The sequence below is a fragment of the Scandinavium lactucae genome, assembly GCF_033843265.1.
GTDB lineage: Bacteria > Pseudomonadota > Gammaproteobacteria > Enterobacterales > Enterobacteriaceae > Scandinavium > Scandinavium lactucae.
Map to the genome: position 1 here is coordinate 1 of NZ_JAWXRD010000030.1, position 115,343 is coordinate 115,343.

The 115,343-nt window shown below is 55.4% G+C and carries 94 protein-coding genes, 2 pseudogenes and 1 riboswitch (1 of these 97 running past the window's edge); of the genes and pseudogenes, 40 read left to right on the plus strand and 56 right to left on the minus strand.

The window, feature by feature from the left end:
* The 15 genes and pseudogenes from SIK69_RS12135 to SIK69_RS12205 all read right to left on the minus strand — a co-directional run.
* Nucleotides 1–239: pseudogene (locus tag SIK69_RS12135) on the minus strand (phosphomannomutase CpsG); the annotation flags it as partial.
* Nucleotides 240–380: 141 nt separating this feature from the next.
* Nucleotides 381–1,817 (minus strand): mannose-1-phosphate guanyltransferase, encoded by a 1,437-nt coding sequence (cpsB, locus tag SIK69_RS12140; RefSeq protein ID WP_319786169.1) that lies wholly within the window; start codon nt 1,815–1,817, stop codon nt 381–383.
* Nucleotides 1,814–3,058, minus strand: a complete 1,245-nt coding sequence (wcaI, locus tag SIK69_RS12145) for a colanic acid biosynthesis fucosyltransferase WcaI (RefSeq protein WP_319786170.1) — start codon at nt 3,056–3,058, stop codon at nt 1,814–1,816. The genes cpsB and wcaI overlap by 4 nt, the downstream gene beginning before the upstream one ends.
* Nucleotides 3,055–3,534 (minus strand): GDP-mannose mannosyl hydrolase, encoded by a 480-nt coding sequence (locus tag SIK69_RS12150; protein WP_319786171.1) that lies wholly within the window; start codon nt 3,532–3,534, stop codon nt 3,055–3,057. The genes wcaI and SIK69_RS12150 overlap by 4 nt, the downstream gene beginning before the upstream one ends.
* Before the next feature lie 3 nt (nt 3,535–3,537).
* Complete coding sequence (gene fcl / locus SIK69_RS12155) at nt 3,538–4,503, minus strand: GDP-L-fucose synthase (protein WP_319629005.1); 966 nt, start codon at nt 4,501–4,503, stop codon at nt 3,538–3,540.
* 3 nt (nt 4,504–4,506) lie between these two features.
* On the minus strand, nt 4,507–5,628 hold the full coding sequence (gene gmd, locus SIK69_RS12160) for a GDP-mannose 4,6-dehydratase (RefSeq protein ID WP_319786172.1): 1,122 nt from the start codon (nt 5,626–5,628) through the stop codon (nt 4,507–4,509).
* A 16-nt stretch (nt 5,629–5,644) separates the two neighbouring features.
* Entirely contained in the window at nt 5,645–6,202 is a 558-nt protein-coding gene (gene wcaF, locus SIK69_RS12165) for a colanic acid biosynthesis acetyltransferase WcaF (protein WP_319629003.1), read from the minus strand.
* Nucleotides 6,203–6,220: 18 nt separating this feature from the next.
* Nucleotides 6,221–6,964: a colanic acid biosynthesis glycosyltransferase WcaE gene (gene wcaE / locus SIK69_RS12170; protein WP_319786173.1), complete on the minus strand. Its 744-nt coding sequence runs from the start codon at nt 6,962–6,964 to the stop codon at nt 6,221–6,223.
* Between the two features lie 14 nt (nt 6,965–6,978).
* On the minus strand, nt 6,979–8,199 hold the full coding sequence (gene wcaD / locus SIK69_RS12175; protein WP_319629001.1) for a colanic acid polymerase WcaD: 1,221 nt from the start codon (nt 8,197–8,199) through the stop codon (nt 6,979–6,981).
* Entirely contained in the window at nt 8,174–9,391 is a 1,218-nt protein-coding gene (wcaC, locus tag SIK69_RS12180; protein WP_319629000.1) for a colanic acid biosynthesis glycosyltransferase WcaC, read from the minus strand. Before wcaC ends, wcaD begins: the two co-directional genes overlap by 26 nt.
* Complete coding sequence (gene wcaB, locus SIK69_RS12185; RefSeq protein WP_319629019.1) at nt 9,388–9,876, minus strand: colanic acid biosynthesis acetyltransferase WcaB; 489 nt, start codon at nt 9,874–9,876, stop codon at nt 9,388–9,390. The genes wcaC and wcaB overlap by 4 nt, the downstream gene beginning before the upstream one ends.
* Before the next feature lie 2 nt (nt 9,877–9,878).
* Nucleotides 9,879–10,721: a colanic acid biosynthesis glycosyltransferase WcaA gene (gene wcaA / locus SIK69_RS12190; protein ID WP_319628999.1), complete on the minus strand. Its 843-nt coding sequence runs from the start codon at nt 10,719–10,721 to the stop codon at nt 9,879–9,881.
* A gap of 87 nt (nt 10,722–10,808) precedes the next feature.
* Nucleotides 10,809–12,971, minus strand: coding sequence for a tyrosine-protein kinase Wzc (wzc, locus tag SIK69_RS12195; RefSeq protein WP_319628998.1), 2,163 nt, complete (start codon nt 12,969–12,971; stop codon nt 10,809–10,811).
* A 2-nt stretch (nt 12,972–12,973) separates the two neighbouring features.
* A complete protein-coding gene (wzb, locus tag SIK69_RS12200; RefSeq protein WP_319628997.1) occupies nt 12,974–13,417 on the minus strand; it encodes a low molecular weight protein-tyrosine-phosphatase Wzb in 444 nt (147 codons plus the stop codon).
* A gap of 5 nt (nt 13,418–13,422) precedes the next feature.
* Nucleotides 13,423–14,556, minus strand: a complete 1,134-nt coding sequence (locus SIK69_RS12205) for a polysaccharide export protein (RefSeq protein ID WP_319628996.1) — start codon at nt 14,554–14,556, stop codon at nt 13,423–13,425.
* 641 nt (nt 14,557–15,197) lie between these two features.
* Here SIK69_RS12205 and SIK69_RS12210 point away from each other — a divergent pair.
* Nucleotides 15,198–16,778: a TerC family protein gene (locus tag SIK69_RS12210; RefSeq protein ID WP_319628995.1), complete on the plus strand. Its 1,581-nt coding sequence runs from the start codon at nt 15,198–15,200 to the stop codon at nt 16,776–16,778.
* A gap of 60 nt (nt 16,779–16,838) precedes the next feature.
* Here SIK69_RS12210 and asmA read toward each other — a convergent pair whose 3' ends face one another.
* The 3 genes from asmA to udk all read right to left on the minus strand — a co-directional run bounded on the left by asmA (nt 16,839) and on the right by udk (nt 20,006).
* A complete protein-coding gene (gene asmA, locus SIK69_RS12215; protein ID WP_319786174.1) occupies nt 16,839–18,686 on the minus strand; it encodes an outer membrane assembly protein AsmA in 1,848 nt (615 codons plus the stop codon).
* A 25-nt stretch (nt 18,687–18,711) separates the two neighbouring features.
* Nucleotides 18,712–19,293 carry a dCTP deaminase gene (gene dcd / locus SIK69_RS12220; RefSeq protein WP_319628993.1) on the minus strand — a complete coding sequence of 194 codons (582 nt, stop codon included), beginning with the start codon at nt 19,291–19,293 and terminating at the stop codon, nt 18,712–18,714.
* A gap of 71 nt (nt 19,294–19,364) precedes the next feature.
* Nucleotides 19,365–20,006, minus strand: a complete 642-nt coding sequence (gene udk, locus SIK69_RS12225; RefSeq protein ID WP_319628992.1) for a uridine kinase — start codon at nt 20,004–20,006, stop codon at nt 19,365–19,367.
* Between the two features lie 343 nt (nt 20,007–20,349).
* On the opposite strand from udk, the gene SIK69_RS12230 reads away from it, so the two are divergent.
* On the plus strand, nt 20,350–23,673 hold the full coding sequence (locus SIK69_RS12230; protein ID WP_319628991.1) for a diguanylate cyclase: 3,324 nt from the start codon (nt 20,350–20,352) through the stop codon (nt 23,671–23,673).
* On the opposite strand, the gene alkA is transcribed toward SIK69_RS12230, so the two are convergent.
* Nucleotides 23,655–24,515 (minus strand): DNA-3-methyladenine glycosylase 2, encoded by an 861-nt coding sequence (alkA, locus tag SIK69_RS12235; protein ID WP_319786175.1) that lies wholly within the window; start codon nt 24,513–24,515, stop codon nt 23,655–23,657. The genes SIK69_RS12230 and alkA overlap by 19 nt on opposite strands.
* A 135-nt stretch (nt 24,516–24,650) precedes the next feature.
* Here alkA and yegD point away from each other — a divergent pair, with 135 nt between their 5' ends.
* Nucleotides 24,651–26,003: a molecular chaperone gene (gene yegD, locus SIK69_RS12240; protein WP_319786176.1), complete on the plus strand. Its 1,353-nt coding sequence runs from the start codon at nt 24,651–24,653 to the stop codon at nt 26,001–26,003.
* Between the two features lie 99 nt (nt 26,004–26,102).
* Here yegD and SIK69_RS12245 read toward each other — a convergent pair whose 3' ends face one another.
* Nucleotides 26,103–26,162 carry a type I toxin-antitoxin system Ibs family toxin gene (locus SIK69_RS12245; protein ID WP_319786281.1) on the minus strand — a complete coding sequence of 20 codons (60 nt, stop codon included), beginning with the start codon at nt 26,160–26,162 and terminating at the stop codon, nt 26,103–26,105.
* 288 nt (nt 26,163–26,450) lie between these two features.
* On the opposite strand from SIK69_RS12245, the gene SIK69_RS12250 reads away from it, so the two are divergent.
* The 7 genes from SIK69_RS12250 (at nt 26,451) to trhP (ending at nt 38,977) form a co-directional block, all read left to right on the plus strand.
* Nucleotides 26,451–27,695 (plus strand): MdtA/MuxA family multidrug efflux RND transporter periplasmic adaptor subunit, encoded by a 1,245-nt coding sequence (locus tag SIK69_RS12250; RefSeq protein WP_319786177.1) that lies wholly within the window; start codon nt 26,451–26,453, stop codon nt 27,693–27,695.
* Nucleotides 27,695–30,817: an MdtB/MuxB family multidrug efflux RND transporter permease subunit gene (locus SIK69_RS12255; protein ID WP_319786178.1), complete on the plus strand. Its 3,123-nt coding sequence runs from the start codon at nt 27,695–27,697 to the stop codon at nt 30,815–30,817. The genes SIK69_RS12250 and SIK69_RS12255 overlap by 1 nt, the downstream gene beginning before the upstream one ends.
* A complete protein-coding gene (gene mdtC / locus SIK69_RS12260) occupies nt 30,818–33,895 on the plus strand; it encodes a multidrug efflux RND transporter permease subunit MdtC (RefSeq protein ID WP_319786179.1) in 3,078 nt (1,025 codons plus the stop codon). It begins immediately after the preceding gene.
* A 2-nt stretch (nt 33,896–33,897) separates the two neighbouring features.
* Nucleotides 33,898–35,319: an MFS transporter gene (locus SIK69_RS12265; RefSeq protein WP_319786180.1), complete on the plus strand. Its 1,422-nt coding sequence runs from the start codon at nt 33,898–33,900 to the stop codon at nt 35,317–35,319.
* Complete coding sequence (gene baeS, locus SIK69_RS12270; RefSeq protein ID WP_319786181.1) at nt 35,316–36,743, plus strand: envelope stress sensor histidine kinase BaeS; 1,428 nt, start codon at nt 35,316–35,318, stop codon at nt 36,741–36,743. Before SIK69_RS12265 ends, baeS begins: the two co-directional genes overlap by 4 nt.
* Nucleotides 36,740–37,462, plus strand: a complete 723-nt coding sequence (gene baeR, locus SIK69_RS12275; RefSeq protein ID WP_319786182.1) for an envelope stress response regulator BaeR — start codon at nt 36,740–36,742, stop codon at nt 37,460–37,462. The genes baeS and baeR overlap by 4 nt, the downstream gene beginning before the upstream one ends.
* 153 nt (nt 37,463–37,615) lie before the next feature.
* Nucleotides 37,616–38,977, plus strand: coding sequence for a prephenate-dependent tRNA uridine(34) hydroxylase TrhP (gene trhP / locus SIK69_RS12280; protein WP_319786183.1), 1,362 nt, complete (start codon nt 37,616–37,618; stop codon nt 38,975–38,977).
* Nucleotides 38,978–39,366: 389 nt separating this feature from the next.
* Here the strand turns inward: trhP and SIK69_RS12285 are convergent, their stop codons facing one another.
* The gene (locus tag SIK69_RS12285) at nt 39,367–43,332 is read right to left on the minus strand and encodes an autotransporter outer membrane beta-barrel domain-containing protein (protein ID WP_319786184.1); all 3,966 of its coding nucleotides are present in this window, start codon (nt 43,330–43,332) and stop codon (nt 39,367–39,369) included.
* Nucleotides 43,333–43,855: 523 nt separating this feature from the next.
* Here SIK69_RS12285 and SIK69_RS12290 point away from each other — a divergent pair.
* Complete coding sequence (locus tag SIK69_RS12290) at nt 43,856–44,461, plus strand: helix-turn-helix domain-containing protein (protein ID WP_319786185.1); 606 nt, start codon at nt 43,856–43,858, stop codon at nt 44,459–44,461.
* A 294-nt stretch (nt 44,462–44,755) separates the two neighbouring features.
* Here SIK69_RS12290 and SIK69_RS12295 read toward each other — a convergent pair whose 3' ends face one another.
* On the minus strand, nt 44,756–45,670 hold the full coding sequence (locus SIK69_RS12295; RefSeq protein WP_319786186.1) for a LysR family transcriptional regulator: 915 nt from the start codon (nt 45,668–45,670) through the stop codon (nt 44,756–44,758).
* Between the two features lie 176 nt (nt 45,671–45,846).
* Between SIK69_RS12295 and SIK69_RS12300 the strand changes: the two genes are divergently transcribed.
* The 4 genes from SIK69_RS12300 (at nt 45,847) to yegS (ending at nt 49,748) form a co-directional block, all read left to right on the plus strand.
* Entirely contained in the window at nt 45,847–47,031 is a 1,185-nt protein-coding gene (locus tag SIK69_RS12300) for an MFS transporter (protein ID WP_374941369.1), read from the plus strand.
* Nucleotides 47,032–47,044: 13 nt separating this feature from the next.
* On the plus strand, nt 47,045–48,073 hold the full coding sequence (locus SIK69_RS12305; protein WP_319628976.1) for an alpha/beta hydrolase: 1,029 nt from the start codon (nt 47,045–47,047) through the stop codon (nt 48,071–48,073).
* A gap of 353 nt (nt 48,074–48,426) precedes the next feature.
* Nucleotides 48,427–48,639, plus strand: coding sequence for a transcription antiterminator/RNA stability regulator CspE (cspE, locus tag SIK69_RS12310; RefSeq protein ID WP_022647355.1), 213 nt, complete (start codon nt 48,427–48,429; stop codon nt 48,637–48,639).
* A 209-nt stretch (nt 48,640–48,848) separates the two neighbouring features.
* The gene (gene yegS / locus SIK69_RS12315; protein ID WP_319628975.1) at nt 48,849–49,748 is read left to right on the plus strand and encodes a lipid kinase YegS; all 900 of its coding nucleotides are present in this window, start codon (nt 48,849–48,851) and stop codon (nt 49,746–49,748) included.
* A gap of 47 nt (nt 49,749–49,795) precedes the next feature.
* On the opposite strand, the gene fbaB is transcribed toward yegS, so the two are convergent.
* The gene (fbaB, locus tag SIK69_RS12320; RefSeq protein WP_319786188.1) at nt 49,796–50,845 is read right to left on the minus strand and encodes a class I fructose-bisphosphate aldolase; all 1,050 of its coding nucleotides are present in this window, start codon (nt 50,843–50,845) and stop codon (nt 49,796–49,798) included.
* Nucleotides 50,846–51,094: 249 nt separating this feature from the next.
* Here fbaB and SIK69_RS12325 point away from each other — a divergent pair, with 249 nt between their 5' ends.
* The 3 genes from SIK69_RS12325 to SIK69_RS12335 are packed head-to-tail and all read left to right on the plus strand — an operon-like array spanning nt 51,095 to nt 54,329.
* On the plus strand, nt 51,095–52,378 hold the full coding sequence (locus SIK69_RS12325; RefSeq protein ID WP_319628973.1) for a nucleoside permease: 1,284 nt from the start codon (nt 51,095–51,097) through the stop codon (nt 52,376–52,378).
* Nucleotides 52,375–53,382 (plus strand): ADP-ribosylglycohydrolase family protein, encoded by a 1,008-nt coding sequence (locus tag SIK69_RS12330; protein WP_319786189.1) that lies wholly within the window; start codon nt 52,375–52,377, stop codon nt 53,380–53,382. Before SIK69_RS12325 ends, SIK69_RS12330 begins: the two co-directional genes overlap by 4 nt.
* The gene (locus tag SIK69_RS12335) at nt 53,376–54,329 is read left to right on the plus strand and encodes a PfkB family carbohydrate kinase (RefSeq protein ID WP_319786190.1); all 954 of its coding nucleotides are present in this window, start codon (nt 53,376–53,378) and stop codon (nt 54,327–54,329) included. The genes SIK69_RS12330 and SIK69_RS12335 overlap by 7 nt, the downstream gene beginning before the upstream one ends.
* Here the strand turns inward: SIK69_RS12335 and SIK69_RS12340 are convergent.
* From SIK69_RS12340 to thiM, 3 genes are read right to left on the minus strand one after another with little or no spacing between them, the layout of a single operon-like run.
* The gene (locus SIK69_RS12340) at nt 54,303–55,049 is read right to left on the minus strand and encodes a GntR family transcriptional regulator (RefSeq protein ID WP_319628970.1); all 747 of its coding nucleotides are present in this window, start codon (nt 55,047–55,049) and stop codon (nt 54,303–54,305) included. The genes SIK69_RS12335 and SIK69_RS12340 overlap by 27 nt on opposite strands.
* A gap of 35 nt (nt 55,050–55,084) precedes the next feature.
* Nucleotides 55,085–55,885, minus strand: a complete 801-nt coding sequence (gene thiD, locus SIK69_RS12345; protein WP_319786191.1) for a bifunctional hydroxymethylpyrimidine kinase/phosphomethylpyrimidine kinase — start codon at nt 55,883–55,885, stop codon at nt 55,085–55,087.
* Nucleotides 55,882–56,661: a hydroxyethylthiazole kinase gene (gene thiM, locus SIK69_RS12350; protein WP_319786192.1), complete on the minus strand. Its 780-nt coding sequence runs from the start codon at nt 56,659–56,661 to the stop codon at nt 55,882–55,884. The genes thiD and thiM overlap by 4 nt, the downstream gene beginning before the upstream one ends.
* 35 nt (nt 56,662–56,696) lie before the next feature.
* Nucleotides 56,697–56,793, minus strand: a riboswitch (TPP riboswitch).
* A 183-nt stretch (nt 56,794–56,976) separates the two neighbouring features.
* Between thiM and SIK69_RS12355 the strand changes: the two genes are divergently transcribed.
* Nucleotides 56,977–59,394 (plus strand): DUF3772 domain-containing protein, encoded by a 2,418-nt coding sequence (locus tag SIK69_RS12355; RefSeq protein WP_319786193.1) that lies wholly within the window; start codon nt 56,977–56,979, stop codon nt 59,392–59,394.
* 47 nt (nt 59,395–59,441) lie between these two features.
* Here the strand turns inward: SIK69_RS12355 and SIK69_RS12360 are convergent, their stop codons facing one another.
* The 8 genes and pseudogenes from SIK69_RS12360 to SIK69_RS12395 all read right to left on the minus strand — a co-directional run bounded on the left by SIK69_RS12360 (nt 59,442) and on the right by SIK69_RS12395 (nt 69,406).
* Complete coding sequence (locus SIK69_RS12360; protein ID WP_319786282.1) at nt 59,442–59,990, minus strand: GNAT family N-acetyltransferase; 549 nt, start codon at nt 59,988–59,990, stop codon at nt 59,442–59,444.
* 29 nt (nt 59,991–60,019) lie between these two features.
* Nucleotides 60,020–60,724, minus strand: a pseudogene (locus SIK69_RS12365) (ArsR/SmtB family transcription factor).
* Between the two features lie 2 nt (nt 60,725–60,726).
* Nucleotides 60,727–61,119: an amino acid-binding protein gene (locus tag SIK69_RS12370; RefSeq protein WP_319628963.1), complete on the minus strand. Its 393-nt coding sequence runs from the start codon at nt 61,117–61,119 to the stop codon at nt 60,727–60,729.
* Nucleotides 61,112–61,438 carry an antibiotic biosynthesis monooxygenase family protein gene (locus SIK69_RS12375; protein WP_319786194.1) on the minus strand — a complete coding sequence of 109 codons (327 nt, stop codon included), beginning with the start codon at nt 61,436–61,438 and terminating at the stop codon, nt 61,112–61,114. The genes SIK69_RS12370 and SIK69_RS12375 overlap by 8 nt, the downstream gene beginning before the upstream one ends.
* A 233-nt stretch (nt 61,439–61,671) precedes the next feature.
* The gene (locus tag SIK69_RS12380) at nt 61,672–64,269 is read right to left on the minus strand and encodes a bifunctional diguanylate cyclase/phosphodiesterase (RefSeq protein ID WP_319786195.1); all 2,598 of its coding nucleotides are present in this window, start codon (nt 64,267–64,269) and stop codon (nt 61,672–61,674) included.
* A 27-nt stretch (nt 64,270–64,296) separates the two neighbouring features.
* On the minus strand, nt 64,297–66,777 hold the full coding sequence (locus SIK69_RS12385; protein ID WP_319786196.1) for a bifunctional diguanylate cyclase/phosphodiesterase: 2,481 nt from the start codon (nt 66,775–66,777) through the stop codon (nt 64,297–64,299).
* Between the two features lie 58 nt (nt 66,778–66,835).
* Nucleotides 66,836–67,801: a GGDEF domain-containing protein gene (locus tag SIK69_RS12390; RefSeq protein WP_319786197.1), complete on the minus strand. Its 966-nt coding sequence runs from the start codon at nt 67,799–67,801 to the stop codon at nt 66,836–66,838.
* 693 nt (nt 67,802–68,494) lie between these two features.
* A complete protein-coding gene (locus SIK69_RS12395) occupies nt 68,495–69,406 on the minus strand; it encodes a LysR family transcriptional regulator (RefSeq protein ID WP_319786198.1) in 912 nt (303 codons plus the stop codon).
* 222 nt (nt 69,407–69,628) lie between these two features.
* On the opposite strand from SIK69_RS12395, the gene SIK69_RS12400 reads away from it, so the two are divergent.
* The 3 genes from SIK69_RS12400 to SIK69_RS12410 all read left to right on the plus strand — a co-directional run bounded on the left by SIK69_RS12400 (nt 69,629) and on the right by SIK69_RS12410 (nt 71,039).
* Nucleotides 69,629–69,958: an RcnB family protein gene (locus tag SIK69_RS12400; RefSeq protein WP_319628957.1), complete on the plus strand. Its 330-nt coding sequence runs from the start codon at nt 69,629–69,631 to the stop codon at nt 69,956–69,958.
* Between the two features lie 66 nt (nt 69,959–70,024).
* Nucleotides 70,025–70,453: a GNAT family N-acetyltransferase gene (locus SIK69_RS12405; protein WP_319628956.1), complete on the plus strand. Its 429-nt coding sequence runs from the start codon at nt 70,025–70,027 to the stop codon at nt 70,451–70,453.
* A gap of 136 nt (nt 70,454–70,589) precedes the next feature.
* Entirely contained in the window at nt 70,590–71,039 is a 450-nt protein-coding gene (locus SIK69_RS12410; protein WP_319628955.1) for a hypothetical protein, read from the plus strand.
* Nucleotides 71,040–71,083: 44 nt separating this feature from the next.
* Here the strand turns inward: SIK69_RS12410 and apbC are convergent, their stop codons facing one another.
* The gene (apbC, locus tag SIK69_RS12415; RefSeq protein WP_319786199.1) at nt 71,084–72,193 is read right to left on the minus strand and encodes an iron-sulfur cluster carrier protein ApbC; all 1,110 of its coding nucleotides are present in this window, start codon (nt 72,191–72,193) and stop codon (nt 71,084–71,086) included.
* Between the two features lie 164 nt (nt 72,194–72,357).
* Between apbC and metG the strand changes: the two genes are divergently transcribed.
* Nucleotides 72,358–74,391 (plus strand): methionine--tRNA ligase, encoded by a 2,034-nt coding sequence (gene metG / locus SIK69_RS12420; RefSeq protein WP_319628953.1) that lies wholly within the window; start codon nt 72,358–72,360, stop codon nt 74,389–74,391.
* 29 nt (nt 74,392–74,420) lie between these two features.
* Here the strand turns inward: metG and SIK69_RS12425 are convergent, their stop codons facing one another.
* From SIK69_RS12425 to SIK69_RS12435, 3 genes are read right to left on the minus strand one after another with little or no spacing between them, the layout of a single operon-like run.
* Nucleotides 74,421–74,900 (minus strand): YehS family protein, encoded by a 480-nt coding sequence (locus tag SIK69_RS12425; protein ID WP_319628952.1) that lies wholly within the window; start codon nt 74,898–74,900, stop codon nt 74,421–74,423.
* Nucleotides 74,901–74,943: 43 nt separating this feature from the next.
* Nucleotides 74,944–75,669, minus strand: a complete 726-nt coding sequence (btsR, locus tag SIK69_RS12430) for a two-component system response regulator BtsR (protein ID WP_319786200.1) — start codon at nt 75,667–75,669, stop codon at nt 74,944–74,946.
* Nucleotides 75,663–77,351: a LytS/YhcK type 5TM receptor domain-containing protein gene (locus SIK69_RS12435; protein ID WP_319628950.1), complete on the minus strand. Its 1,689-nt coding sequence runs from the start codon at nt 77,349–77,351 to the stop codon at nt 75,663–75,665. Before SIK69_RS12435 ends, btsR begins: the two co-directional genes overlap by 7 nt.
* A 212-nt stretch (nt 77,352–77,563) precedes the next feature.
* On the opposite strand from SIK69_RS12435, the gene mlrA reads away from it, so the two are divergent.
* Together mlrA and SIK69_RS12445 are read left to right on the plus strand one after the other, a co-directional pair.
* The gene (gene mlrA, locus SIK69_RS12440) at nt 77,564–78,295 is read left to right on the plus strand and encodes an HTH-type transcriptional regulator MlrA (RefSeq protein ID WP_319628949.1); all 732 of its coding nucleotides are present in this window, start codon (nt 77,564–77,566) and stop codon (nt 78,293–78,295) included.
* 59 nt (nt 78,296–78,354) lie between these two features.
* Nucleotides 78,355–78,468, plus strand: a complete 114-nt coding sequence (locus SIK69_RS12445; RefSeq protein WP_319629017.1) for a protein YohO — start codon at nt 78,355–78,357, stop codon at nt 78,466–78,468.
* Here the strand turns inward: SIK69_RS12445 and SIK69_RS12450 are convergent.
* From SIK69_RS12450 to osmF, 4 genes are read right to left on the minus strand one after another with little or no spacing between them, the layout of a single operon-like run.
* Nucleotides 78,443–79,180 carry an ABC transporter permease gene (locus tag SIK69_RS12450; protein ID WP_319786201.1) on the minus strand — a complete coding sequence of 246 codons (738 nt, stop codon included), beginning with the start codon at nt 79,178–79,180 and terminating at the stop codon, nt 78,443–78,445. The two genes, SIK69_RS12445 and SIK69_RS12450, sit on opposite strands and share 26 nt — an antisense overlap.
* On the minus strand, nt 79,164–80,111 hold the full coding sequence (locus tag SIK69_RS12455) for an ABC transporter ATP-binding protein (protein ID WP_319786202.1): 948 nt from the start codon (nt 80,109–80,111) through the stop codon (nt 79,164–79,166). Before SIK69_RS12455 ends, SIK69_RS12450 begins: the two co-directional genes overlap by 17 nt.
* Nucleotides 80,104–81,261 carry an ABC transporter permease gene (locus tag SIK69_RS12460; RefSeq protein WP_319786203.1) on the minus strand — a complete coding sequence of 386 codons (1,158 nt, stop codon included), beginning with the start codon at nt 81,259–81,261 and terminating at the stop codon, nt 80,104–80,106. The genes SIK69_RS12455 and SIK69_RS12460 overlap by 8 nt, the downstream gene beginning before the upstream one ends.
* A gap of 4 nt (nt 81,262–81,265) precedes the next feature.
* Nucleotides 81,266–82,183, minus strand: coding sequence for a glycine betaine ABC transporter substrate-binding protein OsmF (gene osmF / locus SIK69_RS12465; protein ID WP_319628945.1), 918 nt, complete (start codon nt 82,181–82,183; stop codon nt 81,266–81,268).
* 406 nt (nt 82,184–82,589) lie between these two features.
* Between osmF and SIK69_RS12470 the strand changes: the two genes are divergently transcribed.
* From SIK69_RS12470 to SIK69_RS12495, 6 genes are all read left to right on the plus strand, one after another.
* Nucleotides 82,590–83,420: a winged helix-turn-helix domain-containing protein gene (locus SIK69_RS12470; protein WP_319786204.1), complete on the plus strand. Its 831-nt coding sequence runs from the start codon at nt 82,590–82,592 to the stop codon at nt 83,418–83,420.
* Nucleotides 83,421–83,864: 444 nt separating this feature from the next.
* Nucleotides 83,865–84,401, plus strand: a complete 537-nt coding sequence (locus SIK69_RS12475) for a fimbrial protein (protein WP_319628943.1) — start codon at nt 83,865–83,867, stop codon at nt 84,399–84,401.
* Between the two features lie 63 nt (nt 84,402–84,464).
* Nucleotides 84,465–85,229, plus strand: a complete 765-nt coding sequence (locus SIK69_RS12480; RefSeq protein ID WP_319628942.1) for a fimbria/pilus periplasmic chaperone — start codon at nt 84,465–84,467, stop codon at nt 85,227–85,229.
* Nucleotides 85,213–87,768, plus strand: a complete 2,556-nt coding sequence (locus SIK69_RS12485; protein ID WP_319786283.1) for a fimbrial outer membrane usher protein — start codon at nt 85,213–85,215, stop codon at nt 87,766–87,768. Before SIK69_RS12480 ends, SIK69_RS12485 begins: the two co-directional genes overlap by 17 nt.
* Before the next feature lie 4 nt (nt 87,769–87,772).
* The gene (stbD, locus tag SIK69_RS12490; protein ID WP_319786205.1) at nt 87,773–89,101 is read left to right on the plus strand and encodes a fimbrial usher protein StbD; all 1,329 of its coding nucleotides are present in this window, start codon (nt 87,773–87,775) and stop codon (nt 89,099–89,101) included.
* Nucleotides 89,067–89,807, plus strand: coding sequence for a fimbrial assembly chaperone (locus SIK69_RS12495; RefSeq protein WP_319628940.1), 741 nt, complete (start codon nt 89,067–89,069; stop codon nt 89,805–89,807). The genes stbD and SIK69_RS12495 overlap by 35 nt, the downstream gene beginning before the upstream one ends.
* Before the next feature lie 64 nt (nt 89,808–89,871).
* On the opposite strand, the gene bglX is transcribed toward SIK69_RS12495, so the two are convergent.
* Nucleotides 89,872–92,169: a beta-glucosidase BglX gene (gene bglX, locus SIK69_RS12500; RefSeq protein ID WP_319786207.1), complete on the minus strand. Its 2,298-nt coding sequence runs from the start codon at nt 92,167–92,169 to the stop codon at nt 89,872–89,874.
* 199 nt (nt 92,170–92,368) lie between these two features.
* On the opposite strand from bglX, the gene dld reads away from it, so the two are divergent.
* Nucleotides 92,369–94,132 carry a D-lactate dehydrogenase gene (gene dld / locus SIK69_RS12505; RefSeq protein ID WP_319786208.1) on the plus strand — a complete coding sequence of 588 codons (1,764 nt, stop codon included), beginning with the start codon at nt 92,369–92,371 and terminating at the stop codon, nt 94,130–94,132.
* A 93-nt stretch (nt 94,133–94,225) separates the two neighbouring features.
* Nucleotides 94,226–94,780, plus strand: coding sequence for a GNAT family N-acetyltransferase (locus SIK69_RS12510; RefSeq protein ID WP_319786209.1), 555 nt, complete (start codon nt 94,226–94,228; stop codon nt 94,778–94,780).
* 39 nt (nt 94,781–94,819) lie between these two features.
* On the opposite strand, the gene pbpG is transcribed toward SIK69_RS12510, so the two are convergent.
* Together pbpG and SIK69_RS12520 are read right to left on the minus strand one after the other, a co-directional pair.
* Nucleotides 94,820–95,767, minus strand: a complete 948-nt coding sequence (gene pbpG / locus SIK69_RS12515; protein ID WP_319628936.1) for a D-alanyl-D-alanine endopeptidase — start codon at nt 95,765–95,767, stop codon at nt 94,820–94,822.
* Between the two features lie 176 nt (nt 95,768–95,943).
* Nucleotides 95,944–96,531, minus strand: coding sequence for a Yip1 family protein (locus SIK69_RS12520; protein ID WP_319628935.1), 588 nt, complete (start codon nt 96,529–96,531; stop codon nt 95,944–95,946).
* 173 nt (nt 96,532–96,704) lie between these two features.
* On the opposite strand from SIK69_RS12520, the gene SIK69_RS12525 reads away from it, so the two are divergent.
* Nucleotides 96,705–97,283, plus strand: a complete 579-nt coding sequence (locus SIK69_RS12525; protein ID WP_319786210.1) for a DedA family protein — start codon at nt 96,705–96,707, stop codon at nt 97,281–97,283.
* 26 nt (nt 97,284–97,309) lie between these two features.
* Here the strand turns inward: SIK69_RS12525 and SIK69_RS12530 are convergent, their stop codons facing one another.
* The gene (locus SIK69_RS12530) at nt 97,310–98,083 is read right to left on the minus strand and encodes an SDR family oxidoreductase (protein ID WP_319628933.1); all 774 of its coding nucleotides are present in this window, start codon (nt 98,081–98,083) and stop codon (nt 97,310–97,312) included.
* Nucleotides 98,084–98,140: 57 nt separating this feature from the next.
* Nucleotides 98,141–99,574 (minus strand): multidrug resistance outer membrane protein MdtQ, encoded by a 1,434-nt coding sequence (gene mdtQ, locus SIK69_RS12535; protein ID WP_319628932.1) that lies wholly within the window; start codon nt 99,572–99,574, stop codon nt 98,141–98,143.
* A 171-nt stretch (nt 99,575–99,745) separates the two neighbouring features.
* Between mdtQ and SIK69_RS12540 the strand changes: the two genes are divergently transcribed.
* Nucleotides 99,746–100,480, plus strand: coding sequence for a methyltransferase domain-containing protein (locus SIK69_RS12540; protein WP_319786211.1), 735 nt, complete (start codon nt 99,746–99,748; stop codon nt 100,478–100,480).
* Between the two features lie 2 nt (nt 100,481–100,482).
* Here SIK69_RS12540 and dusC read toward each other — a convergent pair whose 3' ends face one another.
* A complete protein-coding gene (gene dusC, locus SIK69_RS12545) occupies nt 100,483–101,430 on the minus strand; it encodes a tRNA dihydrouridine(16) synthase DusC (protein WP_319786212.1) in 948 nt (315 codons plus the stop codon).
* A gap of 222 nt (nt 101,431–101,652) precedes the next feature.
* Here dusC and SIK69_RS12550 point away from each other — a divergent pair, with 222 nt between their 5' ends.
* The 4 genes from SIK69_RS12550 to sanA all read left to right on the plus strand — a co-directional run bounded on the left by SIK69_RS12550 (nt 101,653) and on the right by sanA (nt 104,593).
* On the plus strand, nt 101,653–102,054 hold the full coding sequence (locus tag SIK69_RS12550) for a CidA/LrgA family protein (RefSeq protein ID WP_319786213.1): 402 nt from the start codon (nt 101,653–101,655) through the stop codon (nt 102,052–102,054).
* A complete protein-coding gene (locus tag SIK69_RS12555) occupies nt 102,051–102,746 on the plus strand; it encodes a CidB/LrgB family autolysis modulator (RefSeq protein WP_319628928.1) in 696 nt (231 codons plus the stop codon). Before SIK69_RS12550 ends, SIK69_RS12555 begins: the two co-directional genes overlap by 4 nt.
* Before the next feature lie 124 nt (nt 102,747–102,870).
* A complete protein-coding gene (gene cdd / locus SIK69_RS12560; RefSeq protein ID WP_319786214.1) occupies nt 102,871–103,755 on the plus strand; it encodes a cytidine deaminase in 885 nt (294 codons plus the stop codon).
* Nucleotides 103,756–103,879: 124 nt separating this feature from the next.
* Nucleotides 103,880–104,593, plus strand: a complete 714-nt coding sequence (gene sanA / locus SIK69_RS12565) for an outer membrane permeability protein SanA (RefSeq protein ID WP_319628926.1) — start codon at nt 103,880–103,882, stop codon at nt 104,591–104,593.
* A gap of 10 nt (nt 104,594–104,603) precedes the next feature.
* Here sanA and SIK69_RS12570 read toward each other — a convergent pair whose 3' ends face one another.
* The 8 genes from SIK69_RS12570 to SIK69_RS12605 form a co-directional block, all read right to left on the minus strand.
* Nucleotides 104,604–105,929 carry a GGDEF domain-containing protein gene (locus SIK69_RS12570; RefSeq protein ID WP_319786215.1) on the minus strand — a complete coding sequence of 442 codons (1,326 nt, stop codon included), beginning with the start codon at nt 105,927–105,929 and terminating at the stop codon, nt 104,604–104,606.
* A gap of 329 nt (nt 105,930–106,258) precedes the next feature.
* Nucleotides 106,259–107,269 (minus strand): galactose/methyl galactoside ABC transporter permease MglC, encoded by a 1,011-nt coding sequence (gene mglC / locus SIK69_RS12575; protein WP_319628924.1) that lies wholly within the window; start codon nt 107,267–107,269, stop codon nt 106,259–106,261.
* 15 nt (nt 107,270–107,284) lie between these two features.
* On the minus strand, nt 107,285–108,805 hold the full coding sequence (gene mglA, locus SIK69_RS12580) for a galactose/methyl galactoside ABC transporter ATP-binding protein MglA (RefSeq protein ID WP_319628923.1): 1,521 nt from the start codon (nt 108,803–108,805) through the stop codon (nt 107,285–107,287).
* Nucleotides 108,806–108,876: 71 nt separating this feature from the next.
* Complete coding sequence (gene mglB / locus SIK69_RS12585; protein ID WP_319628922.1) at nt 108,877–109,875, minus strand: galactose/glucose ABC transporter substrate-binding protein MglB; 999 nt, start codon at nt 109,873–109,875, stop codon at nt 108,877–108,879.
* A 286-nt stretch (nt 109,876–110,161) separates the two neighbouring features.
* Nucleotides 110,162–111,187, minus strand: coding sequence for an HTH-type transcriptional regulator GalS (gene galS / locus SIK69_RS12590; protein ID WP_319786216.1), 1,026 nt, complete (start codon nt 111,185–111,187; stop codon nt 110,162–110,164).
* A gap of 155 nt (nt 111,188–111,342) precedes the next feature.
* On the minus strand, nt 111,343–112,500 hold the full coding sequence (gene yeiB / locus SIK69_RS12595; RefSeq protein ID WP_319786217.1) for a DUF418 domain-containing protein YeiB: 1,158 nt from the start codon (nt 112,498–112,500) through the stop codon (nt 111,343–111,345).
* A gap of 18 nt (nt 112,501–112,518) precedes the next feature.
* Nucleotides 112,519–113,184, minus strand: coding sequence for a GTP cyclohydrolase I FolE (gene folE, locus SIK69_RS12600; RefSeq protein ID WP_319628919.1), 666 nt, complete (start codon nt 113,182–113,184; stop codon nt 112,519–112,521).
* Between the two features lie 101 nt (nt 113,185–113,285).
* Nucleotides 113,286–114,434 carry a YbfB/YjiJ family MFS transporter gene (locus SIK69_RS12605; RefSeq protein WP_319628918.1) on the minus strand — a complete coding sequence of 383 codons (1,149 nt, stop codon included), beginning with the start codon at nt 114,432–114,434 and terminating at the stop codon, nt 113,286–113,288.
* A 138-nt stretch (nt 114,435–114,572) separates the two neighbouring features.
* Between SIK69_RS12605 and fghA the strand changes: the two genes are divergently transcribed.
* Nucleotides 114,573–115,343: the 5' portion of an S-formylglutathione hydrolase gene (gene fghA / locus SIK69_RS12610; protein ID WP_319786219.1), read on the plus strand. Its footprint extends 66 nt past the window's final position; only the first 771 of its 837 coding nucleotides appear in the window; it begins with the start codon at nt 114,573–114,575; its stop codon lies off the right edge, out of view.

The following is a 115,343-nucleotide window of genomic DNA, read 5'->3' on the forward strand; positions in this document are numbered from 1 at the left end:
ATTTCTTCTGTTCCGGACAGGCCGATATCCAGCACGTCGACACCCGCATCGCGCAGGCCTTTGGCCAGCGCCATCTTCAGCGATTCACTGGTCAGGCGCACATCGCCGCCGAGCACGATGGTCTTCGGTTTCAGGAACTCACCGTACGCCCGGCCAATCCGCCAGGCGATCTCTTCGTTCAGCTCTTCGCCCAGCTTGCCGCGAATATCGTAGGCTTTAAAACAGGTTAATTCAGTCATGGTGTACCTCTTCTTCAGGCAACACTTAACCCGGACCTATCAGGGCCTGATTAAGATTCAATATATTGCCCGGTGGCGCTGCGCTTACCGGGCCTACGGATCATGCGTAGGCCGGATAAGCACAGCGCCATCCGGCGGGAATCAGATGCGTCCGTAGCGATCCTGGAAGCGCACGATGTCATCCTCTTCGAGGTATGACCCGGAGCGAACTTCAATCAGGTCGAGCGGGATCTTGCCGGGGTTTTCCAGGCAGTGCGTGGCCCCGAGCGGAATGTAGATGGACTCGTTTTCGCCGAGTAGCTTCACGTCGTCATTGATGGTCACCTTCGCGGTACCGGCCACCACAATCCAGTGTTCGGCGCGATGGTGATGCATTTGCAGCGACAGCCCTTCACCCGGTTTCACGGTGATGCGTTTCACCTGATAGCGTTCGCCGGAATCGATGGAGTCATATTTCCCCCACGGGCGATACACTTCCCGGTGAATATGGTGCTCGTGGCGGCCATCAGCTTTGATGCGCTCAACCACTTTTTTGACGTCCTGCACCGCGTTGCGGTCGGCGATCAACACTGCATCTTTGGTCTGCACCACCACCAAATCTTTCACCCCGACGGTGGTCACCAACCCGGATTCGGCATACACGTAGCTGTTTTCGGTGTTGTGGCTGATAACGTCGCCGTGATGGACGTTGCCTTCAGCGCTGCGCTGGCTGATTTCCCACAGCGAGGACCATGAGCCCACGTCGCTCCAGCCCGCATCCATCGGCACCACTACCGCATCGGCGGTGCGTTCCATCACCGCATAGTCGATGGACTCTTCCGGACAGGCCAGGAACGCGGCTTCGTCAACGCGAATAAAGTCCAGATCCGGGTCAACCACGCTCATCGCCTGCTCGCAGGCCTGCATGATGTCCGGGCGGAATTTGGTGAGTTCTTCCAGATAACGACCGGCACGGAACAGGAACATGCCGCTGTTCCAGTAATATTCCCCGCTGGAGACGTACGCCTGCGCGGTTTCCAGATTCGGTTTTTCGACAAACTGCGCCACGTTAAACGCCACCGCGTCTTTATCGCCTGGGCTGACGTCGCCGCGGCGAATGTAGCCGTAGCCGGTTTCCGGCAGATTCGGCACGATGCCGAACGTCACCAGTTTGCCACTTTCGGCGTACGGCACCGCATCGCGAACTGAGGCACGGAACGCGTCTTCATTCTGGATAACGTGATCGGCGGCGAGCACCAGCATCAGCGGGTCACCGTTCGGGCAGCTGCGCTTAGCCGCCAGCGCCGCGAGGGCAATCGCTGGCGCGGTGTTACGCCCTGCAGGTTCTAGAATAATGTTCTCGGTCAGCTTATTGAGCTTGCGCAGCTGTTCCGCCACGATAAAGCGGTGCTGCTCGTTGCAGATGACCACCGGGCTTTCGCACTCCACGCCATTCAGGCGGTTGACGGTGGCCTGTAGCATCGTCAGATCGCCCTTCAGGCACAGGAACTGCTTGGGATAAAGTACCCGTGACAGCGGCCATAAACGGCTACCGGAGCCACCGGCCATTACTACCGGAAAGAGTTGTGTCTGACTCATGATTGAACCCCGAAGTCTTGTGCAGAAATATCCGCAATAAATTGTTTCAGCACGCTGTTCTTTTCGAGCGTGCGTTCGGCGTATTCACCGGCAATCACGTTGTGGTGCGGCATCAGCAGGGCCTGTTCAATCCCGTCGACCAGCGCCGGAACCGACTCGGGCTCCACGCAGACCGCAATTCCCGGTTGCGCCTGGCAAAGCTGGCCGAGCTCGGTGTCGGCTTCAGCAGTGATCACCGCGTTGCCGCCCACCGCCAGAATGTTGGTCAGTTTCGAAGGCAGTACCGCATCCGCCGCGCCGCGCTTCTGGATGACCAGATGGCAGTCGGCCATTTTCAGCAGCGCAGGCAGCGCTTCATACGACTGCAACGGGAAGAAACGCACGTTGGTCAGGCCGCATTCAGCAACGCGTTTTTCCAGTCGCGCTTTGCCCCCACCCTGGCCGACAATCACGAACAGCCACGGTTTGTCCTGCAACTGTTCGGCTGCGGCAATGACGTTTTCCAGCCCCTGCTTTTCACCGATGTTGCCGGAGTAAAGAATAATTTTGCGGTCTGCGGGCAGACCCAGCTGCTCGCGCAGCACCACAACCTGCGTCGGATTCACGTCGCGAAAACGTGCCACTTCCGACCAGTTCGGGAAGAAAATCACTTTGTCTGCCGCAACGCCTTTCTCCTGCGCTTTGTTCATCATCGAGCGCGAGATGGTGGAGACGTTGTCGACGTTATGCAGGCCGCTGCGTTCAAAACGGCTGGCGAGTTTCGCCACTTTTCCACCCTTGCCTTTGCCCGCCATCCCGAGGCCGAGCATCGCATCGACTTCGTAATCCTGAATATGCAACAGGGTGCGGGCACCGGAGAGCTTCGCCAGCAGGCGCATGCCCGGGGTGCAGAACAGCGTCGGTACCACCCCGATGATGCGGTCCGGCTTCCAGCGACGCTGAGCCATCAGCGGGAAAAAGCTGCTCAGCGCGAAGCTGCCGAGGTGGATCAGACGCTTGAGCGTGGAAGGCTGCTTCGGCACGTATAACGGGCAGCGCCAGACGGTGGCGGCTCCCTCTTCGCGGCGATAGCGCCACGCACTGTAGTGCTCGCCAACCTGCCATTCCGGGTAGTAAGGCGGGGCGGTAATCACCCGCACCTCGTGCCCTTGCTGCGCCATCCACTCCACCATCTCACCGGTGTATTTGCCGATCCCGGTGAGTTCCGGTGAATAATTGATTCCGTAGACCAGGATCTTCATAAACCCGGTGCCTCCGCGCGTTTTTCATCGAGGAAATAAGCGCGACTGTTGTCATGCACATTGTCTGCCGCCAGCAAGGCTTCCTGCGTCAGCCAGCGATAGTCATTGTGCTGCGCGGTCGGCAGCTGCAGGTCTTTCACATCAAGCTTCAGGCGAAATCCCAGCACCACGTAATGGGTGCTGAAATCAGTGCCAGAAAAGTTGTCGTCATAGAAATGCTGCCAGACGCCGTAAAACTGGCCCGCCGACATTGGCAGGCGCAGGCCCAGCTCTGCTTCGGTCAGGCGCGAATAGGCGTCTGAGAGGGTTTCATCTTTCTGCACTCGCCCGCCCGGCACGAACCAATAGCCCTGTGCCGGTCGGTTGTTACGTTTCCCGAGCAGAAATTCGCCCTCCGCGTTCTCCACGACCAAATCAATCGAAATGAGCGGGGTCGAACGCACCACGGTGGCAAAATCTTCTGGCGTCAGAAACATGGTTTACCCCCGGAAGCGGTGCTGGTTCTCAAGGAACCACTGGTAGGTGCTGGCGAGACCGGCTTCCAGCGTCACCTCGTGATACCAGCCCAGCTGATGCAGACGTGACACGTCCAGCAGCTTGCGCGGCGTTCCGTCAGGTTTGCTGGCATCAAACACCACCCGGCCCTTGTAACCCACCACTTTGGCGATGGTTTGCGCCAGTTCGCGAATGGTGCAGTCCACACCGGTGCCGACGTTGATATGTGACAGCATCGGCTCGGTGTTCTCCTGCCACACCTCGCGGTCGAGCTCCATGACGTGAATGCTGGCCGCAGCCATGTCATCTACATGCAGGAATTCACGCATTGGCGTTCCGCTACCCCACACCACCACGTCAGCGGCATTTTCCTGCGTCGCTTCGTGGAAACGGCGCAGCAGCGCCGGGATCACGTGCGAATTGCTCGGGTGGAAGTTGTCATGCGGACCGTACAGGTTGGTCGGCATCACCGAACGGTAGTCGCGGTTATGCTGACGGTTGTACGATTCGCACAGCTTGATCCCGGCAATTTTGGCGATCGCGTACGGCTCGTTGGTCGCTTCCAGCGTGCCCTGCAACAGCTCGCTTTCCGGGATAGGCTGTTTCGCCATCTTCGGGTAAATGCAGGATGAACCGAGGAACAGCAGCTTATTCACGTTGTGCATATGTGCGGCGTGAATGATGTTGCTCTCAATCATCATGTTTTCGTAGATGAAGTCCGCCGGGAAGCTGTTGTTGGCCACAATTCCACCCACTTTCGCTGCCGCCAGATACACCTGGTCGATACGCGCCTCGGCAAAGAAATCGTTTACCGCTTTGCTATCGAGCAGGTTCAGCTCATCGCGGGTGCGCAGCACCAGTTCCACGTCGCCGCGTTGCTCCAGCTGGCGGACGATGGCGGAGCCCACCATCCCGCGGTGGCCCGCCACGAAAATACGTTGTCTGGTCATAACTCAGGACTCCAGCGCGATGGCCACCTCGTAACCGTGAGCCTTAAGCAGGGAGTGTTTCTTCGCTGCTTCCAGATCGTTAGCCACCATCTCGGAGACCATTTCCTGCAGGGTGATTTCCGGTTTCCAGCCCAGTTTTTCATGTGCTTTGGTCGGGTCGCCCAGCAGGGTTTCCACTTCAGCAGGACGGAAGTAACGCGGGTCAACGGCAATCATCACATCACCCGGTTTCACGCCCGGTGCATCGTGGCCGGTCACGGACACAACGATGCCCTTCTCTTCCACACCGGTGCCTTCAAAGCGCAGTTTGATACCGAGCTGTGCGGCCGCCATTTCAACAAACTGACGCACGGAATACTGCACGCCAGTTGCAATCACGAAGTCTTCTGGCTGGTCCTGCTGCAGCATCATCCACTGCATTTTCACGTAGTCTTTCGCATGGCCCCAGTCACGCAGGGAATCCATGTTGCCCAGATACAGGCACTTCTCCAGACCCTGGGCGATGTTAGCGATCGCACGGGTGATTTTACGGGTCACGAAAGTTTCGCCGCGACGCGGGGATTCGTGGTTAAACAGAATGCCGTTACAGGCAAACATGCCGTAGGACTCACGGTAGTTGACGGTGATCCAGTAGGCGTACAGCTTGGCTACCGCGTATGGAGAACGTGGGTAGAACGGGGTGGTTTCTTTCTGCGGGATTTCCTGCACCAGGCCATACAGCTCAGAGGTGGATGCCTGATAGAAACGGGTTTTCTTTTCGAGGCCGAGGAAACGGATCGCTTCCAGCAGACGCAGGGTGCCCATCGCATCCACGTCGGCGGTATATTCCGGGGATTCGAAGGAGACGGCTACGTGGCTCATCGCGCCCAGGTTATACACTTCATCCGGCTGCACTTCCTGCAGAATACGGGTCAGGTTGGAGCTGTCGGTCAGGTCACCGTAGTGCAGGTGGAATTTCGGGTTTGCAGCATGAGGATCCTGATAGATGTGGTCCACACGCTCGGTGTTGAAAGAAGACGCACGACGTTTAATACCGTGAACTTCATACCCTTTTTCCAGCAGCAATTCTGCCAGATAAGAACCATCCTGCCCGGTAACGCCGGTGATGAGTGCGACTTTTGACATGTTTATATTCCTCTACTTACAGGGAGTTAATAGTTTCAACGCGTTCGCGCGTCACCACTGCGGGGTTGCCCCGGCAAATCTGATTTGCCGCGAGCGATTTAAATACGCTGCTGCGCGCGCCAACGACGGTGCCATCACCAATCGTTACGCCTGGGGCGACGAACACATCCGTTGCCAGCCAGCATTTCTCGCCAATCACAATCGGCGTCGCATTAATATCAAAATGCGCGCTCATATAATCGTGACTGCCGGTACATAAATAACATTTCTGCGATACCACCGAATTAGCGCCAATGGTAATATCGCCAAGGGTATATAACACCGCGTCATCGCCCACCCATGCGTTATCGCCGAGGGTTAATTTCCACGGATAAGTAATTTTTACCGAGGGGCGAATCACTACGTTTTTTCCTATTTTTGCGCCAAACAGGCGTAATAAAAAAGCACGCCAGCGGTAGAGAACCTGCGGCGACCACGCAAATAATGTTGCCTGCACCGCCCACCACAATTGCACTTTAATACCACCTGCTCCCCGGAAGCCTTTTGGCACCGAGAATCCGCTTAACTCTTGCATCGTTATTCCTTATATTGACTATTTGTTATATAAGGCTTTGGTCTTGCCGGTGGTGCGTAAACGCAACCGCAGTGAAATTTCCGCTAAAAAACCTGGCATCCGTAATATCTGACGCTGCACATTTTTAGCATCACGGCATAATTCCAGATTATTCGAGGTTGACACCCCGCCCATTGAAAATTCCGATACCAGACCTTTAATACGCTTGAAGGCATAACCTTCTTTATACATTTTTGCCGCCAGGGCGTAATCGGATGACACACGATATTGCAGATCGTACGGATAACGCTGCAGGCCCGTTAGCGGGAAGAAAATAGCCTGATGGCTGGCCGGTAGGCTGTGATAAATATACCAACCTGGCTTCGCGCTGCGACGGATTTTATGTCCGTCACCAAAGTCCAGCATCGCATCACCGATAACCATCGCGTCGTCAGTCTGACCGTGGAGCTGTCGCACGCACTGGGCAATATCTTCGTGGAAAATGTCGCCTGAGTTGAGGAAGATGGCGAACTTCCCGCGTGACATCTCAATGCCTTTATTCATGGCATCATAGATGCCTTTGTCCTTCTCGCTAAGATAACGTAAGTTATACTCACCGTTGAGGTTTTGTAGAAATTCGGCGGTGCCATCAGCGGAACCGCCGTCAACCACGATCCACTCAAACTGAATGCTCGGGTCGCGTGCCAGATGAGCCAATGACGCCCAGGTTTTCACCACGCCTTCATAATTTCGAAATGCAACGGTAATCACGCTCAGCAACATTTTTCGACTCCTTATTAGCTGTCCGTCAGTTTCAGCGCTTTACGCAGAATAAATGGACATACAATTAAAAACGCATATTCCGGGCTGAAAATCGAACCGGTGAAAAACAGTGATACCGGAAAGAACAAAAACAGCTGAACGCGAAAATTCTGGTTATTACCAAACGCGCTAATCATCATTCTTCCGACTTTCGACATATACCAGGCTGTCAGGAAAACGGCGAACCATGAAAAATAAATGATTAGCAGATACAGACCATTGTCTATGGTTTTACCGACATCCGCACCGTTAAAGATTCCGAATGATGCAACATATTCGTAAAGCGATCCGAAACGTACTACCCCATCAATATGGGTCAGAGAATAACCGACCATCACCAGCGGGCCGATAATTCGGTAATACGAGGACGAGCCTTCCGTGCCGAGATCGCCGAGGCGCTCAGATATATACGGAAATGCAAATACTAAACCGACTAAAAAGACCGCCAGGGAGATAATCGCCAGTGGCAATTTTTTACTGATCGCTTCCTTATTCAGATACTGGAAGGCCCACTCCAGTAAATAAAACAGGATAAACGTCATCACCCCGGAAAACGATCCTGAGAGAACTATCCCTGCCAGAATCATAGCATCGGTCTTAGGTGTTTTGATACCGAACTGTTTGATGCTGAGCCAAATTGAGATTAGTGCCAGAGCAAAGAACGCCGGTTCGAAATACAGGGCTGTGGTTCGCTTGCCACCGAACTTGATAAAGTTCAGAACATAGCTGTTACTGTAAATAAGATATTTCGAAATTATCTCCATCAGGCTACTGCCGCCGCTGAGGATAATCTGAGCCATCTCCAGCGCCGCCAGCATTACGACCAGCCCAACCACTACATAGAAGAAGCGCAGGATTTTGCGGTAGTTGTGTGGAGAAATGGTTTTAAAGCGAATACTCCACACCATGCCGATGATGATCACAATGTAGACAAACAGCATCGTCGAGGTGACATATTTGCTGGCATCCAGCGACTGACCAAAGATGTAGTTGAACAGCGTTAACCCAACCCCGGCACCCAGTGCAATCATCAGCTTTTTCAGGTTGATGCGCTCGACGTACAGTAACAGCAGTACCGGCAGGAAGGTGACAATGGTAATCGGGAAGCTTTCGCCGAGCTGGGCGATTTTGACGTTAACCAGCAGGTAGATTAACGGCAGCAGCAGATAGCTACAGATTCTGATAGAACGAGACATATTCCTCCAGCATCTGTTGTCCGCTGTAGGCCTGACGACTGCGGGCGCGGAAGTCGTCGAGCGTGGTGCCAAAAATAGCCTCGGCAATGTGCGCTTTCGGCAGCTGTACCAGCTGCAATACTTCCTCAGCGCTGACGGTACGACCGCCCGATTTGGCCAGCACTTCCTGCGCCGCCTCGCTGGGGGTGGCGATAACCGGCACGCCGATGGACAGCGCTTCGCACAGGATCAGCGGATAGTTATCGACCCGCGAGCTGAACAGCAGCGCATCCAGTTGATTAAGTTCACTCATGAGCTGGCGCTTGTTGGTCAGGAAGCCGTGGTTAATCACGTTGCTCCCGTCGAACGGGGAGAACTTGCCGAAGGTGTGAACTTCCACCGCATCACCGAGGGCGATGATGTCGCGCACCAGCTGTTGATTGGTTTTGCCGTCGTAGCGTAAATCATGCGCCACTACCGCGATTTTCGGCTTGCTGCCGGTGACGCTCATCGGCTGCAGTTCTGCCAGAATCGCTTCGGTCGCCACATCAATGCCGTTGTTAATAATCTTGCAGTGCCCTTCCCCGTACAGACGATTAAAAGCATCGGCCACGTGCTGGCTCGGCGAGATAAACTGGCAGCCCAACGCAATCATTTCGCGGAACAGCTGGCGCTTGCCGCTGACTAACTGGCTCGCGCGGTCAATTTTGACCGGCGGATAGTTGGTCAGCGTCGGGCATTTGCCGCAGCCGCTTTTCCACGCGTCGCAACCGTCGAGAAACGCACAACGGCCAGTTACGCTCCAGTGGTCATGCAGCGTCCAGACGAAACTCACGTCGCGCTTGTGCTCTTTCAGCTTATGGCAAAAATCCACCACCTCTTCCAGATTCAGCCAGTAGCTGTGCAGCACGTGAAAATGCAGCACCACCGGCCCGGCCGTGCGGGTCACGGTACGGTAGAGATTATTCAAATTGCCGAACACATCACGATTGAAGAGGCGGAACAGCGCCAGGTTCGCCATCGAGGTCACGCGTGAAGTGTGTTTGATGACGTTCGGGTAGTCGTCATGGCTGACGCTTTTCTTGCCGCCCTTGCCATAACCGTAGACAAACCGCGATGCCATGCCCTGTTGCAGCGCGCGCTGGTGTAAATCCAGCGCCACGCCTGCCGCCCCGCCTTCTGCGAGACGGACGTTAAATTGCAGAATATTCATTTGATGACCTTTACTCGCGCTTTTTCACCCACCACCAGCGCGTTATCCGGCACGCTGTCCAGCACTACGCTGCCTGCGCCGACGGTGACGTTATTGCCAATGGTTATCTCGCCAATCATCACCACGTTTGCACCCAGCTCAACGCCGTTGCCAATCACCGGACAGGCCAGGCTGTCCGGGCCACGGTTACCAATGGTGACGCCGTGGCGGATGGTGAAATCATCCCCCGCCACCACAAATTTATTGATCACCACGGCATAACCGTGATGAATGGTGAAGCGACGACCGATAGTGGCTGCGGCCTGAATTTCATAGCCAAACAGGCATTCGGTGATAAAGCGGTACATCAGCAACACTGGGGCGGCCCACAGGTTGTTAATGACGCTTTTTTTGCGCCACACCGAGCAGAAATGGGCGATGCGATAGGCCATCACCATGCAGCACGGACGCAGGCTCCAGCTGTTAGCGCGTAAATCTTCGAGCAGCATTATTTCCCCCGCAGGCCATCGGCCAGACGTTTGCCGTTACGCACTGACAGCAGGGTCAGCAACGTGCGCCAGTTCATGCGCTTGTTGCGGATCTGGTACAGCGTGAACAGCTGGTACTTTTTGCTCGCGCGGTCGAATTTGTCTTTGTGCTTACGGTAGAAGTGGAAATAGCCGGAGAATTTTTTCGGCGACGACGTTATCTGCATTTCGCCGTGGTTGATGTGCAGAATTTGCGTCGCCTCTTCCACTTTCCACGGCTCACCGTATTCGGTGACCATCCGCAGGAAAATGTCGTAATCCTGTGCCGCTTTCAGTTCGGTGTCGAACAGACACTCTTTGAAGCGCCACGCCCAGCTAAACACCTGATTACCAATAATGTTGCGCTTGAAGAACAGCTTGCGCGAGAACGGTGATTTCGGGTACAGCGGCAGGCTCGCGGGCTGGGAATAGACTTCCCCTTCGCAAACGTAGTCATTGGCATACAGAAACGCGTGCGATGTGAGTTGGTGTTTGTGTTCGAGGAACACCGAAAGACGGTTGGGCGTCCATTCATCGTCATCGTCGATGCCGGTGATGAACTGGCCTTTGGCCTGCAAAATCGCCTGATTGCGGACTGCACACGCCCCGGAGTTGAAGTCGTTGCGGGTGTAACGCACGCGGGCGTCGTTCAGCCCGTCGACAAACTGCTGCAACTGTTCAAAGGAGGAGGAACAGTCGTCGACGATAATCATTTCCCAGTGAGGATAATCCTGGCGCAGCACCGATTTAATGGCGCGAATCGCCAGCTGCTGCCGGTTCCAGGTTGGCATGTAAATCGAGATCAGAGGGTTTTGTATGGTCATTTTTATTCCCCAAATGGCGATGAACGACCGCACAACACAGTCCCCTCTCCCCTGTGGGGAGAGGGTTAGGGTGAGGGGTCAGGTGTATTATTTACTGTCGGATTTGTATTCGTACTCGTAGTAGCCGTAGTCCTGATAACCGGTGGCCCGACGGAAGATGGAGTTGAGGATGACCCCTTTAACGTGAATACCGTTTTGCTCAAAGCGGCTGAGGCTGGTTTCCACTTCTTTCAGGGTGTTGACCGCATAGCGTGCCACCATCAGCGTGGTGCCCGCATGGCGACCGACGATCCCGGCATCGGTGACCGCCAGGATTGGCGGCGTATCGATAAGCACCAGGTCGTACTGGCTGCTGGCCCATTTCACCAGTTCAGCAAAGCGATCGCTCATCAGCAGTTCGGAAGGATTCGGCGGCACCTGCCCGCGCGTCACCAGATCGAAGTTGGTCACTGAAGTACGCTTCGCACAGCTCGTAATCTCACTTTTGCCAACCAGAACTTCCGACAGACCGTTATCGTTGGTGGTGCCGAGCAGTTCGTGGGTGTAGCCCTTACGCATATCACAGTCGATAAGCAATACGCGCTTACCGGTTTGGCTGATCACTGCCGCGAGGTTGGCACAGACAAAGGTTTTGCCGATTGACGGGCTGACCCCGGTCAGCATCAGCACGTTGTTGCTGGCCTGCATCATGGCGAAGTGCAGACTGGTTCGCAGACTACGCACCGCTTCAATGGCCAGATCGGTCGGATTACCCACCGCCAGCAATTGGCTCTGCTTATAGCGTTTGACGCCTTTGATGGTTTTCACATGGTCGCGTTTCTTCTGCCATTCAGACAGCGGGATGCTGGCATACACGTTGATGCCGTTGTCTTCCAGCACCTGCGGGCTTTCAATCCCACGGTTGAACAGCGAACGCAGCAGCACGCCCAGAATAGAGAGCATCAAGCCGAGGATGATCCCGCCGAACACAATCAGCGCTTTTTTCGGCTTCAGGATGCCAGGCTGAGTGATGGCGGAGTCGACGATGCGCACGTCGCCGACGGTGCTCGCTTCCTGAATTTTCAATTCCTGCTGTTTGTTCAGCAGCTGCATGTAAACCTGCTGCCCGGATTCCACATCACGCGTCAGACGCACGATTTCCTGCTGGGTTTCCGGCATCGCGGTGATGCGTTTGTTGAGGTTAGCCTTCTCTTCTTCCAGGGTTTTACGTTTTTCCAGCAGGGTCCGGTACGCTGGGTGACGTTTGGTGTAGAGCTTCGAAATCTCCGCTTCGCTGAACGTCAACTGATTGAGCTGGGAATCAATGTTGACCACCGAATCGAGCACCGATTTGGCTTCCAGCGACATATCCACCGAGTCTTTCTGCTGGCGATAAGCGTTGAGTTTGTTTTCCGCATCGTCCAGACGGGTCCGCACTTCCGGCAGTTGTTTAGCGAGGAAACGCAGGCTGCGGGAGGCTTCTTCCGATTTGCGCTCAATGTTTTGCGCCAAATAGTTCTCAGCGATGCTGTTGAGGATCAGGCGGATCTGATCTTTGTCTTCGCCAGTGAACGTCAGGCTCAGCACCCCGGTGTCTTTACCGTTTTCGGTGACCGTCAGGTTGTTTTGCAGGTTTTTGACCATCCCCAGCGTGGAGTATTTGGTGACGGTAAATTCGCCCCCGGCCTGCGCATGAATCGCGCTAACTAACAGCGTGACGCCGGATTTGTTTAGCGGCTGCCCAACGACGCCGCGCGCACTGAAGCCGCCGTCGCTGGTGAGCTGATAGCTGTTATGCCCGAGCACTTCGAGGGTAAACACCTGTTCGCGCATACCTGCTGGCAGCGTGAAGGTGTCGACGTTGACGCTCTCGTTGGCGCGGCCCATCAGGCGTTCCCAACCGTCACCAAAAATGGGCATCGTGTTCTTGGTTACTGCGATGTCCAGATTCAGGTCATCAACGGTTTTGCCCAGCACCATGCGCGACTGAATCAGCTGAATTTCCGCGTCAGAGGCTGGCGGCTTGCTGTTCAGCGCCGAGTTTAAATCCTGCACCAGGGAGCTGCTGGTGTTTTGCTCAATCTGTACCAGCGCATCGGCGCTATAGATAGGGGTCGCAAAAAGGGTGTACACCACCGCGGCCACAGCGAACACAGCGGTAATGCCGAGCACCCACCATTTTGCCTCCACCACGGTACCGACCAGGCGGCCAATATCGATTTCATCACCGCCCGACGCGTGTGGGAGCGACTGTTTTACGTTATCTGTCATTGTTATCCCTGCTGTACTTTCAGTGCCTGCGCCCACTGACGGGCAGACTGATCGAGTAAGTGGTAAACCGCTTCAAAAGCGTCGCGACTCTTGCGATAAGGATCGGGGATCTCGCGCTCATCATCCCAGTGACCAAACAGCATCACTTTGCCGCGCATTTCCGGTGCGATTTCACACAGCCGGGCAATGTGGCGTTTTTCCATGGTCAGAATGAGATCGTATTCGCGGCACATCTTTCCGGAGATTTGACGGGCGCAGTGCCCGTCCAGGGAAATGTTGTGAATGGCAGCCACGCTTGCGGCGCTGTCGTCTGCCCCTTTACCCACCAGCGCCCCAAGACCTGCCGAGTCCACGTGCAGCGACGGAAGATAATTTTTCAGCAGCCGCTCCCCCGTAGGAGAACGGCAGATATTGCCGACGCATACCACCAGAATTTTGTTGAACATAATGGTTACCAGGTATGGATATCTTTCGCCGCATCCGTCATGTAGCGAACGCCACTGATGGTTGGCAGCAATTGGTTGATCAGACGGTTCCAACGCGTGACCGGTGCAGTCGTGACGTACACCACGTCATACGGTTGCAGCGTGAAGTTGGTCGCCATAACCAGCGAGGTCGCATCGGACATATCGAGCTGATAGACGTTGGCAATCTTGCCGTTTTTGTCGTCTTTCAGCGGACGAATAACGAAGATGCCGCTGGCGTTCGAGGCCGTCATGTCGAGACCTTCCGCCTGGCCCAGCGCTTCGGTCAGCGTCATGCCGCTGAAGTCCATTTTGAGGGTGCTCTGTTTCTTCACTTCGCCCATCACGAAGACTTTCAGATCATCGTTGCGCGGTACGAACAGGATATCGCCCGGATACAGCAGGCGGTTCTGGCTCAGATCACCGTTTTGCATCAGCGCCTGCAGGGAAATGCGTTGCTCTTTCCCGTTGTGGGTCAGCACCACGTTGCGCCAGTCTGCCAGGTCGGTCATCCCGCCTGCGGCGTTGATGGCGTCAAGTACGGTCAGCGGCACGTTGGTAATAGCCTGCTGACCTGATTTGTTCACCTGGCCGGAAACATAGGCTTTTTGAGAGCGGAAGGCCGCCACATTCACATCAACCTGCGGGTCGGTGATGTAGGTGGCGAGACGCCCGGTTATCACGTCGCGGATTTCCGCCAGCGTTTTACCCACGACCTGCACGCGACCAATGTAAGGATAGAAAATCGAGCCATCGGGCTGAACCCAGTTACCGGTATCGCTGGAGCTACGATACTGACCTGCGGGGGTGGTTAGCTCCGGATGGTCCCAGACGGTGACGCTGAGCACGTCACCCGCGCCCACGCGATACTGATAATTGCTTAACTCCTGATCCAGCGACATGTTGGGCTGCGCAACGTTAGGCCGTGGGCGCAGTTGTTCAATCAGACGCGGGGTCAGCGGATAAACATTCACCATCCGGTCGATGTCAAAATCAGCGTCTTGCTGCTTAATCACATCTTTTCCGAAGGTCGACATATTGCTGCCGGGCAGGACCGTGCAACCGCTCATCAGGATTGCAGACACCAATAATGGCATCAATTTCAGTTGGGATTTCATCATTGATTATTTATCACTTTGGCAGAGAAATTATCCTGTGCGAATAAAACAAACCAGATTTCATTCAGGTCATTTACATTGAGAATGCCGTTAACCGAAACGAAATATAACTGGCATCATTCCTAAAAAAACTTTATCCGCTCGCTAACAGTTGACAGAATAATCCAGTCTGAATTAGCGGCCAGCGGGCACGCTACCGCCCTTGGCTTTCAGTTACCAATCCACTGTTTAATCATTATGTTATGAACCATCCCGGCGCGAGGTGCTGGTCGGGACAGAGAGAGTGTGTATAAAACATCAAATGATTGGTTTCTCCGCAGGTAATAATTCCTTTGGCGATCCCTAATATTCATTTAACGATTCGATTGTTACAGTAATGACAATATTCGACAAGGTAACAACTCCTATCGGCGTTGCTTTTAGGATAAATATTAAGAATCGCCTTCAGCTTTTAGGATTATCTTTATATTGACATTAGCGGCAGCTGCGCCGGACACGGGATATAGCGGGAGGGATAAGGAAATAAAATAATTAATAACGGAAACTATAGGGATATATAATTTTCAAGCAACGCCAATTATTTAAGATTAAACTCAGGGTATAATAGAATTCAAGTCAATGTTACAGAAGGGTTTGAACAACGTATGGAATGGATTGCCGATCCCTCAATCTGGGCAGGGCTTATCACCCTGGTGGTCATCGAGCTGGTGCTCGGGATTGATAATCTGGTGTTTATCGCGATCCTCGCGGAAAAGCTGCCGCCCGCAGAACGTAACCGGGCACGTATTACCGGGCTGGTTCTGGCAATGGTGATGCGCCTGTTGCTGCTGGCGTCCATCTCGTGGCTGGTCACCCTCACCCGCCCGCTGTTTACCGTGCGGGATTTGAGCTTCAGCGCACGCGATTTAATCATGCTCGGCGGCGGGTTATTCCTGCTATTTAAAGCCACGGTCGAACTTAACGAGCGTCTGGAAGGAAAAGATAATGACGGCCCGACGCAGCGGCGCGGGGCCAGGTTCTGGGCGGTGGTGGCGCAAATTGTGGTGCTCGATGCGGTGTTCTCTCTCGACTCAGTGATCACCGCCGTCGGCATGGTCGATCATCTGCTGGTGATGATGGCGGCCGTGGTGATCGCCATCAGCATGATGCTGTTCGCCAGCAAAGCGCTGACCCGCTTCGTGAATAATCACCCGACCATCGTCATATTGTGTCTGAGCTTCCTGCTGATGATTGGCTTTAGCCTGGTGGCAGAAGGCTTTGGCTTCTACATCCCGAAAGGGTATCTGTACGCGGCGATTGGCTTCTCGGTAATGATTGAGGCCCTGAACCAGCTGTCTAACTTTAACCGCCGCCGTTTTCTGTCGGCCAATCAGAGCCTGCGCAGCCGTACCACCGAGGCGGTGATGCGTCTGCTTAGCGGACAGAAAGAAGATGCCGAGCTGGATGCGCAAACCGCTTCTTTAATTGCAGACCATAAGGATGAGCCGGTTTTCGACCCGCAGGAACGACGGATGATCGAGCGGGTGCTAAATCTCAATCAGCGCAGCGTCAGCAGCATCATGACCTCGCGCCACGATATCGAACATATCGACCTGAGCGCTCCGGAAGCAGAGATCCGCGCCCTGCTGGACAAGAATCAGCATACCCGCCTGGTGGTCACCGGGGGCGATAACGATGAAGAGCTGTTGGGCGTAGTACACGTGATTGACCTGCTAAACCAGTCGCTGCACGGTGAACCGCTGGATTTACGGGTGTTGGTGCGCCAGCCGCTGGTGTTCCCGGAGACGCTGCCGCTGCTGCCCGCACTGGAGCAGTTCCGTAACGCCCGCACCCACTTTGCCTTTGTGGTTGATGAATTCGGCTCAGTAGAAGGGATAGTGACGCTCAGCGACGTGATGGAAACCATCGCCGGGAACCTGCCCAATGAGGTACAGGAGATTGATGCCCGCCACGACATCCAGAAAAATGCCGACGGTAGCTGGACCGCGAACGGTCATATGCCGCTGGAAGATCTGGTGCAGTTTGTGCCGATGCCGCTGGATGAAAAGCGCGAGTATCACACCATCGCCGGGCTGCTGATGGAACATTTACAGCGCGTACCGACCGCGGGCGAAACCGTCGAGGTCGACGGATTTACCCTGAAAACGTTGCAGGTGGAAAATCACCGCGTACAGCGGGTGCAGATATTCCCGCCCGCACAGCCGGAACTCGATTACGAAGTGTGAGACGGTTCAACAAAAAAGGCCCGACAGCAATGCCGGGCCTTTCTTTATGTTCGACGGGGATTACAGCTTATCGAGTAACTTCTTCAGGTCTTTGCCCGACTGGCTATCCTGGTTTTTGTCGGCCCAGGCTTTGAGACGGTCACGGGCTTCGCTTTGCAATTGCTTACGCAGCACCTGATCCACCTGCAAACTGTAGTTGAGCTCGGTCCATTTACCGTAGACACGCAGCGGGATCGCCGTTTGCTTCAGGGTCTCTACCAGCTTGCTTTCGCCCTGCCAGCCATCCACCACGCGCACATTGAAGCGCATGTCGCCCTCTTCCTTGACCAAGTCCAGCGTGCCCTTGCCGTCCAGCGCCAGTAAGGAGGATTTACCGGCCATGTCATCGAGCGTCATCACTCCGTTGTCTAACTCCAGATTGCTGGAGAATTCATCCAGACGGGTGGCGCTTTCCAGATTTTCTTTGGCGGTCACATGGGTGCTGCGTTCTACCGCCTGCTGCACCAGCTGCTGGAAGTTCAGCCCTTCGGCACGAGAATCCAGCAGAGAGACTTTAGCCTGGCCCTGCCAGCTGCGACGGAAGCTGTCCGCATCAATTTTGCCGCCGCTGAACTCGCCGTCGAGCGACAGTTTACCGGTGAGGTTGATAGGATAATCAAACGCCTTCAGCAGGGTCGCGATTTGAATATTGTCGATCTTCGGCTGGAAGGTTGAGACCGGCGTATTGCTGCGCGCATCTACGCTGCCCGGCAGCGACAGGGTGCCACCGTCGATGTTGCCCTGCAGTTCGGCGATAGTAAGCTGACCGAATTCATTGTTAGCCTGCAGGTTAACATCGGTGTAATTCATTCCCCGCCACAGAATTTGTTTGGCATTAAGGCCAATGGCCGCCCGGAAGCCGCGCAGGCTGCTATAGTCTGGGGTACTGATGTTCTCGGCGATCACCGGACGCTGTTGGCGAGACTGGCTTTGCCCTTGCTGATTCGCACTGGAATTTGCCGCTGGATTGGCCTGAGAAAGCAGGTTATCGAAATTGAGTTTGTCGGCGTGCAGGTTCAGCGTCCATTCCGGTTTCACCGCCAGCACCACGTTGCCGTCGCCGCCAAGCGAGCTGTCATTCGCCGTCAGCTGTAGCTGGCTAAAGCTCAGGCGCTTCTGATCTTCCTGCCATTCAGCCTGCAATGAGGCCTGACCGCCAATGCCCTGCGGCGGCAGATCGGCCCCCTGCAACTGCCAGTTGAGCTGGCTAAAGGTGGCGGTCAGCGAATGAGGATAATCGCCCGCGTTGACCTGCGCGCTGAAGGAGAGATTCAGGTCACGCTGATCGCGGTTCACGCGCCCGGAGAAATCGACGCTGGCGAGGTAATGGTTGTCCTGCTCCATTTGCAGTTTGATATCACGAATCGTGATTTGATCGTCACCTTCATGCTGGAACACCAGCACGCTATCATCGACCTGCAGTTTAGCGATATCAAAGGACCAGCCTTTGTCTTCCGGGGCCTGAGGCAGGGTATTTTCGCGCGGTGGGACCGGCACATCTTTGCGCTTCACCGCTTCAGTCTTCGGCGTCAGCTCGATCACTGCACCTTTAAGCATCACCTGATTGACCTGAAGCTGATGCGACAACAACGGCATCAGCGCCACATCGAGGCGCATGTTATCGGCTTTCACCAACGGCGCGGCGGCACCCGGTTCGGTCAGGGTCATTCTGCCGGAAAGAATACTGAGCTGCGGCCAGACGTGCCAGCGCAGCGGGCCGTCCAGTTGAAGTTGATACCCGCTGCGCTCCGCTACCTGGCGCACCAGGTAGTCGCGGAAGTCGTTCGGATTAACCAGCAGCACCAGCGCCGACAGGCCGGCGACAATCACCACCAGCAAAATCATCAGCGTTGTCAGAATTCGTCTCATGATGTCTCCGACGTCTCAGTCACGCTCAGTCTTTATCGATACGACTGGCAACCGCACCCTGCTGATCGCGATACTTCGCGTCTTCGCGGCGGTTGTAAGGCCGCGCAGCCGGGCCAGAAAGCGGTTCGAAGCTCAGGGCACCGATAAGCATTCCCGGGCGCAGCGCCAGCGGCAGTTTGCCCGAGTTGTAGAATTCAAGCACGATACAGCCGGACCAGCCGGGATCGATGCGATGTGCGGTCACGTGAACCATCAGGCCCAGTCGCGCCAGAGAAGAGCGCCCGTCAAGCCAGCCCACTAAATCCGCAGGCAGGGTCACGGATTCCAGGGTCACGGCCAGCGCCAGTTCGCCAGGATGCAGATAGAACGCCTCGCCTTCGGCCAGCACGATTTCTTCGCTCATCACGCGGTCAAGCGCGGCACTGACTTCGGCTTTCGGCCCACTCAGGTCGATAAACGCAGCGGTGTGTCCGCTAAACGTACGGAATTTATTGCCGAGGCGAACGTCTACCGTCGCACCATTAATGCGTTCCACCGGCGGTCGTGGGGTAATCGCAAGACGGCCTTCATCCAGCCAGGCTTCAATATCTCGGTCACACAGACGCATGCGTTATCTCCTTTAATGCAGTATGCCCGGCGTCTACCGGGTCATTATGCACAGTACATAATTCAGGGGAATTATTCAAAAAACTGACTAATTTTGGCCTTCAGAATATCAATGGCGATGCGGTTTTTCCCACCGCGCGGCACGATAATGTCGGCGTACTGTTTGGACGGCTCAATAAACTGCAGGAACATGGGGCGAACCGTTTTCTGGTATTGCGCCATCACGGAGTCCATCGAACGGCCACGCTCGTTAACATCACGCTTGATGCGGCGCATCAGGCAGATATCCAGCGGGGTATCGACGAAAATAGAGAAGTTCATCTCTTCGCGCAGACGGGCATCAGTCAGCAGCAAAATCCCCTCGAGGATGATGACTTTCTTTGGCTTCACATGCACCGTTTGCGGCATACGGGTATGTTCGACATAGCTGTACACCGGCAATTCGATCGCCTCGCCACGCTTGAGCATCTGCAAATGCTGAAACAGCAGGCTGTGATCCATCGCGCTCGGATGGTCATAATTGGTTTTAACCCGGTCTTCCATCGACAGATGGCTCTGGTCTTTGTAATAGCTGTCTTCAGGGATCACACCAATGTGTTCATCGCCAACTTGTTCACGTAATTCACGGTAAAGGGTACTGGAGATGAGACTTTTACCCGAAGCCGATGCGCCGGCGATGCCTATAATGACGCACTGATGAGACTTATCAGTCATATATTTTTGCGACCTGATTAACCTGGATGATAGGAAGGGTGACGCCGGAGCGCCAAACGCGGCAATTATAGGGATTTCAGCCCGTCGATACCAGTCGAAAACAACATTCACCGTTGTAGGGATAAAAAGTGACTATTCGCAAATTAATATGTTCACTTTTCCAACGTGTTAGACAGATTTTACCCTGCTCCATGAATTTATCTCGCAATCTGTTAAATAATGACCAGATGGCATAGGAAATGTAAATTGTTTGTACTAGCATGATCCCATTTAGCATCCTAATGAATTCAGGCCAATTCCTCGTGAAAAGTCGCGGCCGGAAAGCCCTGGCGGAAAGCGGTAAATGAAGACATCTGAACAGCAAGTGCCCGTTACGCCCTCACATCCGGTCCTGCGCATGATTAGCCTCGGGCTGCTGACGTTCATTTTTACGCTTTTCTCACTGGAATTAACACGTTTCGGCACCTTTCTCGCGCCGCTGTGGTTTCCGACCTCGATTATGATGGTGGCGTTTTATCGCCACACCGGGAAGATGTGGCCCCCGATTGCCGTCGCCTGTACGCTCGGCAACCTGCTGGCCTCCTGGGTGCTGTTCCCGCCGAGTACGCTGAACCTGATATATCCGGCGATTAATGCCATCGAAGCCGCGCTGGGCGCAATTCTGCTGCGTAAATTTTTGCCGCGCTATAATCCGCTGCAAAATCTGCACGACTGGGTAAGGCTGGCGCTGGCCAGTGCGGTGGTCCCGCCGCTGGTGGGGGGCGTGCTGGTGCTATTGCTTGCTCCGGCTGGGGACCCGGTCCATACCTTCCTTGTGTGGGTGCTGTCAGAGGCCATTGGCGCTCTGGCGCTGGTGCCGCTCGGCCTGCTGTATAAGAGCCGCTATCTGTTACGCCATCGCAATCCGCGAATGCTCATGGAAACGCTGCTCACCCTGGCGGTGACGCTGGCGCTCAGCGCCATGTCGATGCTCTGGATGCCATGGCCGTTTACCTGCGTGATCGTTCTGCTGATGTGGAGCGCGGTACGCCTGCCGCGCATGGAAGCCTTTACCGTTTTCCTTGTCACTATCATGATGGTCTCGCTGATGATGGCGAGTCACCCTGCCACCCTGCACACCCCGCAGCTTTACGCCATGAGCAACGTGCCGTGGCTACCGTTCCTGATGATTCTCCTGCCCGCCAATATTATGACCATGGTGATGTACGCCTTCCGGGCGGAGCGCAAACACATTACCGAGAGCGAAGAGCGCTTTCGCAATGCGATGGAATATTCCGCCATTGGCATGGCGCTGGTGGGCACCGAAGGCCAGTGGCTACAGGCCAACAAAGCCTTGTGCAAATTCCTCGGCTATAGCCAGAACGAGCTGCGCACCATGACCTTCCAGCAGCTCACCTTACCGGAAGATCTCGACAGTGACCTGGCGCAGCTCGAACAGCTGATCGGCGGCGAAATCAACACCTACACCATGGAAAAGCGCTATTACACGCGCAAAGGTGATGTGGTCTGGGCACTGCTGGCGGTGTCGCTGGTACGGCACGCTGACGGGACGCCGCTCTATTTCATTGCCCAGATCGAAGACATTAACGACCTCAAACACACGGAGTGGGTCAATAAACGCCTGATGGAGCGCATAACCCTCGCCAACGAAGCGGGCGGGATTGGCATCTGGGAGTGGGAGCTGGAACCTGATCTTATCTCCTGGGACAAGCGCATGTTCGAGCTGTACGAGATCCCTTCCCATCTCAAACCCACCTGGCAACTGTGGCATAACTGCCTGGTGGATGAAGACCGGGAGCAGGCGGAGCGTACTATCCGCAACGCTCTCAGCGCCCGCGCGCCGTTCAAACTCGAATTTCGTATCCAGGTCAAAGAAGGCATCCGGCATATTCGCTCGCTGGCGAATCGGGTGCTGAATAAACAGGGCGAAGTGGAGCGCCTGCTCGGCATCAATATGGACATGACCGAGGTGAAACAGCTTAACGAGGCGCTGTTCCAGGAGAAAGAACGCCTGCACATTACCCTGGATTCTATCGGCGAAGCGGTGCTCTGTACCGATGTCGATATGAACGTGATTTTTATGAACCCGGTCGCCGAAAAAATGAGTGGCTGGAACCAGGACGAAGCGATGAAGCAGCCGCTGCTTAACGTGCTGCGCATCACCTTTGGCGATAACGGCCCGCTGATGGAAAACATTCACAGCGGTGATATGTCGCGAACGGATATCGAACAGGATGTGGTGCTGCACTGCCGTCGAGGCGGCAGTTATGACATCCATTACAGCATTACGCCGCTCAGCACACTCGACGGGCAAAACATCGGCTCGGTGCTGGTTATTCAGGACGTGACCGAATCCCGGAAGATGCTGCGCCAGTTGAGCTATAGCGCATCTCACGATGCCCTGACCCATCTCGCTAACCGCGTTAGCTTTGAGAATCACCTCAAGCGGCTGCTGCAAACCGTGCAGGAAACCCATCAGCGTCACGCGCTGGTGTTTATCGATCTCGACCGCTTTAAGGCGGTTAATGACACCGCAGGCCACGCGGCGGGCGATGCGCTGCTGCGCGAGCTGTCGTCGATGATGCTCGGGATGCTGCGCACCAGCGATATTTTGGCGCGCCTCGGCGGCGATGAATTTGGCCTGCTGCTGCCGGACTGCAACGTCGAGAGCGCCCGTTATATTTCCAATCGCATCATTCAGGCCATTAATGATTATCACTTTATGTGGGAGGGTCGCCTGCACCGTATCGGTGCCAGCGCCGGGATAACCCTGATAGATGAGCACAACACCCTGGCCTCGGAAGTAATGTCGCAGGCCGATGTCGCCTGCTACACCTCGAAAAATAACGGTCGCGGGATGGTCAGCGTGTATGAGCCGCAGCTGGACAGGCTGCATCAGCAGCGCAGCATGATGTCTCTCGACGAGCAGTGGAACATGGTGCGCGACAACCATCTGCTGCTGATGGCGCGCGGGGTGGCCTCGCCACGGGTGCCGGAAAGCAGCAACTTCTGGCTGCTGTCGCTGCGCCTGTGGACCAGCGAAGGTGAGATGGTGGAAGAACAGGCGTTCCGCCGAGGGCTGGCAGACCAGGAGTTGGTCCACGCCCTCGACCGACGCATCTATCAGGAATTCTTCCAGCGCTGGGCACACATAGTTGCCGCACGCGGGATAAGCGTCACCCTGCCACTGTCGGCAGCCGGTCTGACTGGGCCGGTTCTGGTGAACGACATTCTCGATGGTCTACAGCACAGCGGGATGCCTGCGCGGCTTCTGCATCTGGTGTTTAGCGCCGCTAGCCTGTTGCACTCCGGGGTTCAGGACGGCCTGAACCAACTGCGCCAGGCGGGTTGCAAAATTATCATCAGCCAGGTCGGCCAGGATTTAGAACTGTTTGAACACCTGTCGCCCGGTATAGCGGATTACATCATGCTGGATCCGGACATCATCGGGAACGTTCATGCCAGCCTGATGGACGAGATGATGGTCACCATCGTGCAGGGCCACGCCCAGCGCCTGGGGCTCAAAACCATTGCCGGACCGACCCATCAGGCGTTAACCATGGATACGCTCTCCGGCATCGGGGTCGATTTCATTTATGGCGATACCATTGCGGCGAACCAGCCGCTGGAGCTGGTGCTCAACAGCAGCTATTTCGCCATTAACTGATCCGCAGGCTTGAACGCGTCGCTGTACCAGATGTGCAACAAGGCATAGGAGCGCCAGGGCTGCCAGCGCTCCGCATAGCGGCGAATTTGTGCCGGGGTCATGCCGGGAAAACGCTGTTTTATAAGGTAGTCGTCCGGAAGGAACACGTCTTTCGCCTGCCAGCCACGCAGGGCGAAGTAGTTTGCCGTCCAGCGCCCGATGCCAGGGAAGGTTTGCAGCACTTTCATCGCGGCGTCGATATTATCCGGCGGCGTCAACGGTAGCGCCCCGGAAATCGCCGCCTGCGCCAGATGAATCAACGCCTCTGCACGCTTGACCGGCATCCCTAACGCTTTCAGCGCCAGCGGGCAGGCCAACGCCAGTTGCTGGGGCGTCGGGAAACAGATGAACTCGGGGTCATCTTCCAGCGGCGTACCATACGCCTTCGCCACGCGGCTGGTGAGCTTCGCCGCCATCGCCACGCTCACCAGTTGTCCGAGGATCGCCCGCACGCCCTGCTCAAAAGGATCAACGCAGCCGGGCAGACGCAGGCCCGGTCGCGCGGCGGCCAGTTCCCCCAGCGCCGCCGATACCTGCTGTGGCTCACAGCGCAAATCGAAAAGCTGTTCAAGACGTTGCAGACACGCCTCCTTTACTGGCAACAAGCCGTCAGACAGCGTAATGACCAGCGTGTGCGAGGCTTCGTCCGGCGTGACACGCATCAAGCCTTGATGGCCATCGAGGGCAAAACTGCGGATATAGGTTTGCCCTGCAAAGCGTTCGACGCCTTCAACGGTACGTGCCGCCAGAAAACCCATCATCCAGGCCCAGTCATACGGCGCTTGCCACGGTAACGTAAACATCATCCCTCCTCGGTAAGTCGCTCAAGCATAACTGCTTAAGGTGTTTAGTGCCTTGCTTTCATATTCCAGTTGTCGCCAGCGTAACATTCCGCTAAAGTCGTCGCCCTTTCTTCACTGGCATGGGGAATTTGCAAGGTGTTTATTGGTTTTGACTATGGTACGGCGAACTGTTCAGTGGCCGTCATGCGCGGTGATTCACCGCAGCTGTTAACGCTCGAAAACGGCAGTTCGCTGCTGCCTTCGATGCTCTGCGCTCCCACGCGCGAATCGGTCAGCGAGTGGCTGTATCGTCAATATGACGTGCCCGCCACCGGGGATGAAACCGAAGCGCTGTTACGCCGGGCGATCCGCTATAACCGCGAAGAAGATATCGAGGTGCTGCCCGGCAGCGTGCAGTTCGGTCTCGCATCACTCAAACAGTACATCGACGACCCGGAAGAAGTGTACTTCGTCAAATCGCCGAAGTCGTTTTTGGGTGCCAGCGGGCTAAAGCCGCAGCAGGTGGCGCTGTTCGAAGACCTGGTCTGTGCCATGATGCTGCATATCAAGCAGCAGGCAGAAACCCAGCTGACCGACCCCATCACCCAGGCGGTGATAGGCCGTCCGATTAACTTCCAGGGCCTCGGCGGCGATGACGCCAACGAACAGGCCCAGGGCATTCTGGAACGCGCAGCACAGCGAGCCGGTTTCGCCGACGTGGTGTTCCAGTATGAACCGGTGGCGGCAGGGCTGGATTTCGAAGCCACGCTGAGCGCTGAAAAACGCGTCCTGGTGGTGGATATCGGCGGCGGGACGACCGACTGCTCATTACTGCTGATGGGTCCGCAATGGCGTGCGCGTCGTGACCGTGAGAGCAGCCTGCTCGGTCACAGCGGCTGTCGCGTGGGCGGGAACGATCTGGATATTGCCCTGGCGTTCAAATGCCTGATGCCGCTGTTGGGCATGGGCGGCGAAACCGAAAAAGGCATCGCCCTGCCGGTGTTGCCGTGGTGGAACGCCGTCGCCATCAACGATGTTCCGGCGCAAACCGATTTTTACAGCACCGCCAACGGCAGGATGCTGCGTGACCTGGTGCGCGATGCCCGCGATTCGGACAAAGTCAGCTTGCTGTTGAAAACCTGGCAGCAGCGTCTGAGCTATCGCCTGGTGCGCAGCGCCGAAGAGAGCAAAATCGCGCTCTCCGATAAAGCGGATATCACCACCGCCCTACCGTTCTTAAGCCCGACACTGGCGGCGGACATCAATCAACTGGGGCTGGAAACCGCGCTTAATCAGCCGTTAACCCGCATTCTTGAGCAGGTTCAGCTGGCGCTGGATAACGGTCGTGAAAAGCCAGACGTTATCTACCTGACAGGCGGTAGCGCCCGCTCGCCGCTGATCAAAAAAGCGCTGGCCCAGCAGCTACCGGGCATTGAAATTGCCGGTGGCGATGACTTTGGTTCGGTTACCGCCGGTCTGGCCCGCTGGGCTCAGGTCGTCTTTGCCTGAGTTGCGAGCTGGCTCGAAAAAGCGAGGATTGACTTCGCTGCTTTTTCGACCTACCGTAAGGGTGAAGGGCGAGGGAGGATTTCTTCCCCCTCTGGTCTCTTAGTAAGCTGGTGAGCTAATCACTAAGAGAATGACCAGTATGATGACCAACTTCATCATATCCCTTTCCCAATACAAAGCCCCTGCTTCGGTAGGGGCTTTCCCGTTATAGCCCCATGCTAACGTCCTTATCAGCCGCAATTAAACTCAAATGTGGCCGCCGGTGACTGTATCCTGCTCACCACTTTCCCTGCATAACTTTGCGCCAACCCTGCGAGCAGCCTCGTAAAACCCCTCTCATTCAGACGTTTCCAGACAGTCTTTCATATTTCCTCCATTATTCCGGGGGCTTGTGTAACTAAACTAGTATCATTCCTTGAAAGGTTTCAGGACGAGATACGGATAACGATGAAAGGCAGCAATAAATCGCATTGGTTAGTCGCGCTGGGTGTGGTGGTGATTGCAGGTGTCGCCGGATATTACTGGCACAACAGTGGTGCATCTGATGCAGGTGCGTCTTCCGCTATCTCACAGGGCCAGAAAGCCGGTGGCGGTCGCCATGGCGGGCGGATGGGTGCCGCGTTAGCCCCGGTTCAGGCGGCGACCGCCACCCGCGAAGCCGTGCCGCGCTATCTGACCGGTCTCGGGACTATCACCGCCGCGAATACCGTCACGGTCCGCAGCCGGGTGAACGGTCAGCTACTGGCGCTGCACTTCGAGGAAGGTCAGCAGGTGAAAGCCGGAGATTTACTGGCCGAAATTGATCCGAGCCAGTTCAACGTCGCCCTTGCTCAGGCCCAGGGCCAGCTCGCCAAAGATAACGCCACTTTGGCCAATGCCCGTCGCGACTTAGCACGTTATCAGCAGTTGGTGAAAACCAACCTCGTCTCTCGTCAGGAACTCGACACCCAACAGTCGTTGGTTACAGAAAGCTTAGGCACCGTTAAGGCCGATGAAGCCGCGGTTGCCAGTGCGCAGTTACAGCTGGACTGGACGCGTATCACTGCCCCCATCGACGGACGCGTGGGCCTCAAGCAGGTAGATATCGGCAACCAGATCGCCACCAGCGACACTACCGGGATCGTGGTGCTGACCCAAACCCATCCGATTGACCTGATTTTCGCTCTGCCGGAAAACGACATTGCCACCGTGGTTAAGGCGCAAAAAGCAGGTCAAAACCTGACGGTCGAAGCGTGGGATCGCACCAATAAGCAGAAGCTGAGCACCGGGTCGCTGTTGAGTCTGGACAACCAGATTGATACCACCACTGGCACCATCAAGCTAAAAGCGCGTTTCAACAATACCGACGACGCCCTGTTCCCGAACCAGTTCGTCAACGCGCGTCTGTTGGTCGATACCGAACAGAACGCCGTGGTTATCCCGACCGCTGCACTGCAAATGGGCAACGAAGGTAACTTCGTATGGGTGCTGAACGATGAAAACAAAGTCAGCAAACACCTCGTGGTGCCAGGCATTCAGGACAGCCAGAAAGTGGTTATCAGCTCCGGTCTTTCCGCAGGCGACAAAGTGGTCACCGACGGCATTGACCGCCTGACCGAAGGGGCCAAAGTCGAAGTGGTCGAGGCGCACAGTGCCAGCAGTACGGAGAAATCACCGGCTGAGCAAAACGGCAAAACAGGAGCTCGTTCCTGATGCAGGTTTTACCTCCCGGCAACACGGGCGGGCCTTCCCGCCTGTTTATTCTGCGCCCGGTCGCCACCACCCTGATGATGGTGGCCATCCTGCTGGCGGGGATTATCGGCTACCGTTTTCTGCCGGTCTCCGCGCTGCCTGAAGTCGATTATCCGACCATTCAGGTGGTCACGCTGTACCCCGGTGCCAGCCCGGATGTGGTCACTTCCGCCATTACCGCGCCGCTTGAGCGCCAGTTCGGGCAGATGTCCGGTCTGAAACAAATGTCTTCTCAGAGCGCGGGCGGCGCGTCGGTGGTTACGCTGCAGTTCCAGCTTGAGCTGTCACTCGACGTCGCCGAACAGGAAGTGCAGGCCGCGATCAACGCCGCCACCAACCTGCTGCCGGGCGACCTGCCGAACCCGCCAGTCTACAGTAAGGTGAACCCGGCGGATCCGCCGATCATGACCCTGGCCGTCACCTCTTCTGCCCTGCCGATGACCGAGGTCGAAGATATGGTCGAAACGCGAGTGGCGCAGAAAATTTCCCAGGTGTCCGGGGTTGGCCTGGTGACGCTGGCGGGTGGTCAACGCCCGGCAGTGCGCGTGAAGCTTAACGCCCAGGCAATCGCCGCCCTGGGGCTGACCAGCGAAACGGTGCGCACCGCCATTACCAACGCTAACGTCAACTCGGCGAAAGGCAGCCTTGACGGCCCGACCCGCGCGGTGACGCTCTCTGCCAACGATCAGATGGAGTCCGCAGAAGAGTACCGCAAGCTCATCATCGCCTATCAGAACGGAGCGCCGGTGCGCCTCGGCGATGTGGCGACCATTGAGCAAGGTGCGGAAAATACCTGGCTTGGTGCGTGGGCCAATAAGCAGCAGGCGATTGTGATGAACGTCCAGCGTCAGCCGGGGGCCAACATTATTTCCACTGCCGACAGCATTCGCCAGATGCTGCCGCAGCTCACCAGCAGCCTACCGAAATCGGTGCAGGTGAAAGTCCTGTCTGACCGTACCAATAACATTCGCGCCTCGGTGAACGACACCCAGTTCGAGCTGATGCTGGCTATCGCGCTGGTGGTGATGATCATCTACCTGTTCCTGCGCAATGTCCCGGCCACCCTTATTCCTGCCGTGGCGGTACCGCTATCGCTGGTCGGCACCTTCGCGGTAATGGTGTTTCTCGATTTCTCAATCAACAACCTGACGCTGATGGCGCTCACTATCGCCACCGGGTTTGTCGTTGACGATGCAATTGTGGTTATCGAGAACATTTCGCGCTATATCGAAAAAGGTGAAAAGCCGATGGCGGCGGCGCTAAAGGGCGCGGGTGAAATCGGCTTTACCATTATCTCCCTGACCTTCTCGCTGATCGCGGTGCTGATCCCGCTGCTGTTCATGGGCGATATCGTCGGACGCCTGTTCCGCGAATTTGCGGTGACGCTGGCGGTGGCGATCCTTATTTCGGCAATAGTGTCGCTGACGCTGACCCCGATGATGTGCGCCCGGATGCTGAGCCACGAATCGCTGCGCAAGCAGAACCGTTTTTCCCGCGCCAGCGAACGCTTTTTTGAACGGGTGATTGCCGCCTATGGCCGGATGCTGACCAAAGTGCTCAACCATCCGTGGCTGACCCTCGGGGTGGCGCTCAGCACGCTGGCGCTGTCGATTTTACTGTGGGTATTTATCCCGAAAGGTTTCTTCCCGATTCAGGATAACGGCATTATTCAGGGGACGTTGCAGGCCCCGCAGTCTGCGTCGTTTGCCAGCATGGCTCAGCGTCAGGCGCAGGTATCTGACCTCATTATGAAAGACCCGGCGGTCGAGAGTCTGACCGCGTTCGTCGGCGTGGATGGCACTAACCCGTCGCTGAACAGCGCCCGTCTGCAAATTAATCTCAAACCGCTGGATGAGCGCGATGACCGGGTGCAGAAGGTGATCCGCCGCCTGCAACATTCCATTGCCACGGTGCCGGGTATCGAACTCTATTTGCAGCCGACGCAGGATTTAACCATCGACACCACCGTCAGCCGCACCCAGTACCAGTTCAGCCTACAGGCCAACTCGCTGGATGCGCTCAGCGAATGGGTGCCGCCACTGCTGGCGAAACTGCATACCCTGCCGCAGCTCGAAGACGTCAGCAGTGACTGGCAGGACAAAGGTCTGGCGGCGTATGTGAACGTCGACCGCGACAGCGCCAGCCGTTTAGGCATCAGCATGGCTGATGTTGATAACGCGCTGTATAACGCTTTCGGCCAGCGGCTGATTTCCACCATTTACACCCAGGCGAACCAGTATCGCGTGGTGCTGGAACATGACATCAGCGACACCCCGGGGCTGTCGGCGCTGGATAACATCCGCCTCACCAGCAGCAGCGGCGGGATTGTGCCCCTGAATACGATTGCCAAAGTGGAAGAGCGTTTTGCGCCGCTGTCAATCAACCATCTCGACCAGTTCCCGGTGACGACTATCTCCTTTAACGTGGCGCAGGATTCATCGCTGGGCGAGGCGGTGCAGGCGATTACCGACGCTGAAAAAACGCTGAATCTACCGGTCGATATTCGCACTCAATTCCAGGGCAGTTCGCTGGCATTCCAGGCCGCACTCGGCAGCACCGTCTGGCTGGTGGTCGCCGCGGTGGTGGCGATGTACATCGTGCTCGGCATTTTGTACGAGAGTTTTATTCACCCCATCACCATTCTCTCGACCCTGCCGACGGCGGGCGTGGGTGCGCTGCTGGCGCTGTGGGTGTCGGGCAGCGAGCTGGACGTGATCGCCATCATCGGGATAATTCTGCTGATCGGCATCGTCAAGAAGAACGCGATCATGATGATCGACTTTGCGCTGGCCGCCGAACGCGAACAAGGCATGCCGCCGCGCGAAGCCATTTACCAGGCCTGTCTGCTGCGTTTCCGGCCAATCCTGATGACGACGCTGGCCGCCCTGCTCGGTGCGTTGCCGCTGATGCTCAGCACCGGTGTCGGCGCGGAGCTGCGCCGTCCGCTGGGGATCGGTATGGTCGGTGGGCTGCTGGTCAGCCAGGTGCTGACCCTGTTCACCACCCCGGTGATTTACCTGCTATTTGACCGGCTGTCGCTGTACCTCAAACGCCGACTGCCTGCCCGTGAAGAGGAGGCGTAAGTGAAGTTTTACGCCCTGTTCATCTACCGCCCGGTGGCGACGATATTGATTTCGCTCGCCATCACGCTGTGCGGCGTGCTCGGCTTCCGGCTACTGCCGGTGGCCCCGCTGCCGCAGGTCGATTATCCGGTGATTATGATCAGCGCCTCGCTGCCGGGTGCCGCGCCGGAAACGATGGCCTCATCGGTGGCGACCCCGCTCGAGCGCTCACTCGGACGCATCGCCGGGGTCAACGAAATGACCTCGATGAGTTCGCTGGGCAGCACACGCATCATTTTGCAGTTCGATTTTGACCGCGATATCAACGGCGCGGCGCGTGACGTACAGGCGGCGATCAATGCCGCTCAAAGCCTGCTCCCGACCGGAATGCCCAGCCGCCCAACCTATCGCAAAGCAAACCCGTCGGATGCGCCAATCATGATCCTGACGCTGACTTCGGACACCTGGTCACAGGGGAAATTATACGATCTCGCATCGACTCAGTTGGCGCAGAGCATTGCGCAGATTGACGGCGTCGGCGATGTCGATATCGGCGGCAGTTCCCTGCCCGCCGTGCGGGTGGATCTCAATCCGCAGGCGCTATTTAATCAGGGCGTGTCGCTGGATGCGGTACGCTCCGCTATCGATAACGCCAACGTGCGCAAGCCGCAGGGAGCGATTGATGCTCAGGGCAAGCGCTGGCAGCTCGCCACCAACGATGAGTTGAAAACGGCGGAAGCCTACAAACCAGTGATTGTGCATTACAGCAATGGTTCGGCGGTGCGCCTTAGTGACGTGGCAAACGTGTCAGACTCGGTGCAGGACGTGCGTAACGCCGGGATGACCAACGCTAAACCGGCCATTTTGCTGATGATCCGCAAGCTGCCGGAAGCCAATATCATTCAGACCGTGGATGCCATTCGCGCCCAGTTGCCGGAGCTGAAAGAGACCCTCCCGGCTGCGATTGATATGCAAATCGCTCAGGACCGCTCCCCGACCATTCGCGCCTCGCTTGAGGAAGTGGAGCAGACGCTGGTGATTTCGGTGGGGCTGGTTATCCTGGTGGTATTCCTGTTCCTGCGATCGGGCCGGGCGACAATCATTCCAGCCGTCGCCGTGCCAGTGTCACTGATTGGCACCTTTGCCGCCATGTATCTGTGCGGATTCAGCCTCAACAACCTGTCGCTGATGGCCCTGACTATCGCCACCGGGTTTGTGGTAGATGATGCCATCGTGGTGCTGGAAAACATTTCCCGCCATCTTGAAGCGGGAATGAAACCGCTCCAGGCCGCGTTACAAGGGAGCCGCGAAGTGGGCTTCACCGTGCTGTCGATGAGCCTGTCGCTGGTGGCGGTATTCCTGCCGCTGCTGCTGATGGGCGGTCTGCCGGGGCGATTGCTGCGCGAATTTGCGGTCACGCTGTCGGTGGCGATTGGTATTTCGCTGGCGGTATCGCTGACCCTCACCCCGATGATGTGCGGCTGGATGTTGAAATCCTCACGCCCTCATGAACCCACCCGCGAGCGCGGCTTTGGTCGACTACTGGTCGGGATGCAGCGCGGCTATGGCAAATCGCTGAAATGGGTGCTGAATCATGCGCGCTTAGTCGGCGTGGTACTGCTGGCCACCATCGCCCTCAACGTCTGGCTGTATATCTCGATCCCGAAAACGTTCTTCCCCGAGCAGGATACCGGGGTGGTGATGGGCAATATTCAGGCCGATCAGAGCATTTCGTTCCAGGCCATGCGCGGCAAGTTACAGGACTTCATGAAAATCATTCGTGAAGATAAAGCGGTGGATAACGTCACCGGTTTTACCGGTGGCTCGCGGGTTAACAGCGGGATGATGTTTATCACCCTCAAACCGCGCGACGAGCGCCACGAAACGGCCCAGCAGGTGATCGACCGCCTGCGTAAAAAGCTCGCTAAAGAACCGGGCGCAAACCTCTTTTTGATGGCGGTGCAGGACATTCGCGTCGGGGGTCGTCAGGCTAACGCCGGTTACCAGTACACGCTACTGTCGGATAACCTCGCCGATCTGCGGGAATGGACACCGAAAATCACCACCGCGCTGGCGAAACTGCCCGAACTGGCGGACGTGAACTCCGATCAACAGGACAGCGGTGCAGAGATGGATTTGGTGTACGATCGCGAAACCATGTCCCGGTTGGGGATCAGCGTGCAGGACGCCAACGGCCTGCTGAATAACGCCTTCGGCCAGCGGCAGATTTCCACCATTTATCAGCCGTTAAACCAATACAAAGTGGTCATGCAGGTCGACCCGGTGTACACCCAGGACATCAGCGCTCTCGATCAGATGTTCGTGATTAACAGCGAAGGAAAAGCGATCCCGCTCTCCTACTTTGCCAAATGGCAGCCTGCCAATGCGCCGCTGTCGGTCAACCATCAGGGACTGTCGGCGGCCTCAACGATTTCCTTTAACCTGCCGACCGGAAAATCGCTGTCGGAAGCCAGCGAGGTTATCGACCGCACCATGACCCAGCTCGGGGTACCGCAAACCATTCGCGGCAGTTTTGCAGGCACGGCACAGGTGTTTCAGCAGACCATGAACTCGCAGGTGATCCTGATCCTGGCGGCGATCGCCACGGTCTATATCGTGCTTGGCATCCTGTATGAAAGTTACGTCCACCCGCTGACCATTCTGTCGACGCTGCCTTCCGCCGGAGTCGGCGCACTGCTGGCGCTGGAGTTGTTTGGCGCACCGTTCAGCCTGATCGCCTTAATCGGTATCATGCTGTTGATTGGTATCGTGAAGAAAAACGCCATCATGATGGTCGATTTTGCGCTTGAGGCGCAGCGCAACAGCAACATTACGCCGGAAGAGGCCATTTTCCAGGCCTGCCTGCTGCGTTTCCGCCCGATTATGATGACCACTCTGGCGGCACTGTTTGGCGCGCTGCCGCTGGTGCTGTCCGGCGGTGATGGCTCGGAACTGCGCCAGCCGTTGGGGATAACCATCGTCGGCGGGCTGGTGGTCAGCCAGCTATTAACGCTGTACACCACCCCGGTGGTGTATCTGTTCTTTGACCGTCTGCGCCTGCGTTTTACGCGTAAATCCAGTAATCCGATTACAGAGTAACTATGGAAGAGCTGCCCGCCAGCGTGCGCTGGCAACTGTGGATAGTGGCGTTCGGCTTCTTTATGCAGGCGCTGGATACCACCATCGTCAACACCGCCCTACCTTCGATGGCGAAAAGCCTCGGGGTCAGCCCACTGCACATGCACATGCACATGGTGGTGGTTTCCTATGTGCTGACGGTGGCGGTGATGCTGCCTGCCAGCGGCTGGCTGGCGGATCGCGTGGGCGTGCGCAATATCTTCTTCACCGCCATTGTGCTGTTTACCGCCGGGTCGGTGTTTTGCGCCTCAGCCAACACCCTCGATGAACTGGTGATGGCCCGCGTGTTGCAGGGCGTGGGCGGGGCGATGATGGTGCCGGTCGGCAGGCTGACGGTGATGAAAATCGTACCGCGCAATCAGTACATGGCGGCGATGACCTTCGTCACTATTCCTGGCCAGATAGGCCCGCTGGTTGGCCCGGCGCTGGGCGGTATTCTGGTGGAGTACGCTTCCTGGCACTGGATTTTCCTGATTAACATTCCGGTCGGGATTGTCGGAGCGATTGCCACCCTGTGGCTGATGCCGAATTACACCCTGCAAACCCGACGCTTTGACACCTCAGGCTTTATTCTGCTGGCAGTGGGGATGGCGACGCTGACCCTGGCACTGGACGGGAAACGCAGCTTAGGTATTTCGCCGTTAATGCTGGCGGGGCTTATCATTAGCGGCGTGCTGGCGCTGCTGTTTTATCTCTGGCATGCGCGCCAGAACGACAACGCATTGTTCAGCCTCAACTTATTTAAAAACCGCACCTTTTCACTCGGCCTGTCGGGCAGTTTTGCCGGGCGGATCGGTAGCGGGATGTTGCCGTTTATGACCCCTGTATTTTTGCAGATTGGACTCGGCTTTTCGCCATTCCACGCCGGACTGATGATGATCCCGATGGTGCTTGGCAGCATGGGCATGAAACGCATTGTGGTACAGGTGGTGAACCGCTTTGGTTACCGGAAGGTGCTGACCTGCGCCACGCTTGGGCTGGCGGTGATTAGTCTGTTATTTATGGCCGTGGCGCTGATGGGCTGGTACTGGCTGCTGCCGCTGGTGCTGTTTGTGCAGGGGATGATCAACTCCAGCCGCTTCTCGTCGATGAATACCCTGACCCTGAAAGACCTGCCGGACGATCTCGCCAGCAGCGGGAACAGTATGCTGTCAATGGTGATGCAACTGTCGATGAGTATCGGCGTCACGGTGGCGGGCCTGCTGCTGGGGATGTACGGCCAGCATCACATCAGCGTCGACAGCGCGATTTCCCATCAGGTCTTTTTGTACACCTACCTCAGCATGGCGGTCATCATCGCGCTTCCGGCGCTGATTTTTACGCGCGTGCCTGACGATACCAACCAAAACATGATTATCGCACGACGAGAAAGGAGCGAGCCGTGAAACTCTGGCGTCCCGGCATTACTGCGAAGCTGTTTCTTGCCATTCTCGCCACCTGTATTGTGCTGCTGATCAGCATGCACTGGGCGGTGCGTCTGAGTTTTGAGCACGGCTTTATCGACTACATCAAACGCGGCAACGAACAACGTCTGCAATTGCTCAGCGACGCGCTGGCGGAACAATACGCCACCCATGACAATAACTGGAGTTTCCTGCGCGGCAACGATCGGTTTGTTTTTCAGATCCTGCGTTCGTTTGAACACGATGGGCCGGACGACAAGCACGGCCCCGATGGCCGACGCGGGCCGCCGCAGATGCCGCCGCACGGCTGGCGCACGCAGTTCTGGGTGGTCGATCAGAATGCCAGGGTGATGGTCGGCCCGCGTTCGCCGGTGCCGCCGGACGGCACCCGCCGTGGGATTGTGGTCAACGGCGTGGAGGTCGGCGCGGTCATCGCCTCCCCTGTCGAGCGTCTGACCCGCAATACCGATATCAATTTTGACCGCCAACAGCGGCGCACCAGTTGGCTGATTGTCGCCCTGTCGACATTACTGGCTGCCCTGGCAACCTTCCCACTGGCGCGCGGCCTGCTGGCCCCGGTTAAACGGCTGGTGGAAGGCACTCACCGGCTGGCGGCAGGCGATTTCTCCACCCGCGTGACCGCCACCGGCACCGATGAGTTAGGTCGTCTGGGGCAGGATTTCAACCAGCTGGCGAGCACGCTGGAGCGTAATCAGCAGATGCGCCGCGATTTTATGGCCGACATTTCCCACGAGCTACGTACCCCGTTGGCGGTGCTGCGCGGGGAGCTGGAAGCCATTCAGGACGGGGTGCGCAAATTCACCCCGGAATCGGTGGCATCGTTGCAGGCGGAGGTCGGCACCCTGACCAAACTGGTGGACGATCTCCATCAGCTGTCAATGTCCGACGAAGGCGCACTGGCTTATCAGAAGGCGTCGCTGGATATCGTTTCGCTGCTGGAAATGGCGGCAGGAGCCTTCCGCGAACGCTTTGCCAGCCGTGGGTTACACATCAGCCTGAAGCTACCGGAAAGCGCTACCGTATTTGGCGACCGGGACCGGCTGATGCAATTGTTCAACAACCTGCTGGAAAACAGCCTGCGCTACACCGACAGCGGCGGCCAGCTGCTCATCTCAGCAGAAAAAACCGCCCATCAGTTGACCCTGACCTTTGCCGACAGCGGCCCCGGCGTGAGCGACGAACAGCTGAAAATGCTGTGTGAGCGTTTCTACCGCGCCGAAGGCTCACGCAACCGCGCCAGCGGCGGCTCGGGATTAGGCCTGGCGATTTGCGTCAACATCGTGGCCGCGCACGGCGGCCAGCTTAGCGCCGCACATTCGCCTTTTGGTGGGGTAAGCATTAAAGTAGAGCTACCTCTGGACCGCGATTTAACGGGAACCGTATGACCGAATTACCGATTGATGATAAAACCCCGCGCATCCTGATTGTCGAGGACGAGCCCAAACTGGGCCAGCTGTTGATTGATTACCTGCTGGCGGCCAACTACGCCCCGACGCTGATTAATCATGGCGACAAGGTGTTGAGCTATGTCCATCAGACCCCGCCGGATCTGATCCTGCTGGATTTGATGCTGCCGGGCACCGACGGCCTGACGCTGTGCCGCGAAATCCGCCGCTTCTCCGAAGTGCCGATTGTGATGGTCACCGCCAAAATTGAAGAGATCGACCGTCTGCTGGGGCTGGAAATCGGTGCGGATGACTATATCTGCAAACCGTACAGCCCGCGTGAAGTGGTGGCGCGGGTTAAAACCATCCTGCGCCGCTGTCGACCGCAGCGTGAACTGCAGGCGCTGGATTCGGAAAGCCCGCTTATCGTTGATGAAAGCCGCTTCCAGGCCTCCTGGCGCAATAAGCTGCTGGACTTAACGCCCGCTGAGTTTCGTCTGCTGAAAACGCTGTCGCAGGAGCCGGGTAAAGTGTTCTCGCGCGAACAGTTGCTGAACCACCTGTACGATGATTACCGCGTCGTCACCGACCGCACCATCGATAGCCACATCAAAAACCTGCGTCGTAAACTGGAAACGCAGGATGCGGAGCAGTCATTCATTCGCGCGGTGTATGGCGTGGGCTACCGCTGGGAAGCAGACGCCTGCCGCCTCGCCTGACCAGCCGCCCGGTAGCGTTTCGCCTGCCGGGCAACCACCACCGCCCTTTACCTGACTGCCCCACAGCGCTACAATTCCCGCCCTTAATGTAGGGGAACCTCCCCGATCGCTTCCGACGAAGCGAGTCTGACCTGTCATCAGAACGAGAAAATCATGTTTAAACCGGAACTCCTTTCCCCTGCGGGAACGCTGAAAAATATGCGTTACGCTTTCGCCTATGGTGCCGATGCTGTCTATGCCGGCCAGCCGCGTTACTCTCTGCGCGTACGCAATAATGAATTCAACCACGAGAATTTGCAGCTCGGCATCAACGAAGCCCACGCGCTTGGCAAAAAATTCTACGTTGTCGTGAACATTGCGCCGCACAACGCCAAGCTGAAAACCTTTATTCGCGACTTGCAGCCGGTGGTGGATATGGGGCCGGATGCGCTGATCATGTCTGACCCGGGCCTGATTATGCTGGTGCGTGAGCACTTCCCGCAGATGGACATTCACCTGTCGGTACAGGCCAACGCCGTGAACTGGGCAACGGTTAAGTTCTGGCAACAGATGGGCCTGACGCGCGTGATCCTCTCCCGCGAACTGTCGTTGGAAGAAATCGAAGAGATCCGCACCCAGGTTCCAGAAATGGAACTTGAGATTTTCGTTCACGGCGCGCTGTGCATGGCCTACTCCGGCCGCTGCCTGCTGTCGGGCTATATCAACAAGCGTGATCCGAACCAGGGCACCTGCACCAACGCCTGCCGCTGGGAATATAACGTTCAGGAAGGCAAAGAGGACGAGATCGGCAACATCGTGCATAAACACGAGCCGATCCCGGTGAAAAACGTGGAGCCGACGCTCGGCGAAGGCCAGCCGACCGATAGCGTATTTATGCTGGAAGAAGCGCAGCGTCCGGGTGAATACATGACCGCGTTCGAAGACGAGCACGGCACCTACATCATGAACTCCAAAGACCTGCGTGCCGTCGCGCACGTGGAACGTCTGACGCAGATGGGCGTACATTCGCTGAAAATCGAAGGCCGCACCAAATCCTATTACTACTGCGCCCGCACCGCGCAGGTGTACCGCAAAGCAATCGATGATGCTGCCGCCGGTAAACCGTTCGATACCACCCTGCTGGAAACCCTCGAAGGCCTGGCCCATCGTGGCTATACCGAAGGCTTCCTGCGCCGTCACACCCATGACAGCTATCAGAACTATGAATACGGTTTCTCGGTCTCTGAACGCCAGCAGTTTGTCGGGGAATTCACCGGCGAGCGCAAAGGCAATCTCGCGGCAGTCGCGGTCAAAAACAAGTTCCTCAAAGGTGACAATCTGGAGCTGATGACCCCACAGGGCAACGTCAATTTCACCCTTGAACACATGGAAAACAGCAAAGGCCAGCCGACCGATGTCGCGCCGGGTGACGGTCACACCGTATGGATCCCGGTGCCGGAAGAGATTGATCTGGACTATGCCCTGCTGATGCGTAATTTCGACGGACAGAACTCGCGCCATCCGATGCTGAAGTAGTTCAGAAAGGTTATTTTTTCCGGTCGGAAGATTCTTAGAATCGGATCACATACCGCTTCGCTTAATGCGGGTATTATCCGAGGCGCTGAAAAACATAACCCATAAATGCTAGCTGTACCAGGAACCACCTCCTTAGCCTGCGTAATCTCCCTTACGCGGGCTTATTTTTTGGTTTTTGATCCGTTGAAAATGGTTTGTTTCTGTCAATGCCCGCATATTGACCACTCCAATACTGAAGCCCATAAACACGCGACTGTTGCGGGAACTTACGTTGATAGTGTTGGAATAGCATTCAGCAAGAAAGTAGCGTGATTATGATCGGTTGCTGAGCGCTACGTATTGATTTCGGAATGAAAGCCGCATGCTCGAAAGCATGCGGCTAAAGGGATTTAGAAGGCGAGTGACCAAGTGGCACTTACAGTTTGGTCAGTATTGTGTTGCGAGGCGTTGACGTTGTAACCCAGCCCGAAGGCCATATTCCCTTTCTGTACTTTAACGCCCAGTTGCCCATTAAAGGCGGTTTCATCCATAACTTCTGCTGAGATGATATCACTGCTACGAATACCGACCGTGTGAAGGCGGTTTTCGCTATCCCGATCGCCGGCCACGGTGACCAGGGCAACATCCGCTTGGGTGCGAAGATTCCAGCCGGAATCCAGTGCGAAGGTTTTCGCAAGTTTCACGCCGACGGGGAACTGCCAAATATTTTGCGTGCCTTTATCGGTATGGAAAAGCGCGTCATGCTGATTGTTTTTGGTATCAAAAGCCTTGGTAGTGAGTTGGTTAAATCGAATACCCACGTGAGGAATGACATCGACAATACGGTTCTCTATCAGATACTCACCGCGCAGACCGGCGCTGAAGAGCCTGCCATCTACGTCTGCATGCAGTTTGTCTCCCGCTTCGATCCAGCCCGGCTGTTTCTGTGTAACATCGCTACTGGTTTGCGTCAGACTCATATCACCGGTGACGTTCCAGTTAGCCTGCTGCCAGTTTTGATATAACGACACGCCCCAGAAGTCAAAATCGTTATGGGTAGCACTGAAGTCGCCGCGCGAATCGCTGTCGCCATTACCGGCGTGGAACGCTGCGCCGCTGCGCAATGTGCCAACATCACTCTCCCAAGTTTTATCAGCGCCCAGAATCAGGCCATAGAAATCTGTGCTCTGACCGTAACGCTCGCCGCTTGCGCGGAGATCGCTGCTCCGGGGATTACCATAGAGCACGTTAACCCACACGCCAGCATCCGATGTTGAACCTGCCAGCTCTGGGTCAGCAACGGCGTTACGCTCAAGCACCGCGTCCACCGCCGCATTGCCCACCGCCCAAGTATTATGCTGAACACCACCCGCAGTGGCCATTTGTGCCGCACTATTGACGGCATTGACCACCTGCTTAGCCCCAATCTCTGGGGTATCAATGGCGACGGATAAATAACGCTGGCCTGCCTGACGGGCGGAACGGTCATTGTCGCCGCTGGCAATAAGCGCATTCAGAGCGTGCGGGGTTACGATGCCTGGCATTACTTCTTGCGCCGTGCGTGCCTTCGTCGTGACCCGTACCTCTCCCTCTTCCGCCTGAGTTGTAGCGGTCAGCAATTTGTTCAGTTGCAGGTTCTGTTGATTCCAGCCGTTGCCTGCGATAGTCACGTCGCTAAAACCTTTCGCGATGGTATAGGTCTGGTTCGCTTTGGCATCTGCCACGTATAACATGGCGTTGTTGGCAACATTTAGCGAGCCCTGTGTGGCATTGAGCGCCGCCTGACCGTGGCTTATTTCTTTACTGCTGACCATCAGCAGAGAATGGTCAGCAAAATCAGCCTTATTGTAGTCCGCGTCGTAGTTGCCCGCGCTGCCGGTCAAGGAACCATCAACACGCAGCCCGCCCTGAGTGGCATTAAGGTATTGCGGTGCCTGGATGGCGACGGCTGCCGTAATGTCGTTCATACCCCAGGTTAAGCCGCTCTCTGCGAAACGGGCTTCGGCACTGGCTGCGTTGCTGTCCCCCAGTACCAATAGGGCATTTTGTCCCACGGTTACGCGACCGTTGATCTCAGTGCCTCCGCTCACCACTCGAGAAGCATCCGCGATTGTGCCTTCCTGGGTCCAGGCCGGGTCGATAAACATCCGGGCACCCTGTAGATCCAGCCGTGTGGCCGAAAGCGTCCCGGCAGACGTGAGATCACCAACAGTAATTTGCGACGCTTCGCTGGCGCTCAGTTGACTGGCCAGCAGCGTGCCGTTAACAACCAGGTGCGACTGCTCCTGTAAAGTCATATCGGCATGCAGCGTGGCTTGCTGTTGCACCGAAACCCGCCCACTGTTGATGATACCCGCGCCAGCGCTGCCGGAGGTGATGGTGTGATCACCCGCAACGATGTTCATTGTTCCTTCCGGAGCGACGGTCACGGTACCGGTAAGATGGCTTTTGACATTCGGCATGGCAGTCATGCCGAGATTCAGAGTACCGTTCTCGACTGTCATGGCAACCGGCGTATCAGGCGCACCGGCAACGTCAATGAGTGCACCGGCCGCCCCGGTCAGAGTCAAGGTCTGATCGCCGCCAATACTTACTGACGGTGCGCCTTCCCCTTCGAACATTAACTGAGACGCACCAAAGCCATTACGGACAGTGATTGCGTTTGAGGAAATCGAATTCTCCGCACCGCCAATAAAGAGTTGGTTTTTGCTGGCCATGACCTGAGTATTCGCCAGTACGGCTCCGGTGGTGGCTGCGTCAGTTACGTTGGCAGTCCCTGCCACATTTGCGGCATTTTGCAACGTGCCGAGCATCACCAATGTATTACCCTTCGCCGAGTCGAGCAGACTACTAACGCCCTTTACATATTCCAGTTGATAGGCATCATCGGTCAGAATCAGTGTACTGTCCTTAAAGCTGATTCGGGCACCGGTATCGTTATACCCTTCTGGCAAAGTGGACGATGCAGCGGCGTTAAACAACTGGCTGGAGTTAGTTTGCAACTGGCTACGCTGGTTTAATGCCAGCGAGGCACCACTGCTTAGTGCCAGAGTATCGGCGATAAGTTTAGTGCTTTCGAAGGTTAAATTACCGCTGCTAAGCTTAACTGGCGCGGTTACCGTATGACCTTTCACTACCAATGCGTTGCCGACGTTGGCGTTGGTGAATCCGCCATTAATCAACGTATCACCGGCCATCGTCAGAGTGCTAAAGTTGCTGAATTGTGTGCCATTAAAGGCTGGCGTATTCGCAAGATGGAGGCTACTTGCCTCGCCGCTGCCGTATAGATGACCCGCTAGTCGTGTGTTATCCAGCCAGACATCGGCACCAGTGATGTTATCGCCATTGAGGTTGACGTCCCCATACAGGCTACTGTCGGTCAGGTGGAGGGCAACGGTACCGGTATCGGCATTGATATTGCCATTCAGCACGGAGCGAGTGATATCCAGCGCAATCTTCGCCGCGTTATTGGCAATCACGTTACCATCGATCTGTGAGTCTATGAGGGTGCCGGTTATGCTATCCGACCCCGAAAGCAACGCATGCCCGCCAATCTGACTGTTGTCCACAATCAGTTGGGTCATCTTACCGTTCACCAGGCTAAGGGCATTGCCATCAACCTGTGTGGTTTTGTTAACAGTAGAGTTCTGAAGGGAAAGCGTGTTGCTGCTACCAGAACTGGCAATGACCACTGACCCTGTTAGTTGGCTGTTATCCGCAGTAATAGTTTGTGTTTTATCTGCTTTGATGAGGTTAGTGATTTCGATCGCATTAGCCGTGGCAGCAACTGCGCCACGGGTATCTACACTGCTGTTCTCAAGGGTGATATTGTTATTATTGCTTGTGTTATACAGCAAAATACTGCCAGCCTGAATCTGGCTATCTTGCACAGTAATATCATGCGTGCCCGCGCCACCCGCCAGAATTCTACCTCCAATCACGCTGCCGTTTTGGATATCAACTTCGCTATTACCGTTATCGCTGACAGAGAGATAAATGGCGTACCCATTAGCATATTTTTTTGAGTAGGGTGTGATTGTCTTGCGATCGTAATCCACCATTTCACTGGCACCGTTAAGGGTTGAATGATCAACAATAACGCGGGTATTTGTTGAGGCCCCTCCGGCTTCGAGCCAGTCCACTTTGGCGTTATTTGCGAGGGAAATAGTTGCCGAACCGTTTTTACTGGCATTGATGTAATAGCCGCTCAGATCCGCGCCATTCACCAGCAATTGTTGTATGTCAGCAACATTACGCGAAGCGGTTCCACTGGCAAAATAGATATTTTGCGCTTTGGCCATGCTGTTTATTGCCGCATCCTGGGACGGTTCGTTGAAATACCATGCTTTAGGTTTATCAAGAAGTGGCGAGGTCATGTCAAATTCAGTGAGGCCGCATACACCGGATGAGTAGATTGTGCAGCTGTTTGCAAGAGCAGGCGTAAGCATCATGCTGCTTCCGAAAATCAAACCCATACTTGCTGCTAATTTGGTCAGGCGAAACGAAGTGTTCATAACATTATCCTTTTGAACTGGGTAAAAATTTTTATTCCGTTCAAGAAATAAAATCCCGCAAACTATTAACTCCTTGTTACGTTTAGAAGCATACCAAATGGAAGAACTTAATATCGCCAGAATGTTCGCACCCATGCTAGAAAAATCTTATTTGTCAGCATATCCCCATGTAAATAAAGGTTATTATTTTTTCTCAAATTATTTTGTTAATATGGAAAGCACAAATTGCCCCTACATCATTAAGATTATTCTTATAATCATGCGAAAAGTGTAAGTTGAAAATTAAGACATTCTCGAAGATGATGCTCAAATCCGCAGAGATGATAGGTGAAGAAACATGATTATAGTTTTGACATCCTGTAGATACTTCAGGCAGGGGTTTGCAATGCTGTTGGAAAATTTAACAACAGAAGCAACTCCTTTCAAAAAAGTCATTTACTCTGATGATATTAAACGCATTTCTCGAGCAGATCTTTCTCGCTCCAAAGCCATTGTGGTAGATTATGGGCAGACAAACATCAAGGTACTTAACGAACTTCTGGAAATTAAAAAAAACCATGAAAATAGTTATTTCATTTTAATCACCAGAGATGCCTGCTATGAAAGCACTATAGAAAACATTCTTATTAACACTATTGCGAGTTATACAATTGACTGCAAAAGCTCGGTGAGGAAGCTCAGCGCCTGCCTTATGCATTTCGCGCTGGAAGATCAGCAGGTGACAATATTTAAAAACATACGCTGGCATCACATTGAACAACAACAGCGTTTAACAAGGATGGAAGCGATGCTACTTCCGTATATTGTATCCGGCAAGAAAAACAAGGAAATCACGCGTTATCTTGACATTACAGGAAAAACTGTCAGTCATCATCGTCGCAATATTTATCGAAAATTTTCAGTTACCAATTTGACAGGATTATATAAAAAACTTGATCATTGCATAGGACTCTGGGAAGGCGGCATAATCGCAAAAATTGATTATGGTTAACAAATAATGTGAAAATGCGATCCTTATATTTGCAGTAGATGCTGAGATTCTGCTTGGGTATGAGCGTATTTACATTGAGTGGTTATGTCACCTCTCTCCAGGCCTTCTTCCTGATAGAATCGCCTCATCATTGTTCGTCTGCCATTCGATTTTGTTTTCAACACATTACATCGCGATAAAGATCGGTCGTTCATCATCGTTGAATGCAAAATAGAGTACCGAACGCTGGCGCAGCGGCTGCGCCAGCAAGCATTATTTTCCTCACATCGAAGCAAAGCAGGCTTTTCTGCCCTTTTATCCCTGATTGACCGGTTTTCGTTTGCGCTGCACACGTAGCGCATCGACGACCAATGAAAACGCCGGAGAAGGTTGTTTGCGGCTGGGATAGTAGAGGTAATAGCCAGGGAAAGGCTGACACCAGGGTTCCAGCACCCGAACCAGCCGCCCTGCCTCAATATGCGAGCCAAATTCTTCTTCCGGCAAAAACGCGATCCCCAACCCCGCCAGCGCCGCATAGACAATGTGTTCTGTGGTATTAAACGTCAGCTGGCCGCTCACGCGCACATTCAGATCGCCGCCGTCCTGGTCAAAATCCCACACATATAATCCACCGGATCGAACCATCCGCTGGTTAATACAGCAGTGTTGCGTCAGCTCATGCGGCGTTTGTGGGATCGGATAACGGGCGAAGTAATCCGGTGACGCAACCGCCGCCATACGCAATTCCGGACCAATTGGGATCGCTATCATGTCTTTATCAATGGTATCGCCCAACCGCACACCCGCATCAAAACGATCGGCCACAATATCGCGGAAACCGTGGTTGGCATCGAATTCAATATGGATATCTGGATACTCGCGCAGCAGTGGCGTCAGCTTGGGTAACAGCGTAGTGCGTAACACGTCCGGCCCACACGTGATGCGCACCGTCCCGGCGGGTTTGTCCCGCAGCTCCGTGAGCAACTCCAGCTCGGCCTCAATCTCATCAAAACGGTTGCCGATGGCCTGTAACAACCGTTCTCCGGCTGTCGTGGGCGACACGCTGCGGGTGGTGCGCGTCAGAAGGCGGATCTGCATCCGTTCTTCGAGGGCGGAAATCGCCTGGCTGAGTGCAGGTTGCGTCACGCCCAGATGCGCCGCCGCGCGGGTAAAGCTCCCTTCCCGGGCAACGGTGACAAAATAAAGCAGGTCATTCAGATTGCGTTTCATCCGCCAGACATCTCCGATTAATAAGCAGAACTTATAAGCTCATTAAGTATTCATTAGCTAGTCAGCTTACACCCCACATGTGAAAATTTCAGCAACAGATAATCGTGAACCGCATTCGCCCAGCCCATACCTGAAGGTTGTCTGGCCGGATGTCGAGGTAGAAGAGAATGCCCACAATGACCCGCGAAATACCCACTCACCACCAGCACGCTTACTGGAGCGGCGTTTTTGCAATGACGCTCTGCGTCTTTGTGCTGATCGCATCAGAATTTATGCCAGTCAGCCTGCTGACGCCCATCGCCTCCGATCTGGGCGTCAGTGAAGGGCTGGCCGGGCAAGGAATTGCGATTTCCGGGGCGCTGGCAGTCGTGACCAGCCTGTCGCTCTCCAGGCTTGCGGGAAATCTGAACCGTAAGTATCTGCTGCTGGGAATGACGGCACTAATGGCAATTTCTGGCGCAATCGTCGCGCTGGCGGCCAGTTATCCCGTCTACATGCTGGGCCGGGCCCTGATTGGAATTGCGATCGGCGGATTCTGGTCAATGTCTGCGGCCACCGCGCTTCGGTTGGTGCCTGAGCATCTGGTGCCTCGCGCACTGGCGATTTTCAACGGCGGAAACGCTCTGGCCACGGTGATTGCCGCCCCACTCGGCAGCTATCTCGGGGCGGTGGTTGGCTGGCGCGGGGCCTTCTGGTGCCTGGTCCCGGTGGCGATCGCGGCGTTCATCTGGCAAGGGATGAGCCTGCCGCTAATGGCTACCGATAAAACCTCGCGTTCCGACGGCGCTATTTTTCGTCTGTTTTCCCGTCCGGTGGTAGCGATTGGGCTGCTGGCCTGCGGCCTGTTCTTCATGGGGCAGTTTGCGTTGTTCACCTACGTCCGCCCGTTCCTGGAAACGGTGACGAAAGTGGAGATAGCCACGTTATCGCTCATTTTGCTGACCATTGGCGTCGCGGGATTTATCGGCACGCTGGTTATTAGCCGCTGCCTGAAAGCAGGCTTCTACCCAACGCTCATCGCCATCCCGTTGCTGATGGCAGCCATCGCCGGAACGCTGATGCTATCGGGGCAAAACGTCTGGGTAGTTGCACCGATGCTGGGGTTCTGGGGCTTGTTAGCGACGGCGGCACCGACCGGATGGTGGACCTGGGTAGCCCGCACGCTGCCCGACGATGCCGAAGCAGGCGGCGGCCTGATGGTCGCCATTATCCAGCTGTCTATCGCGCTGGGTTCTACCCTCGGCGGCCTCGCGTTTGACCACATCGGCTGGCAGAGCACCTTTACCCTGAGCGGGGGGCTACTGATTGCCGCCGCCGGACTGACATTCCTTACATCTCGTAAAACACTTCACACACACTAAGAGGATGCATGCCATGAAAAATATAACCCTGGCGCTGGGGCTGTTACTCGGCTCATTCGCTGCCACCGCAGCCGACATGTCAAAAGGCGCGGATAATTTCTATAAAAGCGATAAAGTCACTCAGCAAAAGGTGACGTTTAAAAATCAGTATCAGATGAACGTGGTGGGCAATCTGTTTATCCCGAAAACACTGAATCGGACCGTTAAAAATCCGGCCATTATCGTCGGCCACCCGATGGGGGCGGTGAAAGAACAAAGCTCGAATCTGTATGCCCAAAAGCTGGCGGAACAGGGCTTTGTAACCCTGGCGATTGACCTCTCGTTTTGGGGCGAGAGTGACGGAAAGCCGGGTCATCTGATTTCGCCGGAAATCTATTCTGATGACTTCAGCGCGGCGGTCGACTACCTGAGCACCCAGCCCTATGTTGATCCCGAGAAGATCGGCGTGCTGGGCATCTGCGGCAGCGGCAGCTTCGTGATCAGTGCAGCGAAAATCGATCCGCGCATGAAGGCGATTGCCACCGTCAGCATGTATGACATGGGCTCGGCTTTCCGAAATGGCCTGAATCATTCCCAAACCCCAGAACAGCGTCAGGCGTTTATCAAATCGGCAATCGAGCAGCGTTTTGCCGAATATAAAGGCGCAGAGAAGGCGTACATTCCGGGAACCGTCAATAAACTGGATGATTCGACCCCAGCCATTCAGCGTGAGTTCTTTGATTTTTATCGCACTGCGCGAGGCGGCTATACCCCTCAGGGCGAGAAAGAAGAACTGACTACTAAGCCCCTGCTGAGCAGCATTGGCAAGTTTATGAACTTCTATCCGTTCAACGATATCGAAACCATTTCACCGCGTCCGATGCTGTTTATCACCGGTGATCAGGCTCACTCGAAAGAGTTTAGTGAAGATGCCTATCAACGCGCCGGACAGCCAAAAGAGTTGTATGTTGTTCCGGGCGCAGGGCATGTTGATTTGTATGACCGCACTGACCTGATCCCGTTTGAGAAGCTGACCGCTTTCTTCAAAACTAATCTGAAATAGCGATTCACCCGGTGGCAGGCCTATGGTTTGTAGGCCTGCTAAGCGAAGCGCCAGCAGAAGAAAGTGCTTGAATAATCAACGATGGGTGCAGCCATTCAGCCATCCGGGTGTTTAAGTGGTTAAAATAAAAAACATAAAACGTTGCTAAATTAATTTCGCTGTGTCTTAATAGCGTCATCGGTTTGGAACACAGACCTTATGAAAGCAGTTTTAGTAAAGCAGTCCTCAGTTCGGTGTTATCGTTAGATACTCTCCTTCATGAGCCTCCTCCTAAGTGCCAAATAAGACAGGTCTCTAATTACAGACCCTCATCGCCGCCTTACTACGTGGCTCAAATAATTAAGGAAGTATCTATGTCTAACAAAATGACTGGTTTAGTAAAATGGTTCAACGCTGATAAAGGTTTTGGCTTCATCACTCCTGACGACGGCAGCAAAGATGTATTCGTACATTTCTCTGCAATTCAGAGCGATAACTTCAAAACTCTGGATGAAGGTCAGAAAGTGTCCTTCACCATCGAAAACGGCGCTAAAGGCCCAGCAGCTGGCAACGTATCCCCGCTGTAAGCCGCGCTGATTATCAGTGTACCTTACAACCGCGATGAAGGCACCTGCCTGAGCAGTTAAGAACCACTGATGATAAAAAGAACCCGCCAAGTGCGGGTTTTTTATTGCCTAAAATTTGACCCTCCCCCGCCTATTTCAGCCTGGTCTCATGCACAAGTCAGGATAGTAAGGTACACTTTTTATCATGTTGAATAATTTGGATAAAAAGGATGACTGACTTCCCTCCCAGCTTATTGATCTTAAATGGCAAAGGTGCCGGTGAACCTGCACTGCGCGAAGCCATAAACCAGTTGCGTGAGGACGGCGTGGAAATCCACGTGCGCGTGACATGGGAGAAAGGCGATGCGGCGCGCTATCTGGACGAAGCCTGCCGGTTGGGCGTGGCAACGGTGATCGCTGGCGGCGGCGACGGCACCATCAATGAAGTCGCCACCGCGATTATCCAGTGCGAAAACAGCTATATTCCGGCGCTCGGCCTTCTGCCGCTCGGCACCGCTAACGACTTTGCTACCAGCGTCGGCATTCCGGATGAACTCGAAAAAGCCCTGAAACTGGCGATTGCAGGCAACGCCACGGCGATTGATATCGCGCGGGTCAACGACAAAACCTGCTTTATCAATATGGCGACCGGCGGGTTCGGGACGCGGATCACCAGCGAAACGCCAGAGAAACTGAAAGCAGCGTTAGGCGGGGTGTCGTATCTGATCCATGGCCTGATGCGCATGGATACCCTGAAAGCCGACCGCTGTGAAATTCGCGGTGAAAATTTCCACTGGCAGGGTGACGCGCTGGTGATTGGGATTGGTAACGGGCGTCAGGCGGGTGGCGGGCAGCAGCTTTGCCCGGATGCCTTAATCAATGACGGGCTGTTACACCTGCGTATTTTCACCGGTGAGGAACTGCTCCCAGCCCTGTTTACCACCCTCTCCCGCCCGGAAGAGAGCCCAAACCTGATTGATGGCGTATCGTCATGGTTTGAAATCACCGCCCCGCACGACATCACCTTTAATCTTGACGGAGAACCGATGAGCGGACGGGAATTCCGGATCGAAACCCTGCCACACGCCCTGGAATGCCGTCTGCCGCCGGGTTGTCCTTTATTGCGCTGATAACAAAAAGCCTCCTGATTCAGGAGGCTTTTTGGTTATGACGACCATCAGGCGATGGTAACGTTCTCGTCCAGATACACGTCCTGCACCGAGTTAATCAACTTCACGCCCTCGGCCATCGATTTCTTGAACGCTTTACGGCCCAGAATAAGGCCCATCCCGCCCGCACGTTTATTGATAACTGCGGTGCGAACGGCGTCGACCTGGTCATTGTCCCCTGCAGCCCCGCCAGAGTTAATCAACCCTGCACGGCCCATATAGCAGTTTGCCAGCTGGTAACGCACCAGATCGATCGGGTTCTCGGTGGTCAGCTTGCTGTAAACGCGCTCGTCGGTATAACCGAAGTTCACCGCCTTGTAACCGCCGTTATTCTCCGCCATTTTCTGCTTCACGATATCGGCCCCAATGGTCGCCGCCAGATGGTTGGCCTGACCGGTCAGGTCGGCGGAGACGTGATAATCCACGCCATCTTTTTTAAAGTCAGCATTACGCAGATAGGCCCACAGAACCGTCACCATGCCCAGTTCATGCGCGCGTTCAAACGCGGCGGAGATCTCTTCAATTTGGCGGCGCGACTCTTCAGAACCGAAATAAATGGTCGCCCCGACCGCCACCGCGCCCATGTTGAAGGCCTGCTCAACGCTGGCGTACAGCGTCTGGTCAAAAGTGTTCGGATAGCTAAGCGTCTCGTTGTGATTGAGCTTCACAAGGAAGGGTATACGGTGCGCATAGCGGCGCGACACACTCGCCAACACGCCATAGGTCGAAGCCACACAGTTACAGCCGGCTTCAATCGCCAGCTCAACAATGTTTTTTGGGTCAAAATAGAGCGGATTAGCGGCAAATGAGGCCCCCGCAGAGTGCTCAACGCCCTGGTCTACCGGTAAAATAGAGAGATAGCCGGTGCCCGCCAGACGCCCGGTGTTGTACAGGGTCTGCATGTTCCGCAGCACGGCCGGGGGACGGTTATTGTCAATCATCACGCGATCGACATAATCAGGGCCGGGAAGATAGAGCTGTCCGGACGGAATGGTCATGCAACGATGCTGTAAAAGGCTGTCGGCGTCTTTGCCAAGCAACTGCGCAATATCAGTCATAGTGATAACTCCCGTAAGTGCCAGCGGCGCTGGCATGAATGTCCTGTGCCCATGTTTAAGGCAACCCTAAGCCTGGTCTTCTGAGCGCGATTTTGCCAGCCCATTTGTGCGCTTTTAAGCACATTCCGCTGGCACGATTCAGGTACGAAAAAGTGTTAAGTCGCTCATGGAATCACCGCAAAGGTATTTAAAAGGTATTATCAAATGGTAGTGTGCAGGCGTACCTTACCTGTCATGAAGGATTTAAAGATAAAAACTACAGTGAAGCTGTCGTTCATGATGTTCGTGGAGTGGTTTATCTGGGGGGCATGGTTTGTGCCTCTGTGGTTATGGCTGAGCAAAAATGGCTTCAGCGCCGGGGAAATCGGCTGGTCGTATGCCTGTACTGCCATCGCGGCGATCCTCTCGCCCATCCTGGTCGGCTCGCTGACTGACCGCTTCTTTCCGGCGCAGAAAGTATTGGCAATATTGATGTTTGCCGGGGCGATCTTGATGTACTTCGCCGCGCAGCAGACCACCTTCCACGGCTTCTTCCCGTTACTACTGGCCTACTCGCTGACCTATATGCCGACCATCGCCCTGACCAACAGCATCGCTTTTTCCCACGTGCCGGACGTCGAACGCGATTTCCCGCGCATTCGCGTGATGGGTACCATAGGCTGGATAGGCTCCGGCCTGGTGTGCGGTTTCCTGCCGCAAATGCTGGGTTATAGCGATATTTCTCCGACCCGCATTCCGCTGCTTATCACCGCTGCCAGCTCGGCGTTACTGGGCGTTTTCGCGCTGTTCCTGCCGGATACGCCGCCAAAAAGTACCGGTAAAATGAGTCTGAAAGTCATGCTCGGTCTGGACGCGCTGGTGCTGCTGCGCGACAAAAACTTCCTCGTCTTTTTCTTCTGCTCGTTCCTGTTCGCAATGCCGCTGGCGTTCTACTACATCTTTGCCAACGGCTATCTGACCGAAGTCGGGATGCATAACGCCACCGGTTGGATGACCCTCGGCCAATTCTCCGAAATCTTCTTTATGCTGGCACTGCCGTTCTTCACCAAGCGCTTTGGTATTAAAAAGGTATTATTATTAGGTCTGGTGACCGCGGCCATTCGCTACGGCTTTTTTGTCTATGGCGGCGCAGAGCATTACTTTACCTACGGCCTGCTTTTCCTCGGTATTCTGCTGCACGGCGTGAGCTACGATTTTTACTATGTCACCGCCTACATCTACGTGGATAAAAAAGCGCCGGTGCAAATGCGCAACGCCGCGCAGGGGCTGATTACCTTGTGCTGTCAGGGCTTCGGCAGCCTGCTCGGCTACCGTCTGGGCGGCGTAATGATGGAGAAAATGTTCGCCTACAAAACGCCGGTCAACGGTCTGACCTTCAACTGGGCCGGGATGTGGACCTTCGGGGCGGTGATGATCGCCGTGATTGCCGTGCTGTTTATGCTGTTCTTCCGTGAATCGGACAGAGAAATTACCGCCATCCCCGTCGATAGCGACGCGCGCGACATGGCGATGACACATGAGGAAGTGAAATGAAATACCAACGAATTCTCGGGGCCCTGTACGGCCAGGCGTTAGGCGATGCGATGGGGATGCCATCAGAACTGTGGCCGCGCTCGCGCGTAAAAGCACACTTCGGCTGGATTGACCGTTTCCTGCCAGGCCCGGCGGAGAACAATGCCGCCTGCTATTTCAACCGCGCGGAATTTACTGACGATACCTCGATGGCGCTGTGCCTGGCCGATGCGATTATCGAATGCGACGGCGAGATCGTGCCGGACGTGATTGGCCGCCACATTCTGGCGTGGGCCGAAGGCTTCGACGCGTTCAATAAAAACGTGCTCGGCCCGACCTCGAAAATAGCGCTGAACGCCATTCGCGATGGAAAACCGGTCAGCGAACTGGAAAACAATGGCGTCACCAACGGGGCAGCGATGCGCGTCTCCCCGCTGGGCTGCATGCTGCCGACTGCCAACCTCGATGCGTTTATTGATGCAGTGGCGCTGGCTTCCAGCCCGACGCACAAATCCGACCTCGCTCTGGCTGGCGCGGTGGTGATTGGCTGGGCCGTCTCCCGCGCGGTAGATGGCGAAAGCTGGCAGAACATCGTCGATGCCCTGCCCACCGTCGCCCGTCAGGCCCAGGAAAAACGGGTGACCACCTTCAATGCGTCGCTCTCAATGCGTATTGAGCTGGCGCTGAAAACCATTCGCGAAGCCCACGGCGTGGAATCCGCCAGCGAACAGCTTTATCAGCTGGTCGGGGCAGGCACCAGTACCCTTGAATCCGTAGCCTGCGCGATTGCGATGGTCGATCTGGCAGGTACCGACCCCAACCGCTGCGCCATTTTGTGCGCCAATCTGGGCGGCGACACCGACACCATCGGCGCGATGGCCACCGCCATCTGCGGGGCGTTGCACGGTATCGATGGGATAAACCCTGCGCTGAAACAGGAACTCGACGCGGTGAACCAGCTCGACTTTGACCGCTACGCCACCGCCCTGCTGCACTATCGCCAACGGCGGGAGGAACAATGCTGAATGACAAACTGAGCCAGCTCCGGCAGCAGCACCCGGTAACGGTCATCGGTTCGGCGGTGATTGACGTCATCGCCGACGCCTACGCCCTGCCCTGGCGCGGCTGTGACATCGAATTACAGCAGCAGAGCGTCAATATTGGCGGTTGTGCGCTGAACGTGGCGGTGGCACTGAAACGTCTCGGCATAGAATCCTGTAACGCCCTGCCACTCGGCCAGGGCGTATGGGCCGATATCGTGCGCAACAACCTGACTCGCCAGGGCATTCACAGCCTGATTGAAACCGACAAGGGTGACAACGGCTGGTGTCTGGCGCTGGTCGAACCGGACGGGGAGCGTACCTTCATGTCGTTTACCGGGGTGGAAAATGCCTGGGACGACGACTGGCTGGCGCGTCTGCCGCGGCACACTGACGGCCTGGTTTACCTCTCCGGCTATCAGCTTACCGCCCCCTGCGCCGAACGGCTGATTGGCTGGCTGGAAGCATCCCCCGGCGTGACGGCGCTGATCGACTTTGGCCCGCGTATTGCGGATCTGCCTCCGGCACTGTTCGCGCGGATCATGGCCTGCAAACCGCTTATCACGCTGAATCGCCAGGAAGCCGACATTGTTGCCGAACAGCAGTCGTTTCCCATCGATGTTGAATCGTTAGGCAAAGCCTGGCTTGAACGCTGGCAGGCACCGCTGATAGTGCGCCAGGATAAGGACGGCGCGTGGTATTTCAGTGAGGCGGCATCTGGCCAGGCTGCGGCCTTCCCGACCACGGTAGTCGACACCATCGGCGCAGGCGACAGCCACGCAGGCGGTGTGCTGGCAGGATTGGCCTCAGGATGGTCGTTGGCGGAAGCGGTCACGCTGGGGAATGCGGTCGCATCCTGGGTAGTCAGTCACCGCGGCGGCGACTGCGCTCCCACTCGCGACGAATTACTCCTCGCATACAAACACGTATAAATCGCTGCGGCAGTAGCTGATGCTGTACTCAATCGGCTGCTGCTGCTGATCCAGCGCCACCTGCTTAATCACCAGCACCGGGATTTTGTCATCCATTTTAATGTGCGTCTGGAACTCAGCGTCCGGCATCCTGGCGCTGACGCGTGACCGGGTCCGCTGGGGGTAAATATGCTGGCTGCGAAAATAGTCGTACAGTGAAATCCCGATGTCGTCGGCATCCTTAATCAGATGCGACGGCACCCACGACTCCTCAATCGACACAGCCTCCTCATCCACATAGCGGATACGCTTAAGCAAGAAAACCTCGCTTTTCGGCTCCAGTGCCAGCTGTTCGGCCACTTCCGACGGGCATTCCACCACGCGCTTGTTGACCCACAGCGTGTCCGGTTTTTTGCCGCGCAACACCACCTGCTGGGAAAAACCACGCGCCTCTTTCAGGGAATACTCAAAGATGTTGTTGATCTGGGTGCCATAGCCACGCGCCCGCGTGACCACGCCTTCATCTTCCAGGGTCTGCATCGCCTTGCGCACAGTAATGCGCGACACGCCGGTAAGCTGGCTCAGATCACGCTCGCCGGGCAAAATATTGCCATGTTCCAGCCAACCGCTGCGCACCGCGTTCTTTACCGTTTCGGCAAATTTCAGGTATAGCGGCGTGTTATCGGCGGCAGCGATGCGCTCGTTCAGTTGCGCGAGAAGCCGGGTATGCGCTTGTTCCATCTCTGGTTTCCTGGCGAAAAGTTTCAGTCAGTATACTACCACCATGCGTGAAAATGATGCACCGGCCCGATGCCGCTCCCGACCTCCAGCGAGTCCGCCAGTGCCAGCGCCGCCGACAGCCAGGCTTTGGCTTGCGGCACCGTTTCCCGCCAGCTGTTATAGCGCGGACGCAATGCAGCTAAGGCCGCCGACAGCGTACAGCCGGTGCCATGGGTATTTTTGGTCAGCACGCGCGGCGCGGTAAAACGCATTTCGCCCTCGTGGGTAAACAGCCAGTCCGGGCTTTCGGCGTCTTCCAGATGACCGCCCTTCATCAGCACCGCCTCGCAGCCCAAGGCCCGCAGCGCCCGGCCCTGCTCGAGCATTTCCTTTTCATTACACGCGTGAGGCGCATCCAGCAGCGCCGCGGCTTCCGGCAGATTGGGAGTAATAAGTGACACCTGCGGCAACAAGCGCTTACGCAACGTAGCGATCGCCGACGCTGACAGCAGCGGATCGCCACTTTTCGCCAGCATCACCGTATCGAGCACCACATTAGTGATGTGATAATGTGCCAGACGCTCGGCCACGGCTTCAACGATGTCCGTTTCTGCCAGCATGCCGATTTTAGTGGTGTCGATGCGCACATCGCTAAACACCGAGTCCAGCTGCGCGGCGACAAAATCGGGTTCGATGCGATACACCGACTGCACGCCCCGGGTATTCTGCGCCACCAGCGCGGTGACCACCGAGCAGCCGTAGGCCCCGAGTGCCGAAAACGTTTTGAGATCCGCCTGAATCCCGGCCCCACCACTTGGGTCCGTGCCTGCAATGGTGAGCGCGTTAATCCGCTTCATGCCTGGCCCTCCGCATACAGCGCATCCAGAAATGCCGCCACGAAGCTGCCCGGCCCGGTGCTGATTTCGGTCGCTACCCCGCCTGCTCGTTTCATTAATCCGCAGGCCGCCGCGACGTTATCGAGCCTGTCGCCCGGCAGCGAACAGCTCGCCGCTACCACCGCCGAAAGCGCGCAGCCGGTGCCGACCACTTTGGTCATCAACGAGGAACCGCCGGTAACCCTCACCGTGCGCCGCCCGTCGGTGACGTAATCTACCTCACCGGTGACCGCCACAACGGCAGAAATTTGACGCGCCAAGGCCTGGGCGGCAGGCAGCGCGGTGGCAGCGGTATCGGTAGTATCCACGCCGCGCCCGCCGCGACTCATACCCGCCAATGCGAGAATTTCAGAGGCGTTGCCACGAATAGCAGCAGGCTGAAGTGACAACAGCTGCTGGCAAAATTCTGTCCGCAACATGAGCGCCCCCACTGCGACCGGGTCGAGCGTCCAGGGTTTATGGCTGGCGTTTGCACTTTCCACCGCGGTTCGCATCGCCGCCGCACGGGATTGCGTCAGCGTACCGACATTGATCAACAATGCATCGGCAAGCGCGGCAAACTGTGGGGCTTCAACGGCATCAATCACCATCGCCGGTGACGCACCGATCGCCAACAACACATTCGCCGTAAAGGTTTGCACCACATCGTTAGTCATGCAGTGAACCAGCGGCGAACGGGTACGAATAAGATGTGAAGTGTGCGCGAGCTGCACGGAGTTAAGCAGGTCAGGTGGCATAGTTCGCTCCTGCCAGCTGGTAAGAAGCGATACCCTGCGCGGGTCTCTGACTTCCCTACGCTGGCATTATCCAGATCAGGTGGTACGGGTATTTCTCAGCCTTCACAAAGAAGGGCACCCCGAGTCATTTGGTAACCATTAGGTTACCGCCAGCAAGGTTAGGGGAAGTTGTTTGTTGAAGCAAGCCAACCAACCCGCCTTCTGACATTTGCCTCTTAACACAGATTTCCCTGATACGATTTTCACAAATAACAGGTATCCTAAGCCGATCAGGCTCAGGCCCCGTGTTTACTGAACTCCCAGGTACATCTTTGTATGCGAAAAATGTGTAAAGTGCCGCTACTGCTGGCATTGCTGTCGTGTTTTATGCTGACGCCGTTTCTGGCCCAGGCGGATGATAGCCAGGCGCAACCCGATGTTGAACAACCGGTAAAGGTTAATGCCAACATCGCGTTACCCGCTTTGCAAAAACGTCTGGATGCGCTGAAGCAACAGGTCTCTACCGCGAAGGTGGATAAGCAATTCACGGCGCTGAACGATGAAGCCCAGCAGCTGGTTAGCGATGCCGACAAGCTCGCCGTGGCACTGGCCCCGCAACTGGCACAGGTTCAGGCTCAGCTGGATGTCCTTGGCCCACCGCCTGCCCCCGGCACGCTGACGGAAACCCCGCAGGTCGTTAGCCAGCGTAAGCAGCTCAATAACAGCAAAACACTTCTCACCACCCAGATTGAGCAAACCAAAGCCATCGGTGTGGGTGCGCAGAACTTGTCTGCTCAAATCTTTGGTTTACGCCGTGATGCGTTGAAAACCCAAATTGCGCTGAACACTGGCAGTATTCTCGGGCAGAAGTTCTGGTCCCCGCTGATTAATCCGGCCGAGAAAGATGCCGCACGCTTTGATGCTTTTGGTTCACAGGTTAGTGATGCCTGGAGCCAGGCATGGAGCGAAGAGTGGCGTGCGGGTTCCGGATTCTATCTGTTACTGGCGCTGGTTATTGGCCTGTTTGGACGCAAAGCATTAGATAAACCCGTTGGCTGGATCCTGCCGCGCTGGTTGCCGCAGGGTCGATTCCGTCGCAGTTTTCTCGCCTGTTTCACCACGCTCAGCACGATGTTTACGCTGGGCATCAGCATGCAGCTGTTGGTTTATATCTTCACACGGTTACCGGATACCGCTCAGCCGGTGCTGGAATTTGCCGATCAGCTGGTCGAGCTGACCTATTTCTCGGCGATCATCGCCGGGCTTGGGATTGCCTTGCTGTCGAACAATCACCCTTCCTGGCGTCTGCCGGGGATTGCCGATTCGCTGGCGAAAACACTCGGCTCGTTCCCGGTCCTGCTGGCGACGTCTATCTTCATCTTTGGCATCATCGAGCAGCTCAACGCCCTGGTCGGGACCAGCATCGCCGCCACCCTGTTTGGCAACGGATTGTCGGCCCTGTTGGTGGCGCTGAACTGTCTGATAGCGCCGGTACGTGTGAACCGAATGCGCCGCAAAATGCGCGCCGAGGGTGAACAAACCGAAGCGCGCTCAACGATTGCGGGTCTGATTCATCTGGTGATCAGCCTGACGGCGGTGGTGATTCTGGGTGCGCTGCTGATCGGTTATATCCCGCTGGCCCGCTTTGTCACCTTTGAACTGCTGTGGATTGGCCTGGTGGTCAGCTGTCTGTATCTGCTCATTCATTTCGTGGTCGATCTCTGCGACAGCGTGTTCTCCCCGTCCACCCAAAGCGGTAAAATTCTCAAAAGTACCCTGAGCCTTAACGATCGTCACCTGTCCCTCGCCGCCACGCTGTTCTCGGCGGTCGGGAAAACCTCGCTGTTGTTGATGGCCGCCATCGCGCTGCTCAACGGGACGTTCGGCACCACCACCCCGGTGGAGTTATTGAAAAAAATTGTCGATATCTGGGGCGGTGAAGGTATCGGTGGCGTCAGTATTATTCCGGCGCATGCTCTGAATGCGTTCCTGTGTCTGGTGATTGGCTGGTACGTCTTACGCTCCATCCGTCGCTGGCTGGATAACGACTTCCTGCCAAAAACCATGATGGATCGTGGCCTACGAGCGTCGCTGGTCACGCTATTCACCAACGTTGGCTATGTGCTGATCATCATGCTGACGCTGTCTATGCTCGGCATCGAATGGAACAAGCTGGCGTGGATTGTCAGTGCCCTGTCGGTAGGTATCGGTTTTGGTTTGCAGGAGATTGTGAAAAACTTTATCTCCGGTCTGATCCTGCTGACCGAACGTCCGGTCAAAGTGGGCGACCTGGTGAGTATCAGCGGCGTCGAGGGGGATATTCGGCGGATCAACGTCCGCGCCACGGAGATACAGCTCAGCGATAAATCGACGGTGATCGTCCCTAACTCGCAGCTGATATCGCAGAACGTACGTAACGCCACCATGGGGAATGCGCAAGGCGTGGCGACCATTACCCTGACCTTCCCGCTGGATATCGATCCTGAACAGGTGCGTAACCTGTTGCTGATGGCCTACACCCTACACGAATCTATTCTGGAAGCTCCCGCGCCATCGGTCAGCTTCAAGGAGTTAGGGCCGAACGGGATTGTGCTTAGCGTAACGGGTTATGTGAATAGCCCGCGCATGGTCAGTTCAACGCGTAGTGATCTGCTGTATGAAATTCTTAAAATGTTACGCGAGGCGAATATTAGCCTGAGCCAGACACAAACGATGATCCTCGAACAGCCGCCTAAACCGGTGACCGAGGAATAATTCACAGGGCCACCCTGGCGGTGGCCCTTAATTTTTATAAACACGCTTCACTCCCGCGCCAGACGTCGCCATTCTTCACGCGTGATCTCCCACAGTTCTGAATCCAGTTCACCCGAAACGTATTGCGCTTTTTCCGTACGGACCAGACGCATACCGCTGCGGCTGGAAAGCTGTCGGGAGCGGTCATTCACCGCCGCTTTCGGCGCTCTGAGCACTTCTTTACCCAACGTTTCAAACCAGAAATGATTCACCGCCTCGCAGGCTTCGCTCATGAGCCCTTGCCCCTGAAACTCCGGCACCAGCCAGAAACCACGGTTGTTATCCGGCAGATCCATTAACGAAATCACGCCAATCAGTTCCTGATCGTTATCCTTGTGACGCAGCGACCAAAACCAGCCTTTACCGTTTCGACTGGCCTCCAGTGCCACGTTATCCACATAGTGCTGCGCCGCGCCATCGGGGAACGGCCACGGCACGGAAGCGATCAGATATCTTACGATTTCCCAACGCGGGAATTTGCGCTGAATTTGTATGGCGTCTTCTGAACACAGCGGTCGGAGAATAAGCCTCGACGTGATGATTTCCGGTGTCGTTATCATTGTCCCTCTTAACAATTAGTTAGGTGCTAATCCGTTATCACGTCAAAAAGTGTGCGCAACGCCAGTTTCCCCGACGGGGTAACTGCCACCTCACGGTATCCCGGGGTGCGAGTTAACCATCCTTTCTACTGACAATGCAGAAGCAGCGCGGCCCCCACACTACCACCAACATGATATCGCCGTTCGCTCCAGTCAAGGCAGGCACAACACGCTTTCCGTTTGCTCTCATCACCAAGCGCAATGCCCAGCCGGGAAAAATGATCGCGTCCGGTTTCGGTGAGCGCGGTACCATCCGCTTGCAGCCAGCCCTTTTTTACCAGTGAATCATACAGCCTGACAGCAACCTCACCCGCCAGATGGTCGTAGCAGGTTCGCGCCTTTCTGAGTGAAACAGGGGTACGAACGATCGGTGAAGGGTGACTTATTCCTGACAGGCCCATCAGCTGTTCGAGTAGTTTAGCGACATCGCTGCCCGTCAGACGGTAATAACGATGTCGCCCTTGAGATAGACATGAAATCAGGTTGTTTTGCAGCAACCGAGCAAGATGAGCACTGGCCGTGGAGGCGGAGATATCCGCCACGGTAGCCAATTCCGTTGCCGTCCACGCGCGGCCATCCATTAAGGCACACAGAATTTTCACCCGAGACGCATCTGCCAGCGCCGCAGCAAGGCTCGCCATCGAATATTCCAGCGCACTGTTATTCTCGGTGTCATCCTGGGGCTTGTGCATGGTTACCTGCTGTTTTCTGCCCACGACCTTGTCACCTGGGCAGCTTTATGTGGATTGTCCGTCACCAGAATTAACCGGTTAGTGTGATCGCTGTATTGCGTAAGAATGGCGATACCATTCTGCGCAAGCGTTGCCGCAATCGCGCCAAGCTCGCCGGGTCGCTCCTGTTTTAATTTGCGGATAAGCGGCGTGCAAACAGCGACAACTTCAAGTCCGGCGTTTTCCAGTACCGTTCTGGCCTTCTGACCATCATCGACAAGAAAATGGGCATGGGCGCAATCCCCGACCGTAAAGACGCCACCACCTTCCAGGCCCACGCCCTGTTCGCCAAGCGTAATGCCTAACAGCGCAAGTTGGCCAGGTGTATTATCCAAAATAACGTGAACATCATTCATGATGAATCCCCTCTTGCGCAGTGAACGAATATTCACGAATGAGTTTCGCCACACGGATTTGATAAGTGGCAAAGACCGACGCCCTCCCCTCCGCCTGGGCCTGCTGGTGCATCATGTTTTTTTTCCAGGCTAACACTGCCTGTTCATCCTTCCACCATGAGAGTGAAAGAACTTTGCCAGGCGTGGTAAGACTCTCAAATCGCTCAATCGAGATAAATCCCTCCACCTCTGTCAGGAAGGGTTTAAGTTGCGCGGCCAGCGAAAAATAGTGGTCCTGCTTTTGAGGGGAAAGGGTCGCTTCGAAAAGTACAGCAATCATGTTATAGCCTCGGTGGTGGTATTAACGAGGACTATAACGAACAGAAAAACGGATACTTCGTTGAGGAACGAAGTATCCAGACGTGGCGACAGGTCCGCAATCTCGCGTAAACGGCAGAAATCGTCCACGGAGGGAACGGTGTCGATGAAAGTCTAGGATGCTGTCATTAAGAAGGACTCCGGATGAACAGGTCCTTCATTTTTTTAGCAGAAGTGAAAGTAAAGGGGTGATCGTCAGACCGATTCTTCTTCCCGTGCAGCAGTTGGCTGATAGTAGAACGCCCCCGCTTCGCAGTGGAAGGTGGAGAACGCCGATGGGCGGCGGAAGTAGTAGCCCTGCGCTTTATCACAGCCGAGAGATTTAAGTTTCAGCTTCACAGCCTCATCTTCGATACCTTCGGCGATCAGCGGCACGTTAAAACCGCTGGCCAGGACGATCAGCGAATTGATCACCGATTGCGCTTTTTCATCGTCGATCACGCCCATCACAAAATTGCGGTCGATCTTAATGCTGTCGAACGGCAGCGCGTGCAGATAGGACAGGCTGGAGAAGCCGGAACCAAAGTCATCCAGCGAGATAGAGACCCCATGCCGGCGCAGATAACCCAACATTTTGCCGATGCGCTTCATGTCCTGCATCAGCACGCTTTCGGTGATTTCAATACAAATGTTGCGGTTGGTCAGGCCACTGGTTCGCACGGTATCCATCAGATGCCAGGCAAAGTCCTGTTGTAACAACTGAATAGCGGAGACGTTGATATGTAGCAGAAAATCGTGCGGCGCACCGCGGGCAATCATGGCTGCCAGCTCACGGCAGGCCTCCTCAATCACCCATTTACCCAGCGGTACAATCAGGCCACTTTCCTCGGCCAGCGGAATGAAACGTGCCGGAGGAATGTCGCCCAGTGCTTCAGAATGCCAGCGCAGTAGGCACTCACCCTCCCGGCAATGGGTTTCATCGGACTGATCGATAATCGGTTGTAGCACCAGATGAAACTCCTGCTGATGGATAGCATCGTTCAGGTGGGCATGAAGCTTGATGTTGAACAACTCCTGCTCGTACATCTCCTGCGTGAAGAGCGTCACCACCCCGTTTCCAAGCGCCTCGGCCTGCTGCAACGCCATCCCTGCCCCACGATGAACGCTCGAGAAGTTCTCTTCACTCAGCGTCTCGAGCATCATGCCGACATTGCCGGTATAGACGTACTTTATCTCGGCGGTCTGATGTTCATTAGCCTCGCCCCTGAACAGGGATGACAGCACGTCGCGGTAGTGCAAATACTCTTTTTGCTGGTTCAGCCCTGGGAAGATAACCAGCAGCTTGTCCGTTGTGTCGCGAGCAATCAGCGTCTCACTCGGCAGTAAGTCACGCAGCCGCGAGACGAACTCGTTGATAAAGACGTCACCAAACTCGGTCCCCAGCACATTAACAATGTTGTACATATTGCTGATGTGGATAAGCCCAACCATGTTGCGCCGCTTATACAGCGCCGGGTTATGTTCCAGACCCGCGCGGGTCCATAGCCCGGTGGTCTCATCTTCTTCAATCTTTTTCCGTTGCAGTTCAAAGCTTTCAGCGAGCTTATGTGACAACGCCATAAAAGTGGTTTCCAGCGAGGCGATTTCGGGGAAGTGGCGTTTATCCGGCGACGGTGTCCAGCGGTGAGTCACCAGTTCGTCGGCTTTACGGGCCATCTCCTGCAACGGTCGCGTCGCGCGGGAAAGGACCCACCCCACCGCAAGAAACCCGAGGCCGCAGGCGGTAAACAGCACAAGCATCACAAGCAGCCCATAACGAAGAATATCGTGAGTAATCGCGGTCGCCGGGCTAATAATCACGCCTTTCCAGTTCAGCTGAGACTCCTGACCCTGTACCGCAAAGGTGTCGACATAGAAAGGTTTGTCATGCACCCGAATCGACAGCATGCCGGGAGTGTTTTGTTTCTCCAGCGCTTTGTTGGCTTCGACAATCTCTGGCACGCCGGTCTGCGCCAGGGTTTGCAAATTCAGTTTATGACTTGTGGCGGTAAACATCTTTTGGGTCAACGCCGGATCGGATGAGGCCACCAGTTCATTTTTCTCATTCACAATCAGCAGGATGCTTTCCGGGAACGGCTTAAACTGTTGCAGATTGTTGTTAAGCTCGGAGAAGTGCAGCTCGCTGGCGACCACGCCCGCGAACTGACCGTGGCGATCGAAGGCTGGTGAGCTCCAGGCGATGCCCGCCGTGAGCGAGTCGTCGTAGTCGCGGAACGGTCGGCTCCAGTGCGAACGGCGATCCGCATCGACGGATTTGTACCATTCGCGTGATGGCGTATCAAAGTGGGTAATCACTTTTTCAACCCGGGTGTCCTGGCTGAAATCGCTGAAGAACATGAGTTTGTTATCGGTACCGGCATCCTTCACGACCAGATAATTTTCCTGTAAACGGTCATGAGAAACACCAATGATATCGCCGTTAATGCTGCCAAATTCGACCATGTCGAGATAGTCGCGTTCGGAGAATACGTTACTGATATTATTAATGAGCAAGCCCGATAAATCACGTACCGCGAGGGTGTTCACATCTTCACGGCCAATGGCGTTAACCACGATTGCATTCGACTGCTGCGGAACATTAATGTAATTGTTGATTGTGCGCTCGAGGGTCTGTTTTTTCGCATTCAGGATAGTCTCACTGATGGTGTCGAGAAACGCATAGCCCTCAAAATGCAAAAACGTGTACATGGTGACCAGCACCACGAAGAACGTTGCCGTCAGCGTCAGCAAGATGGTTTTCGTCAGCGACAGGGGATATGCCTTGACGGAAAATTGTTGTTTAAGGATTTGCATAGTGCGCCTCAATTTCCGGTCTGCGGGTTATTCTGGTCGCACAACAAACTGGCCATCGACCGCGACAAAATCGGCAAATGGTTTTGGTCGTGAGTAATAATATCCCTGTGCCAGGTCGCATCCCATTTCACGCAGTTTGGCGGCCATTTCTGCCGTTTCCACACCTTCTGCCACCAGCGGCACATTAAAGCTTTGGGACAGCATCAGTACGGAGGCGATCACTGCTTCACTTTTCTTATCCTCCAGCACGTTACGGACAAATCCCCGATCGATTTTCAGACAGTCGAACGGCAGCGAATGCAGGTAAGAGAGGCTGGAATAGCCCGAGCCAAAATCATCAATCGCCACTGAAATTCCCAGCCGACGCAAATAGGCAAGGACCTCGACAATTCGATGCGTGTCATGCAGCAGCACGCTCTCGGTGATTTCAATGCAAATATTGCTGTTAGCCAGTTCGTAGCGATGAATGCATTCCAGCAAGTGGCGGGCGAAATCAGGCTGTTGCAGCTGTACCGCCGAAATATTGACGTGCAGTTTGAAATCCGTCGGCGCACCGCGGGCAATGAATGTCGCCAGCTCGCGGCAGGCAGTATCAATAATCCATTTCCCCAGCGGGACGATCATCCCGGTATGTTCAGCCAGGGCGATAAAGCGGTCCGGCGGCACGAAACCGAGCACGTTGGACTGCCAGCGAATCAGGCACTCGCCTTCTTTGCACTGCGCCGGATCGTCATAAGGCACAATCGGCTGTAGTACCAGATGGAAACCTTCGGCCTGTAGGTCGTCGCGCAACGCCTGATGCAGGCGCAGGTTGTTCACTTCTTCCTCACGCATCGCCGGGGTAAACAATACGCAATCGCCGTTGTGCTGACTCTGTGCATGCTGGACTGCCAGGCTGACGTTACGCAGGCATTCGCTGAAATGTTCTTTGCTCAGCGGCGCGATAATCATTCCCGCATGTCCGGTGAAAATATGCGATTCCCCCGCTATTTCACTTGAGTTCATGCGGAACACCGATGAAATAATTGAGCGATACCACGCCACGTCTTTGCTTTCAAAGTTACCCGCAAAGGCAATGATGAAAGTGTCCTCGCGATCGCGACAGCAGAGTGCGCCTTCCGGCAGAATGGCGCGCAGACGTTCGGCAAAATACTGAATGAATTCTTTGGCCAGCACGCTACCGAGCGCATTTTTGACCGCGTCAAAATTGCTGACCTTGAGCATCGCCAGCAGATTACGGTTATCGTACAGCGCGGGTAGCTGCTTCAAGCCGCCCAGCGTCAGGAACCCAGTCTCTGCATCCTCTTCCAGATGGGTGCGGGCGGCGAACGATGGGCTGAATTCGGACACCCGTAAGAGCGCTTCATTCAGGGCGACCATCTCCGGGAACAGACGTTTTTTCGACACTTTTATCCATGGCGTGAACCCAATCTGTTTGACCTTGCCGACCGTCTCTTTCAGCGAACCGGTAAAACGCAGAATGACCAGGCTGAGCACCGCCATCAGCAGTAAAAACACGATCACGCAGCTCAGCGAAATCATCAGATGTAGTTGATGCGTGGTGGCGAACGTGCTCTGACGCGGAGCTATCAGTACCGCATGCCATTTGAGTAAATATTCCCGGTCCTTAACATCAAAGACCGTGGACAGATAATGTTTATCTTCGACACTGAAAACCCTGACTTTGCCTTCGCGGCTATCCTCTTCCTGATGGATAAGCGAAGCGGGCAATTTGCCGATTTCCGGTGCGTTATCGGAATGGGCGACCACCTGTTGGCGGTTGTCCACAATGAGAAGGGCGTAATCATTGCCAGGTAAAAGCTGTGCCAGATAGCCGTTCATTTTCCGCGGTAAAATAGCGCTGGAAATGACCCCGGCAAACTCGCCGTGTTGGGTATAAATCGGCAGATGATAGACCGCAATCCCCCCCTGAGCGCTGGTCTCAGTGGTCCACCACGGGTTACGCTGATGCTGAGCCTTGATAAACCACGGCTGACGGCGTACGTCAAAATTGTTACGAGTATGAACAATATTGCTTTGTTCGCTGAGGCCGCTGTAGCTTACCAACCGCATCAGATCCTCGGCGGCGGTTTGTTGCAGATAAACACGACCGGTATCACTATTGCGGGTCACAGAAACTAAGGTGCCGTCCGCATCGGCCCAGGAGAAACTTTGCAGCGCCGGAACATCATTGAAAGCGCGGGAACCGAGAGACACCAGTTCAGGCCGGATTGTGTCGGCGTTGATCCCACCTTTCCCGCCCTCCAGATACTGCTGCATCAGGTGACTGAGCCGATGCGGGTTATCCAGAAAGTCTTCCAGCTGGTGCTGCGCCATCGCGCTCTGGCTGTTCAACAACTGCTGATTCAGCTGGTTGCCGGCATGACGGGACTGATAGTTCAGCAACCCAGAGGCAAGCAGGATCATGAGCAGTAGTGCAACCAGCACAATAAGCATGACGCTTTTCAGCAAGGTGAAGGGGTAAGCTTTCTGGGAAGACTTTTCCATAAATTGGGTGTCTGAATAAACTCTAAAGAGATCGGGTAAATTAAAGGGTGCCGTGGCCTCAGGAGGCAAACGACACCGGCTGTTTGTCCATCAGAGATGGCGAAGCGCAGGTACGATTACGCCCTGACTTTTTCGACTGATACAGATAGCTGTCGGCCTCTGACAGCAGCCGGTCAAAGACATCCACCAGTTGTCGGCGTGCGGCCTGGCCGTGGCTTAGCCCAATGCTGACGGTGAGCGACAGTGTGTCGCCATCCCATTCCACCTGCATGTGTTCAATTTCGGCGCGAATTTTTTCGGCCAGGCGATAGCCGTTCCCGCCGCAGGCATCTGGCATAACGACGGCAAATTCCTCGCCGCCCATGCGCGCCACCAGGCCCTGTGCGCCCACAATCTGCGTCACCCGGCGGGCAAATTCTGCCAGTACGGTATCGCCACAGTCATGGCCGTGGGTGTCGTTAATGTGCTTGAAGTGGTCGATATCCAGCAGCAGCACATTCAGCGGCGTAGCGTTTGGCTTTTTCTCATGGGCTTTAAGCTGTTCATACAAGCCGAAACGCGAATAGACCTGGGTCAGATAATCGTAATTGGCGCGGGCGGAAAGCTGTTTGACCAGGTTGTTGATCGCCAGCACGCTGACCGCCACAATCACCGGGCTGACGGCAATCGAGGCAATGCCCATTCGGGCGGAAAATATCTGCGTAAGGTTCCCGGACAAACCGTTATGCACCCAGTGCGCATCCACCATCAGTACTTCCGCCGTACCGGTCAACATCGTCAACAGACAGGTCGCAGGCAGGGAATAGCTCAGCGCGCACCACACCAGCGCGGGTAAGATCATCGACAAACTGCCAATGCCGCCACTGATTGCCGATAGACACATCGACAATATCAACAGACCCAAGGGCATCATCTGACGCAGACCAAACTGCTTCGGTAAAATTACCCCCGTACAGGTCAAGGCGAAGGGCAGGATCAGCACGCTGGTAGAAAAAGACTCACTCAGCCAAATCGGGTACAGCATCCAAAACGACTGGCCGCTGTCCAGTGAAAAGCCATAGGCTCCAGGAGCAGAAAATATTACCGCGCACAGCAGACAATAAACAAAAAGGCGCAGAACATTTATTTTTAGATATTCCGCACCGTTCCTTTTTTCGCGCAAAATCAAATACGTTAATAGCGCCACAAAACCAATGTTAGAAAAAAGAGTCAAGACTGTTTCGATTGTGAACGTTACGCGACAGACGCTCCAGAGCAATAAAGTCAGCAGGCAGATCGAATAATAATAAGTGCGATTAAAAAATTCATTTCGGATAAATATCCCGACCAGCACCGCGTTCATTGGCCAGAACAGCGCCAGGTGTCCTTCCTGCTGTAACGCCCTGCCCGCAAGATACAACGCTAGCGTCGTCGCGATGAGCGTGACGGTATTCAATAGCGTATTTTCCTCCTTCAGTATTTCTGAAGGATGAATAGTCAATTTATGCATTTATCGTTAGCTTAATAAAGGATGGCCGCCTGATATAGACAGTCTGGCATTAGTAGGATAATCATAATCCCCGATTATCACAAACCTAAAGGCTTCCAAAAATAAATATCACCTCGACGCTGAAAATAGAAGTCGGCACTGTTTTAAATATGAATTTGTACTATCGGATACGTAACGCGGTAAATAACAGGTCGGTGCTGGCCGATAAAACACGCCAGCACGAAGGGGTCATTTAGGCAACTGATGCAGAATGGTGGCGCACTTTTCTCTCACCGCATCATACAGTAAGCGTACCGCTACCGAGAGCTGCTTGCGGTGCGGGCAAATCATATTCAGGGGCACGCTGTCACCCTGATACTGCGGCAGAATCATCCTCAATCGCCCCTCGGCGATATCCTCGCTGACATCGAGCCAGGATTTATTGGCGATTCCTTCTCCGGCAATTGCCAACCGACGAATGACCTCTGCATCATCGCTCATAATGCTGCCGGTCACCGGGAATTCATGGCGTTCTCCGGCATGAAAGAGTGTCCAGCGATCGAAGATCCGACCGCGTAGCACATAGGTTAAAGCGTTTTGCGTCTGTAACTCCTGTGGGGTTTGCGGTTCACCGTGACGCGCTATCCAGTCGGGAGAGGCGACCAGCACCCGCCGGTTTTCCGCCGCCACCGGCAGCGAAATAAACGACGCATCGTCGTTAGTGCCGTAGCGAAACGCGACATCCACCGGATCTTTAAATACGTCAGTGCGGCTATCGGAAAACAATATGCGCAGCCGCAGCGCCGGATGGCGACGGCGAAAATCCTGGAAAACCGACAGCAGCAGGTTGCGTCCAAGGTCAGACGGCACCGCAATCTGTAATGTGCCGCGGACCTCATCTTCCGGGGCCTGAATCTTCTGTAAACCCGCCTGAAGGGTGTCGAGCATCTGGGTGGCAAACGGAAGCCAGGTTTCGCCCTCCGGGGTTAAGCGCAGGCTGCGGGTCGAACGGGCAAAAAGCCGGATGTTGAGCTGCGTTTCCAGCCGTTTAATCGCCGCACTCACTTGAGCGGGCGGAATGCCCGCTTCACGCGCGGCTTCGCTGAAACTGCCCTGCGCTGCTGCGCGGACAAACAAGTTCAGATCTTCCAGTCTGAGCATTTCTCTCTCCTGACGTTCACTTTCACCGGGTCAACGCGAAAACCGGAATCGTCTCAAAAACCCTGACATCGGCGTCAGACGCAGGCTTTAGCGGTATTCTTTCGAGGTTTGCTTACACTTTTTAGCCCGTAAAGTGCTTGCCAGCAGGTACGTGCTTCGTGAATGATACGGGGCGGTAAATTTATGTCCAGGCTATCGAGTCAAAGGATGTGTGGAGAAGGTATGCGTAAAACAAAAATGATGCTTCTGGGCGTACTGCTGGCGACAGCAGGTGCGGTATCCGCTGCACCAGCAACGGTGGCGACTTCCGGGATCCAGAAATATGAGTTGAAAGAATTCATTGCTGATTTCACCCATTTCACCGTTGGGGATACCGTCCCGGCAATGTATCTCACCGAAGAATACAACATCAAACAATGGCAGCTGCGTAATCTGCCTGCGCCGGATGCAGGTACCCACTGGACCTACATGGGCGGGAACTACGTATTGATTGGCGATGCCGACGGCAAAATTAGCAAAATTTACGACGGCGAAATTTTCTACCATCGTTAATACCGTTGAGAACTGTGAGCGTTTCTCTGGCGCTCACGGTGTTTTCTGCCACTGTCTGGAGGCATTATGATCATCCGCCCAGGACTCCCCTCTGACCGTCCTTTTCTGCGTACCCTGTACCTGCGAGCCCGTAAAATCAGCTGGCGGTGGGCCGACAGCAGCGACTGGCAACTCGAAGACTTTGATGCCGCGACGCTTAATGAGCAAGTGTGGGTTGCGGAAATTGACGGTCATCGCGTGGGTTTCGCCTCGGTCCGGGAAAGCGATAACTTTCTGCATAATCTGTTTGTCAGTCCTGACTGGCAAGGCCACGGCGTGGGTACTGCGTTGCTCAAACAGGTGCAAAGCACCTTTACCAGCACCGGCGCGCTGAAATGTCTTATCCAAAACGCGTCCGCGCTGCATTTTTATCATCATCATGGCTGGCATACCGAAGCGCGCGGGGCTTCCCCGGATGGCGACTACTGGTTACTGCATTTCCGTTTAAACAGATAAACCCCCGCCCCCGCGTTACATTTTTTCATTCAATTTTGAGAGGCTCCTTCCGGGAATAGTCCTTGTCAGCCTCCTCTCAGGGATTACAATGCACTGTATAAATAACCAGCCATTGTTTAATTCTGGAGACATCATCATGGAAGCGACCGCCGTCTGGACTCACCCTTTACTTTTCGTCAACGTCGAGCCTGAAACCGATTTTACCGAGGTGGCAGAGCACTGCGAAAATCTTGCCGCCAGCGCGCTGGAAGCTGAGCATATGCAGACCCAGCATGAGCTGTATCAGCGTCTGCACGAGTGCCTGACGCAGCTTCAACCCACGCTGCTCGACCCGATCCCCGATAACCTCATCGCCCAGTTCACCGTCAACGAGATGCCCAGTACCGAGCCGGTGATGGATACCGAAACGGAGTTGCTGTGTGAGTATTGTCTGGCGCTGAGCCATCTGCTCTCGGGTAATCCGCTGAGCCTGAGCGTGGAGGAAACATTGCAGGGCCTGCTCTATGAACTGACCTGTTTTATGACCGATACCATGTTGGCCCCGCGTTGGCTGAACACCCCGCAGGGGTTGCAGCCTATCGCATAAAAAAAGCCACCGGGCGGTGGCTTTCGGGGACTGCGGGCAACGTCTTACACGGCGCGGAAGGCGATATCACCCGGAATGACTTCGCCCTGCCAGTAAAGTTGCGCGGCAACACGACCCCCCAGCTGGCGGTAGAGCGTGGTGAATTCGCTGTCGGGACGCGCCACAACCGTTGGCGTACCCCGGTCGAGATCTTCGCGCAGGTTGATGTGCAGCGGCATCTGCCCTAGCAGTTGGGTGTGATACTGCTGCGCCAGACGTTCTGCGCCACCGGTGCCGAAAATAGGCTCATGGTGACCACACTGGCTGCAAATGTGCATGCTCATGTTCTCGACAATGCCGAGCACCGGCACCTCGACTTTCTCGAACATGACAATGCCTTTCTTTGCATCGGTGAGTGCGATGTCCTGCGGCGTAGTCACCACCAGCGCACCGGTCACAGGAATGTTCTGCGCCAGCGTGAGCTGAATGTCACCGGTCCCCGGCGGCATATCCAGCACCAGATAATCAAGATCGGGCCACAGGGTTTCCTGCAGCATCTGCATCAGCGCTTTGCTGGCCATCGGGCCACGCCAGACCATCGCGTTATCGTCGGTGACCAGATAACCAATTGAGTTGGTGGCCAGACCGTACTTAAGGATCGGTGCCATATGGGTGCCATCCGGCGACGTTGGGCGCTCACCTTCGGCACCGAGCATCATCGGCACGGACGGCCCATAGATATCCGCATCGAGGATACCGACCTTTGCACCTTCCGCCACCAGTGCCAGCGCCAGATTCACCGCAGTGGACGATTTGCCCACCCCGCCTTTGCCCGAGCTCACGGCAATGATGTTTTTCACCCCGTTAATGCCCGGCTGGTTTTTCACGCGTTTGAGGGTGGCAATCGCATGCGACAGCTTCCAGTCGACCGCTTTCGCGCCGGTAATGCGCAGCAGATCGGCACTGCATTGCTCTTTCAGCTCCTCGAACGCGCTATGCCAGGCAAACGGCATTTGGATCTCAACGTGTACGGTGTCATCGAGCCACGCCACATGATGCAGGGCTTTGAGAGCGGTAAGATTGTGCTTCAGGGTTGGGTGCTGAAAATTGGCCAGCGTGCCCGCAACCATTGCGCGCAGACGTTCCGGGGATTTGGCCTGGGATTGTGAACTCATCCCGACTCCTTTTTCGTTGTTCTGGAAGTGCTAATTGTAACTGCGAGTGCGGTGCGGAGGGAATAATTCTTCTGATAAGGATTAACCCCCCTTCTCGCATGGCGTAACAATTAGCGTTTTGGTAATATCGACACCCCCTTCACATGCAGGAAGTAATGTTCACTATGACTCAAGTCGCGAAAAAAATTCTGGTAACGTGCGCACTCCCGTACGCCAACGGCTCCATCCACCTCGGTCATATGCTGGAGCATATCCAGGCTGATGTCTGGGTCCGTTACCAGCGAATGCGCGGCCACCAGGTCAATTTCATCTGCGCCGATGATGCGCACGGCACGCCGATCATGCTGAAAGCCCAGCAGCTCGGTATCACCCCGGAGCAGATGATTGCCGAAATGAGTCAGGAGCATCAGACCGACTTTGCGGGCTTTAACATCAGCTATGACAACTACCACTCGACGCACAGCGACGAGAACCGTGAACTGTCAGAGCTCATCTACGGTCGCCTGAAAGAGAACGGTTTTATCAAAAACCGCACCATCTCTCAGCTCTACGATCCGGAAAAAGGCATGTTCCTGCCGGACCGTTTTGTGAAAGGCACCTGCCCAAAATGCAAATCTGCGGATCAGTACGGTGATAACTGCGAAGTGTGTGGCGCGACCTACAGCCCAACCGAGCTTATCGATCCGAAATCCGTGGTCTCCGGTGCCACACCGGTGATGCGTGAGTCTGAGCACTTCTTCTTCGACCTGCCGTCCTTCAGCGAAATGCTACAGGCGTGGACCCGCAGCGGGGCGTTGCAGGAGCAGGTCGCCAACAAAATGCAGGAGTGGTTCGAACACGGCCTGCAACAGTGGGATATCTCCCGCGATGCGCCGTATTTCGGTTTCGAAATCCCAGGTGCGCCGGGTAAATATTTCTACGTCTGGCTGGATGCGCCGATTGGCTATATGGGTTCCTTCAAGAACCTGTGCGACAAACGCGGCGATACCCTCAGCTTCGACGAATACTGGAAGAAAGATTCCGACGCCGAGCTGTATCACTTCATCGGGAAAGATATCGTTTACTTCCACAGCCTGTTCTGGCCTGCAATGCTCGAAGGCAGCGGTTTCCGCAAACCGACCAACCTGTTCGTGCACGGTTATGTGACGGTGAACGGCGCGAAGATGTCCAAGTCTCGCGGTACCTTCATTAAAGCCAGCACCTGGCTGAACCATTTCGATGCCGACAGCCTGCGGTACTACTACACCGCGAAGCTCTCTTCGCGCATCGACGATATCGATCTGAACCTGGAAGATTTCGTTCAGCGCGTGAATGCAGACATCGTTAACAAAGTGGTTAACCTGGCCTCACGTAACGCAGGCTTCATCGCCAAGCGTTTCGACGGCGTACTGGCCGCTGAGCTGGCCGATCCGGCGCTGTACAAAACCTTCACCGATGCGGCACAGACCATCGGCGAGGCGTGGGAAAGCCGTGAATTCGGTAAAGCCGTGCGTGAAATCATGGCGCTGGCCGATCTTGCCAACCGTTATGTTGACGAGAAAGCGCCATGGGTAGTGGCGAAACAGGAAGGCCAGGACGCTGAACTGCAATCGATCTGCTCCATGGGGATCAACCTGTTCCGCGTGCTGATGACCTACCTGAAACCGGTGCTGCCGATGCTGGCAGAACGCACCGAAGGGTTCCTCAATACCGAACTGAGCTGGAACAGCATTGAACAGCCGCTGCTCGGCCACAAGGTAAATACCTTCAAGGCACTGTATAACCGCATCGACATGAAGCAGGTTGAAGCCCTGGTTGAAGCGTCTAAAGAAGAAGTGAAAGCCTTGAACGCACCGGTTACCGGTCCGCTGGCGGATTACCCGATTCAGGACACCATCACCTTCGACGATTTCGCCAAAGTCGATATGCGCATCGCGCTGATTGAAAATGCAGAGTTTGTTGAGGGTTCTGACAAGCTGCTGCGCCTGACGCTGGATATCGGCGGCGAGAAACGTAACGTCTTCTCCGGCATCCGTTCCGCCTATCCTGACCCGCAGGCACTGGTTGGCCGTCTGACGGTGATGGTAGCTAACCTTGCGCCGCGTAAAATGCGCTTCGGACTTTCTGAAGGCATGGTGATGGCCGCAGGCCCAGGCGGGAAAGATATCTTCCTGTTAAGCCCTGACAGCGGCGCACAGCCTGGTCAGCAGGTGAAATAAAAAAAGGCCGGGAAATTTCCCGGCCTTTTTTATGCTTTCGGCTCTGGCTTACCGCCGAAGCGAACCGTCAACCCACGCAGGAAATAGCGTAAGAATTGATCGCCACATTCACGATAATTTTTATGGTCCGGGGCACGCATCATGGCGGTGATTTCCGGCATGGAAACGCGGAACTGCTGCTGGGTCATGATCGCCAGAATATCGTCCGTTTTCAGGGAAAACGCGATCCGCAGTTTTTTCAGCACCAGGTTATTGTTCATCCGGCGATCGACAACCAGCGCCGGAGCGGATTCATCTTTTCCGCGCTTGTCGTAGATAAGTCCGTTGAGCAACAGCGACAGCATAATGTCCGGGCAGCGCTGAAAACCGGCGTCGTCTTCTTTACGCACCCATGCGTCAATGAGTTCAGGGGTGGCAACGGCTTCCGCCAGCGCCCACAGGCGCACCAGTCCGGCGTTGTTGGTTTTCAGGGTGTAGCGCAGGCTACGGATGATATCGTTACTGATCATGGCGTCTTAACTTGTCATTAGGCAAAGGCGAAGTGTACCAGTTTTACAACCCTAACGCCTCTTTCAGGCTCTTCAGGTAGCGGCGGCTCACCGGCACGGTTTGCCCGGCCCGCAGCAGTAACTCCGCCTGACCGTTCTCCTCGAGGCGAATCTCTATCAGATGCGACAGGTTCACCAGATACTGGCGGTGGCAGCGCAGCAGAGGCGTGCGGCTTTCAAGGGTGCGCAGTGTCAGTTCGGTATAGCCCTCTTTGCCTTCCCTGTCGGTGACAAAGACACCGCTCATTCGGCTGCTGACGAAGGCCACGTCCTCCATTTGCAGCAGCCAAATCCGGCTGTGCCCGGTGCAGGGAATGAATTTTAGTCCCTGCTGGCTTTCACCAAACACCGATAAATCCTGCTGGTTGCGGCTCAACTCCTGACGTAACCGTACGAGGGTTTTATCCAGTCGGCTCTCTTCGATAGGCTTGAGCAGATAATCAAACGCGTGTTCCTCAAACGCCTTCACCGCATACTCATCAAAGGCGGTGAGAAATACCACCCACGGACGGTGTTCCGGGTCGAGCATGCCGATCATTTCAAGGCCACTGATGCGCGGCATCTGGATATCGAGAAACACCACATCGGGTCGCAGCCGATGCACCGCGCCAATGCCTTCCACCGCGTTATCACATTCGCCCACGATGTCGATGTCAGCCTGCTTCTCCAGCAGAATGCGCAGATTCTCACGCGCCAGCGGCTCATCATCGACAATCAACACCTTCAGCATACGGTCTCCTCCACGGGCAGTCGCAGGGTTATACGGGTAAAGTTTTCAGGCTCGCAGGTGACGGTTATCCCGCACTCATCGCCAAAGCGCGTCCGCAGTCGTTTATCCACCAGGTTCATCCCCAGGCCGCTGGACTCTGCATTGGGCTGATACAGCCCGGCATTATCTTCAATATCCAGCTGCAACCAGCGCTGATGCAGGCTGGCCTGAATGGTGATCTCGCCAATTCCCAGATGCTGCGAGGTGCCGTGCTTAATGGCGTTTTCGACAATCGGCTGTAGCGTAAAGGCGGGCAATTGATGATGCGCCAGTGCGGACGGCACGTTGAGATGCACCTGCAATCGCGTCTGAAAACGGGCTTTCTCAATTTGCAGATACGCATTCACGTGCTCAATTTCATCCGCGAGGGTGACGATTTCCGACGGGCGCTTGAGATTTTTACGAAAGAAGGTCGACAGATACTGCACCAGCTGTCCGGCCTGTTCACTGTCGCGGCGGATCACCGCCTTAAGGGTATTCAGGGCGTTAAACAGAAAATGCGGATTGACCTGGGCGTGCAGAAGTTTGATTTCCGATTGCGTCAGCAGGGCTTTCTGCCGTTCGTACTGCCCGGCGAGGATCTGCGCCGACAGCAGCTGGGCGATCCCCTCCCCCAGCGTGCGGTTTATAGAGCTGAACAGACGGTTTTTGGCTTCATAAAGCTTAATGGTGCCTATCACCCGCTGATTTTCGCCACGCAGGGGGATAACCAGCGTCGAGCCGAGTTTGCAGTTGGGATGAATCGAACAGCGGTACGGCACTTCGTTCCCGTCGGCGTAAACCACCTCCCCGCTGTCGATAGCTTTCTGGGTATAGCGCGAGGAGATAGGTTTGCCGGGCAAATGGTGATCGTCGCCGATCCCGGTGAAGGCCAGCAGCTTATCGCGATCGGTAATGGCAACCGCGCCGATATCCAGCTCCTGAATCAAAACCTGTGCCACCCGCATGCTGTTTTCTTCGTTAAAGCCCTGGCGCAAAATGCCCTCCGTCGAAGCGGCAACCTTCAGCGCAGTGGCGGAAAACGCCGAGGTGTATTTCTCGAACATGGCCCGCTTGTCGAGCAAAATACGCATAAACAGCGCCGCCCCGACGGTGTTAGTCACCATCATTGGGGCCGCAATACTCTGCACCAGATGCAGCGCGTCGTTAAAAGGCCGGGCGATCAGCAGGATGATCAGCATTTGCACGATTTCAGCGACAAAGGTAATGGCCCCGGCGGTGAACGGGTTAAAGACTTTATCGCTGCGCCCACGCCGCACCAGCACCAGATGCACCAGCCCGCCGAGCAGACCTTCAACAATCGTCGACACCATGCAGCTCAGAGCGGTCATGCCGCCCATCGAATAGCGATGCAATCCACCGGTTAAACCGACCAGACCACCCACCACCGGACCGCCGAGCAGGCCACCCATCACCGCACCTATCGCCCGGGTGTTGGCAATCGAGTCTTCGATGTGCAGCCCGAAATAGGTGCCCATAATGCAAAAGATGGAGAAGGTGACGTAGCACAGCAACTTATGCGGCAGACGAACCGTAACCTGCATTAAGGGAATGAACAGGCGCGTTTTGCTCATCAACCAGGCGATAACCAGAAACACACACATCTGCTGAAGCAGCAGCAACACCAGATTAAATTCGTACATACCCGTAGACCGCCTGACCCATGAAAGCGCGTAACATACACGTTGCGCCCAGGACTTTCCTTGACGCCTCAGGCAAAACGCGCAATTACCTGTGAGTGATCACACTTTTTCGCGCCTGGATAAGGATTTCCTGAACAAAAAACCAACAGATTTTCCTGATTCGCGCAACAGCGTCTACAGTTATGATGGGGATAAGCGAGCTGAGGTGATCGATGGCGCTTTACACGATAGGTGAAGTGGCTCTGCTTTGTGATATTAATCCGGTGACCCTACGTGCCTGGCAGCGGCGTTATGGTCTGCTTAAACCCCAACGAACCGATGGCGGACATCGGCTGTTTAACGATGATGACATCGACCGCATTCGCGAGATCAAACGCTGGATAGACACCGGCGTGCAGGTCAGCAAAGTGAAAACGCTGCTCAGTGAAGGCACGCCCGAACAGCAAAGCGGCTGGCGCGAGCATCAGGAAACGCTACTGCACTTTCTGCAAGGCGGGAACCTTAACCGGCTGCGATTGTGGATTAAAGAACGCGGGCGCGATTACCCGGCGCAAACGTTGGTGAACCATCTTTTTATCCCGCTGCGGCTGCGGCTGCAAAGCTCTCAACCCACATTGCAGGCGCTGCTCAGCGTGCTCGACGGGCTGCTTATCAATTACATTTCAGTGTGCATGGCCTCGGCGCGGAAACGTCAGGGCCGCGATGCGCTGGTGATCGGCTGGAACATTACTGATACCACCCGGCTGTGGCTGGAGGGCTGGGTGGCCTGTGAACAGGGCTGGCGCGTGGACGTGCTGGCCCATTCCTTGAACCAGTTGCGCCCGGAGCTGTTTGACGGCCAGACGCTGCTGGTGTGGTGCGGCGATAGCTCCACCGTCGGCCAGCAGGAACAGCTGCAGCAGTGGCGTGACCAGGGGCTAAACGTGCTGCGGCTCGGTAATTAAGGGTTCATTAACAAGCGTGCTTCATCATATAATCGCCGGGTTAACATAAGGAGCACATGATGAAACCTGCCAAACTGGCTGTAATCACCCTCTTCGTTCTGATGGCCATTGGCGGTATTGGCGGCGTTATGCTGGCCGGTTACTCCTTTATCGTGCGCGGTGGTGTCGGCTGAGCAGCCGCGCCAGACGCTCAAATGTCTGGTCAACCAGAATAGCCGCCAGTGCCACCAGCACCGCCCCCTGAATCACGTACGCCGTATTGAACCCGCTTAGGCCGATGATTATCGGCGTGCCGAGCGTATTGGCCCCTACCGTTGACGCGATGGTCGCAGTACCAATATTGACGATCGCCGAAGTGCGGATCCCGGCGAGCATCACCGGGGCCGCCAGCGGCAGCTCAACCTTCAGCAACCGCTGCCAGCCGTTCATTCCCATCCCCTGCGCCACGCTGACCACGCTCGACGGCACCGAGGCCAGCCCGGCCAGCGTACCCTGTAAAACAGGCAGTACGCCGTACAGGATAAGCGCAATAATCGCCGGTTCGCGACCAAAACCCATTACCGGCACCGCAATCGCCAGCACCGCCACTGGCGGGAAGGTTTGTCCCATCGCGGCGATGGTTTCCACCAGCGAGCGAAATTCACGCCCCGCCGGACGCGTGACCGCGATCCCTGCCCCGACGCCAATCACCGTTGCCACCAGGCTTGAGATGCCCACCAGCCAGAAATGCGCCAGCGTTAGCGACCAGAAACTCTGCTGTTGATACAGCGGACGCGGCAGTTCGGGAAACAGTGCGCTAAACAGCGGCCCGCTGTAGGGCATCAACGTCAACAGCGCAATAAATAGCAGACACAGCCACAGGAGCGGATCACGAACGGCTTTCACCGGCATCCTCCCCACGCAGTAAATCAGCGAAATGTAACGTTCCGCACGGCGTGCCGTTATCATTGACCACCGGCAACGCATCGCGACGACGGGCGACAAACAGCGATAACGCTTCGCGTAGGGACATCGACGCCCGCAGCGGTTCCCCGTCAATCTGTTCATGGGTACGGACGTAATCTCCAACGCCCCGCAGCGACAGCAGTCGCACCCCGAGCTCGCTACGACCAAAGAACTCGCGCACAAAATCGTTTTTCGGAGCAGTCAGCATCGACAGCGGCGTGCCCTGCTGCACGACTTCACCGTTGTCCATCAGCACCAGATGATCGGCCAGACGCAATGCTTCGTCGATATCGTGCGTCACCAACACGATGGTGCGGCCAAGCAGTTGATGAATACGGCGCATCTCCTGCTGTAACGCCCCACGGGTCACCGGGTCAAGCGCGCCAAAAGGCTCATCCATTAACAGCACTTCAGGGTTCGCCGCCAGCGCTCGCGCCACGCCCACGCGCTGCTGCTGCCCGCCGGACAACTGATGTGGCAGGCGATCGCGCAGCGAGGCATCCAGCCCGAGTAGCGCCATCAGTTCGTCGATACGATCGTTAATCCGCGCCCGGTTCCATTTTTGCAGCTGCGGCACGGTGGCAATGTTTTGCGCCACCGTCCAGTGCGGGAACAGGCCGATAGACTGGATCGCGTACCCCATCCGACGGCGCAGCGCCAGCACCGGCTGCTGGCGAATATCTTCCCCGGCAAAACGGATGGTGCCACTATCATGCTCCTCCAGACGGTTAATCATCTTCAGGGTCGTGGATTTTCCGGAGCCCGAGGTGCCTATCAGCACCGAAAATGCCCCTTCTTTGAGGTTCAGATCGAGGTTTTTGACCGCCGCTTTGCCGTCGAAGATTTTGCTGACCTGTTGAAATTCAATCATGGGCTTCTCCTCCCAGTAAGGCTATCCACAGGCTGAACAGCGCATCGACAACCACCGCCAGGGCTATCACTGGGATAACGCCAAGCAGCACTAAATCCAGCGCGCTGCTGAGCAGGCCCTGAAATACCAGCGCACCAAAACCGCCTGCGCCAATCAGCGCCGCAACCACCGCCATGCCGACCGTTTGCACCGTCACAACCCGCAAACTACGGAGCAGCACCGGCAGCGCCAGCGGCAGCTGAACTTTCCAGAAGCGCTGGACGCGGCTCATGCCCATCGCTGACGCGCTTTCCAGCACATCGGCTGCGACCTGCTGCATACCTGCCACCACCCCGCGCACCAGCGGCAACAGCGCGTACAGCACCAGCGCAATCAGCGCTGGCGTCAGGCCCGTGCCACCAATGCCCCAGGCCGACAGCCAGGGGAAATGTTTGACCAGCCCGGCAAGCGGAGCAATCAGCAGGCCGAACAGTGCCACCGACGGGATGGTCTGAATAATATTGAGCACCGTAAAGACCCGCGTTTGCCGCCCCTGATGACGCCAGCACCACAGCCCCAACGGCACGCCAATCAGCAGGCCCGGCAGCAAAGTGCCAAACAGCAGGATCAGGTGCTGTTGCAGGGCACTGTCAAACACATCTTGCCGATTGAAATACTCTTTCAGTAGCGACAGCGAATCCAGCTCGCCGGACCACAGCAGCGCCACGGGTAAAATCCAGATTTGCGCGTTGAGCAGCCAGCGCCACAGCGACTGTGGCGTCAGGCGGCGAATCGCATCGCTACAGATGAGCAGAGTCATCGCCAACCACAGCCACAATCCGCTACCGGGTGAGGTACGCGCCAGCGGGCTGCCGGTTTCGGCCAGGAAAGAGGCGGCTTTCCCGCTGCTCCACAGCAATAGGATAAACAGCGTCTGGGCTAAAATGAGGGTGAACGCTACCGGCCCGCGCCCCGGGAGCAGGCTCAGCCCAACGAAGACCAGCGGAATGATGAGCAGTAAGGCCGGAGGAAAGGCCCAGATTTGCCACAGCTGGCGGCTTTCGCCCGACACCAGCCGGTTGGCAGCATAATTTACAAACGGCAGAGCGGCGGCTGCCAGTGCAATCAGCACCAGCAGCAGCAGAACCCGGTTATGACAGGATATTCGCACGTACTTACTTCACCAGTCCCTGTTGTTTCAGCCAGTCAGCGGCCACTTTCTTCGCATCCAACCCTTCTACCGCAATGCTGGCATTCAGTTTTTGCAGCGTCTTTTCATCGAGCTTTTCAAATACTGGCTTCAACCATTCAGGAATTTGCGGATAAGCTTTCAGCACCGCTTCACGGATGACCGGCGCGGGGGCATAAATCGGCTGAACGCCTTTCGGATCGGTCAGAGTCTGCAAGCCGAGCGCCGCCACTGGGCCGTCGGTGCCATACGCCATCGCCGCATTCACGCCCGACGTTTGCTGCGCCGCCGCTTTAATGGTCACCGCCGTGTCGCCACCCGCCAGGGACAAGAGCTGACTCTGGTCGAGTTTGAAATCGTAGGCTTTTTCAAAGGCCGGTAACGCATCCGGACGCTCGATAAACTCCGCCGACGCCGCCAGTTTGAAGGTGCCGCCTTTTTTCATATATGCGCTCAGGTCAGCCAGCGAGGTGAGTTTGTTCTTCTCGGCCAAATCCTGACGTACGGCGATAGTCCAGGTGTTGTTCGCCGGAGCCGGGGTCAGCCAGATAAGTTTGTTCTGTTCGCCGTCGAGCTTTTTCACTTTCTCGTAGCCCTGAGTGGCATTTTTCCACGCCGGATCGTTTTCATCCTTAAAGAAGAACGCCCCGTTGCCGGTGTACTCCGGATAGATATCCAGTTCGCCAGAAGTAATCGCCCCGCGCACTACCGGGGTGGTGCCGAGCTGCACTTTGTTCACGGTTTTCACGCCGTGGCTGTCCAGTACCTGCAAAATAATGTTGCCCAGCAGCGCCCCTTCGGTATCGATCTTCGAGCCCACCTTAACAGGTTCAGCCGCATGTAACGGCAGGCTGAGCGCGGCCAAAAGCGAAACGCCCGTTATCCACATCTTCTTAGTGATCATTCTCTTTTCCTCTTAAGCCTGCGTTTACAGGAGGTTAGAGAAAGCGTAGACCTGAATCAACGATTTATCATGAAAATAAGTCATTTCCTGAAATGATGCTAAGGCCTGACAGAAAGCGCATAACTCAACCGTTTTTTTGACCACTTATTAATGGCTTTCTTTTCTTTTATAGAAAAATATTAATTTTTTACAGTGATACGTAAAGTCACCCACAAACCGGCTATAAAATGATATAAAACCCTAAGTTATGGGTCCTTCGCAAATTAAGATGTTAAGAATCATCTCATCGCCATAAAATGCACAACAACCGCTCTTAAAACCCACCCTAACTATAAAGGAGTAATACGCACTTCGGGCACTGATACGACCCAAGTTTGCATATTGTACTGACATACGGATCCGTAATATGAAATTCCTTTTTAATAAACAAGTTATATTCGATTCTGACACCGGATTGCTTGCGGCACACGATCAACAGGATGATCCGGTTCAAATCTCAAATCCGACAAAAAGATTATTAGTCCTCCTCCTGCAACATCAGGGAGAAGTAGTCAACCGAGAAATTATATTCAAAAAAGTCTGGGACGACTTTGGGATGGTATCAAGTAATAACAACCTAAATCATTGCATTAGTAAATTACGACGAATACTACGTAATTTAGGTATGGAAGAAGAAATAATCACCACCGTGCCTAAAATGGGTTTTATGTTCCAGCAAGAAATAGAGGTGGAGCAATGTCCTGATCCTGTTGGTGTTTTAGAGGACGGATACGGCATGGCCTTGGAACCTGCGACAAACGCCTCTGCCCCGTCGCTGGCCATCAACCGGCCGTCGGGATCCTCCCTTCCCCGACCTGCTTTGGTCTTTAACTGGATTTCAGTCGCTGTTGCCACCGTAACCCTGTTGGCCTCAACCTGGTTCTGGTATATCAACCGTCCCCTGGACAGAAAGGAAGTTTTTATTGGTGAAGCCGGAACCTGTAGCGTATTGATTTCTGATAATTTACTGCAATCGAATGACGCGCCGAGCTTTAAAGAGGGCGTACTGAGATATGCCCGGAATCTGAAACCGCACTGCACCAGCGATCAATATCTACTGGTGATAAAAAGCCGCTCCTTTAAAACATGGAGCCAGGATTTGTCGCGCCTGTACATTATGCGCTGCGGTAATTTACGCGATAACAAAGCGGAGGTGTGCTGGAGTCTGAGTGAACCGGTTGAATCCTCTACTCGCTAACTAAGCCTTCTCCTTACCGCCATTTTGCCCGATGTACTCATCGGGCTTTTTTATTTCCCGCCCCACAACAATTGATCAAGATCAATTATTGGCACAAACCTACTGACTGTTTTTTGATATAAAAAACCTCCTCACCCCCTCGCCCCTAATTTTTACCCGCCTTTTGGGGTCACACTCTACATTTTCTTAACATACCAAAATACAAACGCAGGATTTTAATCCAACAAAATCTTTAACCCATCCATTAATCAGCATTAAAAACTTAATAACAACCCGTTAATAGTTAATGATTACACATTGAGGGAATTATCTTAGGATTTTTCTCACATGATACCGGACGGTGTTAAGGGCGCATTCCCGCTGCTTAGCCAGGCAAGGTAGCCATGAGTCATCGCTTTATTGTCCCTGCGGGACAGTCTCAACTGGACATACAGGAAACACATCATGTTGAAAAAACGTTATCTCACTATTCTGACTGGCGCTCTGCTGGTATCCGCTAATGCCCTGGCCCTGTCTGATAACACCATCAGCTTCCAGGGTGAAGTGACTGATGAAACGTGCTCGGTCGCCATCAATGGCAACCAGACCTCGCCGGTGGTATTGCTGCCTACCGTCAGCAGCGCCGACCTGGCCGCCAGCGGTGATACCGCAGGCCCGGTAACTTTCGATATCGGCCTGACCGGCTGCACTGGCGATGCTGCCAATGAGACCAAAATCTCGACGGTATTCGTCGGCAATCAGGTCACCACCAACGGCAACCTCGGTAATACCGGCACCGCTGGTAACGTCGAAGTCCAGCTGCTCGACACCACCGGGACTGAAATCAATCTCACTGATGGCTTCACCGGCGTAGGCGACCTCAAACTGGCTGCCGGGGCAACGGATGCCAGCGCCTCCTACACCGCGCAGTACTACGCCTCTGGGAAAGCGACCGCAGGTACTGTGGAAGCCACGCTGCAATACGCCGTTTCTTACCAGTAAGTTTGTTTTGTCTCCGGGTGTCGCTCATCGCCCGGAGACAACTCACCTCAGGGAGTTGTTGAGATGTTGAAGGACCCTCTTCGCTACGTACGCCGCACGCTGCTCGCCGCCACGGCCCTGATTTTTGCGACCGCGATGAGTTGCCAGGCCAGCGTGACTATCATGGGCAGCCGTATTATCTATGCCTCCACGGCATCGTCCGTCGATGTGCAACTTAAAAACAGCGACAGTTTCCCTTACGTGGTACAGACCTGGTTCGATGATGGCGACGTGAACGCCAGGCCGCAGGACAGCAACGTCGTACCGTTTATCGCCACTCCGCCTATTTTCCGGATTCAGCCGAAAGCGGGTCAGGTGGTGCGCATCGTCTTTAGCAAATCCAAAGCCCTGCCGCAGGATCGGGAATCGGTGTACTGGTTTAACGCCCTGCAGTTCCCGCCCACCAATCTCGGCGGCGATCGCCCGCAAAACAAAATGCTGGTGGTGCTGCGTACCCGCATCAAGCTGTTTTACCGCCCCGCCAGCCTCGGTGTGCCGGGTGAGCTGGTCAAAAAACTGCACATTAAAGCGGTGAAAGACGCGAAAAAAGGCGCGGGGGTGGAAATCACCAACCCAACGCCGTGGTTTGCCTCGGTCAGCAATCTTAGTGCGCGCGTGAACGGCGTCAGCCAAAACCTGACCGCCGATATGGTCGCCCCGTTTGCCAGCCAAACATTTTGGTTCACCGGTAAAGCCAGCGCGCCGCAGGGTAATGGCAGTGTGAAAGTCACGCTGGTCAACGATCAGGGCGCACGGATGAGTGAAAGTTATGATGTTGACTGGCGCTAAATTCCGGCCCAAAAGCCTCTCGGTACTGATCGGCCTGCTGACCGCACACCCCGTCTGGGGGGACGCGTTTTATTTCGACCCGGCACTGTTTCAGGGGTCTGCCTACGGGGAAAATATTGGCCAGTTCAACCAGCAGCACACCGCTGCGGGCAGTTATCTGGTCGATATCTGGGTCAACGGCGAGTTAGTCAAAAGCGGCGAGAAAATTACCTTCAGCGCACCGGAAAACGGCGGTGAACCCGCCCCGTGCCTACCCGCGTCGGTGATGAGGACTGCACAGTTGAAAGCCTTGCCTGAGGGGGAAAATGACGGCGCATGTCGCCCACTGGCAGACTGGGCACCCGGTGCAAGCTGGGCGTTTGAATCCTCAACCTTACGCCTGCAGCTATCAGTCCCAATGGATGCCCTGGTACGCACCCCGCGCGGTTATATCGCGCCTTCCGAATGGGACAGCGGCGCACTGGCACTGTTTTTACGCCATAACACCAGTTACACGGTGACGGAAAATACCGACAGCGATTACCGCTACCAGTATCTGTGGAGCGGGATTAATGCGGGGACTAACCTCGGCCTGTGGCAGGTTCGTCATCAGGGTAATCTGCGCTACGTCGACAGCAGCCAGACCGGCAGCGCCTATCGCTACAATGCCGTACGCACCTGGGTTCAGCGGCCAATTGCGACGCTTAACAGCGTCATGACCGTGGGCGACAGCTACACCGATTCCAGCCTGTTTGGTAGCCTCTCGTTTAACGGCGTGAAGTTGGCAACCGACGAACGCATGTGGCCGCAGGGCAAGCGCGGCTATGCGCCGGAAGTGCGCGGAGTAGCAGCGAGCAGTGCGCACGTGATAATCCGTCAATTGGGTAAAGTCATCTACGAAACCAACGTCCCGCCGGGCGCGTTCGTCATTGATGACCTGTACAACACCCGCAACCAGGGCGACCTGACCGTTGACGTGGTCGAAGCCAGCGGCAAAATTTCTTCGTTTATCGTGCCCTACTCGGCGGTACCGGATTCGGTGCGCCCGGGCAACTGGCACTACTCTCTGGCGCTGGGCCGCGTACGGCAGTACTACAGCGTCAACAACGATTTCTTCGAAGGCACTCTGCAACGCGGGGTCAGCAATAGCGTCACTGTTAACGTTGGCTCGCGGATAGCGGAAGACTATCAGGCGTGGTTGGCGGGCGGCGTGTGGGCCACCGGCTTCGGGGCCTTTGGCATGAACGCCACCTGGTCCAACGCGCGGGTGCAAAACGATCAACGTCAGCAGGGCTGGCGCGCCGAGCTGAGCTACAGCAAAACCTTTACCTCTGGCACTAACCTGGTGCTGGCGGCGTACCGCTATTCCACCCAGGGTTTCCGCGAACTACAGGACGTGCTCGGTGTGCGTCGCGAACAGGCAACCGGCACCGATTATTACTCCGATAGCCTGCAACAGCGTAACCGATTGTCGGCCACCATCAGCCAGCCGTTAGCCGACTATGGCACCTTAAACCTGAGTGCCAGCAGCGCGGATTACTACGGCAATAAGTCCCGTGTTACCCAGTTACAGCTGGGCTACAGCAACCAGTGGAACCGCATCAGCTACGGGGTGAACGTCGCTCGCCAGCGCACCAGCTGGCAAAACACCCGGTTCTATAACGGCGTGGATGACCCGCCGGACAGCAGCAGCCAGCAGCAGTACACCGAAACCACGGTATCCCTGAACGTCTCGGTGCCGTTTGACTGGGGCACCAGCCGCTCCTCTGTGGCGATGAACTACAACCAGTCGAGCCAGAGCCGCTCATCCACCTTGTCGATGAGCGGTTCCGCCGGAGAGCACAACGATTTCTCATGGTCGATGTACGGTGGCTACGAGCGTTACCGCAACGGGGCCAGCGGCAGCTCAAGCACCTTTGGCGGCAGCGCGCAGGAAAATACCCGTATCGGGTCAGTACGCGCCAGCTATGACCAGGGTGAAAACTACCGACAGAGTTCGCTCGGTGCCTCCGGCACGATGGTCTTACACCCCGGTGGGCTGACCTTCGGGCCGTATGCCAGCGAAACCTTTGCGCTCATCCATGCCGAAGGGGCGCAGGGCGCGGTGGTGCAGAACGGCCAGGGGGCGGTGATCGACCGCTCGGGTTACGCCATCATGCCGTCGCTGTCGCCGTACCGCAGCAATAACATCAGCCTCGACACCCGCACCATGACCAGCGATGCGGAACTGACCGGCGGCAGCCAGCGCGTGGTGCCTTACGCCGGGGCCATCGCCCGGGTGAACTTCGCCACCCTGAAAGGCAAAGCGGTGCTGATTAACCTCAAAGCCAGCGATGGCCGCGTGCCGCCGATGGGGGCCGACGTGCTCGACGGCGACGGGACGATTATCGGCATGGTCGGTCAGGGCGGGCAGATTTACGCCCGCATTGCCGAGGCATCGGGTTCGCTGCAGGTGCGTTGGGGAAATGGCGCTGGCCAGGCCTGCCACGTTCGCTATCAGCTGAACCTCGACAGCGAGGCCGACATCATCCATTTGAATAAACTCTGTGAGAAGGAATAACGGTATGCGTTTCTGCGCCCGATCGTTTCTGTTTATCGTCGGCCTGCTGCTCAGCGCCTCGCCGTGGGCTAATTGCATTAAAGTCACCAGCACCTCATCGCTGTCCGCAGCGGCGATTGCGGCGGGCTACACCGCCGCCAGCTGGACCGGGGCGTGTGATACCTGCTCGGGTAATATCGGCCTGCCTGCCACCATCAGCCTGAACAGCGGGAGCAACTTTCAGCCCTCCGGCACCCTGCTGGCGAGCGCGGTGGGCAATTTCCTGACCAGTGCCACCAATAAAGCTTATTCCAGCAACCAGATCCTGTTCCGCTGCCTGCTGGCGGATGCGGGCAGTTTGTTCGAAATGTACGCCACTAACGGCGATAACGCCTACACCGGGAAGTACACCACCACTGAAGTGGACGGGGCTTACTACGATGTGGCGAAAAACGTGGCGGTGCGTATCACCAACCTCAGCTCCGGGGAGTATTACAGCCGCTACTGGAAACAGCGCCAGCTCACCGCCGACAGCTGGTATCAGGACGGGACCTACATCTACATTCCCGCCAGCGCGTTCAGCAACGTGCTGTACGAGATGTATAAAATCAGCTCCACCAGCTATTACGTCAGCGCCGCCAATATGTATAAAGACGCCTACACCCAACCGCGCGGCTATATCGCCTTCAAGGGGCCGGGACTGGATACCAACGCCCTGACCGCCGGGATGGACAGCCTTTCCTACTTTTACGGCTGGTACGGTAACTGGCCCGGGGCATGGAGCACCTGGAACAACGTGACCTACGTGCGCGGGGCGCTGTGTGAGGTGAAAGATTACCCGTCGGTGGTGCTGTTACCGACCATCAGCAGCGCCGCCCTGCAATCGGGCGGCAGCAGTCAGGCCCCGTTCACCGTCAGCCTGCAGTGCGAATCCGGCGCGAAATCCAGTACCAGTGCATCAACTCTCAGTTCGGCGAACGTCGCCATGGGCTTTCTGGTCAATCAACCCACGGCGGTGGCTGCTGCCCAAACGCTGGGACTGGTCACCTCCGGCGGGGGATTAACTTGGCTGCTGGATAACCACTACGGCACCAGCGGCGTGGCCTCCGGCGTCGGGATCCGCATCTATAACCGCACCGGCTCGGCGCTGAATCTGCTGCCGGACAAGGCCACTACCGGCACCGGCAACGCGCGCGGCTGGTATGCGTACCAGGATCTGACCTCGCTGGTCTCTTCCGATACGGTCAATACCTGGAGCGGCGATTTTACCGCCTCACTCGAGGCGCTCAACGGGCAAACAGTCACGGCAGGTACGGTTAATGCGCAATTACAGGTGGTGGTCAGTTTTCAGTAAGGCGTGCGTGGGGCTGGTTTTATCCACCACGACCGCCAGTGCGGCGGTGAATATCGACCGCACAAGGCTTATCTTTGCCTCAGCGGATCAGGTGCAGTCGCTGAACCTGTCCAATGACAGCGCAACGCCGATGCTTATTCAGGCGTGGACCGATAACGGCGACCCCAACGCCTCCCCGGACACCAGCCATACGCCACTGGTGGTGATACCGCCGGTGTTCAGGATGCTGCCCGGCGAGCTGCGATCGCTGCGGCTGATGCTCAGTTCGCGTCAGGGGCTGGCGACCGACAGGGAGAGTCAATTCTGGCTGAATATCTATCAAATTCCGCCCAATACTCGCCCAGCAGAGGACGGTACACGCAAAGTGATTCTGCCGCTGCGTCTGCGTCTGAAGGTGTTTATTCGCCCGGCAGGTCTTGCGGCCCCGCAGGAGCGCGACGAACAGCAGCTGCGCTTTATCGTCGACGGCAGCACGTTACGCATTGAAAACCCCACGCCGTGGTTTATGAGCCTGAGCGTGCAGCCCGGTCGGCAGAAAGCGATCGGTGGGCTGATGGTGGCCCCAAAGGCAACGCTTGCGGTGCCGCTGAACAGGGCGCTGAATGCAGGAGAAAAGGTGAGCTACGAAGTGATTACCGATTCGGGCAACACGCGCAGTTACCGCGTTTCGCCCCCAAAGGGAATACAGGGAAAACAGGAACAATAAAAAAGAGTGTGAAATGCAAGCTTTCGCCCCTTACCGTCCCGTGCGGCAAGGGGCGCTTTTTTTATTACTGCAGTTCGAACTCGCCCTGCTTCACGCGGGCGGAATCGACGCCGATAAAGACATTGAATTTGCCTGGCTCTGCGGCATATTTCATCTGCTGGTTCCAGAACTTCAGCGCATCCACGTCAATCGGGAAGCTGACGGTCTGGGTTTCACCCGGCTTAAGCGTCACTTTCTTAAAGCCACGCAGCTGTTTCACCGGACGACTCATCGATGCGGTGACATCCTGAACATACATCTGCATGACCGTCGCACCTTCACGCTTGCCAGTGTTGGTCACGTCGACGCTGGCGGTGACGCTGCCGTCGGCCTTCATGGTTGCGGAAGACATTTTCACGTCGGAGACGGTAAAGGTGGTGTAGCTCAGACCATAACCAAACGGATACAGTGGGCCGTTGGCTTCATCGAAGTACCGGGAGGTGTACTTATTTGGCTTGTCGGCGTTATAGGGCCGACCGGTGTTGAGGTGGCTGTAATAGGTCGGGATCTGCCCTACGGAGCGTGGGAAGGACATCGGCAGCTTACCGGACGGGTTGTAGTCGCCGAACAGCACATCGGCAATGGCGTTCCCGCCTTCTGTCCCGGCAAACCAGGTTTCCAGAATGGCGTCAGCCTGCTGATCTTCCTGCACCAGCGTTAACGGACGACCATTCATTAGCACCAGCACCAGCGGTTTCCCGGTAGCTTTCAGCGCGGCAATCAAATCTTTCTGGCTCTGCGGAAGGCTGATTTCGGTACGGCTGGAAGCTTCATGCGCCATGCCCTGCGCTTCACCGACTACCGCCACGACCACGTCAGACTGCTTCGCCGCCGCAACCGCTTCATCAATCATCGCCTGCGCAGAACGGGTGTCGACTTTCACCGCTTCTTCATACTGATTGAGGAAGTCGACGATGCCTTTGTCGTTAGTGACATTTGCGCCTTTGGCGTAAATCACTTTGGCGTTATCGCCGACGGCAGATTTGATCCCGTCCAGCACTGGCACCGACTGATCGGCCACGCCTGCGGCAGACCAGCTGCCCATCACATCACGTTTGCTGTCTGCCAACGGCCCGACCACCGCAATGGTGCCGGATTTTTTCAGCGGTAGCGTCTCCAGCCGGTTTTTCAGCAGTACCAAGCTTTCGCGTGCCACCTGGCGGGCATCCTGACGGTGCAAACGGCTTTCGGCATTGGTGTCCTGCGGATCGGACTCTTTCGGCCCCAGGTGGCTGTACGGATCGTTAAACAGCCCCATGTCATATTTGACGTTCAGCACGTGGCGGGTGGCGTCGTCGACCTCCGCCATCGTCACTTTGCCGCTCTTGATCAGGTCCGGCAGATATTTGCTGTAGTACTCGTCGCTCATGCTCATGTCGATCCCCGCCTTCAGCGCGACGCGAACAGCGTCAGCCGGATCGGCGGCGGTACCGTGTTTGATGAGCTCTTTGATTGCCCCGTGATCGGAAATGGTGATCCCTTTGAAGCCCCACTCTTTACGCAGAACATCTTTCAGCAGCCACGAATCGGAGGTCGCAGGAGTGCCGTTCAGCGAGTTCAGCGCCACCATGACCCCGCCGCTGCCCGCATCCAGCCCGGCTTTGTACGGCGGCATGTAGTCGTTGAACAGGCGCTGCGGGCTCATGTCGACAGTGTTGTACTCTTTCCCGCCTTCGACTGCGCCATAGGCGGCGTAGTGTTTGACGCTGGTCATCACCGAATAACGGTCCGCCGGGCTTTTGCCCTGCATCGCTTCGACCATGGTTTTACCCATCATCGCGGTTAAATAAGTGTCTTCGCCAAACCCTTCAGAGCCACGGCCCCAGCGCGGATCGCGCGAGACATCGACCATCGGTGCCCAGGTCATGTTCAGGCCATCGTCGGCGGCTTCATAAGCAGAAATACGCCCTACCGTGCGTACTGCATCGAGGTTAAATGAGGAGGCAAGGCCCAGGCTAATCGGGAAGACGGTACGCTGACCGTGGACCACATCGTAGGCAAAGAAGAGAGGGATTTTCAGGCGGCTGAGCTGCATCACCTGATCCTGCATGGCGCGGATATCCTGCCGGGTGACAGTATTGAAAATTGCCCCAACCTGCCCGGCTTTGATCATGTCGCGAATGGCTTCTTTTGGGTTGTCCGGACCGACGCTAATCAGGCGCAGCTGACCGATTTTCTCATCAACGGTCATTTTCTTCAGCAGACTGCTAACAAACGCATCGCGCGCCTGTGGCGTCAGCGGATGGTTGCCGAACATTTCATCGGCCAGCGCGGGTTGCAGCGCAAGGCTTACGGCGACGCCTACAGAACAAAGCCATTTCATCTTCTCTTCTCTCTCTTCAGTCCGGGTATCTTGGAAAAGTCTGCCAAAAAACAGCAGTTTGCCCAGTATGTCGCTATTAAGCAAAGGTTATGCTCTGAATTTTAACTGAATTCCTGCACAAAATTGTCATACAAAGCGCTATCCTTGAGACACGCTAAAAACGCCTTATCGCACTTTACTCATCACAAGGAGTGAGAAAATGTCTTCGACAACAACGACTGATAATCATGCATTTCTCTCTGAACTGACCCGCCTTGTCGGCCATTCGCACCTGCTGACTGACCCGGCCAAAACCGCCCGCTATCGCAAGGGCTTCCGCTCCGGGCACGGTGATGCCCTCGCCGTGGTCTTCCCCGGTTCGCTGCTGGAACTGTGGCGGGTGCTGAGCGCCTGCGTGCAGGCCGACAAAATCATTTTGATGCAGGCGGCCAATACCGGGCTGACCGAAGGCTCCACCCCGAGCGGCAACGATTACGATCGCCAGATTGTGATTATCAGCACCCTGCGCCTCGATAAACTGCACCTGATCGACAACGGCAAGCAGGTGCTGGCGTATCCAGGGACCACGCTCTATTCGCTGGAAAAAGCGCTGAAACCGCTGGGGCGTGAGCCACATTCGGTGATCGGCTCGTCGTGCATTGGCGCGTCGGTGATCGGCGGGATCTGCAATAACTCTGGCGGCTCGCTGGTGCAACGTGGCCCGACGTATACCGAAATGTCGCTGTTCGCCCGCATTAATGAAGACGGCAAACTGCAACTGGTGAACCATCTGGGGATTGATTTGGGTGAAACGCCGGAGCAAATTCTCAGCAAGCTCGATGACGATCGCCTGAAAGACAGCGACGTGCGACACGACGGCCGCCACGCCCACGATCACGATTACGTCACCCGCGTGCGCGACGTCGATGCCGATACCCCGGCGCGCTATAACGCTGACCCGGATCGTCTGTTTGAATCCTCCGGCTGTGCCGGGAAACTGGCGGTATTCGCCGCCCGGCTTGATACCTTTGAAGCGGAGAAACGTCAGCAGGTATTTTACATCGGCACCAACCAACCGGCGGTGCTGACCGAGATCCGTCGTCATATGCTGGCCAACTTTGCCAACCTGCCGGTGGCCGGAGAGTATATGCACCGTGACATTTACGACATCGCGGAGCAGTACGGGAAAGACACCTTCCTGATGATCGACAAACTCGGCACCGATAAAATGCCGTTCTTCTTCACCGCCAAAGGCCGGGCCGACGCGATGCTGGAGAAAGTGCCGCTGTTTAAACCGCACTTTACCGACCGCTTTATGCAAAAGCTGGGGCACGCTTTCCCGGCGCATCTGCCGGAACGGATGAAAAATTACCGAAACCAGTACGAACACCATTTGATGCTGAAAATGGCAGGCGATGGTATCGATGAAGCGCAGACCTGGCTGACCGATTATTTTAAAACCGCCGAAGGTGCATTCTTTGCCTGTACGCCTGAAGAAGGCAGCAAGGCGTTTCTGCATCGCTTCGCGGCGGCGGGCGCGGCCATTCGTTATCAGGCGGTCCATGCCGACGAAGTGGAAGACATTCTGGCCCTGGATATTGCCCTGCGCCGTAACGACACCGAATGGTTCGAACAGCTGCCGCCGGAGATAGACAGTCAGCTGGTGCATAAGCTCTATTACGGCCACTTTATGTGCCACGTATTCCATCAGGACTACATTGTGAAGAAAGGCGTAGATGCCCATGCCTTGAAGGACCAGATGCTGGCCCTGCTGCGTGAGCGCGGCGCACAATATCCAGCCGAACACAATGTCGGCCATCTTTATGAAGCTGCGGACAGCTTAAAACAGTTTTATCGTGAAAATGATCCTACAAACAGCATGAACCCCGGGATTGGTAAGACCAGTAAGCAGAAATATTGGGGCGAAAGCCGCACACCGGAAGATACTGCCCGCGTAACTGAAGCCGAAGCCCCCCTAAAATAAGGGGGTAGTAGTGTATTGGCGCTTAACTCCGATTACAGTAGGCCCAAAGGGCCAGAGAAACGTTTCTCTGGCCGGCTACTGAAGGGGTGTCACATGTCAGCGGTAGATGTTTTGTACGGCGCGGAAGTGGAAATACGCGAGGCCAGCCCGGACGATGCGCATGCGATTGCCGCCCTTTATGCCTGGCATGTGTTAAACGGTCGCGCCTCTTTCGAAGAGATCCCTCCCACCGTCGACGAGATGCGCGCCCGGATGCTCGCTATCAGCCAACAGGGCCTGCCCTGGCTAGTGGCGCTGTATCGCGGGATTATCGTTGGCTACTGCTACGCCAGCCACTATCGCCCTCGCCCGGCCTATCGTTATACCCTCGAAGAATCCATTTATGTCGATGCCAGCATGACCGGACGCGGCGTGGGCAGTTCATTGCTCACCCGGCTAATTGAACTGTGCGAGCAGGGCCCGTGGCGGCAGATGGTGGCGGTTGTGGGCGATGGCAACAGTAATCCCGGTTCGCTGCGGCTGCATAAAAAACATGGGTTTGAGGTGGCCGGACAGCTGCGAAGTGTCGGCTATAAGCTAGGTGACTGGCGTGATACGTTGATTATGCAGCGCCCACTTAACGACGGTGACTGGACGCTGCCGGAATAGCCTGTTCGCCCGGCGGCGCTTGCCGGGCAACAATGCCTGTCAATCAGCCTGGGCGAGCTGCTGCGATGCACTGTGGATAGCGCTATCCATCTGCAATTCTTTCTGCTTCTTATAAGCCAACGCGGCGGGCGGCACCGGCATCACTTTCCCGGTTTCAATCCAGGTCCGCAGGCGGCTGGCGTCGGCGAAATGGGTATATTTGCCGAACGCATCCATCACCACCATCGCCACCGGACGATTGTTCATCACCGTGCGCATCACCAGACAATGACCCGCCGCATTGGTAAAGCCGGTTTTGGTTAGCTGGATATTCCAGTTCTCGCGGTACACCAGATGGTTAGTATTACGGAACGGCAGGGTGTAATTCGGGTTGCTGAACGTCGCCATGTCTTCTTTGGTGGTGCTCAACTGACCAATCAACGGGTATTGTTTGGTGGCGATCAGCATTTTGGTGAGGTCACGCGCGGTAGACACGTTATGAATCGACAACCCCGTCGGTTCAACGTAGTGGGTATGCGTCATGCCGAGCGATTTGGCCTTGGCATTCATGGCGCGAATGAACGCGTCATAACCTCCGGGGTAATGATGCGCAAGGCTTGCTGCGGCGCGGTTCTCGGAGGACATCAGCGCCAGCAGCAGCATGTTTTTGCGGCTAATATGGCTGTTGAGGCGCACGCGTGAATAAATCCCTTTCATCTCTGGCGTCTGGCTGATGTCCACGCTCAGCATCTCATCCAGCGGCAGGTGGGCATCCAGTACCACCATGGCGGTCATCAGCTTGGTTATCGACGCAATCGGGCGCACCAGATCCGGTTCGCTGGCGTAAATCACTTTATTGGTATTCAAATCGACGATCATTGCGCTGCCGGAAGCAATGTCCGGCTGTGAGGCGACGGTGGTCGCGGCAGTTTTGGCACTCGCCTGAGGCGCAAATGGTACTGCCAGCATCAGCGCAAGGCTGAGCAGAGAAACTCGAAATTTAGGCATCGTGAGAGGTCTGGTAGTTATTTACGCAAGTTATGAAATCGGGGGCATTTATGTTTTAAGTCACAAATGCGAGCCGTTGCATCATACCGCGTGAGAGGTTTCTGGTGCCATAGGATAATCATGAATAAATGCTGCATAACGGGCGTTAAAATCATCAACGCCCGTTATGAGTTAGCTTAGAATAAACGATAGCCATAACCCCATAAGATTACTGTCAGCGCCAGCAGCACTTCGAGCACCAGAACGCCTATCGCCAGGGTCGAGCTGGCAAAACTCATCCCCTCCTCACGGTTAATCCCGAGGAAGGTCGGAATGCCGATGTACAGCAGGTAGCCGGTGTAGCAGAGCGCCACCGCACCCACCAACACGCACAACCACACTAACGGATACAGCGCCACGATGCCGCTGAGAAAAATCGGCGTTGCCACGTAGCCTGCGAACACCATACAGCGCTTGAGCGATGGCCTTTCGGGGTAGTTACGCGCCATCCACCAGATGACCCGCCCCATCACCGCTACCCCGCCCAACATCAGGGCATAAAACAGCACCGCCAGGGCAAAACCGGTAAACAGCGACAGTTTAATGGCGGTTCCATCGCCAAAGTTCCAGCCGATTTGGGTGGTGCCGATAAAGGCGCAGACCACCGGCACCGCGGCCATCGCCAGGACATGATGGGTATAATGATGCGAGACAGTTTCATTCTCGCTCTGAATAACATGCATTTCACGATCGGGATGGGAAAACAGTCCCCAGACATGATTCATAAAGCCTCCTCTTCACGGCTTCTTACGGCACCGTCTAAGTATAATCCACGCTGGAGATTATATTTTGTACAGCACAATAATAGCCCGGCACCGTTTCGCCGTGGCCTGGCGATTGTCCTCCAGGGGTGTATGCTTAAAGGACGTGTTATTTCAGGGAGACGATAAAAACCTGTATGGATATCAATAATCTGATTAGCCAGTATGGTTACGCCGCGCTGATTGTCGGCTCTATGGCAGAAGGTGAAACAGTCACCCTGCTTGGCGGTGTGGCAGCGCATCAGGGGCTACTGCGTTTCTGGCTGGTGGTGGCCTCGGTGGCGCTCGGCGGAATGATTGGCGATCAGGTGCTGTACCTGCTGGGACGCCGCTTCGGTGGTCGCTTGCTAAAACGCTTTTCACGTCATCAAAAGAAAATTCGTAAAGCACAGCGCTTAATTCAGGAGCACCCCTGGCTGTTCGTGATCGGCAGTCGCTTTATGTATGGCTTTCGCATCATCGGCCCGATCTTGATCGGTGCCAGCCGCCTGTCACCGAAAATCTTCCTGCCGTTAAATATTGTGGGGGCGATAGTGTGGGCGCTGCTGTTCACTACGCTCGGCTATCTCGGCGGAGAAGTGATCGCCCCGTGGCTCCATCATCTCGATCAGCATCTGAAACATTGGGCATGGCTGATGGTGGTGGTGATTGCGGTCATTGCGGTGCGGGTGTGGTTCTGGCATCGGGATCGTCAGTCGGCTGAATCAGAAGAGTAAGGCGCAGCCAGTCTGCGCCCCCGCCGTCAGGCCTGTTGTTCGTTCAGAAATTGCGGATTCACCAGCGTAAATCCTCCGTCGACAATCAACGATTGCCCGGTGACGTACGACGCCTCGTCCGAACTCAGCCACGCCACCAGCCCGGCAATTTCCTCTGTTTTTCCCGGCCTTGCCATCGGTATGTTGGGCATTGAGCCGGGCTTGACCTCGTCATCCTGCATATTATTCATTGCCGTGGCGATGGCCCCCGGTGCCACTGAGTTCACCAGAATGTTGTGCTTCACCAGTTCAAGCGCCAGCGATTTTGTCAAGCCGCCGAGTGCGTGCTTAGCGGCGGTATAGGCACTGGCCTGCGGCAGCGGCGTGTGCTCATGCACCGAGGTGATGTTGATGATTCGCCCGCCGTCGCCCTGCGCAATCATATGTCTTGCCGCAATCTGCGAGCACAGCAACGCCCCTTCAACGTCTACGCAAAATGTTTCCCGCCAGTCTTCCAGCGTCACATCGAGAATCGAGGATTTGGTCATCCGTCCGGCGTTATTAACCAGTACGTCAATGCGCCCGAGTCGTTGGATCAGCATATCCAGCGCCTGTGCGCCCTGCGGGAGATGACTTAAATCGAGCTGAATGGCCTGCGCCTGACAGCCAAGGGACGTGAGTTCCTGCACGGTTTGTCGGGCACCCTGTTCATCAGAGTGCCACGTCACCCCGAGTGAAAAACCTTTCCGCGCTAACTGCAGCGCACACTGCTTACCAATTCCGGAATCGGATGCGGTAACGACCGCAACTTTTGTTGTCATGGGAACCTCCTGGCGTTGACCCAGGAGGTAAGTATAGGAAAGTCAGCGGGCGGAGGATTATTTTCCGGTGTAGTGGTAACCGCCGCCGAGCGCGGAGGTGAGCTGAATGCTGGCGTCAACCCACTGGCCTTGCAGGCGCAGCGAATCAATTTGTTCCTGCAATGACGGCAGTTTCGCCATGCTTACACGCGAACCGGAGAGGATCCCCGCCGCCAGCCGCGCCTGAGCCTGCTGTACCACGCGGTCAGCATCTTTGATCACCTGCTGCTGCTGTTGGTTTTTCTCCATCAGCGTTTCTACCTGGCTGGCCGTTTTCGCCACCTGATTCACCGCATCGACCACCGCTTTGTTGTAGTTTGCGACGGACAGATCACGCTGCGCATCGGCAATATCGAGATTCGCATTCAGGCGACCACTATCGAAAATCGGCAACGTCAGACCGGCAGTGACGCCCATCTGATTGGCAGAATGACGGAAAAGGTCGCTTAAATGCAACGCGTCCTGTTGCAGGAAAGCCATCAGGTTGATGTCCGGATAGAATGCTGCTTTCGCCGCCTCAACTTCGCTCATCGATGACTGGATATACCAATTGGCTTCCTGTAAATCAGGGCGGCGGGCTAACAGATCGTAGCCTAATGACGCAGGCATCTGGGTTTTTACCGCTGGCAGCGCCACCGGATGCAGCGTCATCGAACTGCCCTGGCTGTTTGTCAGCGCCATCAGACGGGCTTCAATTTCCTTCATGTTGCCCGCGACCTGGGTCAGGTTCTGATCGGTTTTACTGACGTTGATATCGTTCTCCGCCCCTTCCACAGAGGAGGTTATGCCGCGTGAATAGAGCGCTTTATCGACGGAGATAATGTTGTTCTGTTCGTTTTTAATCTGCTCAAGCACTTGCTTGATGGCGGCTTCGGTTTGCCACTGCCAGTAAAGGCGCGCCACGCTGCTCGCCAGCACCTGACGTGTCTGCGCCAGCTCGGCGGAACGGGCTTTTACCATCCCGATACGTGACTGCACCAGCGCCCGGTTCTTGCCCCACAGGTCAAGATCCCAGCCTGCGGTCAGGCCCAGCGTACCGTTGGTATACCACGGGCCACCGCCTTCTTCGGTCGCAAACGGCCCCATCAGGCCTTCAGCCGACATTTTCTGGCGCTCAACGTTCGCCCCGAAGTTCACTTCCGGGCCAAGCTGCGACTGCGCCATTTGCGCCTGCGCTTCTGCCAATCTGATGCGCTGCTGCGCCACCTGCATATCGGGGGCATTGTTCAACGCGCTAGTGATGAGATTATTCAGCTGAGGATCATGATAATCCTGCCACCAGTTGCTTTGCGGCCAGCCATGTTGCAGGGCCACCGGCAGGGTATTATCAACATGAGATGCAGGTAATTGCTGTTTTAAAGGCCCGTCAGTATCGTGTGACGGCGCGCAACCAACCAACACGGCAGCCAGCGGCAAACTGAGCATTGCAGCGACAATAGCAGTACGTTTCATATCGGAATTCTGTTTTTTGAGAGGACGCGCATTTTAATATGAAAATGCAGAAGGCGTTTAGGAAAGCGTGGCAACCATGAAAAAGCAATAGCCCGACATATTCCCTCATGCTTTTCCATAATAGCTGCATAAATTATAGTTGGGGCGGACGTCTTCATCACAGGAGAGTGTATGACGCAGAATATTTACGACGACCCGCAGTTTTTTGCCGGGTATGCCACCCTTGACCGCTCGGTTAAAGGCCTGGACGGCGCACCTGAATGGCTCGCTTTACAGCAGATGCTGCCCGCAATTGAGGGTAAAGCGATAATTGATTTAGGCTGTGGCTACGGCTGGTTTTGCCGCTGGGCGCAACAGCAAGGGGCCGCTCACGTGCTGGGGCTCGATGTTTCAGAAAAGATGCTGGCCCGCGCACGTGAAATGACCGAGGTGCCTGGAATTGATTATCAGCGAGCCGACCTCGAAGCTCTGATGCTTCCCGCTGACAGCCTTGACCTCGCCTACAGCTCGCTGGCGCTGCATTATTTACAGAACATCGACAGGCTGTTTCGGACGCTGTTTCAGGCGCTGAAACCCGGTGGCAAACTGGTATTTTCCGCCGAGCACCCGATTTATACCGCGGCACTCAAACAGGGCTGGTTTATTGAACATGACGGGCAAAAAACCTGGCCGGTGGCGAATTATCAGCTGGAAGGGGAACGCCTCAGCAACTGGTTTGCCAACGGCGTGAAGAAACAGCACCGCAAGCTGGCGACCTGGATAAACGCGCTTATCGCCGCCGGCTTTGTCATTGAACAGCTTGATGAATGGGGCCCGAGCGCCGGGCAGATCGCCGCTAATCCGGGATTGGCGGAAGAGAAAGAGCGTCCGATGCTCTTCCTGCTGAGCGCACGTAAGCCGGGGTAATATCAGGCCTGATGCTGCGCGTACTGTTCTATCGCGTCGGAGATGGAACCAGAGTCCTGTAAAGTGCGGATCGTCGTGAACAGCGTGGTGGCTTCTACGTATTCCTTGCGCAGGTAGCCGAGCCACTGTTTGATCCGCGCTACGTGATACAACCCGGTATCGCCCTGCTTTTCGAGGCGGCTGTATTTGCGCAGCAGTTCGGTGACCTCCGACCACGGCATTCGCGGTTCGTTGTATTTCACCACCCGGCTGAGGTTTGGAATATTGAGCGCCCCCCGGCCAATCATCACCGAATCACAGCCGGTAGCGGCCATGCAATCCTGGGCGCTTTGCCAGTCCCAGATTTCACCGTTGGCGATCACCGGGATCGATAACCGTTTACGGATTTCACCAATCGCCTGCCAGTTGATCCGATCGGCTTTGTATCCATCGTCTTTGGTACGCCCGTGAACCACCAGCTCGGTGGCTCCAGCCTGCTGGACGGCATCAGCGATTTCAAACTGCCTGTCGCTGCTGTCCCAGCCCAGACGCACTTTAACCGTCACCGGCAGATGCGCTGGCACCGCTTCACGCATCGCTTTCGCACCGCGATAGATAAGGTCCGGGTCTTTTAACAGCGTCGCCCCGCCGCCGCTGCCGTTGACCACTTTCGACGGACAGCCACAGTTGAGATCCACCCCCCACGAACCCAACGCCACCGCACGGGCCGCGTTTTCGGCCAGCCACTGCGGATGCTGACCCAATAGCTGTACGCGCACTAGCGTGCCAGAGGCTGTTCGGCTGTGGTTCAACAGTTCAGGACAAAGGCGATGGAAGGATTTCACCGGCAGCAGTTGGTCCACCACCCGCAGAAATTCAGTGATGCACAGATCGTAATCATTCACCTCGGTCAGAAGGCCACGCACCAGTGAATCGAGCACGCCTTCCATCGGCGCTAGCAGAACACGCATATCAGTATCCGGAGAAAAAAGAGGCGCTATGGTAGCGTTGTTGTTGTCTGGTTTGAAGCCCCTTATAAACTACACTGACTACCAACGATTTAGGGTGCATTTCGGTGTGCGGCGCAGGGTGCCCAAAAGGAATGCTTTGTATGCCCAGAATTCATGATGTGATCGGTAGCACATTTCAGGGTTTAATTGTATGATGAATGCGTTTCATCAAGGGCTATGACCATGAGCAAAACACTGAATATCATCTGGCAATACCTGCGTGCTTTCGTGCTGATATACGCCTGTCTGTACGCCGGAATTTTTATCGCGTCGCTGTTACCCATCACCATTCCTGGCAGCATTATTGGAATGCTAATTCTGTTCGTCCTGCTGGCGCTGCAAATTCTCCCGGCTAAGTGGGTGAATCCTGGCTGTTACGTTCTGATCCGCTATATGGCGCTGCTGTTTGTGCCGATTGGCGTGGGGGTGATGCAATATGTTGACGTGCTGCGCGCCCAGTTTGGCCCGGTGGTGGTGTCGTGTGCCATCAGCACCCTGGTAGTATTCCTGGTGGTGAGCTGGAGCTCCCATCTGGTGCATGGCGAACGCAAAGTGATCGGTCAGAAGGGAGCGGAAAACGAATGATGCATTATATCTGGTGGTCTTTGCCGTTAACCCTCGCCGTATTCTTTGCCGCCCGCAAGCTGGCTGCCCGCTTCAAAATGGCGCTGTTGAACCCGCTGCTGGTGGCGATGGTGGTGATCATCCCGTTCCTGCTGCTAACCGGGATTCCTTACGACCACTATTTCAAGGGGAGTGAAATCCTCAACGATTTGCTGCAGCCCGCAGTAGTGGCGCTGGCTTACCCGCTGTATGAACAGCTGCATCAGATTCGTGCCCGCTGGAAATCGATTATCACCATTTGCTTTATCGGCAGCGTAGTCGCGATGGTCACCGGCACGACCGTCGCGCTGTTGATGGGGGCGACACCTGAAATCGCCGCCTCGGTATTACCGAAATCCGTGACAACGCCGATTGCGATGGCGGTTGGCGGCAGCATCGGCGGCATTCCGGCGATCAGCGCGGTGTGCGTGATTTTTGTCGGTATTCTTGGCGCGGTGTTTGGTCATACCCTGTTAAATCTGATGCGTATTAACACCAAAGCCGCGCGCGGTCTGGCGATGGGCACAGCCTCACACGCCCTGGGCACCGCCCGCTGTGCCGAGCTGGACTATCAGGAAGGTGCGTTCAGTTCGCTGGCGCTGGTTATCTGCGGGATTATCACTTCGCTGGTGGCACCTTTCCTGTTCCCGGTGATTTTGGCCGTGGTCGGATAACGCGACGCATCACACAAATTTCAGTCAATTTTCATAAGTTGCATAAAAAGTAAGATCCAAATCACACATTAGCCCTTAACAGGTCCGTACACTGTCATCCCTTAACCTGTAAGAGGCCATTGCCATGCATCCACGTTTTCAATCTGCTTTCCCGCAACTCAGTGCGGAATTGCAATCAGCCCTCGCTCCGGTGCTCGCTGATGTGCATTTTCCCGCCATGTTGAGCGCCGGGCAGGTCTCAACGCTGAAATCAGCCACGGGACTGGACGAAGACGCGCTGGCTTTCGCGCTGTTACCGCTGGCTGCCGCCTGTGCCCGCGCCGACCTGTCACATTTTAACGTTGGCGCTATCGCCCGTGGGGTGAGCGGCACTTGGTATTTCGGCGGCAATATGGAATTTATCGGCGCGACCATGCAGCAAACCGTTCATGCAGAACAAAGTGCCATCAGCCACGCCTGGCTACGCGGTGAAAAAGCGCTGAAAGCGATTACCGTGAACTACACGCCCTGCGGCCACTGCCGCCAGTTCATGAATGAACTCAACAGCGGGCTTGATCTGCAAATCAACCTGCCTGGCCGCGAACCGCATACGCTGAAAGACTATCTGCCGGATGCGTTTGGCCCGAAAGATTTGGACATCAAAACGCTGCTGATGGATGCCCAGGATCATGGCTATGCGCTGGAAGGTGATGCCCTGACGCAGGCGGCAATTAAGGCCGCAAACCGCTGTCACGCCCCGTACAGCCAATCGCCGTCCGGCGTAGCGCTGGAATTACGCGACGGCACGATTTTCGCCGGCAGCTATGCCGAGAACGCGGCATTTAACCCGTCATTACCGCCGTTGCAGGGCGCGCTGAATCTGCTGAGCCTCAACGGCTATGACTATCCGGATATTCAACGCGCGATGCTGGCCGAACGTGCCGATGCGCCGCTCATCCAGTGGGATGCCACCGCGGCAACGTTGAAAGCGCTGGGCTGTCAGAACATCGACCGCACGCTGCTGGCCTGATCTCACGGTGCGGGCTTCACAGCCCGCGCTGATGAAAATCCCCCCAGTTAAACTACTGTTTCTTGCTCTTCCCCCGCGGGTAAAGTAGCCTGAGTCAATATTCATCCACCACTGAGTCAAGTCCATGTTAAAGCGCGTGTTATACAGCCTGTTAGTCCTGGTAGGCCTGCTGCTGTTGACCGTACTGGGCCTCGACCGCTGGATGAGCTGGAAAACTGCCCCGTATATCTATGATGAACTACAGGATTTGCCCTACCGTCAGGTCGGGGTGGTGCTCGGCACCGCCAAGTATTACCGCACCGGGGTTATCAATCAGTATTATCGCTATCGCATTCAGGGTGCGCTGAACGCCTATAACAGCGGCAAAGTGAATTACCTGCTGCTGAGCGGTGACAACGCGCTGCAAAGCTATAACGAACCGATGACCATGCGCAAAGATTTGATTGCCGGTGGTGTTGATCCCGCGGATATCGTGCTCGATTACGCCGGGTTCCGCACTCTGGACTCCATCGTGCGCACGCGCAAAGTGTTCGACACTAACGACTTCATCATCATCACCCAGCGTTTCCACTGCGAGCGCGCGCTGTTTATCGCCCTGCATATGGGCATTCAGGCGCAGTGTTACGCCGTACCCTCACCAAAAAATATGTGGAGTGTGCGCGGGCGTGAATTTGGCGCACGTTTCGGGGCGCTGGCTGATCTGTACCTCTTCAAACGTGAACCGCGTTTCTTAGGCCCGCTGGTACCCATCCCTTCCCCGTATCAGGTGCCGGATGATGCCCAGGGCTATCCAGCCGTACTTCCGGACCAGCTTCTGGAATTGCAGAATTCCCCTTAGGGCTGAATTGCTAACGCTTCCTGGCAAATTCAACCACCCGATTGCGGCCGCTGTTTTTGGCGTCATACAGCGCCATATCCGCTTCATCGACCATCTGTTGGTAATCCGGATGACCACGGAAATGACTCACACCAAATGAGGCGCTGACCTGAAGCATGTGTCCATCCGGCATCTCGCACGGCGTGCTGTGGATTTTTTCCCGAATCGCTTCCACAAAGCTCAAGGTCTGGTGTGGATTGAACTCGAGATAAACAATCATAAATTCTTCGCCACCGTAGCGGAAAACGTAATCATTCGGGCGGGTGCTGTCAGTCAGGATCGTCGCAACATGGCGTAACACATCATCACCTGCCGAGTGGCCCCAGGTATCATTCACTTTTTTGAAGTGATCGACGTCGAGCATGACCACTGACAGATTTCGCCCGTTAGCCATCACCAGCTTCACCTCATGCTTGAGGATCGTTGACATAAAACGTCTATTGAGCAACTTGGTTAGCGCGTCTTTGCCACTTTCAAGGCGGCTGGCATCGTCGAACAGCGAAGAAAATAAATTATTGATAATCATTGTCTTGGCACGGATATCGCTCAGCAGCGACTGAATCAGTTCCAGTTCGTTACCTTCGCCGTCCACGTCTTTTTTCAACATACCATCGATGTCTTCAATCAATTGACCTATTTTGTCGATCTCAGGCTGCTGACCAAAGTACTGGCCGCACTTATGGCGGAACCACAGGCCGAACTCCGAATCGTTCAACAAATAGGATTCAATATTATTGGTGCGAGACACCAGGGCGTAGATCAGACCATTCTCCCAATTGAACAGGGCTGCCTGTTGTTTCCCTCTTTCAAGTTCTGGATTACCAATCAGATTATATAACCGATATGACTCTTCGTTTTTGGCCTCATTGAGCTGATAGTTTTCATAGGCATAGGTCATCAGTTCACTGGCAATTTGAATCGACACCGAAACGTATTTCTGCATCAAAATACTCACCCGTGAATCTAGTGGCAGAGACTGAATATACGTCAGCATCGATTGGGTAATGATTCGCATCCCTTTTAGAACCAGACTTGCCGGGATCCCCACTCGCGAGTGAATATTCCCTATATCGTACTGACGCCCTGCAAATGCCAACAGTGCGTCTCCTTTGAGGGTCAGCGTACTGATTATCCATTGCTGCATTGAATGGCGAAGTCGCGCCTGGACAACGTCCGGACTGATGAATCTGGCAGCATACGGGTCGTCCAGCATGATGCGATAAAATTCTTCAGCTAACTCTTCGGCTTTTTCTTCGGTCATTCCAATAAGTTGGACCGACACCAATTCAGGAAGCATTCCGGAAAATTCCAGCCATTCTTTTACAATTAGTTCACTGTATTTCATTCATCACTCAATGCTTAATTCACACTCGACACTGCTGTTTGCTTTCCCAGAGCAATACAACCCGATAATCGAAGGGATGTTAACATTATTCGCGTGGCAATATAAACGCGTATTCACGCTGATTCTTTTCCAAAAGTAAAAATACAAACTGAAGTGTGAATTGTTTATTTTTAAATATACTTCGCATTTATTTTTAAACTAATAAATACGTTTTTCATAAAACATAGCTATAAAAAAACCCGCCATTCTCACGGCGGGTTTTATCGCTGCTACACCAGAAATTACTTCTTACGGGCGTACTTCAGGGAGTCAAGGGCTACGGCGAAGATGATGATCGCGCCCTTGATAATGTACTGCCAGTACGGGTTCACCCCGATGTAGGTCAGGCCGTAGTTGATAACGGTGAAGATGATAACCCCGGTCACCACGCCGACCACGGTGCCGACACCGCCGCTGAATGACACCCCGCCCACCACGCAGGCAGCAATCGCATCCAGTTCATACATAAAACCGAGGTTGTTGGTGGCGGAACCGATACGGCCCGCTTCCAGCATCCCGCCGAAGGCGTAGAACACCCCGGACAGCGCGTAAATCATCAGCAAGTTCAGCGCCACGTTCACCCCGGAAACGCGTGCCGCTTCCGGGTTACCGCCGATAGCGAAGATATTTTTACCGAAGCGGGTTTTGTTCCACAGCACCCAGACAAATACCGTCGCGATTAACGCGTAGAAGGTGATGTAAGAGAGACGGAAACTGCCGAGGGCGATAAATCCTTGGGTAAACGTCGAGAAGTGTGAATCAAAGCCAGACACCGGTGACGCGCCCACGAAGTCGTAATACAGGGAGTTGATCCCGTAAACGATGATCATCGTGCCGAGGGTGGTGATAAACGGTGTCACGTTCAGGTAAGCGATGATCACCCCGTTCACCAGGCCAATCACCGCGCCGATCGCGCAGACGATCAGCAGCACCAGCGGGATAGGCAGCGTTGCGAGATCAGGGAATACTTTGTTGGCATTATCCACCGACTGCAACAGCGTCGCGGCAATCACCGCGGCCAGGCCGACCTGGCGACCCGCTGACAGGTCAGTACCCTGAGTTACAATCAGCCCGGCGACGCCGAGGGCGATAATAATACGCACCGAAGACTGCGTCAGGATGTTACTCAGGTTAAGCAGACTTAAGAACGTTGGGTCCTGGAAAATAATAATAGCCAGTAACACTAAAAGAACGACGTAAATACCGCCCTCTTTCAGATAAGTGAGAAAACTTTTTTTATTTAACGCACTCATGAGGAGCCCCTGATCTTAAAGGTGCAAAGACGCAAGACGTAAAATTTCGTTCTGCGTGGTAGTTTTTGTGTCAACAATGCCAGCAACCAGACCATTACTCATCACCAGAATACGGTCGGTAATACCCAGCAGCTCAGGCATTTCAGAAGAGATAATGATTATCCCTTTCTCTTTTTTGGCAAGCTCCGCAATCAGCTGATAAATTTCAAACTTGGCACCTACGTCAATACCGCGCGTCGGTTCATCAAGCATTAAAATTTCCGGCTGGGTTAATAACCAGCGACCGATAATCACCTTTTGCTGGTTACCACCTGACAGCGAACCAATTTGCGTCCGGTGTCCTGGGGTTTTCACGCGCATCGAATCAATCACCCATTGGGTATCGCTCTTCATGCGGGAATTATCCAACAGCCCCACTTTGCCACGGTATTTCTTCATATTCGAAATCAGCGAGTTAAAGCCGATATCCAAATAGGCATAAATCCCGGTGGAGCGACGTTCTTCGGTCACCAGCGCAAAACCGTGGTTAATGGCTTCGTTCGCGCTGTGGTTATTAATCTTCTTACCGTGCAAGGTAATTGTGCCGCCTGACTTTTCGCGAATGCCGAACAGGGTCTCCACGATATCGGTACGCTTAGCGCCCACCAGCCCGGCGATCCCAAGAATTTCCCCTTTACGCAAATCAAAGGAAACGTCACGAATCGACGGCTGACGCAGCGAGGTCAGGTTACGCACTTCCAGAATGGTTTCACCCGGGGTGTTGTGTTTATCCGGGAAGCGCTGGTTAAGGGAACGGCCGACCATCATGGCGATGATCTTGTCCATATCCAGCCCTTCCAGCGGCTGAGTGGCAATCCACTGTCCGTCACGCAGGATGGTAATTTCATCACACAGCTGGAAGATTTCTTCCATCTTATGCGAGATATACACAATACCGCAGCCACGTTCTTTCAGCTTGCGGATAATCTTAAACAGATGATTGACCTCTTTCTCCGTTAAGGAAGACGTCGGCTCATCCATGATCACAATTTTGGCGTCATAAGAGAACGCTTTGGCAATTTCGATCATCTGCATTTGCGATACCGATAACGTGCCCACGCGGGCGCGCGGATCGATATCAATATCCAGTTCATCGAAAATGTCTTTGGTGTCGCGATACATTTTGTCCTGATCGACAAACACCCCTTTGGTCGGGTAACGGCCCAACCACATGTTATCCATTACCGAACGCTGGAGAACCAGGTTTAATTCCTGGTGAACCATCGAAATGCCGTTTTCCAGCGCTTCTTTGGCGGAATGGAAATCTATCTCTTTACCCTGAAAAATAATGCTACCGGAATCTTTTTGGTAGATCCCAAACAAACATTTTAATAATGTCGATTTGCCAGCCCCGTTCTCGCCCATTAATGCGTGAATGGAATGAGGACGGACTTTCAAATTAACATTATCGAGCGCTTTGACGCCGGGGAATGACTTGTTGATATTGCTCATTTCCAACAAGAATTCGCCTGACGATTCTGTTTTATTGCTGACCATAGTTAACCCTGGCTGCGCGAATGTTTTCCCGTGCTGACCCTCCAGCACGGGAGATATACACTTAACTAAAATTATTTACCGATGAACTGTGCCAGGTTGTCTTTATCTACACCAACGTAAGGAACACGAACCACTTTGTTTTCGATTTTCCAGTTGGTGCCAGCAGCAGCTTCTTTGCCATCAGCCAGGTTTTTAGCCAGATCGAAAGTCGCTTTCGCCTGGTTGTTCGCATCGTTCAGCACGGTACCGGCCATTGCACCGGATTTCACCAGCGCCAGCGCTTCTGGCAGGGCATCGACACCAAATACCGGAATGCTGGATTTGTTGTGTGCCTTCAGCGCTTCTACCGCCCCCATTGCCATCGCATCGTTGTTAGCGATAACCACTTCGATTTTGTTGGCGTTAGGACCGGACAGCCATGCGTCCATTTTGTCTTTCGCCTGAGCGGTATCCCACATTGCGGTATCGAGCTGCAGCTGTTGGGTTTTCAGGCCTTTGGCGTTCAGCTCTTTGATAACGTAGGTGGTACGCGCTTCAGCATCCGGGTGGCCCGGCTCGCCTTTCAGCAGCACGAACTGGACCTGACCGTCTTTGTTCAGGTCCCAATTTGGGTTTGCCGCCCAGTGTTTAGCAATCAGGTCGCCCTGGATAACGCCAGACTCTTTAGAGTCAGTACCGACGTAGAAGGCTTTGTCATAGCTGTCCAGCGCTTTGCGGGACGGCTCTTTGTTGAAGAACACCACCGGCACGTTCTGACCACGTGCCTTCTCGATGACGGTGCCTGCCGCAGCCGGGTCAACGAGGTTGATGGCCAGCGCTTTCACGCCTTTCGCCAGCAGGACGTCGATCTGGTCGTTCTGTTTTGACTGGTCGTTCTGAGAGTCGTTCATCAGCAGCTGTACGTCCGGGGCCGATTTGCCGTCTTTCTCAATCGCTTTGCGCACCACTGACATGAAGTTATCGTCGTATTTGTAGATGGTGACGCCGATACGAGTATCAGCTGCGTGAGCAGCCGCGCCGAACAACATGCAAGACATCACAGCGGACAGGGTTAACACCTTCTTATTCATGGTATCTCCGGTTATTTTTTTTGCAGGGTAGCTTTATGTCGGCAGGCACAACGTTATGGAATTGTTACTGACCGCCGAAGTTAAATTTATCCAAAAATCATCTTCCGTGTTCGGTAACGCTCCAGACGTGCGTTTAATTGATTGTTTAGCGCTTTATTGCACTACTAAAAGTGATTAATCACCGTTACATAGTGTTTCAGCCTTACAAACGCTGACATCATAGACAGGCGAATGTTAAGATACTGTGAATTTACTCACAAATTGAAAGCGGTTACATCACGCGACGTTATAAGTTAGTGATCGCCCCCACAGATTGCTTTAACGCCACCGAATGACGACGCACGAGGGTCGGCATAAAACAGTGTGTTGCGCTGCTGTCGAGGTTGCCTGCTGCGCCCATTAACGCCAATTCCGTCGCCAGTTTCGCCATCGACACTATTGGGTAGCGCACCGTGGTTAACTGCGGATCGGTGTAACGGGCAATCGGGATATCATCAAAGCCAATCAGCGACAGATGCTGCGGGACCGCAATCCCATTATCTTTCAGCGCGGTCAGCGCCCCGGCGGCCATGTTATCGTTGTAGGCAAACACCGCGGTAAGCCCCTGATTACGCCCCAGCAGCTCCACCATCGCCGCTTCGCCCCCCTGTAAATCCGGTGAGCCAGTGCCAATCCATGCTTCGGGCGCAGCAATGCCCTGCTCGCTTAACGCACGCAGCCAACCTTCCTGACGCAGTTGGTTATCCTCAATTCGATGACTGGACGCCAGATAGCCGACGCGAGTATGTCCCTGATTGAGCAGCATTCGCGTGGCCATCATCGCCCCACTGACGTTATCCAGCCCGACGCAGCGGTATTCATAGCCAGCAACAATGCGATTGATCAGCACCATGCCGGGGATCTGAGACATAAACTCGCTCAGTTCGGCATCGCTCAATGCTTTGGAGTGCACAATCAACGCATTGCAGCGCTGGCGGATCAGTACCTCAATGGCGTTGCGCTCCTTTTCAGCCTCGTGATAGCTGTTGCCGATCAGCACGTTTTTCTGAAACTGCTGAGCAACGGTATCGACGGCCTTCACCAGCGCGCCAAAGAACGCATCCGACACATCCATCACCACGACGCCAATGGTATCGCTGACCTGTGTCGCTAGCGCCTGAGCATTGGCATTGGGCCGATAGCCCAGCTCCGCTACGGCGCTCATCACCCGTTCCCGGGTTTCAGGGCTGACGAGCGGGCTGTTATTGAGCACGCGGGAAATGGTCGCGACGGAAACACCCGCATGGCGGGCCACATCACGAATGGTGATCATACCCACCGTCCTGTCGAAAATGGCAGCAACTCACAGTCACCCCCTGTGTTGAGCAAGGTGGCTATTCTGGCAGCGACATGACAAGGACTACGTGAAGAAGGTCACACAGATGAAAACGGTTACATCCGTTTTGTTAATGATTGTGATCCAGATCGTTATCTGGATGTTTTAGAAATGGATACCCCTGCGGCCCGCGCGGTTAACTGTCGCCATAACCATTCCACCGGCCCCTGACGGCAGTAGCGCAGCCAGATGACGGAGAAGAGGATATTCACCAGCCAAATGGCTGGCACCAGGGCAAGCAACGTCAGGCGGTCGAATTTCATAAACAAATCAAATCGGTAGAACAACGTGGTGCAGATGAGGGTTTGCAGCAGATAGTTGGACAACGCCATACGCCCGACGCAGGAAATAGCCCCAACCAGACGGGAGGAACAAATTTGTGGCCAGAACCCGTACGCCAGCGCGGCGTAGCCGATAGTCTGAAACGGGGCACTCAGTTCACGCGGGGCCTGTAACAGGAACGCACACCAGCGATAGGCCCACGCCAGCTGCCATTGCGCAATCACCGCAGGCAGGTTAATCACCAGGCCGATGATTATCAGTAACGCGCCGACCCGACGATAATGCGTCAGGCTGAACTGGCCTTTTAGCCAGCCGCTGCGCATCAACGCCGCGCCCATCAGCATCATGCCTGCCAGTTGCCAGCCGTACTGCGCCCCAAGCGCCAGCAGGCTATCAGACAGCATATCCGCGCGATTGCTGACCGCTTCAAAGCCGCCTTTCAGCTTCCAGTCATGTTCATACTGAAGATTAGCGATATCCGGTATCCAGGAACGGTTCGGCGCATCGCCGGAAATCAGCCCTAAAAACAGCAGCACTGCGATGCCTATCAAATACAGCACCACCCCGGTATTGAACATCGATTTTGCGCTGGGCGCTTCCCGTACCATGCGCCAGCACACCAGCCCGACCAGGGCGTACGCCAGCAGGATGTCGCCATCCCAAAGCAGCAAACCGTGGGCAAAGCCGAGCAACGCCAGGAGAGAAAGTCGGGATTGGATCCAGCGCTTACCGCGTGGCAACAGTAGTTGCAGGCCCGCGCCAAACAGCAGCGCAAACAGCGTCAGGAATTTGACCTGCGCAAACAGGTCGAGAATTGCCCATGTCCAGGCATCACGGCGAGTGATCTCCCCGTACCAGGCGGGATTAAGATAGGCCGCCTTCGGTAAACCAAAGGCAGCGATATTGAGCAGCAGGATCCCCAGAATAGCAACGCCGCGAACAAAATCCAGCGTGACGTTTCGCTCCATTGAGTACCCGTTTGACGATCAGTTGTGGTGACGAACGGCGCGCAGGAACTCCTGGCGAGTGTTCTGGCTGGATTTAAACAGGCCACCCAGCGACGTGGTGGTGGTGGCGCTGGTCGCATCACGAATACCGCGCGCTTTCACGCAGTAATGCACCGCATCAATTGATACCGCCACGTTATTGGTGCCGAGCAGGGTTTGCAGCGCGGTGAGGATCTGCTGCGTCAGACGTTCCTGAACCTGTGGACGCTGAGCAAAGAACTGCACGATGCGGTTAATTTTCGACAGGCCAATCACCGACTCTTTCGGGATATAGGCCACCGTGGCTTTGCCATCGATGGTCACGAAGTGGTGTTCGCAGGTGCTGGTCAGGGTGATGTCGCGCACGGTCACCATTTCATCCACCTTCATTTTATTCTCAATGACGGTGATTTTTGGGAAGTTAGCGTAATCAAGACCGGAGAAGATTTCGTCGACGTACATCTTGGCGATGCGGTGCGGCGTTTCGGTCAGGCTGTCATCGCTGAGATCGAGATTGAGCAGCTGCATAATTTCGCTCATATGACCGGAAATAAGACGCTTGCGCGTTTCATTGTCCATATTAACCGGCGGACGCAGCGGCGTTTCGAGACCACGCGCTAACAGCGCCTCATGAACCAGGGCGGCTTCTTTACTCAATGATGACATTCTTGTTCTCCTGCAGGTGTGGCGACCTTTGCACTCTGAGGGCAAAGTGAGCACTCATTGTGCGTGAGGCCGCGCACAGAATCCAGTATTCACGGCGATAATTATTGAAATTGGCTTAACCTTTCTTGCTGTGGACGCCAGACCAGCGCCCCGCCCACTAACAGCGCGACGGCGGCCACACCCAACGCCGGTTCGAGACGTTGGGTAAGCCAGGTCGACAGCGCAGAAGTCATTGGCCCGACCAATTGACCGACGGCATACCCGGTGGTCAGCAAACCGGCCATATAACGGGTATGCTGTGGGGCGAGTTCCCGCCCGTACAGTAAGGACAGCTGAACCGCGCAGAGGAAACCACCGCCGACCAGCAACGCTCCGATAACCAGCCCGCTCATACCCGGCACCAGCCACGCCGCCAATACCCCAGCGCCCTGTAACCACAGCACTATCGCCAGTCGTTGATAGCTATGACCGACCCCGCGAAGCAAAATGCTCAATCCAATGCCGACCACCGCTGCCGCGCCGAATACCGGCCACAGGAACTGGGCAAACAGGCTGCCGGGAAAACGCGCGGCGGCCATTTGCGATAGAAAGGTGGCAGGCAAAATGTAGCCAAATCCCGCCAGGCTGTAGCTCCACACCAGGCGTTTCAAATTGGGGGTTAAGGTCAGCGGTTCAGGTTTGACATCCGGTCGATGGAAATCACCAGGTCGTGGTAGCCAGCGGGAAACAAACGCCACCAACACCAGCGCCAGCAGGCCATACAGCAGCCAGCCACGCCCGGCGCTCAACTGCTGCGAATGGATGTACACCGCCAGCAAACCGCTCAGCGCGATGCCCGCCCCCGGTCCGGCAAATACCGCCGCACTCAGACCCGGTCTGCCCGCGTGCGCCAGGCGTTCGTTAGTCCAGGCCGCGGTGAGTACCATCGCCCACCCGCTCATGGCCCCAATCACTAAGCGCAACAGGCCGTGCAGCCAGGCGTTATCGGCCCACGCGGAGAGAAAGGTCAGGATAACTGCGCCGAGGACTCCGGCGTACAACCGCCCTTCCACCCCTCGATGGGCGCGCATCGCATCCCATGCCCCGAGCAGATAGCCGAGATAATTCATCGCCGCCACCAGCCCGGCGCTGGTCAGCGTGAGCTGTCCGTCAGCAATCATCAGCGGCACCTGAGGCGTAAAGGCAAAGCGCCCTATCCCCATCGCCACCACCAGCATGACAAAGCCGCTCAGCGCGGTACGTAGCGCCATTTTCGTCTCACATGTTAATGTAAAGTTACGTTTATGATGCAGCATGTAACTCCAATGCGGAAGTGAAAGTTACTCATCGCTGCGCATGATGTGTATGATGAAACAGAACATTTTCAATCACTCATCCGGGAGCCTGGCATGGAACTGCTCGAAGAGCACCGCTGTTTTGACGGCTGGCAGCAACGCTGGCGACACGACTCCACCACCCTGAACTGCGCCATGACGTTCAGCATTTTTCTGCCACCGCCGCGCGATACTACGCCGCCGCCGGTGGTCTACTGGTTATCGGGCCTGACCTGTACCGACGAGAATTTCGCCACTAAAGCCGGGGCGCAGCGCGTGGCTGCCGAACTGGGAATTGTGTTGGTGATGCCAGACACCAGCCCGCGCGGGGATGACGTCGCCGACGACGATAATTACGATCTCGGGAAAGGGGCGGGCTTTTATCTCAACGCCACGCAGGCACCGTGGGCAACGCATTATCGCATGTACGATTATCTGCGTGATGAACTGCCGGCGCTGGTGCAGGCCCAGTTTAATGTTGCCGAGCGCAGCGCGATTTGCGGCCACTCGATGGGCGGCCACGGGGCGTTAATTCTGGCGCTGAAAAATCCGGGGAAATATACCAGCGTGTCAGCTTTTGCGCCGATCGTGAACCCGACCCGTGTACCCTGGGGGCAGAAAGCGTTTAGCGCCTATCTGGGCGATGACAAAGCGATGTGGGAAGCGTGGGACAGCTGTGCGCTGATGCTGAAAAGCGATCCGGCCAGCGCCATTCCAACATTGATCGATCAGGGCGATACCGATCAGTTCCTGGCCGATCAGCTCCAGCCTGCGGTGCTGGCCGAAGCCGCCCGTCAGAGCCAGTGGCCGCTGACCCTGCGGATCCAATCCGGGTTTGATCACAGC

Coding starts and splice junctions, on each gene's coding strand:
- cpsB (WP_319786169.1), bottom strand. CDS start 1,817: ATGAGTCAGACACAACTCTTTCCGGTAGTAATGGCCGGTGGCTCCGGT.
- wcaI (WP_319786170.1), bottom strand. CDS start 3,058: ATGAAGATCCTGGTCTACGGAATCAATTATTCACCGGAACTCACCGGG.
- SIK69_RS12150 (WP_319786171.1), bottom strand. CDS start 3,534: ATGTTTCTGACGCCAGAAGATTTTGCCACCGTGGTGCGTTCGACCCCG.
- fcl (WP_319629005.1), bottom strand. CDS start 4,503: ATGACCAGACAACGTATTTTCGTGGCGGGCCACCGCGGGATGGTGGGC.
- gmd (WP_319786172.1), bottom strand. CDS start 5,628: ATGTCAAAAGTCGCACTCATCACCGGCGTTACCGGGCAGGATGGTTCT.
- wcaF (WP_319629003.1), bottom strand. CDS start 6,202: ATGCAAGAGTTAAGCGGATTCTCGGTGCCAAAAGGCTTCCGGGGAGCA.
- wcaE (WP_319786173.1), bottom strand. CDS start 6,964: ATGTTGCTGAGCGTGATTACCGTTGCATTTCGAAATTATGAAGGCGTG.
- wcaD (WP_319629001.1), bottom strand. CDS start 8,199: ATGTCTCGTTCTATCAGAATCTGTAGCTATCTGCTGCTGCCGTTAATC.
- wcaC (WP_319629000.1), bottom strand. CDS start 9,391: ATGAATATTCTGCAATTTAACGTCCGTCTCGCAGAAGGCGGGGCGGCA.
- wcaA (WP_319628999.1), bottom strand. CDS start 10,721: ATGACCATACAAAACCCTCTGATCTCGATTTACATGCCAACCTGGAAC.
- wzc (WP_319628998.1), bottom strand. CDS start 12,971: ATGACAGATAACGTAAAACAGTCGCTCCCACACGCGTCGGGCGGTGAT.
- wzb (WP_319628997.1), bottom strand. CDS start 13,417: ATGTTCAACAAAATTCTGGTGGTATGCGTCGGCAATATCTGCCGTTCT.
- SIK69_RS12205 (WP_319628996.1), bottom strand. CDS start 14,556: ATGATGAAATCCCAACTGAAATTGATGCCATTATTGGTGTCTGCAATC.
- SIK69_RS12210 (WP_319628995.1), top strand. CDS start 15,198: ATGGAATGGATTGCCGATCCCTCAATCTGGGCAGGGCTTATCACCCTG.
- asmA (WP_319786174.1), bottom strand. CDS start 18,686: ATGAGACGAATTCTGACAACGCTGATGATTTTGCTGGTGGTGATTGTC.
- dcd (WP_319628993.1), bottom strand. CDS start 19,293: ATGCGTCTGTGTGACCGAGATATTGAAGCCTGGCTGGATGAAGGCCGT.
- udk (WP_319628992.1), bottom strand. CDS start 20,006: ATGACTGATAAGTCTCATCAGTGCGTCATTATAGGCATCGCCGGCGCA.
- SIK69_RS12230 (WP_319628991.1), top strand. CDS start 20,350: ATGAAGACATCTGAACAGCAAGTGCCCGTTACGCCCTCACATCCGGTC.
- alkA (WP_319786175.1), bottom strand. CDS start 24,515: ATGTTTACGTTACCGTGGCAAGCGCCGTATGACTGGGCCTGGATGATG.
- SIK69_RS12250 (WP_319786177.1), top strand. CDS start 26,451: ATGAAAGGCAGCAATAAATCGCATTGGTTAGTCGCGCTGGGTGTGGTG.
- SIK69_RS12255 (WP_319786178.1), top strand. CDS start 27,695: ATGCAGGTTTTACCTCCCGGCAACACGGGCGGGCCTTCCCGCCTGTTT.
- SIK69_RS12265 (WP_319786180.1), top strand. CDS start 33,898: ATGGAAGAGCTGCCCGCCAGCGTGCGCTGGCAACTGTGGATAGTGGCG.
- baeR (WP_319786182.1), top strand. CDS start 36,740: ATGACCGAATTACCGATTGATGATAAAACCCCGCGCATCCTGATTGTC.
- trhP (WP_319786183.1), top strand. CDS start 37,616: ATGTTTAAACCGGAACTCCTTTCCCCTGCGGGAACGCTGAAAAATATG.
- SIK69_RS12285 (WP_319786184.1), bottom strand. CDS start 43,332: ATGACCTCGCCACTTCTTGATAAACCTAAAGCATGGTATTTCAACGAA.
- SIK69_RS12290 (WP_319786185.1), top strand. CDS start 43,856: ATGCTGTTGGAAAATTTAACAACAGAAGCAACTCCTTTCAAAAAAGTC.
- SIK69_RS12295 (WP_319786186.1), bottom strand. CDS start 45,670: ATGAAACGCAATCTGAATGACCTGCTTTATTTTGTCACCGTTGCCCGG.
- SIK69_RS12300 (WP_374941369.1), top strand. CDS start 45,847: ATGACCCGCGAAATACCCACTCACCACCAGCACGCTTACTGGAGCGGC.
- SIK69_RS12305 (WP_319628976.1), top strand. CDS start 47,045: ATGAAAAATATAACCCTGGCGCTGGGGCTGTTACTCGGCTCATTCGCT.
- cspE (WP_022647355.1), top strand. CDS start 48,427: ATGTCTAACAAAATGACTGGTTTAGTAAAATGGTTCAACGCTGATAAA.
- yegS (WP_319628975.1), top strand. CDS start 48,849: ATGACTGACTTCCCTCCCAGCTTATTGATCTTAAATGGCAAAGGTGCC.
- fbaB (WP_319786188.1), bottom strand. CDS start 50,845: ATGACTGATATTGCGCAGTTGCTTGGCAAAGACGCCGACAGCCTTTTA.
- SIK69_RS12330 (WP_319786189.1), top strand. CDS start 52,375: ATGAAATACCAACGAATTCTCGGGGCCCTGTACGGCCAGGCGTTAGGC.
- SIK69_RS12335 (WP_319786190.1), top strand. CDS start 53,376: ATGCTGAATGACAAACTGAGCCAGCTCCGGCAGCAGCACCCGGTAACG.
- SIK69_RS12340 (WP_319628970.1), bottom strand. CDS start 55,049: ATGGAACAAGCGCATACCCGGCTTCTCGCGCAACTGAACGAGCGCATC.
- thiD (WP_319786191.1), bottom strand. CDS start 55,885: ATGAAGCGGATTAACGCGCTCACCATTGCAGGCACGGACCCAAGTGGT.
- thiM (WP_319786192.1), bottom strand. CDS start 56,661: ATGCCACCTGACCTGCTTAACTCCGTGCAGCTCGCGCACACTTCACAT.
- SIK69_RS12355 (WP_319786193.1), top strand. CDS start 56,977: ATGCGAAAAATGTGTAAAGTGCCGCTACTGCTGGCATTGCTGTCGTGT.
- SIK69_RS12370 (WP_319628963.1), bottom strand. CDS start 61,119: ATGAATGATGTTCACGTTATTTTGGATAATACACCTGGCCAACTTGCG.
- SIK69_RS12375 (WP_319786194.1), bottom strand. CDS start 61,438: ATGATTGCTGTACTTTTCGAAGCGACCCTTTCCCCTCAAAAGCAGGAC.
- SIK69_RS12380 (WP_319786195.1), bottom strand. CDS start 64,269: ATGCAAATCCTTAAACAACAATTTTCCGTCAAGGCATATCCCCTGTCG.
- SIK69_RS12385 (WP_319786196.1), bottom strand. CDS start 66,777: ATGGAAAAGTCTTCCCAGAAAGCTTACCCCTTCACCTTGCTGAAAAGC.
- SIK69_RS12390 (WP_319786197.1), bottom strand. CDS start 67,801: ATGCTGTACCCGATTTGGCTGAGTGAGTCTTTTTCTACCAGCGTGCTG.
- SIK69_RS12395 (WP_319786198.1), bottom strand. CDS start 69,406: ATGCTCAGACTGGAAGATCTGAACTTGTTTGTCCGCGCAGCAGCGCAG.
- SIK69_RS12400 (WP_319628957.1), top strand. CDS start 69,629: ATGCGTAAAACAAAAATGATGCTTCTGGGCGTACTGCTGGCGACAGCA.
- SIK69_RS12405 (WP_319628956.1), top strand. CDS start 70,025: ATGATCATCCGCCCAGGACTCCCCTCTGACCGTCCTTTTCTGCGTACC.
- SIK69_RS12410 (WP_319628955.1), top strand. CDS start 70,590: ATGGAAGCGACCGCCGTCTGGACTCACCCTTTACTTTTCGTCAACGTC.
- apbC (WP_319786199.1), bottom strand. CDS start 72,193: ATGAGTTCACAATCCCAGGCCAAATCCCCGGAACGTCTGCGCGCAATG.
- metG (WP_319628953.1), top strand. CDS start 72,358: ATGACTCAAGTCGCGAAAAAAATTCTGGTAACGTGCGCACTCCCGTAC.
- SIK69_RS12425 (WP_319628952.1), bottom strand. CDS start 74,900: ATGATCAGTAACGATATCATCCGTAGCCTGCGCTACACCCTGAAAACC.
- btsR (WP_319786200.1), bottom strand. CDS start 75,669: ATGCTGAAGGTGTTGATTGTCGATGATGAGCCGCTGGCGCGTGAGAAT.
- SIK69_RS12435 (WP_319628950.1), bottom strand. CDS start 77,351: ATGTACGAATTTAATCTGGTGTTGCTGCTGCTTCAGCAGATGTGTGTG.
- mlrA (WP_319628949.1), top strand. CDS start 77,564: ATGGCGCTTTACACGATAGGTGAAGTGGCTCTGCTTTGTGATATTAAT.
- SIK69_RS12445 (WP_319629017.1), top strand. CDS start 78,355: ATGAAACCTGCCAAACTGGCTGTAATCACCCTCTTCGTTCTGATGGCC.
- SIK69_RS12455 (WP_319786202.1), bottom strand. CDS start 80,111: ATGATTGAATTTCAACAGGTCAGCAAAATCTTCGACGGCAAAGCGGCG.
- osmF (WP_319628945.1), bottom strand. CDS start 82,183: ATGATCACTAAGAAGATGTGGATAACGGGCGTTTCGCTTTTGGCCGCG.
- SIK69_RS12470 (WP_319786204.1), top strand. CDS start 82,590: ATGAAATTCCTTTTTAATAAACAAGTTATATTCGATTCTGACACCGGA.
- SIK69_RS12475 (WP_319628943.1), top strand. CDS start 83,865: ATGTTGAAAAAACGTTATCTCACTATTCTGACTGGCGCTCTGCTGGTA.
- SIK69_RS12480 (WP_319628942.1), top strand. CDS start 84,465: ATGTTGAAGGACCCTCTTCGCTACGTACGCCGCACGCTGCTCGCCGCC.
- SIK69_RS12485 (WP_319786283.1), top strand. CDS start 85,213: ATGTTGACTGGCGCTAAATTCCGGCCCAAAAGCCTCTCGGTACTGATC.
- stbD (WP_319786205.1), top strand. CDS start 87,773: ATGCGTTTCTGCGCCCGATCGTTTCTGTTTATCGTCGGCCTGCTGCTC.
- SIK69_RS12495 (WP_319628940.1), top strand. CDS start 89,067: ATGCGCAATTACAGGTGGTGGTCAGTTTTCAGTAAGGCGTGCGTGGGG.
- bglX (WP_319786207.1), bottom strand. CDS start 92,169: ATGAAATGGCTTTGTTCTGTAGGCGTCGCCGTAAGCCTTGCGCTGCAA.
- dld (WP_319786208.1), top strand. CDS start 92,369: ATGTCTTCGACAACAACGACTGATAATCATGCATTTCTCTCTGAACTG.
- SIK69_RS12510 (WP_319786209.1), top strand. CDS start 94,226: ATGTCAGCGGTAGATGTTTTGTACGGCGCGGAAGTGGAAATACGCGAG.
- pbpG (WP_319628936.1), bottom strand. CDS start 95,767: ATGCCTAAATTTCGAGTTTCTCTGCTCAGCCTTGCGCTGATGCTGGCA.
- SIK69_RS12520 (WP_319628935.1), bottom strand. CDS start 96,531: ATGAATCATGTCTGGGGACTGTTTTCCCATCCCGATCGTGAAATGCAT.
- SIK69_RS12525 (WP_319786210.1), top strand. CDS start 96,705: ATGGATATCAATAATCTGATTAGCCAGTATGGTTACGCCGCGCTGATT.
- SIK69_RS12530 (WP_319628933.1), bottom strand. CDS start 98,083: ATGACAACAAAAGTTGCGGTCGTTACCGCATCCGATTCCGGAATTGGT.
- mdtQ (WP_319628932.1), bottom strand. CDS start 99,574: ATGAAACGTACTGCTATTGTCGCTGCAATGCTCAGTTTGCCGCTGGCT.
- SIK69_RS12540 (WP_319786211.1), top strand. CDS start 99,746: ATGACGCAGAATATTTACGACGACCCGCAGTTTTTTGCCGGGTATGCC.
- dusC (WP_319786212.1), bottom strand. CDS start 101,430: ATGCGTGTTCTGCTAGCGCCGATGGAAGGCGTGCTCGATTCACTGGTG.
- SIK69_RS12550 (WP_319786213.1), top strand. CDS start 101,653: ATGAGCAAAACACTGAATATCATCTGGCAATACCTGCGTGCTTTCGTG.
- SIK69_RS12555 (WP_319628928.1), top strand. CDS start 102,051: ATGATGCATTATATCTGGTGGTCTTTGCCGTTAACCCTCGCCGTATTC.
- cdd (WP_319786214.1), top strand. CDS start 102,871: ATGCATCCACGTTTTCAATCTGCTTTCCCGCAACTCAGTGCGGAATTG.
- sanA (WP_319628926.1), top strand. CDS start 103,880: ATGTTAAAGCGCGTGTTATACAGCCTGTTAGTCCTGGTAGGCCTGCTG.
- SIK69_RS12570 (WP_319786215.1), bottom strand. CDS start 105,929: ATGCTTCCTGAATTGGTGTCGGTCCAACTTATTGGAATGACCGAAGAA.
- mglC (WP_319628924.1), bottom strand. CDS start 107,269: ATGAGTGCGTTAAATAAAAAAAGTTTTCTCACTTATCTGAAAGAGGGC.
- mglA (WP_319628923.1), bottom strand. CDS start 108,805: ATGGTCAGCAATAAAACAGAATCGTCAGGCGAATTCTTGTTGGAAATG.
- mglB (WP_319628922.1), bottom strand. CDS start 109,875: ATGAATAAGAAGGTGTTAACCCTGTCCGCTGTGATGTCTTGCATGTTG.
- galS (WP_319786216.1), bottom strand. CDS start 111,187: ATGATCACCATTCGTGATGTGGCCCGCCATGCGGGTGTTTCCGTCGCG.
- yeiB (WP_319786217.1), bottom strand. CDS start 112,500: ATGGAGCGAAACGTCACGCTGGATTTTGTTCGCGGCGTTGCTATTCTG.
- folE (WP_319628919.1), bottom strand. CDS start 113,184: ATGTCATCATTGAGTAAAGAAGCCGCCCTGGTTCATGAGGCGCTGTTA.
- SIK69_RS12605 (WP_319628918.1), bottom strand. CDS start 114,434: ATGGCGCTACGTACCGCGCTGAGCGGCTTTGTCATGCTGGTGGTGGCG.